The sequence below is a fragment of the Sulfitobacter faviae genome, from assembly GCF_029870955.1.
Lineage (GTDB): Bacteria > Pseudomonadota > Alphaproteobacteria > Rhodobacterales > Rhodobacteraceae > Sulfitobacter > Sulfitobacter faviae.
In genome coordinates, this window is record NZ_PGFQ01000001.1 from 1 (window position 1) to 111,711 (window position 111,711).

General features: G+C 63.5%; 103 protein-coding genes, 1 tRNA gene and 24 pseudogenes (1 of these 128 only partly in view). 39 read left to right on the forward strand and 89 right to left on the reverse strand.

Annotated features, from left to right (window positions below; translation table 11 throughout):
- Window positions 1-781: 781 nt before the first annotated feature.
- The 8 genes and pseudogenes from CUR85_RS00005 to CUR85_RS00045 all read right to left on the reverse strand — a co-directional run bounded on the left by CUR85_RS00005 (window position 782) and on the right by CUR85_RS00045 (window position 5,807).
- Window positions 782-931 (reverse strand): hypothetical protein, encoded by a 150-nt coding sequence (locus CUR85_RS00005; RefSeq protein WP_425520149.1) that lies wholly within the window; start codon window positions 929-931, stop codon window positions 782-784.
- Between the two features lie 28 nt (window positions 932-959).
- A pseudogene (locus CUR85_RS00010) lies at window positions 960-1,435 on the reverse strand (hypothetical protein).
- Between the two features lie 297 nt (window positions 1,436-1,732).
- Window positions 1,733-1,942, reverse strand: a complete 210-nt coding sequence (locus CUR85_RS00020; RefSeq protein ID WP_280320903.1) for an ATP-binding cassette domain-containing protein — start codon at window positions 1,940-1,942, stop codon at window positions 1,733-1,735.
- A 64-nt stretch (window positions 1,943-2,006) separates the two neighbouring features.
- The gene (locus CUR85_RS00025) at window positions 2,007-2,438 is read right to left on the reverse strand and encodes a hypothetical protein (protein ID WP_280322895.1); all 432 of its coding nucleotides are present in this window, start codon (window positions 2,436-2,438) and stop codon (window positions 2,007-2,009) included.
- A gap of 226 nt (window positions 2,439-2,664) precedes the next feature.
- Window positions 2,665-3,216 (reverse strand): annotated as a pseudogene (locus CUR85_RS00030) (hypothetical protein); the annotation flags it as partial.
- 18 nt (window positions 3,217-3,234) lie between these two features.
- Window positions 3,235-3,738, reverse strand: coding sequence for a class I SAM-dependent methyltransferase (locus tag CUR85_RS00035; protein WP_343245387.1), 504 nt, complete (start codon window positions 3,736-3,738; stop codon window positions 3,235-3,237).
- Between the two features lie 72 nt (window positions 3,739-3,810).
- Window positions 3,811-5,202 (reverse strand): annotated as a pseudogene (lpdA, locus tag CUR85_RS00040) (dihydrolipoyl dehydrogenase).
- 96 nt (window positions 5,203-5,298) lie between these two features.
- Window positions 5,299-5,807, reverse strand: a pseudogene (locus tag CUR85_RS00045) (DUF924 family protein).
- Between CUR85_RS00045 and CUR85_RS20490 the strand changes: the two are divergent.
- Complete coding sequence (locus CUR85_RS20490; protein WP_425520162.1) at window positions 5,688-5,936, forward strand: hypothetical protein; 249 nt, start codon at window positions 5,688-5,690, stop codon at window positions 5,934-5,936. The pseudogene CUR85_RS00045 and the gene CUR85_RS20490 overlap by 120 nt on opposite strands.
- A 27-nt stretch (window positions 5,937-5,963) precedes the next feature.
- Here the strand turns inward: CUR85_RS20490 and CUR85_RS00050 are convergent.
- The 8 genes and pseudogenes from CUR85_RS00050 to CUR85_RS00085 all read right to left on the reverse strand — a co-directional run bounded on the left by CUR85_RS00050 (window position 5,964) and on the right by CUR85_RS00085 (window position 11,803).
- Window positions 5,964-7,294, reverse strand: a pseudogene (locus CUR85_RS00050) (MFS transporter).
- 53 nt (window positions 7,295-7,347) lie between these two features.
- Window positions 7,348-8,427, reverse strand: a pseudogene (queA, locus tag CUR85_RS00055) (tRNA preQ1(34) S-adenosylmethionine ribosyltransferase-isomerase QueA).
- Window positions 8,428-8,467: 40 nt separating this feature from the next.
- Window positions 8,468-8,983, reverse strand: a complete 516-nt coding sequence (locus CUR85_RS00060) for an AsmA-like C-terminal region-containing protein (protein WP_280320905.1) — start codon at window positions 8,981-8,983, stop codon at window positions 8,468-8,470.
- On the reverse strand, window positions 8,875-9,411 hold the full coding sequence (locus CUR85_RS00065; protein WP_280320907.1) for a hypothetical protein: 537 nt from the start codon (window positions 9,409-9,411) through the stop codon (window positions 8,875-8,877). Before CUR85_RS00065 ends, CUR85_RS00060 begins: the two co-directional genes overlap by 109 nt.
- On the reverse strand, window positions 9,348-9,632 hold the full coding sequence (locus tag CUR85_RS00070) for a hypothetical protein (RefSeq protein ID WP_280320909.1): 285 nt from the start codon (window positions 9,630-9,632) through the stop codon (window positions 9,348-9,350). Before CUR85_RS00070 ends, CUR85_RS00065 begins: the two co-directional genes overlap by 64 nt.
- 94 nt (window positions 9,633-9,726) lie before the next feature.
- Window positions 9,727-10,098 (reverse strand): hypothetical protein, encoded by a 372-nt coding sequence (locus tag CUR85_RS00075; RefSeq protein ID WP_280320911.1) that lies wholly within the window; start codon window positions 10,096-10,098, stop codon window positions 9,727-9,729.
- Window positions 10,095-11,090: a YhdP family protein gene (locus CUR85_RS19975; protein ID WP_280320915.1), complete on the reverse strand. Its 996-nt coding sequence runs from the start codon at window positions 11,088-11,090 to the stop codon at window positions 10,095-10,097. Before CUR85_RS19975 ends, CUR85_RS00075 begins: the two co-directional genes overlap by 4 nt.
- Before the next feature lie 128 nt (window positions 11,091-11,218).
- Window positions 11,219-11,803 carry a hypothetical protein gene (locus CUR85_RS00085; protein WP_280320917.1) on the reverse strand — a complete coding sequence of 195 codons (585 nt, stop codon included), beginning with the start codon at window positions 11,801-11,803 and terminating at the stop codon, window positions 11,219-11,221.
- A gap of 108 nt (window positions 11,804-11,911) precedes the next feature.
- Between CUR85_RS00085 and CUR85_RS00090 the strand changes: the two genes are divergently transcribed.
- The 4 genes and pseudogenes from CUR85_RS00090 (at window position 11,912) to CUR85_RS00105 (ending at window position 15,207) form a co-directional block, all read left to right on the forward strand.
- Complete coding sequence (locus CUR85_RS00090) at window positions 11,912-12,385, forward strand: peroxiredoxin (protein WP_067265401.1); 474 nt, start codon at window positions 11,912-11,914, stop codon at window positions 12,383-12,385.
- Window positions 12,382-13,196, forward strand: a pseudogene (locus CUR85_RS00095) (ferritin-like domain-containing protein). The gene CUR85_RS00090 and the pseudogene CUR85_RS00095 overlap by 4 nt, the downstream one beginning before the upstream one ends.
- Window positions 13,197-13,390: 194 nt before the next feature.
- Entirely contained in the window at window positions 13,391-14,719 is a 1,329-nt protein-coding gene (locus CUR85_RS00100; protein ID WP_067265396.1) for a M23 family metallopeptidase, read from the forward strand.
- Window positions 14,709-15,207: pseudogene (locus CUR85_RS00105) on the forward strand (bactofilin family protein). The gene CUR85_RS00100 and the pseudogene CUR85_RS00105 overlap by 11 nt, the downstream one beginning before the upstream one ends.
- 228 nt (window positions 15,208-15,435) lie before the next feature.
- Here the strand turns inward: CUR85_RS00105 and CUR85_RS00110 are convergent.
- Together CUR85_RS00110 and CUR85_RS00115 are read right to left on the reverse strand one after the other, a co-directional pair.
- A complete protein-coding gene (locus CUR85_RS00110) occupies window positions 15,436-15,990 on the reverse strand; it encodes a peptidylprolyl isomerase (RefSeq protein ID WP_067265390.1) in 555 nt (184 codons plus the stop codon).
- Window positions 15,983-16,489: a peptidylprolyl isomerase gene (locus CUR85_RS00115; RefSeq protein ID WP_067265388.1), complete on the reverse strand. Its 507-nt coding sequence runs from the start codon at window positions 16,487-16,489 to the stop codon at window positions 15,983-15,985. Before CUR85_RS00115 ends, CUR85_RS00110 begins: the two co-directional genes overlap by 8 nt.
- A gap of 127 nt (window positions 16,490-16,616) precedes the next feature.
- Here CUR85_RS00115 and CUR85_RS00120 point away from each other — a divergent pair, with 127 nt between their 5' ends.
- From CUR85_RS00120 to CUR85_RS00140, 5 genes and pseudogenes are all read left to right on the forward strand, one after another.
- A complete protein-coding gene (locus tag CUR85_RS00120; RefSeq protein ID WP_067265385.1) occupies window positions 16,617-17,804 on the forward strand; it encodes a phosphoglycerate kinase in 1,188 nt (395 codons plus the stop codon).
- A 112-nt stretch (window positions 17,805-17,916) separates the two neighbouring features.
- Entirely contained in the window at window positions 17,917-18,216 is a 300-nt protein-coding gene (locus tag CUR85_RS00125; protein WP_067265383.1) for an FtsB family cell division protein, read from the forward strand.
- A gap of 205 nt (window positions 18,217-18,421) precedes the next feature.
- Window positions 18,422-19,428 (forward strand): annotated as a pseudogene (gene pdhA, locus CUR85_RS00130) (pyruvate dehydrogenase (acetyl-transferring) E1 component subunit alpha).
- Between the two features lie 4 nt (window positions 19,429-19,432).
- Window positions 19,433-20,824, forward strand: coding sequence for a pyruvate dehydrogenase complex E1 component subunit beta (locus CUR85_RS00135; RefSeq protein ID WP_067265379.1), 1,392 nt, complete (start codon window positions 19,433-19,435; stop codon window positions 20,822-20,824).
- A 10-nt stretch (window positions 20,825-20,834) separates the two neighbouring features.
- Entirely contained in the window at window positions 20,835-22,190 is a 1,356-nt protein-coding gene (locus CUR85_RS00140) for a pyruvate dehydrogenase complex dihydrolipoamide acetyltransferase (RefSeq protein WP_067265378.1), read from the forward strand.
- 71 nt (window positions 22,191-22,261) lie between these two features.
- Here CUR85_RS00140 and cysE read toward each other — a convergent pair whose 3' ends face one another.
- From cysE to fabD, 24 genes and pseudogenes are all read right to left on the reverse strand, one after another.
- The gene (gene cysE, locus CUR85_RS00145; RefSeq protein WP_067265375.1) at window positions 22,262-23,074 is read right to left on the reverse strand and encodes a serine O-acetyltransferase; all 813 of its coding nucleotides are present in this window, start codon (window positions 23,072-23,074) and stop codon (window positions 22,262-22,264) included.
- Window positions 23,075-23,172: 98 nt separating this feature from the next.
- Window positions 23,173-27,101 (reverse strand): annotated as a pseudogene (locus CUR85_RS00150) (baseplate multidomain protein megatron).
- Window positions 27,101-27,547, reverse strand: a complete 447-nt coding sequence (locus tag CUR85_RS00155) for an NlpC/P60 family protein (RefSeq protein WP_067263120.1) — start codon at window positions 27,545-27,547, stop codon at window positions 27,101-27,103. Before CUR85_RS00155 ends, CUR85_RS00150 begins: the two are co-directional and overlap by 1 nt.
- Window positions 27,544-28,429 (reverse strand): annotated as a pseudogene (locus CUR85_RS20495) (DUF2163 domain-containing protein). Before CUR85_RS20495 ends, CUR85_RS00155 begins: the two are co-directional and overlap by 4 nt.
- Window positions 28,429-29,060 (reverse strand): annotated as a pseudogene (locus CUR85_RS00170) (phage distal tail protein, Rcc01695 family). Before CUR85_RS00170 ends, CUR85_RS20495 begins: the two co-directional pseudogenes overlap by 1 nt.
- A gap of 27 nt (window positions 29,061-29,087) precedes the next feature.
- The gene (locus CUR85_RS00175; protein ID WP_067263128.1) at window positions 29,088-29,747 is read right to left on the reverse strand and encodes a phage tail tape measure protein; all 660 of its coding nucleotides are present in this window, start codon (window positions 29,745-29,747) and stop codon (window positions 29,088-29,090) included.
- 57 nt (window positions 29,748-29,804) lie between these two features.
- Entirely contained in the window at window positions 29,805-29,951 is a 147-nt protein-coding gene (locus CUR85_RS00180) for a phage tail assembly chaperone (RefSeq protein ID WP_425520102.1), read from the reverse strand.
- The gene (locus CUR85_RS00185) at window positions 29,948-30,262 is read right to left on the reverse strand and encodes a gene transfer agent family protein (protein WP_067263133.1); all 315 of its coding nucleotides are present in this window, start codon (window positions 30,260-30,262) and stop codon (window positions 29,948-29,950) included. The genes CUR85_RS00180 and CUR85_RS00185 overlap by 4 nt, the downstream gene beginning before the upstream one ends.
- Window positions 30,263-30,264: 2 nt before the next feature.
- A complete protein-coding gene (locus CUR85_RS00190; RefSeq protein ID WP_067263135.1) occupies window positions 30,265-30,687 on the reverse strand; it encodes a phage major tail protein, TP901-1 family in 423 nt (140 codons plus the stop codon).
- A 35-nt stretch (window positions 30,688-30,722) separates the two neighbouring features.
- Window positions 30,723-30,983 (reverse strand): DUF3168 domain-containing protein, encoded by a 261-nt coding sequence (locus CUR85_RS19980; protein WP_343245388.1) that lies wholly within the window; start codon window positions 30,981-30,983, stop codon window positions 30,723-30,725.
- Window positions 30,984-31,128: 145 nt separating this feature from the next.
- Entirely contained in the window at window positions 31,129-31,467 is a 339-nt protein-coding gene (locus tag CUR85_RS00200) for a head-tail adaptor protein (protein ID WP_136720133.1), read from the reverse strand.
- On the reverse strand, window positions 31,464-32,063 hold the full coding sequence (locus CUR85_RS00205; protein ID WP_067261866.1) for a head-tail connector protein: 600 nt from the start codon (window positions 32,061-32,063) through the stop codon (window positions 31,464-31,466). Before CUR85_RS00205 ends, CUR85_RS00200 begins: the two co-directional genes overlap by 4 nt.
- 166 nt (window positions 32,064-32,229) lie before the next feature.
- A pseudogene (locus CUR85_RS00210) lies at window positions 32,230-33,407 on the reverse strand (phage major capsid protein).
- A 29-nt stretch (window positions 33,408-33,436) separates the two neighbouring features.
- Window positions 33,437-34,051 carry an HK97 family phage prohead protease gene (locus CUR85_RS00215; RefSeq protein ID WP_067261863.1) on the reverse strand — a complete coding sequence of 205 codons (615 nt, stop codon included), beginning with the start codon at window positions 34,049-34,051 and terminating at the stop codon, window positions 33,437-33,439.
- 23 nt (window positions 34,052-34,074) lie between these two features.
- The gene (locus CUR85_RS00220; RefSeq protein ID WP_425520103.1) at window positions 34,075-34,302 is read right to left on the reverse strand and encodes a GTA head formation protein, RCAP_rcc01685 family; all 228 of its coding nucleotides are present in this window, start codon (window positions 34,300-34,302) and stop codon (window positions 34,075-34,077) included.
- Complete coding sequence (locus CUR85_RS00225) at window positions 34,292-35,470, reverse strand: phage portal protein (RefSeq protein WP_067261861.1); 1,179 nt, start codon at window positions 35,468-35,470, stop codon at window positions 34,292-34,294. The genes CUR85_RS00220 and CUR85_RS00225 overlap by 11 nt, the downstream gene beginning before the upstream one ends.
- A gap of 131 nt (window positions 35,471-35,601) precedes the next feature.
- On the reverse strand, window positions 35,602-36,972 hold the full coding sequence (locus CUR85_RS00230; RefSeq protein ID WP_197470816.1) for a DNA-packaging protein: 1,371 nt from the start codon (window positions 36,970-36,972) through the stop codon (window positions 35,602-35,604).
- A 60-nt stretch (window positions 36,973-37,032) separates the two neighbouring features.
- Window positions 37,033-37,224: a hypothetical protein gene (locus CUR85_RS00235; protein WP_280320958.1), complete on the reverse strand. Its 192-nt coding sequence runs from the start codon at window positions 37,222-37,224 to the stop codon at window positions 37,033-37,035.
- A gap of 223 nt (window positions 37,225-37,447) precedes the next feature.
- Window positions 37,448-38,631 (reverse strand): annotated as a pseudogene (mltG, locus tag CUR85_RS00240) (endolytic transglycosylase MltG).
- Window positions 38,632-39,891, reverse strand: coding sequence for a beta-ketoacyl-ACP synthase II (gene fabF, locus CUR85_RS00245; RefSeq protein ID WP_067261855.1), 1,260 nt, complete (start codon window positions 39,889-39,891; stop codon window positions 38,632-38,634).
- A gap of 142 nt (window positions 39,892-40,033) precedes the next feature.
- Complete coding sequence (locus CUR85_RS00250) at window positions 40,034-40,567, reverse strand: GNAT family N-acetyltransferase (protein ID WP_067261853.1); 534 nt, start codon at window positions 40,565-40,567, stop codon at window positions 40,034-40,036.
- Window positions 40,568-40,726: 159 nt separating this feature from the next.
- Window positions 40,727-40,960 carry an acyl carrier protein gene (locus CUR85_RS00255; protein WP_067261852.1) on the reverse strand — a complete coding sequence of 78 codons (234 nt, stop codon included), beginning with the start codon at window positions 40,958-40,960 and terminating at the stop codon, window positions 40,727-40,729.
- A gap of 202 nt (window positions 40,961-41,162) precedes the next feature.
- A complete protein-coding gene (gene fabG, locus CUR85_RS00260) occupies window positions 41,163-41,900 on the reverse strand; it encodes a 3-oxoacyl-[acyl-carrier-protein] reductase (RefSeq protein ID WP_007119971.1) in 738 nt (245 codons plus the stop codon).
- Window positions 41,901-41,969: 69 nt separating this feature from the next.
- Window positions 41,970-42,901 (reverse strand): annotated as a pseudogene (gene fabD, locus CUR85_RS00265) (ACP S-malonyltransferase).
- A gap of 223 nt (window positions 42,902-43,124) precedes the next feature.
- On the opposite strand from fabD, the gene rpsF reads away from it, so the two are divergent.
- The 6 genes from rpsF (at window position 43,125) to CUR85_RS00295 (ending at window position 47,469) form a co-directional block, all read left to right on the forward strand.
- On the forward strand, window positions 43,125-43,478 hold the full coding sequence (rpsF, locus tag CUR85_RS00270) for a 30S ribosomal protein S6 (RefSeq protein ID WP_067261847.1): 354 nt from the start codon (window positions 43,125-43,127) through the stop codon (window positions 43,476-43,478).
- Between the two features lie 29 nt (window positions 43,479-43,507).
- Complete coding sequence (rpsR, locus tag CUR85_RS00275; protein WP_005852865.1) at window positions 43,508-43,735, forward strand: 30S ribosomal protein S18; 228 nt, start codon at window positions 43,508-43,510, stop codon at window positions 43,733-43,735.
- Between the two features lie 11 nt (window positions 43,736-43,746).
- Entirely contained in the window at window positions 43,747-44,373 is a 627-nt protein-coding gene (gene rplI / locus CUR85_RS00280) for a 50S ribosomal protein L9 (protein WP_067261846.1), read from the forward strand.
- A gap of 161 nt (window positions 44,374-44,534) precedes the next feature.
- Window positions 44,535-44,825, forward strand: coding sequence for a hypothetical protein (locus tag CUR85_RS00285; protein ID WP_067261844.1), 291 nt, complete (start codon window positions 44,535-44,537; stop codon window positions 44,823-44,825).
- 127 nt (window positions 44,826-44,952) lie between these two features.
- Window positions 44,953-45,438: a transglycosylase SLT domain-containing protein gene (locus tag CUR85_RS00290; protein WP_067261842.1), complete on the forward strand. Its 486-nt coding sequence runs from the start codon at window positions 44,953-44,955 to the stop codon at window positions 45,436-45,438.
- 72 nt (window positions 45,439-45,510) lie between these two features.
- Window positions 45,511-47,469 (forward strand): bifunctional 2',3'-cyclic-nucleotide 2'-phosphodiesterase/3'-nucleotidase, encoded by a 1,959-nt coding sequence (locus CUR85_RS00295; protein WP_067261841.1) that lies wholly within the window; start codon window positions 45,511-45,513, stop codon window positions 47,467-47,469.
- A 294-nt stretch (window positions 47,470-47,763) separates the two neighbouring features.
- Here the strand turns inward: CUR85_RS00295 and tig are convergent, their stop codons facing one another.
- The 3 genes from tig to CUR85_RS00310 form a co-directional block, all read right to left on the reverse strand.
- Window positions 47,764-49,095 carry a trigger factor gene (gene tig / locus CUR85_RS00300; RefSeq protein ID WP_067261839.1) on the reverse strand — a complete coding sequence of 444 codons (1,332 nt, stop codon included), beginning with the start codon at window positions 49,093-49,095 and terminating at the stop codon, window positions 47,764-47,766.
- A gap of 154 nt (window positions 49,096-49,249) precedes the next feature.
- Window positions 49,250-50,167: a calcium/sodium antiporter gene (locus tag CUR85_RS00305; RefSeq protein ID WP_067261837.1), complete on the reverse strand. Its 918-nt coding sequence runs from the start codon at window positions 50,165-50,167 to the stop codon at window positions 49,250-49,252.
- Window positions 50,168-50,294: 127 nt separating this feature from the next.
- Window positions 50,295-50,579 (reverse strand): DUF2312 domain-containing protein, encoded by a 285-nt coding sequence (locus tag CUR85_RS00310; RefSeq protein ID WP_067261835.1) that lies wholly within the window; start codon window positions 50,577-50,579, stop codon window positions 50,295-50,297.
- A gap of 107 nt (window positions 50,580-50,686) precedes the next feature.
- Here CUR85_RS00310 and CUR85_RS00315 point away from each other — a divergent pair, with 107 nt between their 5' ends.
- Together CUR85_RS00315 and CUR85_RS00320 are read left to right on the forward strand one after the other, a co-directional pair.
- The gene (locus tag CUR85_RS00315) at window positions 50,687-50,926 is read left to right on the forward strand and encodes a hypothetical protein (protein WP_168612596.1); all 240 of its coding nucleotides are present in this window, start codon (window positions 50,687-50,689) and stop codon (window positions 50,924-50,926) included.
- A gap of 67 nt (window positions 50,927-50,993) precedes the next feature.
- Entirely contained in the window at window positions 50,994-51,416 is a 423-nt protein-coding gene (locus CUR85_RS00320; protein WP_067261831.1) for a protein tyrosine phosphatase family protein, read from the forward strand.
- Between the two features lie 32 nt (window positions 51,417-51,448).
- Here CUR85_RS00320 and CUR85_RS00325 read toward each other — a convergent pair.
- The 4 genes and pseudogenes from CUR85_RS00325 to CUR85_RS00340 all read right to left on the reverse strand — a co-directional run bounded on the left by CUR85_RS00325 (window position 51,449) and on the right by CUR85_RS00340 (window position 56,222).
- Window positions 51,449-54,147, reverse strand: a pseudogene (locus CUR85_RS00325) (ATP-binding protein).
- Entirely contained in the window at window positions 54,147-54,437 is a 291-nt protein-coding gene (locus tag CUR85_RS00330) for a hypothetical protein (protein ID WP_067261828.1), read from the reverse strand. The pseudogene CUR85_RS00325 and the gene CUR85_RS00330 overlap by 1 nt, the downstream one beginning before the upstream one ends.
- 6 nt (window positions 54,438-54,443) lie before the next feature.
- On the reverse strand, window positions 54,444-54,812 hold the full coding sequence (locus tag CUR85_RS00335; RefSeq protein WP_067261826.1) for a response regulator transcription factor: 369 nt from the start codon (window positions 54,810-54,812) through the stop codon (window positions 54,444-54,446).
- A gap of 117 nt (window positions 54,813-54,929) precedes the next feature.
- The gene (locus CUR85_RS00340) at window positions 54,930-56,222 is read right to left on the reverse strand and encodes a helix-turn-helix transcriptional regulator (protein ID WP_067261825.1); all 1,293 of its coding nucleotides are present in this window, start codon (window positions 56,220-56,222) and stop codon (window positions 54,930-54,932) included.
- 234 nt (window positions 56,223-56,456) lie between these two features.
- Between CUR85_RS00340 and CUR85_RS00345 the strand changes: the two genes are divergently transcribed.
- The 8 genes and pseudogenes from CUR85_RS00345 to aat all read left to right on the forward strand — a co-directional run bounded on the left by CUR85_RS00345 (window position 56,457) and on the right by aat (window position 64,427).
- On the forward strand, window positions 56,457-57,803 hold the full coding sequence (locus CUR85_RS00345) for a substrate-binding protein (RefSeq protein WP_067261823.1): 1,347 nt from the start codon (window positions 56,457-56,459) through the stop codon (window positions 57,801-57,803).
- A 101-nt stretch (window positions 57,804-57,904) separates the two neighbouring features.
- A pseudogene (locus tag CUR85_RS00350) lies at window positions 57,905-58,932 on the forward strand (branched-chain amino acid ABC transporter permease).
- Between the two features lie 3 nt (window positions 58,933-58,935).
- Window positions 58,936-60,141 (forward strand): branched-chain amino acid ABC transporter permease, encoded by a 1,206-nt coding sequence (locus CUR85_RS00355; protein WP_067261820.1) that lies wholly within the window; start codon window positions 58,936-58,938, stop codon window positions 60,139-60,141.
- 10 nt (window positions 60,142-60,151) lie between these two features.
- Window positions 60,152-60,916 carry an ABC transporter ATP-binding protein gene (locus CUR85_RS00360; RefSeq protein ID WP_067261818.1) on the forward strand — a complete coding sequence of 255 codons (765 nt, stop codon included), beginning with the start codon at window positions 60,152-60,154 and terminating at the stop codon, window positions 60,914-60,916.
- 33 nt (window positions 60,917-60,949) lie between these two features.
- On the forward strand, window positions 60,950-61,702 hold the full coding sequence (locus CUR85_RS00365; protein WP_067261816.1) for an ABC transporter ATP-binding protein: 753 nt from the start codon (window positions 60,950-60,952) through the stop codon (window positions 61,700-61,702).
- 197 nt (window positions 61,703-61,899) lie between these two features.
- Window positions 61,900-62,423: pseudogene (gene accB / locus CUR85_RS00370) on the forward strand (acetyl-CoA carboxylase biotin carboxyl carrier protein).
- 9 nt (window positions 62,424-62,432) lie between these two features.
- On the forward strand, window positions 62,433-63,785 hold the full coding sequence (accC, locus tag CUR85_RS00375) for an acetyl-CoA carboxylase biotin carboxylase subunit (RefSeq protein WP_067267548.1): 1,353 nt from the start codon (window positions 62,433-62,435) through the stop codon (window positions 63,783-63,785).
- A 6-nt stretch (window positions 63,786-63,791) separates the two neighbouring features.
- The gene (aat, locus tag CUR85_RS00380; protein WP_067267547.1) at window positions 63,792-64,427 is read left to right on the forward strand and encodes a leucyl/phenylalanyl-tRNA--protein transferase; all 636 of its coding nucleotides are present in this window, start codon (window positions 63,792-63,794) and stop codon (window positions 64,425-64,427) included.
- On the opposite strand, the gene CUR85_RS19985 is transcribed toward aat, so the two are convergent.
- From CUR85_RS19985 to CUR85_RS00455, 14 genes and pseudogenes are all read right to left on the reverse strand, one after another.
- On the reverse strand, window positions 64,366-64,752 hold the full coding sequence (locus CUR85_RS19985; protein ID WP_343245389.1) for a DUF2155 domain-containing protein: 387 nt from the start codon (window positions 64,750-64,752) through the stop codon (window positions 64,366-64,368). The genes aat and CUR85_RS19985 overlap by 62 nt on opposite strands.
- A 55-nt stretch (window positions 64,753-64,807) precedes the next feature.
- The gene (locus CUR85_RS00395; RefSeq protein WP_067267544.1) at window positions 64,808-65,191 is read right to left on the reverse strand and encodes an NADH:ubiquinone oxidoreductase subunit NDUFA12; all 384 of its coding nucleotides are present in this window, start codon (window positions 65,189-65,191) and stop codon (window positions 64,808-64,810) included.
- 103 nt (window positions 65,192-65,294) lie between these two features.
- Window positions 65,295-65,662: pseudogene (locus CUR85_RS00400) on the reverse strand (Rid family hydrolase).
- 67 nt (window positions 65,663-65,729) lie between these two features.
- Window positions 65,730-66,998 (reverse strand): ATP-dependent Clp protease ATP-binding subunit ClpX, encoded by a 1,269-nt coding sequence (gene clpX, locus CUR85_RS00405; protein WP_067267540.1) that lies wholly within the window; start codon window positions 66,996-66,998, stop codon window positions 65,730-65,732.
- A gap of 124 nt (window positions 66,999-67,122) precedes the next feature.
- Window positions 67,123-67,779, reverse strand: a complete 657-nt coding sequence (locus CUR85_RS00410; RefSeq protein WP_067267539.1) for an ATP-dependent Clp protease proteolytic subunit — start codon at window positions 67,777-67,779, stop codon at window positions 67,123-67,125.
- Window positions 67,780-67,898: 119 nt separating this feature from the next.
- A complete protein-coding gene (locus tag CUR85_RS00415; RefSeq protein WP_067267537.1) occupies window positions 67,899-68,957 on the reverse strand; it encodes a c-type cytochrome in 1,059 nt (352 codons plus the stop codon).
- Window positions 68,941-70,203 carry a sulfite dehydrogenase gene (soxC, locus tag CUR85_RS00420; RefSeq protein ID WP_136720383.1) on the reverse strand — a complete coding sequence of 421 codons (1,263 nt, stop codon included), beginning with the start codon at window positions 70,201-70,203 and terminating at the stop codon, window positions 68,941-68,943. Before soxC ends, CUR85_RS00415 begins: the two co-directional genes overlap by 17 nt.
- A gap of 73 nt (window positions 70,204-70,276) precedes the next feature.
- On the reverse strand, window positions 70,277-71,977 hold the full coding sequence (gene soxB, locus CUR85_RS00425; RefSeq protein WP_067267536.1) for a thiosulfohydrolase SoxB: 1,701 nt from the start codon (window positions 71,975-71,977) through the stop codon (window positions 70,277-70,279).
- 87 nt (window positions 71,978-72,064) lie between these two features.
- Complete coding sequence (soxA, locus tag CUR85_RS00430; protein ID WP_067267534.1) at window positions 72,065-72,916, reverse strand: sulfur oxidation c-type cytochrome SoxA; 852 nt, start codon at window positions 72,914-72,916, stop codon at window positions 72,065-72,067.
- Between the two features lie 44 nt (window positions 72,917-72,960).
- Window positions 72,961-73,290, reverse strand: a complete 330-nt coding sequence (soxZ, locus tag CUR85_RS00435; RefSeq protein WP_067267533.1) for a thiosulfate oxidation carrier complex protein SoxZ — start codon at window positions 73,288-73,290, stop codon at window positions 72,961-72,963.
- 31 nt (window positions 73,291-73,321) lie between these two features.
- A complete protein-coding gene (soxY, locus tag CUR85_RS00440; protein ID WP_067267531.1) occupies window positions 73,322-73,741 on the reverse strand; it encodes a thiosulfate oxidation carrier protein SoxY in 420 nt (139 codons plus the stop codon).
- 122 nt (window positions 73,742-73,863) lie between these two features.
- Window positions 73,864-74,340 carry a sulfur oxidation c-type cytochrome SoxX gene (gene soxX / locus CUR85_RS00445; RefSeq protein ID WP_197471006.1) on the reverse strand — a complete coding sequence of 159 codons (477 nt, stop codon included), beginning with the start codon at window positions 74,338-74,340 and terminating at the stop codon, window positions 73,864-73,866.
- Window positions 74,341-74,476: 136 nt separating this feature from the next.
- On the reverse strand, window positions 74,477-75,061 hold the full coding sequence (locus tag CUR85_RS00450) for a thioredoxin family protein (RefSeq protein ID WP_067267529.1): 585 nt from the start codon (window positions 75,059-75,061) through the stop codon (window positions 74,477-74,479).
- A 28-nt stretch (window positions 75,062-75,089) separates the two neighbouring features.
- Window positions 75,090-75,827, reverse strand: a complete 738-nt coding sequence (locus CUR85_RS00455; protein ID WP_067267528.1) for a cytochrome c biogenesis CcdA family protein — start codon at window positions 75,825-75,827, stop codon at window positions 75,090-75,092.
- 96 nt (window positions 75,828-75,923) lie between these two features.
- Between CUR85_RS00455 and CUR85_RS00460 the strand changes: the two genes are divergently transcribed.
- The 4 genes and pseudogenes from CUR85_RS00460 (at window position 75,924) to CUR85_RS00475 (ending at window position 79,766) form a co-directional block, all read left to right on the forward strand.
- Window positions 75,924-76,295, forward strand: coding sequence for a thioredoxin domain-containing protein (locus CUR85_RS00460; RefSeq protein WP_067267526.1), 372 nt, complete (start codon window positions 75,924-75,926; stop codon window positions 76,293-76,295).
- 25 nt (window positions 76,296-76,320) lie between these two features.
- On the forward strand, window positions 76,321-76,629 hold the full coding sequence (locus tag CUR85_RS00465) for an ArsR/SmtB family transcription factor (protein WP_280321001.1): 309 nt from the start codon (window positions 76,321-76,323) through the stop codon (window positions 76,627-76,629).
- Window positions 76,622-77,679 (forward strand): annotated as a pseudogene (locus tag CUR85_RS00470) (YeeE/YedE family protein). The gene CUR85_RS00465 and the pseudogene CUR85_RS00470 overlap by 8 nt, the downstream one beginning before the upstream one ends.
- 65 nt (window positions 77,680-77,744) lie before the next feature.
- Window positions 77,745-79,766: a PhoX family protein gene (locus CUR85_RS00475; RefSeq protein WP_067267522.1), complete on the forward strand. Its 2,022-nt coding sequence runs from the start codon at window positions 77,745-77,747 to the stop codon at window positions 79,764-79,766.
- 111 nt (window positions 79,767-79,877) lie between these two features.
- On the opposite strand, the gene CUR85_RS00480 is transcribed toward CUR85_RS00475, so the two are convergent.
- Window positions 79,878-81,116 carry a zinc ABC transporter substrate-binding protein gene (locus tag CUR85_RS00480; RefSeq protein WP_067267521.1) on the reverse strand — a complete coding sequence of 413 codons (1,239 nt, stop codon included), beginning with the start codon at window positions 81,114-81,116 and terminating at the stop codon, window positions 79,878-79,880.
- 83 nt (window positions 81,117-81,199) lie between these two features.
- Between CUR85_RS00480 and CUR85_RS00485 the strand changes: the two genes are divergently transcribed.
- From CUR85_RS00485 to CUR85_RS00495, 3 genes and pseudogenes are all read left to right on the forward strand, one after another.
- The gene (locus CUR85_RS00485) at window positions 81,200-81,679 is read left to right on the forward strand and encodes a Fur family transcriptional regulator (RefSeq protein WP_067267520.1); all 480 of its coding nucleotides are present in this window, start codon (window positions 81,200-81,202) and stop codon (window positions 81,677-81,679) included.
- On the forward strand, window positions 81,676-82,434 hold the full coding sequence (locus CUR85_RS00490; protein WP_067267519.1) for a metal ABC transporter ATP-binding protein: 759 nt from the start codon (window positions 81,676-81,678) through the stop codon (window positions 82,432-82,434). The genes CUR85_RS00485 and CUR85_RS00490 overlap by 4 nt, the downstream gene beginning before the upstream one ends.
- Window positions 82,427-83,232: pseudogene (locus tag CUR85_RS00495) on the forward strand (metal ABC transporter permease). The gene CUR85_RS00490 and the pseudogene CUR85_RS00495 overlap by 8 nt, the downstream one beginning before the upstream one ends.
- A gap of 18 nt (window positions 83,233-83,250) precedes the next feature.
- Here the strand turns inward: CUR85_RS00495 and CUR85_RS00500 are convergent.
- The 14 genes from CUR85_RS00500 to CUR85_RS00565 form a co-directional block, all read right to left on the reverse strand.
- Window positions 83,251-83,649, reverse strand: a complete 399-nt coding sequence (locus tag CUR85_RS00500; protein ID WP_067267516.1) for a RidA family protein — start codon at window positions 83,647-83,649, stop codon at window positions 83,251-83,253.
- Between the two features lie 23 nt (window positions 83,650-83,672).
- Window positions 83,673-84,362, reverse strand: coding sequence for an ABC transporter ATP-binding protein (locus tag CUR85_RS00505; RefSeq protein WP_067267515.1), 690 nt, complete (start codon window positions 84,360-84,362; stop codon window positions 83,673-83,675).
- Window positions 84,359-85,126, reverse strand: a complete 768-nt coding sequence (locus tag CUR85_RS00510) for an ABC transporter ATP-binding protein (protein WP_067267512.1) — start codon at window positions 85,124-85,126, stop codon at window positions 84,359-84,361. The genes CUR85_RS00505 and CUR85_RS00510 overlap by 4 nt, the downstream gene beginning before the upstream one ends.
- Window positions 85,119-86,102, reverse strand: a complete 984-nt coding sequence (locus tag CUR85_RS00515) for a branched-chain amino acid ABC transporter permease (protein ID WP_067267510.1) — start codon at window positions 86,100-86,102, stop codon at window positions 85,119-85,121. The genes CUR85_RS00510 and CUR85_RS00515 overlap by 8 nt, the downstream gene beginning before the upstream one ends.
- 3 nt (window positions 86,103-86,105) lie before the next feature.
- The gene (locus CUR85_RS00520; protein ID WP_136720382.1) at window positions 86,106-87,023 is read right to left on the reverse strand and encodes a branched-chain amino acid ABC transporter permease; all 918 of its coding nucleotides are present in this window, start codon (window positions 87,021-87,023) and stop codon (window positions 86,106-86,108) included.
- A 96-nt stretch (window positions 87,024-87,119) separates the two neighbouring features.
- The gene (locus tag CUR85_RS00525; protein ID WP_067262711.1) at window positions 87,120-88,265 is read right to left on the reverse strand and encodes an ABC transporter substrate-binding protein; all 1,146 of its coding nucleotides are present in this window, start codon (window positions 88,263-88,265) and stop codon (window positions 87,120-87,122) included.
- Window positions 88,266-88,352: 87 nt separating this feature from the next.
- Window positions 88,353-89,540 (reverse strand): kynureninase, encoded by a 1,188-nt coding sequence (gene kynU / locus CUR85_RS00530; protein WP_067262713.1) that lies wholly within the window; start codon window positions 89,538-89,540, stop codon window positions 88,353-88,355.
- The gene (locus CUR85_RS00535) at window positions 89,541-90,368 is read right to left on the reverse strand and encodes a tryptophan 2,3-dioxygenase (RefSeq protein WP_067262715.1); all 828 of its coding nucleotides are present in this window, start codon (window positions 90,366-90,368) and stop codon (window positions 89,541-89,543) included.
- On the reverse strand, window positions 90,365-91,987 hold the full coding sequence (locus CUR85_RS00540; RefSeq protein WP_067262718.1) for an AMP-binding protein: 1,623 nt from the start codon (window positions 91,985-91,987) through the stop codon (window positions 90,365-90,367). Before CUR85_RS00540 ends, CUR85_RS00535 begins: the two co-directional genes overlap by 4 nt.
- Window positions 91,984-93,135: an acyl-CoA dehydrogenase family protein gene (locus CUR85_RS00545; RefSeq protein ID WP_067262720.1), complete on the reverse strand. Its 1,152-nt coding sequence runs from the start codon at window positions 93,133-93,135 to the stop codon at window positions 91,984-91,986. Before CUR85_RS00545 ends, CUR85_RS00540 begins: the two co-directional genes overlap by 4 nt.
- Window positions 93,136-93,179: 44 nt before the next feature.
- Complete coding sequence (locus tag CUR85_RS00550; protein WP_067262722.1) at window positions 93,180-93,980, reverse strand: enoyl-CoA hydratase family protein; 801 nt, start codon at window positions 93,978-93,980, stop codon at window positions 93,180-93,182.
- Complete coding sequence (locus CUR85_RS00555) at window positions 93,970-94,431, reverse strand: MarR family winged helix-turn-helix transcriptional regulator (protein ID WP_067262725.1); 462 nt, start codon at window positions 94,429-94,431, stop codon at window positions 93,970-93,972. Before CUR85_RS00555 ends, CUR85_RS00550 begins: the two co-directional genes overlap by 11 nt.
- Complete coding sequence (locus tag CUR85_RS00560; RefSeq protein ID WP_280321019.1) at window positions 94,328-95,158, reverse strand: SDR family NAD(P)-dependent oxidoreductase; 831 nt, start codon at window positions 95,156-95,158, stop codon at window positions 94,328-94,330. Before CUR85_RS00560 ends, CUR85_RS00555 begins: the two co-directional genes overlap by 104 nt.
- On the reverse strand, window positions 95,155-97,446 hold the full coding sequence (locus tag CUR85_RS00565) for a bifunctional salicylyl-CoA 5-hydroxylase/oxidoreductase (RefSeq protein WP_067263239.1): 2,292 nt from the start codon (window positions 97,444-97,446) through the stop codon (window positions 95,155-95,157). Before CUR85_RS00565 ends, CUR85_RS00560 begins: the two co-directional genes overlap by 4 nt.
- Window positions 97,447-97,535: 89 nt before the next feature.
- Between CUR85_RS00565 and CUR85_RS00570 the strand changes: the two genes are divergently transcribed.
- Both CUR85_RS00570 and CUR85_RS00575 read left to right on the forward strand, forming a co-directional pair.
- A complete protein-coding gene (locus CUR85_RS00570; protein ID WP_280321022.1) occupies window positions 97,536-98,312 on the forward strand; it encodes a 2-dehydro-3-deoxygalactonokinase in 777 nt (258 codons plus the stop codon).
- The gene (locus tag CUR85_RS00575) at window positions 98,204-98,503 is read left to right on the forward strand and encodes a 2-dehydro-3-deoxygalactonokinase (RefSeq protein ID WP_280322840.1); all 300 of its coding nucleotides are present in this window, start codon (window positions 98,204-98,206) and stop codon (window positions 98,501-98,503) included. Before CUR85_RS00570 ends, CUR85_RS00575 begins: the two co-directional genes overlap by 109 nt.
- Before the next feature lie 25 nt (window positions 98,504-98,528).
- On the opposite strand, the gene hpaR is transcribed toward CUR85_RS00575, so the two are convergent.
- A complete protein-coding gene (hpaR, locus tag CUR85_RS00580) occupies window positions 98,529-99,065 on the reverse strand; it encodes a homoprotocatechuate degradation operon regulator HpaR (protein ID WP_280321024.1) in 537 nt (178 codons plus the stop codon).
- Between the two features lie 119 nt (window positions 99,066-99,184).
- Here hpaR and CUR85_RS00585 point away from each other — a divergent pair.
- Window positions 99,185-100,584: pseudogene (locus CUR85_RS00585) on the forward strand (pyridoxal phosphate-dependent decarboxylase family protein).
- Here CUR85_RS00585 and CUR85_RS19990 read toward each other — a convergent pair.
- Entirely contained in the window at window positions 100,581-100,883 is a 303-nt protein-coding gene (locus CUR85_RS19990) for a hypothetical protein (RefSeq protein WP_343245390.1), read from the reverse strand. The pseudogene CUR85_RS00585 and the gene CUR85_RS19990 overlap by 4 nt on opposite strands.
- Before the next feature lie 23 nt (window positions 100,884-100,906).
- Window positions 100,907-101,455, reverse strand: a complete 549-nt coding sequence (locus tag CUR85_RS19995) for a hypothetical protein (protein ID WP_343245391.1) — start codon at window positions 101,453-101,455, stop codon at window positions 100,907-100,909.
- Window positions 101,456-101,581: 126 nt separating this feature from the next.
- On the opposite strand from CUR85_RS19995, the gene CUR85_RS00595 reads away from it, so the two are divergent.
- Window positions 101,582-101,657: transfer RNA gene (locus CUR85_RS00595), tRNA-Thr, on the forward strand.
- Between the two features lie 128 nt (window positions 101,658-101,785).
- On the opposite strand, the pseudogene purU reads toward CUR85_RS00595, so the two are convergent.
- From purU to CUR85_RS00630, 7 genes and pseudogenes are all read right to left on the reverse strand, one after another.
- Window positions 101,786-102,669 (reverse strand): annotated as a pseudogene (purU, locus tag CUR85_RS00600) (formyltetrahydrofolate deformylase).
- A 234-nt stretch (window positions 102,670-102,903) separates the two neighbouring features.
- Window positions 102,904-103,653 carry a hypothetical protein gene (locus CUR85_RS00605; protein ID WP_280321026.1) on the reverse strand — a complete coding sequence of 250 codons (750 nt, stop codon included), beginning with the start codon at window positions 103,651-103,653 and terminating at the stop codon, window positions 102,904-102,906.
- Window positions 103,614-104,726, reverse strand: coding sequence for a DUF11 domain-containing protein (locus CUR85_RS00610; RefSeq protein ID WP_280321028.1), 1,113 nt, complete (start codon window positions 104,724-104,726; stop codon window positions 103,614-103,616). The genes CUR85_RS00605 and CUR85_RS00610 overlap by 40 nt, the downstream gene beginning before the upstream one ends.
- On the reverse strand, window positions 104,723-105,541 hold the full coding sequence (locus CUR85_RS00615; protein WP_280321030.1) for a DUF6923 family protein: 819 nt from the start codon (window positions 105,539-105,541) through the stop codon (window positions 104,723-104,725). Before CUR85_RS00615 ends, CUR85_RS00610 begins: the two co-directional genes overlap by 4 nt.
- The gene (locus CUR85_RS00620) at window positions 105,438-106,310 is read right to left on the reverse strand and encodes a GEVED domain-containing protein (RefSeq protein WP_280321032.1); all 873 of its coding nucleotides are present in this window, start codon (window positions 106,308-106,310) and stop codon (window positions 105,438-105,440) included. Before CUR85_RS00620 ends, CUR85_RS00615 begins: the two co-directional genes overlap by 104 nt.
- A gap of 121 nt (window positions 106,311-106,431) precedes the next feature.
- Window positions 106,432-107,085 (reverse strand): DUF7507 domain-containing protein, encoded by a 654-nt coding sequence (locus CUR85_RS00625; protein ID WP_280321034.1) that lies wholly within the window; start codon window positions 107,083-107,085, stop codon window positions 106,432-106,434.
- An 8-nt stretch (window positions 107,086-107,093) separates the two neighbouring features.
- Window positions 107,094-108,116, reverse strand: a complete 1,023-nt coding sequence (locus tag CUR85_RS00630) for a hypothetical protein (RefSeq protein ID WP_280321036.1) — start codon at window positions 108,114-108,116, stop codon at window positions 107,094-107,096.
- Between the two features lie 271 nt (window positions 108,117-108,387).
- Here CUR85_RS00630 and CUR85_RS00635 point away from each other — a divergent pair.
- Window positions 108,388-110,894, forward strand: a pseudogene (locus tag CUR85_RS00635) (heavy metal translocating P-type ATPase).
- Between the two features lie 9 nt (window positions 110,895-110,903).
- Window positions 110,904-111,296 carry a Cu(I)-responsive transcriptional regulator gene (gene cueR / locus CUR85_RS00640; protein WP_067260948.1) on the forward strand — a complete coding sequence of 131 codons (393 nt, stop codon included), beginning with the start codon at window positions 110,904-110,906 and terminating at the stop codon, window positions 111,294-111,296.
- A 67-nt stretch (window positions 111,297-111,363) separates the two neighbouring features.
- Here cueR and choV read toward each other — a convergent pair whose 3' ends face one another.
- Window positions 111,364-111,711, reverse strand: the 3' end of a protein-coding gene (gene choV / locus CUR85_RS00645; RefSeq protein WP_067260946.1) for a choline ABC transporter ATP-binding protein. 669 nt of this gene lie beyond the right edge of the window; 348 of the gene's 1,017 nt are visible here — the last part of the coding sequence; its start codon lies beyond the right edge, outside the window; its stop codon occupies window positions 111,364-111,366.

The window sequence follows — 111,711 nt, forward strand, 5'->3', positions numbered from 1 at the left end:
CAATCGTCAGGGTTGATTTGCCCCCCCCGACACGCCCGTCACGCAGACAAATTTCCCAGCGGAAGTCCACCGTCACATTCTGCAAGTTGTTGCCAGTGGCCTTTACACCTGCAACTTCTTCTTATTCCCCTTGCGCCGCTTCGCCGGGACAGAGATCTCGCGAACGCCGGTAAGGTATTGACCCGTCACAGAATTCGGATCGCTGCAACCTCTTGCGGCGTTCCATGGCTGATAACCTGCCCGCCGTGACCCCCCCCGCCCGATGTCAAAGACTAATCCGCCTCGCGGATGCTTCCTCATCGTGCTCCACCACGATCACGGTATTCCCCTGACGCGCAGTTCTCAGTTATCGAGGAGACGTCATTGTCACGCTGGTGCAGACCAATCGATGCTCATCAAGAACGTAGAGAACGCCCGTCAGCCCGAGCGATCTGGCTCGCCAAACGAATGCGCTGGCTCTCACACCACTTAAAGTACCGCTTGAACGTGACATCGTAGTACTCAAGACCAACGTTATTTAGAAATCCGAACGCTCCCGGATTTCCTTCAAAATGGCCCGGCAATCTCGTTCTTCTGATCGGTCAAATGTCTGGTACCGTCTTGCACCAGTCGAAAGCCTCGCGGATCGACATCTCGACCACTTTGCGATATGCAGCAATTCATCTTCACCGCCGTCGCGCGGCCAATCCGCACCGCCAGCGCTTCGGGCCGCAGGCGATAGCCGCCGCAGGTGCCGCAGGCGGTTATTCTGATAGCGTTCGAACTCCTCGCGCACCAATTACTATCGGTTTCGCGTAGCGCCGCTGCATGTTGGGATGACACCTTCGAACACCCGCTTCACCTCATAGACGCGGCCGCCTTCGTCATAACGGAAGATGATCTCTTCTTTGCCGGAGCCGTGGAGGAAGACGTTCTGAACCTTTTCAGGCAGGTCTTTCCAACGTGTCTTCTGATCAAAATTATAATGTTCGCAATGGCTTCGATGGTCTGCTTAAAGTACGGAGACTTCCCCTTACGCCATGGTGCCAACGCCCCTCATAATCTTTAGGTTTTGATCTGGCCACCAAACGTTCGTCGAAGAAAAGCTCAACCCCAAGGCCGTCGCAAGACGGGCATGCCCCAAAGGGCGCGTTGAAAGAGAACAGCCGAGGCTCGATCTCTGAATGGTGAAGCCACTGACGGACAGGCAAATTTCTCAGAGAACGTATGGCGTTCCGGTTCGCCTTCACTGGGGCGTCCAAAACGGCGATCCCATCGGCAAGGTCGAGCGCTGTGCGGAGCGAGTCCGCAAGCCGCGTTTCCAAACCTTCACGCACCACGATCCGGTCGACGACGACGTCGATGTCATGGCGGAATTTCTTATCCAAGTGGGCGGCTCATCAAGATCGTAGAAGTCGCCATTCACCTTGACCCGCTGGAAGCCCTGCTTGCGCAACTCAATGAATTCCTTGCGGTATTCGCCTTTCCGGTCCGGATGATGGGGCCAGCAGATAGGCCCGCGTGCCCTCTTCCATCGTCATGATCCGGTCGACCATATCCTGCACCTGCTGGGCCTCGATAGGCTTGCCGGTGGCGGGCTATAGGGCGTGCCGACGCGGGCGAAAAGCAGACGCAGGTAATCGTAGATCTCGGTCACCGTGCCGACGGTCGACCTCGGGTTCTTCGACGTGGTTTTTGCTCGATCGAGATGGCGGGGCTGAGGCCGGAAATGTGATCACATCCGGCTTTTGCATCATATCAAGGAACTGCCGCGCATAGGCGAGAGCGATTCCACATAGCGCCGCTGCCCTTCGGCATAGATCGTGTCGAAGGCAAGGCTCGACTTACCGGAACCAGAAAGCCCGGTGATTACAACCAGTTGGTCCCGTGGAATATCCACGTCGATGTTCTTCAAATTGTGCTCGCGCGCGCCGCGCACTTCAATATTCTTCAGCTCAGCCATCACATGCCCCTCTTAACGATTTGTACATAGGTGCTGATGCAGTGTTTCCAACGAAAAGTGAGAACTAAACAGGAACGTGCCGCCTGCGACGTCGGCCGCCCACGAGGAGAAGATGTGCCACAAGCCCCATAACGAAAGCCCCGCCCGCGAGTAGCGGCAGCGCCGCAGCGCCGAAGCTTGCCAGGCCGAAGGCCATGACCGGCGTGCCAAGGCTGTTGCCGAGGTTGCCCATCTGCGCCACCGCGCCGTTGGCCTGCGCCTGCGCGGTGGCGCCGGTATTTAGCTGCGCCACAGCGGTGAAACTTGCCCCTTGGATCAGCCCCATGGCCCCTGCAAGTGCCAGACAGGCCAGCGGGTGCCGGGGCGAGCCAGAGACCATTGAAAGGGCCGAAAGGCCAAAGCCCGTTTGCACGACGTAGACCGCTGGCAGGCGCGGCAGCAGTGCCACGCCGATGGTCATCGACACCGCGATACTGGTGAGCGGCATCGCGGCCATTGTGACCGCGCGCCATGCCTCGGGGAGGTAGGCGGCAAGACAGTGAGGATGGAGACGAAGCTGAATGTATAGAACAGCCAACCCGCCGCCGGAGCGGAGAGAAAGGGTGACCGGTAAATCGCAAGGTGATCGCGGAGCATCTGCGGCAGGGAGAACGGGGCTGCGCGCCCTCCTCCGGCAAGCTGCGCAGGCTGGCGGAGAGCACCAGCGCGCAGCCCGCCATATAAGCCGCGTGAACAGCGAAGAGCGCTGGCACACCCCAGCTCAATGCGAGCGGACGGCCGAAAAGCGTCAGGACCGCGAAGGCCACGCCGAAGAAGGTGCCCCAGAGGGTCAGGGTAAACCCGCGGTCTTTCACGGCGCTCAGCTGCGCGATGAGGGTCGGCGCGGCGACGACGATGGCCAGATGCGACAGCCCTTCGACGACACGGCTGGCCAGCATCCAGCCAAAGCCCGGCAAGAACGCCTGAAAAGCCGACACGGCCGCGCCGAGCCAGAGGGCGAAGAGAAGCGCGCGGCGATAGCGGACTCGGCGACCACCAGCCCCGCCACGACACCAAGGAGGATACCGACACCACCCACCAATGAGACCAAAAACCCGAGCGCCGCCCCGGCCTGCGGGTAGATATCCGGCAACAGATCGAAGATGACGCTCATCTTGCCATATTGCGCTGCCGCCCCAGCCCCGCAGCCCAAAGCGCGAAGACGCGCGGAAAGGAGGTTTGTTCAGCCATCCGCCCTCAAGCCTTTTGGGCCAGCGCCATGCGCAGAGTGGCATCTGGGATCGTTGGTCAGATCATCTGTGGTCTTGTCGAAAGCCGGGGGCCAGTCGGGTTCTAGATTGCGTGCGGCGGCGGCACGGTTGCCCCATTGTTTGGCGGTGATCCGGTGCGCGTCGAACCCGGCCTCGATCAGCAGGTTCTTCAGGCCCCGGCGGACCAACGGGAGTTGTCATTTGGGGCGGCATGAAAGGGGATGAAAACGGCACGGCGATCCAGAAATATCCGCCCGGCCTGAGCATCTGTTGAACATGCCCCAAGGCCGTATAGGGCCGGTCGAGATGCTCCCACACCTGATTGGCGAGGATCAGATCGAACTGCCGCGCGGCACCGCTCGCAGGATCGGTGAAGGGCCCTGCGCAGATGTCATAGGTCGGATAGGCGAACTGGGTGTAGCTCTTGAACGTGAACCGTTTGCCGAACTTGCCGGAGATCTCGGCGGCATCCAGCGCTTCAGGGTTCAAACGGTCAATCATCCGGCGGGTGCTGCGGTGCATGACGACACGGTTTAGGCTGACCACGACATGGCTCCCGACGGTTTGGCCGAAGTGCGAGGGGGCGAGGCGCGTTGGGCGCGCCCTGCCCCGCGCACCTTACATATGGATCACGCGGTCGAAAGCGTCGAGCACGGATTCATGCATCATCTCGCTGAGCGTTGGATGCGGGAAGACGGTGTTCATCAGGTCTTCTTCGGTGGTCTCCAACTGGCGGCCCACGACATAGCCTTGGATCAGCTCCGTCACCTCGGCCCCGACCATGTGCGCGCCCAGAAGTTCCGGTTTTGGCGTCGAAGATGGTTTTCACCAGCCCCTCAGGCTCCCCCAAAGCCACGGCCTTGCCATTGCCGATGAAGGGGAAGCGCCCGACCTTGATGTCATAGCCCTGCTCTTTGGCCTTCGCCTCGGTCAGCCCGACGGAGGCGACTTGGGGGTGGCAATAGGTGCAGCCGGCGATGCTTTCGGGTTTGACGGGATGGGGTTTCTGGCCGCGATCAGCTCGGCCACCATGACGCCCTCGTGGCTCGCCTTATGCGCAAGCCAGGGCGCGCCGGCGATGTCGCCGATGGCAAAGAGCCCATCGACCCCGGTGCGGCAGTATTCATCCGTCACGACATGGGTGCGGTCAACCTTGACGCCAAGCTCTTCCAGCCCCAGCCCTTCGGTATTGCCGACGATGCCAACGGCGGAGATCACGGTGTCGAACTCAAGCTTCTCGACCTTGCCGTCCCGTTCGATATGGGCGGTGACCTTATCCTCGGCACGGTCGAGCTTCTTGACTGTGGCCTTTTGCATGATGGTCATGCCCTGTTTTTCGAATGCCTTTTTGGCGAATTTCGAAATCTCTTCGTCTTCGACCGGCAGCACGCGGTCCATCACCTCGACCACGGTGGTATCGGCGCCGAGGGTGTTGTAAAAGCTCGCAAATTCGATTCCGATAGCACCGGACCCGATGACCAGCAGTTTCTTGGGGTCATGCACAGGTTGCAGGGCGTGGCGATAGGTCCAGACGCGTTTGCCGTCCGCCTCTAGCCCCGGCAATTCGCGGGCGCGCGCGCCGGTGGCCAGCACGATATTCTTGGACGTCAACTCTTCGCTGCCCTTGTCGGTTTTAACGGAGACCTTCCCCTTTGCGGGGATCGAGGCTTCGCCCATGAAGACCTCGACCTTGTTTTTCTTCAGCAGGTGTTTGACCCCGCCTTCCATCTGTTTGGCCACGCCGCGCGAGCGTTTGACCACGGCGGCAAGATCATAGTCGATCTTATCCGCCGCCAGACCGAAATCTTTGGCACGGTGCATCAGGTGGAACACTTCGGCAGAGCGCAGCAACGCCTTGGTGGGGATGCAGCCCCAGTTCAGGCAGATGCCGCCGAGGTTCTCCCGTTCGACCACCGCGACCTTCAGGCCGAGCTGGGCACCACGGATCGCGGCGACATAGCCGCCCGGCCCCGCACCGATCACGATCAGATCAAAGGATTTGGCAGCCATGGCAAGGACCTCGCGTTAGGGTTTGCAAATATAGTTTACCGCTAAACCATATTTGCAATCGCCACAACCACGCGTGTTGCCCCGGCCTGCCAAGGCTCAGGCCGCTTGAAGTTCCGCGCGCAGGTCCTTGACCGTCCGGCCATAGCCGCCCGCGTCGAGATAGGAGGTCTCCTGCGCGGTGAAACTGCGTGACAGCGCCGCGTTGCGATAGGGAAAGCGGCCAAACTGGCGGATCACTTCGCGGTGGGCGCGGGCATGCAACAGGTTGCTGCCATCGCTTTTCGGCATCCGTTCGCACATCAGACGCACGCAGCGATCTTGGTCGCAGAGGTTCTCGGAATGCATCAGCGGCAGATAGAAGAACTGCCGCGCGGGCGCCTCAACGCGCATGTCCCAGCCTTTCTCGATCGCCAGTTTTGCCGCCGCCAGCGCGATACGGTCGCTGGAAAACGCCTTGCCCGTGTCGCGGAACATGTTGCGCGGAATTGATCGGTCAGGATCAGAAAGGCCAGCGCGTCGGTGGGATTGGTCAGCCAATGGTTCAGCTTGCCAGCCTGCGCCTCATCCCAAAGCCCCTCGAAACGCGCACGGATATCGGCATCCAGCGTTTCGGAACTGTTGTACCATCCGGCCGGACCTACGTCTTCGAGCCAGAAATTCAGTACATCTTGGGGTTCTGCATTTGTGGCAGCCATCCCGCACACTCCTTTGCCGCAATCTGGGCGTTTCGTTAAAGTTAAGAACGTCTTACCGCAAAAAGCCTAGTCACGTTTTATGTCATCCGCGACATCGTTATCGCTATCAGGGGCGTTTTTCTCTGCTTCGGCGTTTTCTTGGGCAGCTTCCTCGGCGGCCTCCTGTTCCGTTTCAATGATATATTCCTGCGCGATCTCCACGGCCACGGCAGTGGCCGAGGGGTAGATCGGCACGTAGTTGCCTGTCTCGTCGACCGGTACCGCGGCACGCTGTGTCTTACGATAGGAGGCATAGGCGGCCAGAGCGGCGAAAAGCACGGCGGTGAACAGGTAAAAGCCCCCCGGCCCAAGCGCGCCCATCATCCAACCAGTGATCACCGGGCCCAGAACCGCACCCAAGCCGTTGATAAATATCATCCGCCCGAGGCCGAGGCCATGTCCTCATGCTCCAGAAAGTCGTTGGTGTGGGCCATGAGCAGCGAGTAGAGCGGGTTCGACATGCCCCCCACCAGAAAGGCCGTGGCCAGCAGGATCGGGAAGACATGGCCCAGCGTCATCCCGATGACCGAGCCGATACCGCCGAGCGTGGCAACGATGACAATCAGGCTACGGCGGTCCATGCGGTCCGAGATCCAGCCGATGGGGTATTGGAGGATTACGGAGCCGACGAAGAACATGGCCACGAAAAGTGAAATCTGCCCGACACTCAGCCCGGCTTCGGCGCCGTAAACCGCCGCCATGCCGAATTGCGCCGAGAAGACGCCGCCCAGAAGGAACATGCCCACACAGCCCAAGGGCGAGAAATCCATCAACTCGCGCAGGCTCATCGGTTTGGTGGTGTCAAAAGGCGGTGTCGGGCTGATCGACAGAAGGATCGGGGTCACCGCGATGCTCACCAGCACCGAGGGGATGACGAAGAGCACGAAGCCCGAGGGGTCGGCGGTCAGCAAGAGCGCCTGCGCGATCACGATGCCCAGTGTCTGCACGATCATATAGGCCGAGAGCGCCTGCCCGCGGTTTTCGTTCGTGGCGGCGTTGTTCAGCCAGCTTTCCGCTGTGACGTAGACGGCGGAGAAGCAAAAGCCGATCAGCACCCGACCCAGCGACCAGACGATGGTGTTGGGGAAGGTCGGATAGATGATCATCACCGCCGAGATCAGCGAGGCCAATGCCGCGAAGACCCGCACGTGGCCCACCCGCCGGATCATCCCAGGCGCCATGCGCGACCCACCAAGGAAGCCCAAGAAATAGGCAGACATGACGATCGACATCTGGAAGGTCGAGAAGCCTTCGATGCCGCCACGGATACCCAGCAATGTGCCCTGCATGCCGTTGCCGACCATCAAAAGGCACATGCCCAGCAAAAGCGCCCATGCGCTTGAAACCACTTGAATCATCAGTCAATTCCTTGTTCGCCCAAGCCCTCCCATGGACGGCAATCGCAGGCTAGTCACCCCCTGGCGCGACATTCAAGCGGGTTTTGCGCCTCAGGCAGCAGAAGGGAGGAATCGCCGTAGGAGAAAAAGCGATAGCCCTCGCCGATGGCATGGGCATAGATGTCTTTCACCCGCTGCACCCCCATGAGGGCCGAGACCAGCATCATCAGCGTCGATTTAGGCAGGTGGAAATTCGTCATCAGCCCGTCGGTCACGTTGAACTTGAACCCCGGCGTGATGAAAATATCGGTATCCCCTTCCCATGCGGTGATCTCACCCTCGCGCGCCGCCGTCTCAATCAGGCGCAGGGCGGTGGTGCCCACGGGGATCACGCGCCCTCCGGCGGCGCGGTGGCGGCAATCTCTTCAGCGGCCTTTGCGCTGACCCGGCCCCATTCGGCGTGCATTTTGTGTTCCGAGATGTCGTCGACCTTGACCGGCAGGAAGGTGCCCGCGCCGACATGCAGGGTAACATGGCTAAAACTCACGCCCTTCGCGGCCAGCGCTTCGAGCAGCGGCTCGTCGAAATGCAGCGAGGCTGTGGGCGCGCGACCGCGCCCGCGTGGCGGGCAAAGACGGTTTGGTAGTCGGTCATGTCCTGCGCATCGGCGGCGCGTTTGGCGGCGATATAGGGCGGCAGCGGCATCGCCCCCGCGGCATTGAGCGCCGCATCGAAATCGTCGCCCGAACAGTTGAACCGCAGATGCCCCTGCCCGTCTTCCACCGCCTCCAACGTGGCACGCAAATCATCGGAAAAGACGACCTCTTCGCCGATCTTCAGCTTGCGCAGCGGTTTGATCAGCGCCGACCAAGTGCCGTTCCCGCGCGGCTCCAACAGGGTGACTTCGATCTTGGCTTGCACCGCCCCTTGGGCCGAGGCGCGGTGGCGAATGCCGCTCAGCCGTGCGGGATCACGCGGGTGTCGTTCAGCACCAATCGGTCGCCGGGGCGCAGCCAGTCGGTCAGATCGGTCACGCGTCGGTCGTGCAGAGCGGCGCCCTCCGCCACCAGCAACCGCGCAGAGGAGCGCGGGTTGGCGGGGCGGGTGGCGATCAGGGTCTCAGGCAGATCGAAATCGAAATCGGAAAGCTTCATCGGCGCGGCTCCGGGTCTGGCGGCAGGGTCGCCCCGGCGCTTAGCGCTCCTCCGGCACCCGGGCAACCGGATTCGCTTGGCCCTGCACCTGTGGCGGCTGGGGCGGCGGGCGGCGGAACAACTCGCGGAACATGCCGGGGGTGAGCGCCGAGAGCGGGTTGACCGAAACGCTGGGGTCTTTCGCGGCCCCCGTGAGCCGGTAGTTGAACCCGATCAGCCCCTCGCCCTTGCGGGTAAAAAGGGACCCGATCCCATTGAACATATAGACCGGAGAGATCACGCCCTGCATGTCGATCAACCCGCTGTCGAGCGCATAGACCCCATCCATCGACAGGCCCAAGGAGGCGCCCACGGCGCTGGCCTCGGTCAGGGTCAGGCGGTTCGGGGTCAGGCGGAAGTTCGCTTCCACATCGTCAAAGTAAATCCCGTCGCCGTTGAGCTCGTTGATTAGCCCGACGACCGAGATGGCATTGACCAGCGCCGCGATCCCCGGCGCGTCCTGAATAGCGACATCGCTGACCGTGAGCTGCCCGTCAAAGGCGCCGCCCGAACCCACCGGCAGCAGGGTGAGCGACAGGTTCCCCCGACCACCTGTTTCACCAACCCGGTTGAGCGCAGAACCCCGCCCGCGTCATCCGAGACCACCCGCACCGCACTGCGCCCCGCTTGGGGCAGCACCCGCCCCTGCACCGGCGTGCCGCCATTGAGCCGGGCGGTAAAGGCGCCGTCCATCCCCTTGGCGGTGTCGAATGTGCCCGAAAGATCGGTCAGGTAAATCGTGTCGGTGATCTGCCACCGGTCCAGCGCTACGCGCATCGGCGGCCCGGCTTGCCCCTCGGCCGCGCCGAACTCGGCCCGGCGCATGTCAAGCGTGCCGCCGCCCAGCACCACCTGCACCGGGTTGCCCTTGCCCTGCCCGATCAGTTGCAGCGGGATATCCAGCCAGTCGCCCCGCCGCAGCCGGTCGATCCGCACCCGGTCCAATGTGCCGCCGGGGCAAGGTGGATGGAGCCCGCCACCCGCAGCCCCGGCGCGTTTAGCTGAAAGGCGTCGATATTCGGCGTCTCGCCCAAACGCCCCGCCAGTCGCAACTTGCCCTCGGTGCCCGGCGCCTTGCTCCATGACAGTTGCGGTACGGAGACACCCAAGCCCGCCAGATCGCTCTGCAAGGTGAAGCGCGGCGCTTCGCCCTTCTTGAGGTCCACGGCAATCTGCCCGCGCCCCTCGCCACGAAGGCTGCCGGGGGCAGTGCCACGCCAAAGGCTTCGAGCCCCGCCGGGGTCAGCGCCACTTGAGCCGTTAGACGGCTTTGATCCGAGCCGGGGCCGATCGCCTGCGACCATTCCCCGTCGAAGCCCACCCCGTCGATACGCCCCGCGCCGCCGATGGTGATACGGTCATTGTCGGCGGTGATGGACAGTTTGCTGGCCTGAAGGCTCCGGTCTTTGACCAGCGTATCGGTCGAGAGCGCCAGCAGATCCCCGCGAAGTGATAGCGCACATCTTCGGGCTTGCCGCCCTTTTTCAACGGCAGCGCCAGCGTGCCTTTCAGCACCGCCTCCCCATCCGCGAGCGTCACGGGCAGCCCGGCCTTATCCATCACCCGCATCGGCGGCTGGTTCAGCAGCGACAGCGCCGCGGTCAGGGTGGAGCGCGTGTTGAGCCGGATCACCGAGGGCTGCCGTCTTTCACCCGCACATCGGGAATGATGAAGGAGGATCCATCCAGCGTCACCGCCCCGCCCTGCGGCGCGATGACCTCGCCCGCGTCCACCGTGACGACAAGGCGGTTGTCGAGCAGGCTCATATGGCCGCTGCCATCGGTGATATGCGGCAGGGTCTTCAGAAACCGCACCTCGGCCCCGGCATAGTCAAAGGCGACATAGGTCTGGGGCGCCTGCCCCGGCGCCATGCGCAGCGCCAGATCGAGGTTGCGCATTCGGCCCGCGTGAAGGTTCTCATCCAGCCATTTGCGGGTCTTGGGCTTCACCCCCTCGGGCCAGAGCGCCAGCAGGCGTTCGGGGCTGAGCCGGTCCATTCGCCCATCGAGAGACAGGTTCCAGCCCGCCGCCTCGGCCACCAATGCGCCATCAAGGCGCAGGTTGCGGCCCTGATCACTGATCTCCAGACGCCCCAGCTTCAGTTGAAACGGATTAAGGCTGAGTTCAAAATCGATATCCGCCTGGTCCAAGGCCACCGTTTCGGGGTAGACCTCCGCCGGGTTGGCCCGCAGGTCGCGCAGGCTGAACTGCCCCACCATCCGTCCCGGAATGCCGCCCGTGACATCGCCCAGTTGCGAGCTCCCGGTGATATTGCCCGAGACCCAAGGGCTGTCGAGCGACATCTCGTCAAAGCGCAGCAGCTGGCGCGCGGGGTCGTAGCTGAAATAGCTCTGCGCCCCATCGAAGGGGATCGGCTTGGTCTGCGGGTTGGGCTGCAACACGCCCTTGCCGATCTGCAAAGAAGCGTTGATCGGTGCGAAACGGCCCGCGCTATCGATGCCGCTGCGCACCGCGCCCGAGATATTGGTCCGCAGCACTTCGAGCCACGAAAAGGCTGGCCCCTGCGCCGCGATGTCGCGCGCATCGACCCCGTCGAAGGTCACGCCAAAGGTCGCGGCATTCTCACCGATCTGGCTGCTGTAATTGGCGGTGAGCGTGGCCACCCCCGCGCCCCCGCTGAGCACCGCGAGGTCCGCCGAGAGGTCAAGCGCGTCACCATTGCGCGACAGGCGCAGCCGCCCGCCATCTCCGGTCCAAGCGCGGCCCGCGCGGGCATCCTCGAACCGCAGCGTCAGCGCGCGCAGCTCGACTGAGCGGAGGGCGGATAGCGCGGGGCGGCCAATACCTCGTCGATCTGGCCGATAAGTTGCGGCAGGGTCGCCGCCTCCCGCTCCGGTGGGGCGATCCCGGCCCCGGCGCTCAGGCTCACCCGGCCATCCGCCCCGCGGCGCAGGTTGGCCACCACGCCCGATAGCGAAATCGCCCGCGGCTGCGCCATACCGCGCAGCAAGGACCGCATCGACAGGCTGGCCTTGAACTCATTGAAACTGACGATCTCATCGCCCTCGGGCGTGGTGACAAAGATGTCTTGCAAACGCACGCGGGGGCGCCAACCCTCATCGACAACGAATTCCATCGCGCCGAAATCCACCCGCGCCTGCGGCAGGGCCGAAGCAATCCGCGCCTCGATCCGTGTCTGCACCCAAAGCGGCGCCGGAATCGGACGCCCGGTGAAATAGACCGCCGCCCCGGTGGCCAGCGCCGCCAAGAGCACCAGCACCACAGCCGAAACGATCCCCGCGCGGCGGCGCGACCGGCGGCGCGGCGGCCCTTCGCCATCTGGCGCAGGGGGGCTGGAAGGGGACGGGTCGCGCATCGGGCTCCGGTTCGGATAGGGCGGCTTTCTGGGGCGGCTTTGACGTTGTCAAATCAGATGCAGTATGACAGCCCTGAACGACCCTTCACAAGCCAAAGGAACCGCCCCATGTCGCAGATCGGACCCCAGCCCGGCCAACCGGCCCCGGATTTCACCCTTCCCGTGACCGGCGGTGGCGAGATCACGCTCTCTGCCTTGCGCGGCGCGCCGGTGGTTCTTTTCTTCTACCCGCGCGACGACACGCCCGGCTGCACCAAGGAATCGATCGGCTTTTCCGAGCGTTTGTCTGAGTTCGCCGAGGCAGGCGTGCAGGTCTTTGGCATTTCGCGCGACAGTATGGACAAACACGACAAATTCGCCGCCAAACACGCGCTGACGGTGCCGCTTTTGTCTGACACCGATGGCGCGGTGACCGAAGCCTATGAGGTTTGGGTCGAGAAAAACATGTACGGCAAGAAATCGATGGGCATCGAACGCGCGACCTATCTGATCGACCCCGAAGGGCAGATTGCGCAGGTCTGGCGCAAGGTGAAGGTGCCGGGCCATGTGGATGCCGTGCTCGACGCGGTGCGCGGCGCATGATGCCGCTGGCAGAAATGGCCGAGGCGGTGCTGCGCACGGCGGATGGGCGCGAGAAGACGGCGCTGTCGCGGAAATATGCGGCGCAGTGGCTCTCGGCCCGCGCGGCAGGTGAGAGCAACTCGGGCCGCGCCGACCCGCCGCTGCACCCTGCCCGGCCCGCACAGCCCGAGTTGCTCTCGCCCCGCGACGTCCCGCGCCGCCGTCCCGGCACGCCCGAAGGCCGCGCGGCGCTGCTTCATGCCGTGGCGCATATCGAGTTGAACGCAGTGGACCTGCATTGGGATGTGATCGCCCGCTTCTCCCATGTGCCGCTGCCCTTGGGCTTTTATGACGATTGGGTCAAAGCGGCGGATGACGAATCCAAACATTTCAACCTGATGTGCGATTGTCTTGAGGAAATGGGCAGCCATTACGGTGCCATGCCCGCCCATGCGGGCATGTGGCGCGCCGCCGAAGACACGGTGGACGATCTGATGGGCCGCCTCGCCGTGGTGCCCATGGTGCTGGAGGCCCGCGGCCTTGATGTGACCCCGGCATGATCGAGATTTTCCGCAAGGCGAAGGCCGACAGCGCCGTGGCCGCGCTTGAAACGATCTATGCCGAAGAGGTCGCCCATGTGGCCTATGGCAGCAAGTGGTTTCACTTTCTCTGTGGCCGCCATGATGACGACCCAAAGGACCGTTTTCATGCCCTCGTGCGCAAGTATTTCCACGGCGATCTCAAGCCGCCCTTCAACGAGGAAAAGCGCGCCGAGGCGGGAATCCCGCCCGATTTCTACTGGCCCCTGACCGCGGATGGCGGGCCAAGCTGATCAGGGTCTGACGCAGCAAGTGCTTGGTATCGGCGGATTTTTGCCAACGAAAAAGCGCTTTTTTGGGCGAATGGGGGAATGCCGCGCAGGCGCGGGTCAATAGGGTTGCCCCATTCGCGGGCACTGGCTATTGACGTTGGGCGCGAAGGGGGCGAGGCCCCGCGCACCGACGGGACGGGACAAAGGACGAAAACGTGCGCACACGGATTGCCATCAAGACGCATGCTCTGCTTGAGCATTACTTTCCCGAACGCCGCGTCTTTCTGAAATCCGACAGCGACACACGTTTCATCCGCCTGCGGCCCGGCACCCAGATCCTCGGGCTGGCGGGATCGGCCTTTCTGGTCTCTTGGGCCATCATTGCCACCGCCATCATCCTGATGGACAGCATTGGCTCCGGCAATTTTCGCGAACAGGCCAAACGCGACCAGCGCACCTATCAAGCCCGGCTGAACGAGCTTTCCGCACAGCGTGACCTGCGCGCCGAAGAAGCGCTTGCCGCCCAAGACCGCTTTAACGCGGCGCTCACGCAGATTTCCGTCATGCAGTCCGAACTGCTGGCCTCTGAGACCCGCCGCCGCGAATTGGAAACCGGGATCGAGGTGATCCAATCCACCCTGCGCGACACGATGAAAGACCGCCAGAAGGCCCGGCTGAAACTGGCCGAACTGGAAGGCAGCCTTGAGAATGGCGAAGCGGGCAGCCTGCGCGCCGATGCCGATCAAGCGCCGGTCGATTTCCTTGCCCAAGCCCTTGCCCGGACCGCGGCAGAGCGCGACAAGGTCGTGGTCGACGCGCAGGATGCGCTGTTGCAAGCCGACGAAATGGCCCAGGAAATCGCCCTGATGCGCGATCAGAACGACGCGATCTTCCGCCAGCTGGAAGAGGCGATGAGCGTTTCCGTCGCCCCGCTCGACAAGATGTTCCGCAGCGCGGGCATGCCGACCGACCGGATCCTCGCCACCGTGCGCCGGGGCTATTCGGGCCAAGGCGGGCCGATGACGCCGCTCTCCTTCACCACCCGCGGCGAAGAGCTGAGCCCCGACACGCTGCGCGCGAACAAGCTGCTGGGCCAGATGGACCGGTTGAACCTCTACCGCATCGCCGCCGAAAAGGCGCCCTTCGCGAACCCGGTCAAAAACGCTTTCCGCTTCACCAGCCAGTTCGGTTATCGTCGCGACCCCAAGACCGGCGGCCGCCGGATGCACAAGGGCGTCGACTTTGCCGCCGGGATGGGCACGCCGCTTTATGCGACCGCCGATGGCGTGGTGATTCACGCAGGCTGGTCCTCGGGCTATGGCCGTCTGGTCAAGATCCAGCATGAGTTCGGCATTGAGACCCGTTATGCCCACATGTCCAAGCTGCGCGTGAAAGTTGGTCAAAGAGTCTCGCGCGGGCAGCATATTGGTGATATGGGAGCATCAGGACGGGTCACCGGTGTCCATCTCCACTATGAAGTCCGCGTAGGTGGCAAGGCTGTTAACCCCATGATCTATATCAAGGCTGCAAACGATGTTTTCTAAAAGCAAAATCAACGATCCCGCCCCTCAGGATGCAGAAGTGTCAAAACCGGCACCCTCCGGTGCATCCTCGGCCCCCGCCCTCTAAGCAGAGCGAATTCAAGGCCAGCGCGCCCAAGGCCAAGCCCCCTGCATCCGTTCTGTCTTCGGATCTCCATGTGACCGGCAACATGAAAACGACGGGCGACGTTCAGGTTGAAGGCACCGTCGAAGGCGACATCCGCGCCCATCTGCTGACCATCGGTGAGACGGCGACGATCAAGGGCGAAGTGGTTGCCGATGACGTGGTGATCAATGGCCGCATCGTGGGCCGCGTGCGGGGCCTCAAGGTGCGCCTGACATCGACCGCACGGGTCGAGGGCGACATCATCCACAAAACCATCGCGATCGAATCCGGCGCGCATTTCGAAGGATCTGTGCAGCGTCAGGACGATCCGCTGAACCCCGGCGCGAAATCCGCACCGGCGCAGAAGCCGAACCCCGCGTCCTAAGCTTCGGCAGGCTGAACAGTCGCAGGCGTCGCAGACAATGCGGCGCCTGTTTGCTTTTGGGGGACGGTCTACGCTGCGCCCTGCCCGCTTCGCCAATATCAGTAGGTCGGAATATGCGCCGCGCTGTGCTGCTGGCAGACCACTGGCGATAAAGCTCATTTCATCACGGCCTGAGCTCGCCGATGCGTGGGGAGAGCAAACCCACCCCACGCGCCGCTAGTTGGGACGTTACTCGGTCACGGTGACCGTTTTCATCACGTCCGGCGTGCCCACGACGGCGCCGTTCGGGCCGGTGCCGCGCTTGATGGCATTGACCACGTCCTGCCCTTCGGTAACCTTGCCGACAACGGTGTACTGACCGTTGAGGAAGGGTGCTTCGTCGAACATGATGAAGAACTGGCTGTTGGCACTGTTCGGGCTCTGGCTACGGGCCATGCCGACGACGCCTTTCTCATAGGCGATGTCCGAAAACTCGGCCTTGAGGTCGGGCTTCTCGGAGCCGCCCATGCCGGCGCGTGCGGTGTCGCCATCGGCGCGGCCAAACTGCACGTCGCCGGTCTGCGCCATGAAACCGTCGATCACGCGGTGGAAGACCACCCCGTCATAGGCGCCTTCCTCGGCCAGTTCGGTGATCTGCGCCACGTGGTTAGGCGCGACGTCTTCGAGCAGGTCGATCTTGACGGTGCCATTGGCCTCGCCCGCGACCTCGATCTCAAGCCCGGTGGCCATCGCCGCCGAGCCGAGAAGCGCGAGAACTGCGCTGGAGGTGGCAATCTTAGGCATCTGCGGCCACCTTGACGGAGATCATGCGGTCAGGGTTCGCAGGCGGCTCGCCACGGGTGATTGCGTCGACATGCTCTATGCCGGAAATGACCTGCCCGTAAACGGTGTATTGACCGTTGAGGAAGTCATTGTCCTTGAAATTGATGAAGAACTGGCTGTTGGCGCTGTCGGGGTTGGCCGAACGGGCCGCACCGATGGTGCCGCGCGCGTGCGGAACCTTGGAGAATTCTGCAGGCAGGTTCGGCAGGTCCGACCCGCCAGTGCCCGCCGCGCGCAGGTTGAAGTTGTCTTCCATGTTGCCATTGGCCACGTCGCCAGTCTGGGCCATGAAACCTTCGATTACGCGGTGGAAGGCGACGTTGTCGTATTTACCGGCGCGGGCCAGTTCCTTCATCCGCTCCACGTGCTTGGGCGCAAGGTCGGGCATCAACTCGATGGCGACGGTGCCGCCTTTCAGTTCCATCAGGATGGTGTTCTCGGGGTCTTTGATCTCGGCCATGGGGCAATCCTTTGCTTTGTCTTTGCCAGATACCTAAGGAGCTTGGCCGCGATTGCCAAGCCGCGCATTGACCTGAGGCCAGATAACAGCAAAACACAGCGCAAGAGATTGGATTGGGAGAAGACCGATGGGCTGGAAATCACTGGACGATATGGAACTGGACGGCAAGCGCGTGCTCTTGCGGGTCGACATCAACGTGCCGGTCGAAGAGGGCCGCGTCACCGATGCCACGCGGATTGAGCGGATCGTGCCCACGGTGGACGACATCCTGTCGCGCGGCGGCAAGGTGACGCTGCTGGCGCATTTCGGACGGCCCAAGGGCAAGGTCGTCGAAGAGATGAGCCTGCGCCAAGTCCTTCCCGCACTGGAAAAGGCACTGGGCCGCGACGTGGCATTCCTGCCATCGCTAGACGCCGCAGGCGACGCGCAGGCCGATCTGCAACTCATGGAAAACATCCGCTTCTACCCCGGTGAGGAGGCCAATGACGAAGATTTCGCCCGCCAATTGGCCGCGCTCGGCGATATCTATTGCAACGATGCCTTTTCTGCCGCGCACCGCGCCCATGCCTCGACCGAGGCGCTGGCGCGGCTGCTGCCCGCCTGCGCAGGGCGCTTGATGCAGGCGGAGCTCTCGGCGCTGGAGGCGGCACTGGCCAAGCCCAAGCGCCCGGTGGGCGCTGTCGTGGGCGGGGCCAAAGTCTCGACCAAGATCGCGCTTTTGGAAAACCTCGTGAACCGGCTCGACGTCTTGGTCATCGGCGGCGGCATGGCGAACACCTTCCTCGCCGCACTCGGGGCCGATCTGGGCAAATCGTTGGAAGAGCCGGACTACTACGACACGGCCAAGGACATCATGGCGCAGGCCGAAAAGGCAGGCTGCCGGGTCATCCTGCCAGTCGACGGTCTGGTCGCGCGGGAGTTCGCCAAGGGTGCGGCCCATGAGGTCGCCCCGCTTGGCCCTGATGCGAAACTCGCGACAGATCAGATGGTGCTCGACGCGGGCCCCGAGACCGTTGCATTGGTCGAGACGGCCTTCGCCGAGTTGCGCACCCTGATCTGGAATGGCCCCATGGGAGCCTTTGAAATCCCGCCCTTCGACACCGCCACCGTCGCCGCGGCCCAAGCCGCCGCCGCCAAGACCCGCGAGGGCACGCTGACCTCCGTCGCCGGGGGCGGTGACACGGTCGCGGCGCTGAACCAAGCGGGCGTGGCGGATGATTTCACCTATATCTCCACCGCCGGGGGCGCCTTCCTTGAATGGATGGAAGGCAAGACCCTGCCCGGCGTGGCCGCATTGGATGGGTCGGCTGCGTAGAAAGGCGATTTACCGCTAAAAACAACGGGTTTCCCGCAATTGTGGGATTCCCATAACGAATCGCCTGTGTCATACTGATGTCACGTCCGCCAAGAGACGCAGAGGCAGAACCATGACACGCAACACCCGTCCGGCTTTCGGCACATTGCTGTTCTTCGCAATCGCTTTCGCGCTGAGCCTGTATTTCACCTTCGCCGCCGTGCAGGGGGATTTCGGCCTGTTCCGCCGGACCGAGATCGTGGCCGAGAACCAAAAGCTGAGCGACCGTCTGGCCGAGGTCCGCGCCGAGGTGGCCCGGATGGAGAACCTGACCCGCCGCCTGTCGGACGACTACCTCGACCTTGATCTTCTGGACGAACGCGCGCGCAAGGTGCTGGGCATGGTCCGCACCGATGAGATCGTCATTCGCTAAGCTTTCGCGGCTTATCGTCTATCGGCCCCTGCCCCGCGCCTGCGGCCTTGCAATCACACGAAATCTCTGGCCTCCTTCGCCTTGTCAGCCGTGGTGCGCGCACCACGTCACAAAGTCTCTCGCAATCCATTCTGGAATGCGTTAGGGAATAGTTTAACGCTAAACTACTTTTGGCACCTAACCAAAGCCGACGGAGGAGACGTCCATGGCCGCGAGGAAATCGAGCAAGAAACCCAATGTCTCGGCGGAGGAGCTGACCAGCTACTACCGCGACATGCTGCTGATCCGGCGGTTTGAAGAGAAAGCCGGACAACTTTACGGCATGGGGCTGATCGGGGGTTCTGTCACCTCTATATCGGACAAGAAGCGGTCGTTGTCGGCCTTGAGGCTGCCGCCGAGGAAGGCGACAAGCGCATCACCTCCTACCGAGACCACGGGCATATGCTGGCCTGCGGCATGGACCCTAACGGCGTTATGGCTGAGCTGACGGGCCGCGAGGGCGGTTATTCCAAGGGCAAGGGCGGCTCGATGCACATGTTCTCGAAAGAGAAGCACTTCTACGGCGGCCATGGCATCGTCGCGGCGCAGGTGCCGCTTGGCGCGGGCCTTGCTTTTGCCGATCAATACAAGGGCAACGGGCGCGTCACCTTCACCTATTTCGGCGACGGTGCGGCGAACCAGGGCCAGGTCTACGAGACCTTCAACATGGCCGCTCTGTGGAAACTGCCCGTGATCTTCGTGATCGAGAACAACCAATACGCCATGGGCACCTCGCAGCAGCGCTCGACCTCCTCGGCCGAGATCTGGGAACGTGGCCGCGCCTTCGGCATCCCCGGTGAGGCGGTTGACGGCATGGACGTGCTGGCGGTCAAGGAAGCCGGTCAGAAGGCCGTGGAACACGCCCGCAAGGACGGACCCTATATTCTGGAGATCAAGACCTACCGCTACCGCGGCCACTCCATGTCTGACCCCGCGAAATACCGCACCCGCGAGGAAGTGCAGAAGATGCGCGACGAACGCGACCCGATTGAGGCCGTGCGCAGCCTGCTCTTGGAGGGCAACCACGCGAGCGAAGAAGATCTCAAGGCCATCGACAAGGAGATCAAGCAGATCGTGAACGAAAGCGCCGATTTCGCCAAGGAAAGCCCGGAGCCCAACCTCGACGAGCTCTGGACCGACATCTACGCAACCGAAGTTCCGCAGGAGGCCTGAAGCAATGGCAACCGAAATTCTCATGCCCGCCCTCAGCCCCACCATGGAAGAAGGCACGCTGGCGAAATGGCTGGTCAAGGAAGGCGACGAAGTCTCCTCCGGTGACATCCTCGCCGAGATCGAGACCGACAAGGCCACGATGGAATTCGAAGCCGTGGACGAAGGCACCATCGGCAAGATCCTCGTCGAGGAAGGCACCGAAGGCGTGAAGGTGAACAGCCCCATCGCCGTGCTGCTCGAAGAAGGCGAAAGCGCCGACGACATCGACACCGCGAAATCCGCCCCCGCCGAGGACAAGGGCGAAGAGGCTAAGCCCGCGCAGGCCAAATCCCCGGACGATGACCGCGAAACGCCTGCCGAGGGCAAGAAACAGCCCGAGCCCGATACCAGCCCCGATTGGCCCGAGGGCACCGAAATGAAGCAGCAGACCGTCCGCGAAGCGCTGCGCGACGCCATGGCCGAGGAAATGCGCCGCGACGAGAACGTCTTGCTCATGGGCGAGGAAGTGGCCGAGTACCAAGGCGCCTACAAAATTTCCCAAGGTCTTCTGGACGAATTCGGCGCCAAGCGCGTGATCGACACGCCGATCACCGAGCATGGCTTTGCCGGCATCGGCGTCGGCGCGGCCTTCGGCGGTCTGCGCCCCATCGTCGAATTCATGACCTTCAACTTCGCCATGCAGGCGATGGACCAGATCATCAACTCCGCGGCCAAGACACTTTACATGTCCGGCGGGCAGATGGGCGCGCCCATGGTCTTCCGCGGCCCCAACGGCGCGGCGGCCCGCGTCGGCGCCCAGCACTCCCAGGACTACGCCGCATGGTTCATGCAGATCCCCGGCCTCAAGGTCGCGATGCCCTATTCGGCCAGCGATTACAAAGGCTTGATGAAGTCCGCAATCCGCGACCCGAACCCGGTGATCTTCCTTGAGAACGAGATCCTCTACGGTCGCAGCTTCGACGTGCCGGACATTGAGGATTACACGGTCCCCTTCGGCAAGGCCCGGATCTGGCGCGAGGGTGCGGATGTCACCATCGTCAGCTTCGGCATTGGCATGACCTATGCGCTGGAAGCGGCAGAGAAACTGGCCGAGGACGGTATCGAGGCCGAGGTCATCGACCTGCGCACCCTGCGCCCGATGGACACCGAAACGGTGCTGAAATCGGTGATGAAGACCAACCGCTGCGTGACCGTCGAAGAAGGCTGGCCGCAGGGCTCGGTCGGCGGCTACATCAGCGGCGTGATCATGCAGGAGGCGTTCGACTACCTCGACGCTCCGGTCATCACCTGCACCGGCAAGGACGTGCCCATGCCCTATGCCGCCAACCTCGAAAAACACGCGCTGGTCACCACCGACGAGGTGATCGAGGCCGTGCGCAAAGTCACCTACCGGTAAGGAGCGGATCATGCCCACAGAAATTCTCATGCCCGCCCTTTCGCCCACGATGGAGGAAGGCACGCTCGCCAAGTGGCTGGTCAAAGAGGGTGACGAGGTCGCCTCGGGCGACATCCTCGCCGAGATCGAAACCGACAAGGCCACGATGGAGTTCGAAGCCGTCGACGAAGGCACCATCGGCAAGATACTGATCGAAGAAGGCAGCGAAGGCGTGAAGGTAAACACGCCGATCGCCGTGCTGCTCGAAGAAGGCGAAAGCGCCGACGCCATCGACAGCGCCGCCCCGGCCAAAGAAGAGAAACCTCAGGCAGAGGAAACGCCCAAAGCAGCCGAGGCCGAAACGCCCGAAGCGGGCTATGGCCGCGGTGCGACGGATGCGAATGACGCGCCGCCCAAGAGCGACGCCAAAGCCCCCGCCGCGCCCAAGGACGACAAGGGTGGGCGCATCTTCGCCTCCCCCCTCGCCCGCCGGATCGCTGCGGACAAGGGTCTCGACCTCGCCCAGATCGAAGGCAGCGGCCCGCGCGGTCGGATTGTCAAAGCCGATGTGGAAAGCGCCCAGCCGACGGCTGCCAAGGCTGACAGCCCCGCCGCCACCAAAGACGCCGCGCCGGTGACACAGCCTGCTCCTGCTGGCCCCTCCTCCGACGCCGTGCGCAAGATGTACGAGGACCGCGAGGTCGAAGAGGTCAAGCTCGACGGGATGCGCAAGACCATCGCCGCGCGCCTCACCGAGGCCAAGCAGACGGTCCCGCATTTCTACCTACGCCGCGACATCCAGATCGACGCGCTGCTCTCGTTCCGGGCTGAGGTCAACAAGCAGCTCGAAGCCCGGGGCGTGAAGCTTTCGGTCAACGACTTCATCATCAAAGCCTGTGCGTTGGCGCTGCAATCGGTGCCCGATGCCAATGCGGTCTGGGCCGGGGATCGTATTCTGAAGCTCAAACCCTCGGACGTGGCCGTGGCCGTGGCCATCGAAGGCGGGCTCTTCACCCCGGTCCTTCAGGACGCCGACACCAAGTCGCTCTCGACCCTCTCGGCGCAGATGAAAGACCTCGCAACCCGCGCCCGCGACCGCAAGCTGGCACCGCATGAGTATCAGGGCGGCAGCTTCGCGATCTCCAACCTCGGCATGTTCGGGATCGACAATTTCGACGCGGTCATCAACCCGCCGCATGGTGCGATCCTCGCCGTGGGGGCTGGTGTCAAAAAGCCGATCATCGGCAAGGACGGTGAGATCGCAGCGGCGACAGTCATGTCCGTGACCCTCTCGGTCGATCACCGCGTGATCGACGGGGCGCTCGGGGCCCAGCTGTTGAACGCGATTGTCGAGAACCTTGAAAATCCGATGATCATGCTGGCCTAAAGGCTGCACCTCACAAACGAAGAAAGCCGGGGCATGCCCCGGCTTTTTTATTGCGATACTGGCATCTGACCCTATTCGGCGTCTGGCCCGAAGAGATGGTTCATCGACATTGACGGTTGATCACAGCCCGCCTCCCCAACGATCCGCGCGGGGATCCCGGCGACGGTTTTGCAGGCGGGCACAGGCTCCAGCACAACCGACCCCGCCGCGATGCGGCTGCAATGGCCGATAGAGATATTGCCCAAAACCTTCGCGCCTGCACCGATCAACACGCCATTGCCGATCTTGGGGTGACGGTCCTCTTCCTCTTTGCCGGTGCCGCCAAGGGTCACCGAATGCAGCATTGAGACATTGTCACCCACTACCGCCGTCTCACCGATGACGATGGAATGCGCGTGGTCGATCATGATGCCCTTGCCCATCTTGGCCGCCGGATGGATATCCAAGCCAAAAATCTCGCTCACCCGCATCTGGATGAAATAGGCCAGATCGCGCTTGCCCTTAGCATAGAGGTAGTGGCCCACACGGTAGGCCTGCACCGCCTGATAGCCTTTGAAATACAGAATCGGCTGCAACAGCCGGTGGCAGGCCGGGTCGCGGTCATAGATGGCCACGAGATCGGCACGCGCCGCGGCGACGAGATCGGGGTCTTCGGCATAGGCTTCTTCGACCATCTCGCGCACGACCATCATCGACATCTCGTTCGACGAAAGCTTGGCCGCGATGCGGTAGGAAAGCGCATTCTCGATAGATTTATGGTGCAGGATACAGGCATGCACAAAGCCGCCGATCAACGGCTCATCACGCACCGCATCCTCGGCTTCTTGCTGAATCTGGTCCCAGACCGGGTCCACTTTCGAGATATTTCTGCGTGTCTGCGCCATGGCACGGGCTCCTTCACTCTGCCGTAAGGGTAGCTCATGCAATAGCGTAGGACCATTTGTAAATCCGCACATGCTCAAAATCGTGATAACGCGCGGGCCTATCCGGGGATGGTCAAACCTGTAGTCGGCCCCGCGCCATATGTGGCCGAGACCTGCGCCACCGTCACGTCAAACGCTCCGCTGACGCCATCAGCCGCCCGTGCCGCGGTGCTATAGGTCCACCGCGGCGTATCAAGCAGCACCTCCCGCCGCTGCTCGTTGCCTTCGAAAACGCGTAAGAGATAGCGTTCACTCTCCTCACCTAGCGGCACCTCCGGCCCCTCCCAAGCGTCGCCGTCGGTCCGCGTTCGGCGAATCCAGCTAAGGGTGATATCGCCACTGGCCCCAGCCTCGGCCCGCAGATGACAGGGGCTGTAGGGCCGCAGACCATTCCCGTCAAAGGCATGAACCTGATGCAGGTAAGAGGGGTCATCCACCGGTCGCCGCGCAGGCCCGATGCGGTAATGCTGTGCCACGCGGCGCAGATGCGGGCTCAGCTCGACCTGCTGTGGCGTGCCGTTCATCAGCACAAAGCGCGACCCGGCGGGCCAAACCTCGGGCATCAACCCATCGCTGCCCGCCTGCCCGCGCAAACGACCCGTCAGCCAATAGGTCATCGGGGCGACAAGCTGCGCCTCCTCAAACTGGAACAACTCCCAACGGTCCGCGCTCCCATCCCCAATGGCGGCAAGGTTCGCCCCATTCAAAAGCGCCTCTCTGCTAACGGACTGAAGGCTGCCGCTGGTTAATTTGACCTCCAGCACCGGCCCCGCGTCAATCAACCCTGGTCGTGCTGCGTGCAACGGCGTTTGGGTAACGCCCATGATCGACCGGTTCGCCACGATGGCGTTTAGCGCATAGTCCGAATCCACGGCAGAGCGATAGACCGCGACGGACCCCGGCCAAGGGGTCGCCGTCACCGCCAGATGCGGCGCATGGGGCACCTCATCCCCACGCAAAAGCGGCAGGTCCATGAACTGCGGCAGAACCGGCAGCGGGGGGACGAAGGGGCGCAGCGCTGCAAGCTCTTCTTCAAGCGGTGCGGGATCATAGACTTCGGGCTCGATCCGAACGGCGTCGATCAGCAGGGAACCGGCCTGTTCCACCCGGTCGACGCGGTAGTGCCCCGGCCCCTCCGCCCCATCGCCCGGCAGTTCGATCACATCCCCCGCCCCGACAGCCATCCCCGACGGCGGCAATGCCAGCCGCAGCATCTCACGCGCGACGCGCGCTTCGGTCAGCCAGCGTTCGGCCACCTGCCGCCCCTCACCTCGGGTCAAGGCCATGTTCAGCTCGGTCCCGGTGACCGCATGGGTCGCCTCATCCGCCAAAACCGCCTCTTCGGCAATCGGGTCAAAATCCGCATCGGCCTGAATGAACCGCAGCCGCACACGGCCCGAGACTTCGGCCTCCGCCTCACGCGACTGCTCGGTCACCCCGCTCAGATCGGGGTGAACCGCGAGGCGATCGGGGTCGAGGGGCAGCGCATCTGCCCCGTCACGCATCCGAAACTGCAAGATCCCGTCGCGTTCAATCGCGTCAAACCCATAACGCAGCATCAGCGGTTGCAGCGCGGCACGTGCCTCGCCAACCTCGGCCACTGTGTAGCCGCGCACATAGCCGAACAGCGCGGAGGTATCGAAATGCGCCACACCCGCCCGTCGGCAAATCTCCCCCACGACCGAGGCCAGCGACCGCGCCGAGGCCCGCCCGTTCAGCCAGTGGCCACGGCTGTAATTCTCTCCATCGCTCCAGAGATCGACATTATTGGGGAAAAAGGGAAAAGGCCGCGTGTCCCATGCCCAGACAAAAGCACGTGTCATATCCAGCATCGGCGCGCCATATTCTTCCGAGATCGGATTATGCGCCGGATCGCGCCAGTAGTCCGAGATCGCCCGCAGATATTGCATCTGCATCAGATCGTCCCGTGCGCCAGTGGAATAATGCGGCAAGGCGCTTTCCGAGCTCTTCAGATCGAGAAACTTGTTGGGCTGGTTCGCCCCTTTGTCGATGGCCGCGCAGCCGTATTCCGTGAACCAGATCGGTTTCGACATCGGCTGCCATTCCGTTGGAGCGGCTTGCCGCTGCCCGCCGATACGGGGGTGGTGCGGGCTCTCCCACCATTGGCGCAGGTCTTTGTAGCGGTACACCCAAGGCTCATCATGCGCGCCATCGGTGATCGGCGTGCGGATCTGCGCGTCGCGGGCCTCGGGCGAATGGTAGTACCAGTCATAGCCCTCGCCGCCTTCGATGTTGGATTTCAGATAGCCGACATCGTAGATCGCGGGCCAGTTCTCGCCGTCCAGATGCCCTTCCTCATCGCGCCAATCGGACAGCGGCATGTAGTTGTCGATCCCGATGAAATCGATCTGCGGATCGGCCCATAGCGGATCAAGGTGAAAGAAGACATCGCCGCTGCCATCCTGCGGGTGATAGCCGAAATACTCAGACCAATCAGCGGCATAGCTGATCTTAACCTCCGGCCCCAACAAGGCGCGCACTTCTCCGGCCAAGGCCCGCAGCGCGGGCACCGCGGGAAAGCTGTTGCCCGCCGCGCGTGTCTGCGTCAGCCCCCGCATTTCCGAGGAGATGCAAAACGCCTCGACCCCGCCCGCCGCGGCGCAAAGCGCGGCGTAATGCAAGATGAAGCGCGATAGGGTCCATTCCTCGGGGCCGTTGTAGACGACCGAGCCGTCGCCCACCGCGAAATCCGCAGCCGTGACGGTTCCGAAAAACGCCGCCACCTCAGCTTCTGCCGCCGCCGTACCATCCGGGCTGCCCGGCCGCCCCGGGGCCACCGAAAGCGTGATCCGCCCGCGCCACGGTAGGCGGGGCTGGTCCTCGGCATCGCTATAGGGGTCCGGCAGCCCGTTGCCTTCGGTCTGATCCATCAAGATGAAGGGATAGAACATCACCGCCTTACCCGCCGCCTTCAGCGCTTGGATGGCCTCGACCACCGCGGCATCGGCGGGCGTGCCGCCGTAGATCGGACGCGCGTCTTGCTGGGTGATCACCTCTGCCGTGCCACGCGTCACGCCAGAGACTCGCCAAGGCATGTTCTCGCCGTCAATATCCGGGTCTTCGACCTTGGGCCGCAGGCGACAGTCACCGCAGCGCAGATCGCTGCCAAACCACGACACGACGAGAGAGGCCGCTTCCAACCGTGGCAATTCCTCGGTCAGGCTTTCCAAGGAAACCGCAAAATCGGTCTTGGCGGCGGGCGAGTTCACATTGGCGCTCCACCGGCTGCCGGGGCCGTCGGTGTAATGCACCGGGGTCGTCGCCAGCGCGTATTCCCCGTGCCGGGGATCAAGGCGACCCCCTGAACCCCATAGGCGGGGGCGTGCTCCCAGCCCGGCGCTTGCGGCTGTTCGGGGCGCATCACCTCGAAAGAGAACTGCGGCACCCGGTTGCCAAATTGCGCAAGCGGGAGGTCTTCCATCACCACATAGGCCGTGCCGCGATAGGCGGGCACCCGGTCCGCGCCCTCGATCGCGGCGATGGTCGGGTCGGGCTGCTGGTCCGCCGCGCCTCGGTAAACGCGCATGTTCAGATCGTCCGGGGCAATCTCCTCCCCATCCGCCCAGATGCGCCCAACGCTGGTGATCTCCCCTTCGCAGAGCGCGATGGCAAGGCTGACGGTATAGCTGTACTCGGACGTCTTCGGCCTTGGCGGGCCACCCTTGCCGCCGCCACTGACTTCGGTGACCTCTTGGAACCGCGACGCCCAGATGACATGCCCCGCCAGTCGCATCCGCCCGTAAAGCTGCGGGATCGCCGCCCCCTCGCCCGAGCCTGTCAGGCGAAAGCGATCCACCTTACCGGTCTCGACCGCCTCTCCGCCTTGGCCCAGCAAGCGTTGATCCACCAATCGCCCAAGGCTCGCCCCCACCGCGCGGCCCACCGCGACCGAAGACAGCCCCGCCAGCGTGCCCCCGATGGAGCCGCCAACCGCCGCCCCTGCTGCCGAAAGAACAATCGTCGCCATCAGGAGGCCTCCTCAGGAAATACAAATCGCGCCACGATGCGCCGCTGCCATGGCGGGCTGAGCGGGCTTTCCACCACCCCGTGCCGCGCATAGGCGTGAATGAAACTGGCGCTGGCCCCGACGCGCGCCTGCAGTCCAAGGTGCTTTGCCACCGCACCCTGCCGCATCCGGAAAAGCAGCACGTCACCGGGGGCAGCATCACCGCTGTCTTTCACCGCCATATGCCGTAGCGCCGCCGCCCAGAGCCGCTCCTCCCCCTGCGGCTCGGACCAATCCATCGAATAGGGTGGCACCGCCTCAGGGTCCGCGCCCAGCAACTCCTGCCAAAGCCCCCGGATCAGCCCCAGACAATCGCAGCCCGCCCCCTTTGTCGCGGCCTGATGCACATAGGGCGTGCCAATCCATTCGCGGGCGGCCTGCACCAAACGCTCTCCCGCAGCACTCATCGGCGCGACCCGCCGCCGTTCACACCGTCCGACCGGGGCACCGCCATCATCCAATCCTCCCCCGGCAAATCGGGAAAGCCGCGAAAGTTCAGCAGGTTGTTGAACTTCAGCCGACAGGTCTCCATCCGCTTGTCGCAGCCTGCGGTAAGCCGGACACGGGTGCCCGACGCCACCGCCCCGCGGATCGGTTGCCAAAGCTCGATCACGCGCTGCCCGTCCTCATGGTAGTCACGTTTTACCATGCCCCAGAGTCCCGCCGCGGGCCCCTCCAGCACATCGAGCCGCCCCCGGGCGAACCAACCTTCCTCGTAGCCCGGGAACGCGGTCCAACGGAAATACTGCGCCTCCGCCACCGTCTCGACCACACGCGTCTCAGCATAGCCGGGCGCGGTGAGATCGAACCGGCAATCACCATCCCCCAACACCGCCGAGCAGGGCTTTTGATAGACGCGCCCCATGGGCCGGTTGAGCGGTTCCGTCAGCCCCCGCAACTCGGCGCGAAAGCTGCCCCCGCGCGGTGCAGATCACCGATTGAGCCGTGAAATTGCAGCCGCCGCTGCGCGGGTTTGCCCAGTTCACCAGCCACGCCTGCACCTCGGCCCCATCAAAGCGCCCCTGCTCGATCTCACCCTCGCGGATCGCATCATCGCTGAGCGCGCCAAGCGCCTCTGTGTTATCAACCGCCAGCCCGCTGGTTTGTGCCAGCGCCCGCGCGCTCAGCCCGGTATCGGCGCGAAAAGTGACCCCGTCGAACATCAGCGGCATGTCGTGATCGGTAAAGGCAAATATCGCCCCATCCGCGCGCGTCACCTGCCAGCAATGGCAGAGTGTCGTCACACCCTGCGCGATATGGGCTCCAAAGCCCCTGTCCAGCCCCGCCATCAGACCCGCACCTCGATCACCGGCACGTCGGGCACCTGTCCGGCCTGAAAACTCTCGACCGAGACCAGAATGCGGTCGGTGTCAAATCGCACCGGCACGTCGAACTCGAAGCCCGCAAAAATCTCGATTTCAGGGTCAGGCGGATGGGCAAAGGTGACAATCCCGCTCTCTGCGTCGACCTCATATTCGACGCCCTCGCGCAGCTCATCCTGCTCAAGCCCCACGCGCACGGTCCCCGCGACCGGTTTGGTGATCGGACGGCGATAAGACTGCGCGCCCGAGCGGTAGGTCTTGGTCAGTTGAAACGCCGCCCGAACCCCATCCCCATAGCCGATGCTCTGGTCGTCGAAAGCCACCGGAAGCGCCATTTTGCCCGACTTATAATCAGCCCAATCCTTCCAGCGAAACCCGTACATCTGCCCCATGCGCGCCTCGAAAAAGGCAATCAGCACCTGCAGATCATCGATCGAGCGCATCCCCAGCCCGGCATCATAGACCCGCCGCGAATGGGCCCAGGGCGTGTTACGCTCCTCATGACCGTTGGCCAAGCTGACCACATCTGTCTGCCGTTGCGGCCCCCGACAGAGCCAAAGCTCAGCGACGGGGGAAATCTGACCTCGTGAAACTGCATGATCTGCTCCTTTATCCGCCGCGCGGCCTATCGGTTGCGGTTGCCGGTGCTGAGGGCACGGCTCAACTGTGCGGCGATCTGGCTTTGGCTGCGTTGAAACCCCTGCACATCGGGAGTGGTGATGTTCATCACGATGGTCGTCGCGCCGCCGCCGCTACCGCGCACGCCCAGCTTGCCATCCGCCCCCCGCGCCAAGGGCATGATCGCCTCCGGCCCGGCCTCACCCATCAGCCCCGTGCCGCCGCGCATGGGAAAGGCGGTCGCCGAGGTAACCACCCCGCCCTGCGCGAAAGGCATGACCTTACCTTGCGAGAAAGGCGCGCCATCGGCGAAGGGCAATATCCCCTCTACGATGCTGCCCACGCCCTCGCTGATCAGCCCGCCGAAATGGTCCGTCACCGGGCGCATCGCGGCATTGTAAGTCGTGCGGATCATCGACTGCGCCAAGTCGCTTAGCGCGTCCGAGAGTTTGGCCCCGTCAAAGACCACCCCATCAAAGGCCCGCCGCAACCCACGGCTCAGCCCTTTCTCAAGGGTCGCCACGTCTTTGCCCGTCGCGGCAAGCGCGCCGCGCATCCGCCGCAGCTCACCGTCGAACCCGGCCACCAAACCGCTGGTCTGCGCCAGTGTCTCATTCAGCCCCTCGGCGCGGCTCTCAAGGTCATCGAAATCGTCAAAGTCAGCCATCACCGGCCCCTTTCGTCTCATCTGGATAGGCCGCCATCAGCGCGGCGAGACCGTCGCTCAGCAGTGGCGCGGGCCAGACTTCGGCCCCAGCATCAACTGTAACTCCGCCGGCGTCAGCGCCCAGAATTGATCCGGCAGCAGCCCCAATCGTGACAGCCCCACCCGCAGCAACGCGGGCCAGTCAAAGCCGCTTGCCGCGTTCACGCCTGCACCGTAAAGGCCCGCGCCAGCAATTCAGCCGCGGCCCGCGCCGCCGCCATCGGCCCGCCCTCGATCTGCGCGTGCTCAAGCGTTGCGGCATCCATCTCCGCCCCACCTCCGCGCAGCCCGGCCAGCAACAGGGCCAAGACATCGCGGCTCGAAAAACGATTGCTTTCAAACCGCTCTACCAGGGCCACAAGGCTGTCGGCCTGCAACCCCGCCTCCAACTCGGCCAAGGCCCCAAGGGTCAGCCGTGCCTCATGACGTTCACCATCAATCACGAGGCTCACCTCGCCGCGCCACGGGTTCGCCATGCTCACACCACCACATCGGGCGTAAAGATCAGCTCCCCCGCCGATTGCAGACTAAGCTCAAAGGTGGCCTCCCCATTCAGCGACCCCGCGTATTCCAAAGCGGAGACCTGAAACGGCCCCTGCACCACGCCGAAATCCGGAATGATCACCTGAAAATCCGGCGTCAGCCCGTTGAAAAACAACTGCCGCGCCCGTTCATCGGTGCCCGCATCGCGGAACACCCCCGACCCGCTGATCGCGGCTGAGCGGACACCGGCACCCGCCAGCAACTCCCGCCAACCGCCGCTTGAATCGAGCGAGGTCACATCCACCGTTTCGGCGTTGAAACTCACCCGTTTGGCCCTGAGCCCGGCGATCGTCTCGAACTGCCCATCGCTGGTCATATCCACTTTGACCAAAAGGTCCTTGCCCGCTTGAACTGCCATCACTGTCTCCTCGCACCAATCTGAAATCTAAAGTCTTATGCGTCCGCGACCCGGGCGCGGAATTGCAGGTCGATCCGTCGGGCAGAGGCCCCATCGATCCGCCGCGCCGTCGCTTTGAGAAAGGCCATATCCACCACGCGCCCCCGGCTGAGCGCCGGCACCGCCCCATGCAGCAGGTCTGAGATCACCGCCGCGCAGCCCTTCGCCGTGCTGAACCCCGGCGCGCTGGTGACCACCGACAGGGTCAGCCGATGCTCCGCCCCTGCACCTTCGGGATCCGACAGATCCTTCGCCACCTCCTGGCCCAAGAGCACATAGGTCTCTGGCAGGCTCCCCCTGGCACCGCGTCATAGACCGCGTCACCGATCAGCGCGGTGAGCCCCGGATCGCTCTGCAACAGGTCATAAACCGCCGCCTGCAATGCCCCTGAAAGCGCATAGGTCATACCGCCACCTCCTCATCGGCAAAGCAGATCAGATACCGCCCGCCCGCATCGCTTTCGGCCACCGCCCGGATTACGAAGACCCGCGTGCCCTCGCGAAACCGCTGCTCGGGGGTTGGTCGCTGCGGGGCACCTTCCGGCGTCGCACGCACTGTGATCTTGACCCCCATCCGGCTGACGGCCACCCCGCCCTGCGCAGTCTCCCGCCCCGTCCGCGCGCGCACCTCGGCCCAGAGGGTGCCCACGGGCTGCCAGACCTCGTGATGCCCTCCCGCGCCATCACTCACCCGCTGCGCCGCTTCCAATACAAGGGGCCGGTTCAACTGCGGGCGGCTCATGCCGTTCCCCCAAAGCCGAGGCGCACCCGGCGGTAGCGTTCGATCAGGCTGCTGACGCCAAAGGGCATGCACCCTTCGCCAAGCGCCGTATCGTCGCGGTATTCATAGTAATGCGCGGCCAGCAGCATCACCGCTTGGGCCAAATCATCCGGCAACCCGCCCCAATCAGCGGCCATGCCCGCGTCGAAACTGATTAGCGCGGCCCCCGCACTCGGGATGCGCGGCAGGGCGGCGGTGCTGGCCCGAAGACGCGGCGCTTGCGCATCGCGTTCCAGCCAATAGCGCTCGGGGTCCACCGCCGTCTCCACCCCGTCCCGCGCCACAAGCGCCACCCGCGCGATCTCTTGCACAGGGGCCACGGGCAAGACCTGCGCCGCGGCATCGCGCCAAAAGGTCAGCGACAGGGCAAAACGCCGAATGATCAACACCTTGCCCGTCCGCGCCTCCACCGCCGCCATCGCCGCGCGCAGGAAGCTGCGCAACACCGGGTCTTGAAGGCCGTCCTGCGCAAAGCCGGTGCCAAGGCGCAGATGCATTCTGAAGGCCTCAACCGGCAAGACCGCATCCGGCACATTTGTCTCTTCGATCAACATCATCGAACGTCTCCAAAAATCGCTCCCGCGCCCCTCGGGGCCATGCGGTTATTCCCGGACGCGCACCGGTTGCATTGCTCGGTCGGAGGGGAGCAGCTAGACAACGCAACCTCGCAGGCGCACGTCCGGACCGGGGCCAAGTTGCCCCGGCCCCGGCTTCGGCACCGGCTTACGCCAGGCCGAATTTCATCAGCTTGATCGCCGCGAAATCGCTCACGTCGCCGCCGACACGTTTGGTGGCATAGAACAGCACATGCGGCTTGGCGCTGAACGGATCGCGCAGGATGCGCAGATCGGGGCGCTCGGCCACGGTGTAGCCTGCCGAAAAGTCGCCAAAGGCGATGGCCATCGCATCGGTCGCCGGATCGGGCATGTCCTCGGCCACCAGCACCGGATAGCCCATCAGCCGCGCAGGCTCCCCGCCGCCAACCCGTCGGACCACAGGAACCGTCCATCGGTGTCTTTCAACTTGCGCACCTTTGCCGTGGTCTTTGAGTTCATCACGAAAACCGCATTCTTGCGGTAAGCCGCGCCAAGGGCATAGACCAACTCAATGATCGCATCCGCCTCGGGGTTGGCGTTGGTGCCGCTGGGGACATAACCCAGATTGCCCCAGGTCCAGACGCCGTTGTCCACCGCCGGATGGCTCAGAAAACCGGTAGGCTTGTCGATGCCGTCACCGCTGACAAAAGCCGCCGCTTCGGCCCGTGCAAATTTGTCAGCGATACGCCCCGCCAGCCAACCTTCGATATCAAAGGCGCTGTCATCCAGCAGACGTTGGCTCGCCTTGGGCAGCGCGCTCAACTCATGCAGCGGCACGGTGATCCGGTCGATCTGGGGCGTGTCCGTCTCGGCCTGCGCGCCGCTCTCGGTCGCCCAACCAGCGCCCACATCGGCGTGATCGACCAACACGTCATAAGACGTGGCCTCCACCTGCACCACCGAGGCAATTGCGCGGATCGACGCGCCCGCATTCAGCACAGATTGCACCCGGTCGGCGGTTTGCGGATCCACCAGATAGCCGCCATCCGAATTCACCGCCGTCGACATCGATTTGCCATCCAGTTCCAGCCCCCGCAGCCCGTCGTCATCGCCGTTGCGCAGATAGGCGTCAAAGGCTTTCTTATGCGGCGCATCGTGATCGATCGCGCCCCCCAAAGGGCTGCGGGCAGGCAGGGTCATCTTGCGGTCGATCATGGCAATTCGCTCTTCTGATTGTTGAAGTTTCGTATCGATCTCGGCCCGAAAGCCGTTGAAGTCACTGACAAAACCGCTCACGGCCTGCCGCACTTCCTCCGCCGGAGACAGGTCTTTGCCCGCCTTTGTGCTCATCTCACTCTTGGTCATCGCTTTTCCTTCGATCTGCTCAGTCAAACTCAGGCTCTGCCCCGCACCATCTCGGCCCGCGCGGCATCAAAGGCCGCCGCCATCTCGCGCAGCACATAGCCCACGGCCCTGAACTCCCCCTTCGCCCCGACCCGCGCCGAGGGCAGCATCGGAAAGGTCACCAAAGACACCTCCCAAAGCTCCAGTTCCGACAACAGCCGCAGCCCTTTGGTGGTCTTGCCCGCCTTCACGGTGCGGTAGCCGATGCTGAGCCCGTCGATGGCCCCCGCCTCGATCAGCGCCGCCGCCTCCCGGCCCTTGGCCACAGTGCTAAGGATGCGCCCCTTGACCCAAAGGCCCCGGCCATCCTCGCGCACCTCGTCCCAAACGCCGATGGGCTGGGCCGGATCGTGCTGCCACAGCATCTTGACGCTGCGTCCCGCCTTCGCGACCGCCGCAAGGCTCGCTGCATAGGCCCCCGGCTCGACCACATCGCCGCCCTGATCGACCGCGCCAAAGAGGCTGGCATAGCCGCTGATTTCCAGCCCATCCTCGACCGGCGTCACGCTGCCGAAGCGGGCAAATTTATGCTCCAACCCGCTGCCCGTAGGCGCAACTTCCCCGTTCTCCGGCCAGCCGCCGGAGGCATCCAATTGATAAGTCATCGTATTTTTCCTCGTTCAGCCCGCTATGGTGCCACCGCCAGAAAGGATTGCACCGCCTGCGCCAAGATCACCGCCACCACGCCGTAGACCGTAAGCCACAGCCGCCGTTCCAACCGCTCCATCATCTGCTCAATCCGGTCGAGCCGCTTTTGCATGTTCTCCCGGTGCACCGCGCTGAGCGCCTCATGCGCTTGAAGCCGCAACCCCGGCGCGCATTCGAAGCGCTCGATTTCACGCAGCTCAGGCATCATCGGCCACCGCTGGAAGCCCCAACAGGCTGCGTTTCTCCGCATTGCTCAGAAACGCCGCCGCAGACACCCGCGCCCATTGCGCATCACGCTCCGCAGCCAATGCAGGCACTTGATCGAGGTCCGGCTTCAAACTCACCGCCGCCCCCAAATACCCGCTTAACCACTCCGCCAGCGTCGCCGTCACCCGTGTCGCCAAAGGCAGCACTGTCAGACGATAGAACGCCCGATGCGCCTCTTGATAATTCGCGTAAGTGGCATCGCCCTGCACCCCGATCAGCATCGGCGGCACCCCAAAGGCAAGCGCAATCTCCCGCGCCGCACTCTCCTTGGTCTTTTGAAACTCCATATCCGAGGGCGAAAATCCCATCGGCTTCCAGTCGAGCCCACCCTCCAGCAGCATCGGCCGCCCGGCATTGCGCGCGCCTTGGTGATGGCTCTCCATCTCGCTCACCAGCCGGTCATACTGATCCTCGCTCAGCTTGCCCTGCCCCTCGGCCCCGCGATAGACGATCGCGCCGGAGGGCCGCGCGGCATTGTCCAACAATGCCTTCGACCAACGGCTCGCCGCGTTATGCACATCCATTGCCATGGCCGCCGCCTGCATGGGGCTGAACCCATAGTGATCGTCCTGGGGGTGAAAGTTGCGGATATGACAAACCGGCGTCGCCGCACCGCTTGCATCGAAACGGTGCTTGCGCCCGCCCACCGCATATTCATAGGCGATAGGCCAGCCATCCGCCCCCGGCACCACCCTCATCCGGTCCGAGCGAAGTACATGCAGTTCTACCGGCAAACCGCTCTCACCGCCCACGGCTTCGACATAGCCATCGCCGCTCAAAAGCATCTGCCCATACAGCGCCTCAAGCATCTCCGCCCGGCCTTGGCCCGCATTCGGGCGGCGCATCAGTTCGATCAGCGGGTGTTCGTCATAGCGCCGCGCGCTGTCCTGCACGACCAGCGGCAACGCTGCGGCAGCCTCAGCGATCAGCTTGACCGAGCGGAACCCAACCGGATTGCCACAGAACCCGGCACGCGTCAGGCTCACGCTATCGCGCGGGCTCCAAGCGACACGGCCCGAGGACTGATAGGCGACGACCGGCCCCGTGGCGGATGCTTTGCGCTCTGCTGTCTCACCTGCCGCCCCACGCCGTAGAAAATCGAATACCATGTCGTCGCTCCTCATTCTGCCCGGCCCCGGCGGCGAAGACCTGCCCCGCATTGCCCGGCGTTGTCAGACTTTCCCTGAAATCCCTTAACGCTGGAGAAACCCACCGTGCGCTGCCCCGCGCAACAGCCCGCTCACAGGCTCCGCACCCCCGGGCTGCGCCACTGCGCGGCAGGCTCGATCATCAGCTCATGCAGCGCCCAGACCAGCGCATCGGCGCGGTCCGGGCTGCCCTTGCCCTCGTACCCCCGCGCCGTCATCAGACACATCTGATCCTCCAGCGCATCGAGCCCCGGCAAATGGCTCACCCGGCCCTGCTCATAAAGCGCCGCCACAGGCTCGGCCCGCGCCACCTTGCCCCGCGCCGCATGCACGGTCTTGAGCGAGACCAGCGGATCGACCTGCCGCAAGACCTCGGCCACCAACTGCCCGCCCTGATTGACCTCAGCCACCAACCGATCCGCCCCGTAGCGCGTCATCGCCGCAATCGCCGCCTGCGCCCAGCCCATCGGCGTGGCCCCCTGCACCGTGCAATCGGCCAGCACCACCGCCCGCCAATCCTGCGGCGGCCCCTTGGTCTGCGCCCCCACCACCACGATGCCACATTCATCCGATCCCGCCCCGCTGGTCGTGGCAGGGTCAAGGCCCACCACGATGCGGTCCAACTCCGGCGCCTCCCGCAGCCGCCCCGCCTCTAACAAGGCCGAGGTCCACAGCGCCCCTTCGGCATCGGCCAACAGAACCCCGTCCAACTCCTGCCGCCCCAGCCGCGTGCCCCGGTAGCGCGCCCGCACCTCTTCAAGGAACGACCCCGCCAGATTGGCCGCATTCGCCTCCGTCGGCGCATGGGTCGTGACCGTCGAGGGCGCGGCCAAAAGCGCCTTCAACACATCTACGTTGCGCGGTGTCGTCGTCACGCAGACCTGCGGGCGCTCCCCCAAACGCAGCGCAAACTGCAACTGGTCCCAAGCCTCCTGCCCGCGCTTCCACTTTGCCAATTCATCCACCCAAGCCGCATCGAACTGCGGCCCGCGCAGCCCTTCGGGGTCATGCGCCGTATGCACCGTGGCAATCGCCCCATTCGGCCAGACCAACCGCTTGCGCGTCGCCTCCCAATCGGGCCGCCGATCCGGCGGGCTACAGGCCAGAATGCCGCTGTCGCCAAAGATCATCACCTCGCGCACCTGCTCGATGGTCTCGCCCACCAGCGCCACGCGACTGCACGCACCGGGGTCAAGCGGTCGGCTCCCCTCAACCTTGCTGCGGACCCATTCCGCCCCGGCCCGCGTCTTGCCCGCGCCGCGCCCGCCCATGATCACCCATGTCCGCCAATCGCCCTCGGGCGGCAGTTGGTGGTTGAGCGCCCAGAACTCAAACAAAAAAGGGAGAGCCAGAAGCTCTCCCTCACCGAGTTCATTCAGAAACTGCGCCTGGGTCTGAGCATCGGCGCAGGCGATCCAGCTTGCACCCGATGTCAGCCCGCGCTTTGTCCATGTCGAGGGCATAGCCCCCGCGCGCGATTCCAGCTTGTCGGTTCCGACAGTCATTCAGCGTGTTCTCCGCTTTCAGGCAATGCGCCAGCAGTCCCGCCACTTTGGACGTTTTGCCAGACACCGCAGTTTCCTTGAGTTCCCCCCGGACCGGGCCTGTTCCGTCAGACCTTCGATTTCCCGACGCAGCGCGCCGATTGCTTCTTGGAGACCGCGCAGGATTTCCGCGCTGTCTTCCGTCTCTTGCTCCGGGGTAATGATCGTCATCGCTTTACCTCTCGTTGGTTATCCCCAACCGAGCAGACACAAAAAAACGACCGCCGGGTCACCCCGGGGCCGTTTGCCCATGTCCTCTAGCGTGCCACAAGTCCTACGTCAGACCGTCCGCAAAGTCAAGAAAAACTGTGTTAACAAGACCTTACAGAGGCGCGCGGCAAGCTCTCCGCGCGAATAAAAACCCCGCTGTCTCCAGCGGGGTTTTCAGGTGGTCTCAGTTTCCGCCGGTTGAGGCATTGCCCGCCGCTTCCGCGCCGCGCTCCGCCTCAATTTGACGCCAGCGTGCGACGTTGCGGTTATGCTCGTCCAAGGTTTCCGCAAAAGCGTGCCCCCCGGTGCCATCCGCCACGAAAAAGACGTAGTCCGTCTCCGCCGGTTGCGCTGCGGCCATCAAGCTCGCCCGGCCCGGGTTGGCGATGGGCGTGGGCGGCAGACCGTCGATCACATAGGTGTTCCACGGCGTCTCTGCCCGCAGTTCCGAACGGCGCAGCCCGCGGCCCAGCACGCCCTTGCCCTCGGTCACCCCGTAGATCACCGTGGGGTCGGTCTGAAGCCGCATCCCTTGGTTCAAACGGTTCACGAAAACGCTCGCCACCTGCTCACGTTCGGCGGCGACACCGGTTTCCTTTTCGATGATCGACGCAAGGATCAGCAGATCCTCGGGCGTCTCGATCGGCAGATCGGGGTCGCGCGCTTCAAAGGCTTCGGCCAAGAGCACCTCCTGCGCCGCGGCCATCCGTGCAATCACCTCGGCCCGGTCGTCGCCCGGACGCACCTCATAGCTATCGGGCGCGAGGCTGCCCTCTGCCGGAAGCTCCTCAACCTCGCCGGTCAATTGCTCGACCTGCTTGAGCGCTTCGACAACCTGCCAGCTGGTCACCCCTTCGGCCAATGCCACACGAAACCGCGTGTCATTCGCACTCGAGATTTCGGTATAGGCTTCGGGAGCTTCTTCCTCACCCGGAGTGAATTCCGCGCGTTCGACAAAACGGCTGGTGACCGGGTCCAACTCACGGACCTGCACGCTCACCCGGTTCACCCCGATGCGATAGACAACCTCAGTACCGCAGGTGCTGGCCCCGCCTTGGGTCACGATGTCCACGATCCCCTGCATCGACGTGCCGGGCTGAACAAGAAAGCTGCCCGCCTTCAGGCTGCTCGACTTCTCCTCGTAATCCGCGCCCATGCGAAAGATCGCGGGCGAGGAAACCGCGCCCTGCTCCTCAAGGTTCTGGCTGACCTGCCGCATGTTCGAGCCGCGCTCGACCTGCACACAGATCGCCTGTTCCAACGGCCCTTCAGAGACATAGGTCGACTTGCCCCAGAGGATGATCCCCCAAGCAGAAACAGGCCGACCAACAGAAACGTCACGGCGTTAGAGGCGATATGACGCCACATTTAGCTGACTTTCCCGAACAGAACCGATGCGTTGGTGCCGCCGAAACCAAAGGAATTGCTGAGCGCCACGTCGATCTTGCGCTCGACCTTCTTGTTCGGCGCCAGATCAATCGGGGTTTCCACCGCCGGATTGTCGAGGTTGATCGTCGGCGGCGCTACCTGATCGCGGATCGCGAGCATGCAGAAGATCGCCTCGATCGCGCCCGCGGCACCCAAAAGGTGCCCGGTGGCGGATTTGGTCGACGACATGGTCACATTGCCCGCCGCATCGCCCATCAGACGCTCGACCGCGCCCAGCTCAATGGTGTCGGCCATGGTCGAGGTGCCATGCGCGTTGATGTAATCCACATCCGAAGGCTCCAGCCCCGCGTTCTTCAGCGCTGCACGCATGGAGCGTTCGCCACCCTCGCCATCCTCGGAAGGGGCGGTGATGTGATGCGCATCGCCCGACAGGCCATAACCCAGCACCTCGGCATAGATCTTGGCACCGCGCGCCTTGGCGTGTTCATACTCTTCCAGCACCACGATGCCCGCGCCCTCGCCCATGACGAAACCGTCGCGGTCCACGTCATAGGGGCGGCTGGCCTTTTGCGGATCGTCGCCGCGTTTGGTCGAGAGCGCCTTGCAGGCGTTAAAGCCCGCCATGCCGATCTCACAGATCGCCGCCTCGGCACCGCCTGCGATCATCACATCCGCATCACCGTATTTGATCAGCCGCGCCGCATCGCCGATGGCATGGGCGCCGGTTGAACAGGCGGTCACGACCGAGTGGTTCGGCCCCTTAAAACCATAGCGGATCGACACCTGACCCGAGATCAGGTTGATCAGCGCGCCGGGCACGAAGAAGGGGCTCACGCGGCGCGGGCCTTTTTCATGCATCATGACGGCGGTATTGGCGATGGAGTTCAGCCCCCCGATGCCCGAGCCGATCAGAACGCCGGTGCGTTCCTGATCTTCCTGCTCGGTCGGCTTCCAACCCGAATCCTCAACCGCCTGCTGGGCGGCGGCCATGCCGAAGAGGATGAAGGTATCGACCTTGCGCTGCTCTTTCGGCTCCATGTATTTATTGGCGTCGAAGGTGCCATCGCTGCCATCGCCCAAGGGCACTTCGCAAGCGTATTGAGTCACCAGTTTGCTGGCATCAAAGCCGGTGATCGGCCCGGCCCCGGACTTCCCATCAAGGATCCGTTTCCAGCTTTCTTCCACGCCGTCCGCGAGCGGGGTAACCAAACCCAAACCCGTTACTACAACTCTGCGCATCTCAGTGCCCCTTGCCGATAATGTCTCGGCGAACCTCTTACCCTGCAAAAGCCTGTAGGCACAAGCATATCGGCGGGGGTCCGCAGGCAGAGCGCAAAAACGCCGATGGCCCGAATCTCAGGGGCCGTCGCCCGATTGGGGCTCAGCCCGGCGGGCCGCGCCGGGTCATCAGATGCACCGCACCGCCCGCCATCTTGACGTCGCGCAGCCCCTGATAGCCAAGCGCCCTCGCGATCCGCAAAGCGGCCTCATTCCCCGCAGAGATCATGCAGACCGTGCGGCCCGTGATCACCCGATCAAACCACTCATGTGCCGCCCGGGCGGCCTCGGCCCCAAGCCGCTGGTCTTGGGCCTGAGGGGCCAAGACCAGCCGCGCCTCGGGGTAAGTGTCGAAATCCTCACCGAAATTGCGGGAGCCAAAGACGAAACCCGTCTGGCCCAGCATCTCGCGCTGGCGATGAAGCTGCACCGCCCACTGTCCAAAGCCGGTGATCTGCCAATGGCCCGCGTTGCGCAGAAAAGCGTCCCATGACTGCCCCTTGGGCCGGGGCTGATCGAGGATCCGGTCCGCCACATCGGGCATCGCCCAAATCTCAGCATAGCGCTGAAAATCCTCGGCACGCATGGCGCGCAGGGTCAGTCTGGCGGTGTTGATGGTCGGGATCGTGCGGGACATGGGGTGAATTGCCTTCACGCTTGAAACTTCTTGGCGCAGACATGCGACCTCAGCTCCAAAGGGACAAGCCCGCCCCGTTCAGACAAATAAAAACGGCGTCATTCCGCTAGGAACAACGCCGTTCTCAAAACTCAAATTCGCCGGTTGCCCGGCAAAGCCTTAAGAGGCTTCTTTGATGAACTTGACCGCATCGCCAACGGTCTGGATGTTCTCAGCCGCGTCATCGGGGATCTCGATGCCGAACTCTTCTTCGAACGCCATCACCAGTTCCACGGTGTCGAGGCTGTCTGCGCCGAGATCGTCGATGAACGACGCATTCTCAGTCACTTTGTCCTCTTCCACGCTCAGGTGTTCTACAACGATCTTTTTCACGCGGTCTGCGACGTCGCTCATAATAAGTCCTCATGTCTTCGGGCCATTCAAGGCCCCTTTTGGTTTCCGCCCGCCGGTAATCGGCGTTTGGAGGATGCCCCAAAAGGGGCGGCTATTTCCTTGTTCGCACAAGGCGCAGGGGGTGATCAAGCACCCTCCGTTTCGATTCTGCGCCCCCTTTAGCACATGCGCCGGGCTTGGCAAACGCTATTGAGGCGCAGGGTCACAACATGGCCATACCGCCGTTCACATGCAAGGTGGTCCCTGTCACATAAGCGGCCTCGGCGCTGGAAAGATAGACCACGGCGGCGGCAATCTCATCCGGGTCGCCCATGCGGCCTGCGGGGATTTGCCCCATGATTCCAGACTTTTGCTCATCCGTCAGCTTGTCGGTCATCGCAGTAGTGATGAAGCCCGGCGCCACGGCGTTCACAGTGATCCCGCGGCTTGCCACCTCATAGGCAAGCGACTTGGACATGCCCACGACACCCGCCTTGGAGGCCGCGTAATTGGCCTGGCCGGGGTTGCCCGTGGCGCCCACCACGCTGGAGATATTGATGATCCGGCCCCAACGCGCCTTCATCATGCCGCGCATCACCCCTTTGCAGAGCTTGAAGGTCGCGGTGAGGTTCACGTTCAGCACCGAATTCCACTCGTCATCCGACATGCGCATGAAAAGATTGTCGCGGGTGATGCCCGCATTGTTCACCAAAATATCGACCGAGCCCATGGCCTCCGCCGCCTGTTTCGGCAGCGCGTCCACGGCCTCCATATCGCTGAGGTTGCACGGCAGCACATGGGCGCGTTCGCCCAACTCGGCCTTCAGCGCCTCAAGCGGTTCGGTCCGCGTGCCCGACAGGCCAACGGTAGCCCCTTGGGCGTGCAGCTTGCGCGCAATATCCGCGCCGATGCCGCCCGAAGCGCCGGTGATCAGGGCATTCTTTCCTGTAAGATCGAACATGTCTCTTCCTTTATTCTCTCAAAGGGCGCGAGGCCCCGACGCGGCGGAAATCCCGCCTATTTTCATGCCTCAGGCGTCAGACGCGGCCTCAACCTCATCCGGCGTGCCGATGCTGCGGGTGGCGACACTTTTGTCGATGCGCCGGATCATGCCCGAAAGCGCCTTGCCCGCGCCGATCTCCCACGCCTCTGTCACGCCCTGCGCGGCCATCCACTCGACCGAGGAACGCCAGCGCACGCGGCCTGTGACCTGTTCAACCAGCAACTCCCGAATGCGGGCGGCGTCCGACACCGCCTCGGCGGTGACATTGGCGACCAGCGGCACGGCGGGATCGTTGAAGGTCACCTCGCCCAATGCTTTCGCCATCTCTTCCGCAGCCGGCCCCATCAAGGGGCAATGGAAGGGGCGGAGACGGGCAGCAACAACGCGCGCTTGGCCCCGGCCTCTTTCGCCATGGCAACGGCCCGCTCTACCGCGGCCTTTTCGCCGGAGAGCACGTTCTGGCTCGGGTCATTCTCATTGGCGACCTGACAGACGGCCCCTTCGGCGGCGGCTTCGGCCAGTTTCTCGGTCTCTTCGATGCCGAGGCCGAGAATCGCCGCCATGGCGCCCTCACCCACCGGCACGGCGGCCTGCATGGCCTTGCCGCGGATGCGCAGCAGCCGCGCGGTGTCCGCGAGCGACAGCGCGCCCGCAGCGCAGAGTGCCGAGTATTCGCCAAGGCTGTGCCCGGCCACAAAGGCCGCCTTCTCGACACTAACACCCTCGGCCTTCAGCGCGGCCATGGCGGCCAATGAGGTCGCCATCAGCGCGGGTTGGGCGTTCTCGGTCAGGGTCAGCGTGTCGATGTCGCCGTCCCAGATCAGCTCCGACAGTTTCTCGCCCAAGGCCGCATCGACCTCGTCGAAAACGGCGCGGGACTCGGGGTAGGCTTCGGCCAGATCGCGGCCCATGCCGATGGTCTGGGCGCCCTGCCCGGGGAAAACGAATGCGATGCTCATGGTTGCAGCCTCTTATTAGCGATTTCACCCGATGTATCGCGTCCCATGCCGCAAGGGCAAGCCCGTCCCGGCCCGCGCGCCCGCGCCGGGGGTTGCCGTGGCCGGGAAACCGTGTATACGGGCGCTTCCTTGCACAGCATATGAACCGCGCAGACTCTCGTGGTGGGGAGCAAGGATGAACGCCCCGCCTATGAAATGCGCCTTGATACAAATAGGAGTGCACATGCCGCTTTATGAGCATGTTATGATTGCGCGTCAGGACCTGTCCAACACGCAAGCAGAGGGCCTCATCGAACACTTCGGCACCGTTCTCGCGGACAACGACGGCAAGCTCGTCGACAGCGAGTACTGGGGCGTCAAGACGATGGCCTACAAGATCAACAAAAACCGCAAGGGCCACTATGCCTTCCTGCGTTCGGACGCACCCGCGACAGCCGTGCAGGAAATGGAACGCCTGATGCGCCTGCATGATGACGTGATGCGCGTCCTGACCATCAAGGTCGACGAGCACAAAGAACTGCCCTCCGTGCAGATGCAGAAACGCGACGAACGCGACAACCGTCGCGAGCGCCGTTGATCGCCAGCTTGAAGAAGAGGACATAAACCATGGCTGCAAAACCATTTTTCCGCCGTCGCAAAGTCTGCCCCTTCTCGGGCGACAACGCACCTGCGATCGACTACAAGGACACACGTCTGCTGCAACGCTACATCTCTGAGCGTGGCAAGATCGTTCCTTCCCGCATCACCGCCGTATCGGCCAAGAAACAACGCGAGCTGGCCCGGGCCATCAAACGCGCACGTTTCCTCGCCCTGCTGCCCTACGCCGTCAAGTAAGGAGAGAGCACATGCAAGTTATCCTTCTGGAACGTGTGGCCAAACTGGGCCAGATGGGCGAAGTCGTGGACGTAAAGCCCGGCTATGCCCGCAACTACCTGCTGCCGCAGGGCAAGGCGCTGTCGGCCTCCAAGGCCAACGTCGAGGCCTTTGAGGGCCAGAAAGCCCAGCTCGAAGCACAGAACCTCGAGACCAAGAAAGAAGCCGAGAAACTCGCCGAGAAGCTGAACGGTCAGCAGTTCGTCGTGATTCGCTCCGCTTCCGACGCCGGCGCGCTCTACGGCTCCGTCACCACCCGTGACGCCGCCGAAGCCGCGACTGCCGAAGGTTTCTCGATCGACCGCAAGCAGGTCGTTCTGGGCAACCCGATCAAGGAACTGGGCGTGCATGATGTGCGCATCATCCTGCACCCCGAAGTCGACGCCACAATCGAGCTGAACGTTGCACGTTCGCCCGAAGAGGCCGAGCTTCAGGCATCGGGCAAATCGATTCAGGAACTGGCCGCCGAAGAGGAAGCCGCCGCTGAATTCGAGATCTCCGAACTCTTCGACGACATCGGCTCTGCCGCTGACGAAGACGGCGACTCGGACGTGGTGCGCACCCCCGAGGGCGACGCACAGGACGACAGCAACAGCTGATCCGGCCTGTCCGATCTGACATGAAACGCCGCGCGGTCCCCCGCGCGGCGATTTCTTTTGCGCAGCCCCTCCAACCGCCCCGCGCGCGCCTCTGACGCAAACGCCTGTAAAAACAGCGCGATTTATGCTATGATACCTCTATTCAGCATGGAGGATGACACATGCGTTACATCACCATCACCACTTGGGAACTCGCCGACGGGGCGGATTACGACGTGGCCCTGCGCACCATCGAAGAAAAGCGCCTGCCCGCCCTAAAGGGCTTTGGCGCCAGCCGCATCACCGTGGTCCGCACCTCTGAGCGCACGAGTGCCGCAATCACCGAATGGCCCGACAGGGCCACGCGCGACGCCGCCGAACTCAAGATCGACGAGGTCCGACGTTCGGTAAAGCGCGAAGATCAGAGCCGCATGACCGGCGAAATGAAAGGCGAAATCGTCGCCGACGTTTAAGCATGGCGAAAAGCCGCGCCTGAGGGTCCAAGGCTTGGGCAAGGGGCCGCGTATCCTGCGCCTACGCTCTTGCCCGATGGCCCCCTTGGGGCGATCCTCGGGGCGAGATAACAAGCCCCGGTGCATCATGCCTCAGACCACACGCCGCATGTTCCTTTCCCTCATCGCCGCCAGCACGCTCACCGCCTGCAACGCCGCGCCCGAAGTCTCCCCCACGCCGCCGGAGCGCCCCGCCCTGCCGCTGCACCCGAATGAGACGCCAGAGTTGCGACGCAAGATCAACCACTGGGCCGACTTCTATGACCTGCCGCGCCCCTTGGTGCACCGTCTGGCCATCCGCGAAAGCACCCACAATCCCCGCGCCCGCAACGGCCCCTATTACGGTCTGCTGCAAATCCTGCCCGCCACCGCGCGGTCGATGGGGTTCCGGGGCAAACCTTCCGATCTTTTAGACGCCGATACCAATCTGAAATACGCGCTAAAATACCTGCGCGGCGCGTGGCTCCTGTCGGACGGTGACCATGGCACCGCCATCAAATGGTACGCCCGCGGCTACTATTACGAGGCCAAGCGCCGCGGCATGCTTGTGGAAACCGGCCTACGGGACGGGTGATTAATTTTCGGGCTTGCGCGGCCTCTCGCTTCGCCTCAGGTAGGTGTTAATCACGTCAAGAAGGAACGCCGCATGACCCTCCGCCTCAACCGCCGTCACTTCCTCGCCGGCACTGCCGGATTGCTGGCCCTCCACCCCTTCTCTCTCCGCGCCGCGGCCAATCAGGCGCATCTGCGGCTGATGGAAACGACCGACCTGCATGTGCATGTCTTTCCTTACGACTATTACGCCGACAAAGAGGTCGACACCGTAGGCCTTGCCCGCACCGCCAGCATCGTCAAATCGATCCGCGCCGAGGCGACCAATACGCTGATGCTCGACAACGGCGACTTTTTGCAGGGCAATCCGATGGGCGATTACATCGCCTATGAGCGCGGCATGAAAGAGGGCGACATGCATCCGGTGATCCAAGCGATGAACGCGCTTGGCTATGACGCCTCGACCCTGGGCAATCACGAGTTCAACTACGGGCTTGATTTCCTGATGAAATCCCTCGCCGGGGCCGACTTCCCGGTGGTCAGTGCCAATGTCGTCAAAAAGGTCGGCGCCAAACCGAGCGACGATGACACGCTGGTCAAACCCTATGTCCTGCTCGACCGGATGTTGACCGATGGTGCCGGTGAGATGCATCCGATCAAGATCGGCATCATCGGCTTCGTCCCGCCCCAGATCATGAGCTGGGACCGCCGCCACCTCGAAGGCAAGGTGCAGGCCCGCGACATCCTCGAGTCCGCCCGCGCATGGGTGCCCCAGATGAAAGAGGCAGGGGCCGACATCATCATCGCGCTGTCCCACTCGGGCATCGGTGCGGCCAAGGAAGAGGATATGATGGAGAACGCCTCTGTCCCCCTCGCCGCCGTAGAGGGGATCGACGCCATCATGACCGGGCACAGCCACCTCGTCTTCCCCTCGGGCAGCTATGCGGACTATCCGGGCGTGGACGTTAGCGAAGGCACGATCCACGGCAAACCCGCCACCATGGGCGGCTTCTGGGGCAGCCACCTCGGCCTGATCGACCTGATGCTTGAGCGTGACGGCAGCGGCTGGCGCATCGCCAGCCACAGCGCCGAGGCGCGCGCGATTTCACAGCGCAACGAAGACCGCTCAGTGATGCCGCTGGTGGAAAGCGATGCCGAGGTGCTTGCCTCCGTCCAACAGGAACATGATGAGACGCTGGCCTATGTTCGCCGCGCCGTGGGCAAGACCGACGCCAATCTGCACAGCTATTTCGCGCTGGTAGCGGATGACCCTTCGGTGCAGGTCGTCTCCAACGCGCAGCGCTGGTATATCGAACAGATGCTTAAGGGGACCGAACATGAGGGGCTGCCGATCCTCTCTGCTGCCGCCCCCTTCAAGGCCGGTGGCCGTGGCGGGCCGGAGTATTACACCGATGTGCCGAAAGGCGATGTGGCGATCAAGAATGTCGCCGACCTTTACCTCTACCCCAACACAGCCCGCGCGGTGCGCGTGACCGGGGCGCAGGTGAAAGACTGGCTCGAACGTTCCGCCGGCATGTTCAACCAGATCACCCCCGGCAAGGCCAACCAGCGGCTGCTGAACCCCGAGTTCCCCAGCTACAATTTCGATGTGATCGACGGGGTGAGCTATCAGATCGACCTCAGCCAGCCTTCCAAATTTGGCCCCAAGGGCACTGAGGCAAACCCTGGGGCGAGCCGGATCGTGAACCTTGAGTTCGAAGGGCACCCCCTTGATCCCAAAGCCGAATTCATCATCGCCACCAACAACTACCGTGCCAGCGGCGGTGGGGCCTTCCCCGGCGCGATGGGCGATACCATCGTGTTTGAAGGGCCCGACACCAACCGCGACGTGATTGTGCGCTATATCGTCGAGAAAGGCACCATCAGCCCCCGTGCCGATGGCAACTGGCGCTTCGCGCCGTTGGAGGAAACGAGCGTAATGTTCGAAACCGGGCCAAAGGCGGCGGACTACGTCGATGAGGTGACAGGGGTAGAAATGGAACAGGTAGGCGACACGGAAGACGGCTTCGCGCAGTTCCGGATTACTTTGTGACCTCCCCGCTGCGTATTAGCATCTGACATTGCCACATAGAGCAGCGCCTTCCCTTGGGGGCGTTGCAACGATGGTGGCCTGCGGTCGCCCCCATCGCACACAACTGCTGCGAATTTTCGAGACCTTGCAAATCGCCCCCCCGGGGTGCCCCCGGGCGGGACATCGACAGTAGGTTCGGTAATCCTTCACGCCCATCCAGAGTGACAGGCAAAGGCCACGCTTCTCACCCAGCCCAAACGAAACAGGGGCGACGGTTTCCCGTCGCCCCTGCTCCAAAATCTGATCCGGTAAGACTTATTCGTCTTCCAGCTCTTCAACAGCTTTCTGAAGCTCTTCTTTCGAGATCTCTTTCTCGGTCACCTTGGCCTGTTCGACCACGTGATCGACAACCTTGTCCTCGAAGATCGGCGCGCGCATCTGCTGCTGCATCTGCTGGTTCTGCTGCACGAATTCAAAGAACTGACGCTCCTGACCCGGGTACTGACGCGCTTGGTTCATGATCGCTTGGGTCATCTCGGCGTCGGTCACCTGAACGTCGGCTTTCTGGCCCAGCTCGGCCAGCAGCAGGCCCAGACGGACACGGCGTTCAGCCAATGTCTTGTGCTCGTCTGTCGGCTCGATCTCGGGGTGATCGTGGCCTTCCACATCGGGGTTTTCCTCGTGCCACAGCTGATGCGCGATCTGCTTGGCTTCGGCGTCAACCAGCGACGGCGGCAGGTCAAAGCTGACCTCTTTGTCGAGCGCGTCCAACAGGTTACGCTTCATCACGGCGCGCGATGCACCGGCATATTCCGCTTCCAGACGCTCAGCGATCTGACCTTTCAACGCGTCGAGATCCTCGGCGCCGAATTTCTTGGCCATCTCGTCGTTAACCTCGGCGGCGACGGGCTCTTTCACTTCTTTCACGGTGCAAGCGAAGGTGGCTTCCTTACCGGCCAGATGCGCGGCCTGATACTCTTCGGGGAAATTCACGACGACGGATTTCTCTTCGCCCGCTTTCACGCCGACCAGCTGCTCTTCGAAGCCGGGGATGAAGGAGTTGGAGCCCAGCACCAGCGGGTAATCTTCCGCCGCGCCGCCTTCGAATTCTTCGCCGTCGACGGAGCCTTTGAAGTCGATCACAACCTGATCGCCATCTTCGGCCTTGGCACCCTCTTCGCGGGCTTTGAAGTCCTGCGCGGTTTCGGCAAGGCTTGCCAGCGCTTCTTCGACAGCCGCATCGTCAGCTTTGACCACCATCTTTTCCAGTTCGATCTTGCTCAGATCAACTTCGGGAATCTCAGGCAGTTTTTCGTAGGACATGGAGACTTCGACGTCGTCGCCTTCTTTCCAGTCCTCATTGGTCATCTTGACCTCGGGCTGCATGGCGGGGCGGTCGCCGGTCTTTTCGAAGTGCTCGTTCATGGCGCCGTCGATGCTTTCCTGCATCGCTTCGCCCATGATCCGCTGGCCGAACTGCTTTTTCAGCAGCGCCATCGGCACCTTGCCCTTGCGGAAGCCCTTCATCTCGACTTCGGGCTGCGCTTCGGCCAGCTTCTCGTTGACCTTGGCTTCAAGCTCATCGGCGGTGACGGTGATGTTGTAACCGCGTTTCAGACCTTCGTTCAGCGTCTCGTTGACCTGCATGTGTGCTCCATAGGGTAAGGCCGCGCGGCGGGGGCGCGGGCGAAAATTTGTGTCCTTCTATGGGTGTTGAACCGCCTGCGCAAGGGGGTCCGCGGCCCATCGCGCCACATCCGCAGAATTCGCCCCCACCCCCGCCGGACAACCCTGTGCCGGGTTACACCAAAAGCACGGCGACATAGGCCACATAGGCCAGCGCAAAGAGCGCCCCCTGCCCGCGTGTCACGCGCCCGCCAAAGGCGCAGGCGATCAGCGCCACCGTGGCCCCCAGCATCACCCAAATATCGAGCGCGGCGATCTGCGCAGCCACCCCCACCGGCTGGATCAGCGCGGTGATGCCCAGCACGCCGAGGATGTTGAAGATGTTGGAGCCGACCACATTGCCCAATGCCACATCGCTCTGCCCGCGCCTTGCGGCGATGACCGACGTGACCAATTCCGGCATGGAGGTGCCTACGGCCACGATGGTCAGGCCGATCACCGCCTCAGACAGCCCCACGGCCTGTGCGAGGGCTACAGCCCCAGTGACCAGAAACCGCGCCGAAAGAATGGTCAGCAAAAGCCCACCCAGCAGCCAGACGAGCGCCAGCCAAACCGGCGCTTGATCCGGCAGCGGCTCCATCGCCTCTGCCCCGCTTCGATCGCTGCGAAAGGTGTAAATCAGATAGGCCGCCAGCCCCGCGAGGGCGGCGCCCCCCGCAAGCCGATCCACCTGCCCCAGCAGCACAGTGCCGAGGCAAAGCAGGCTGGCCGACAGCATGACCGTCCCGTCCCGCGCGAAACTACGTCCGGAGATGGCCACCGGGGCGATCACCGCCGCAAGGCCGAGAATCAGCAGGATATTCGCGATGTTCGACCCCACCACATTGCCAAGCGCGATGTCCGGCGCGCCCAGCAAAGCCGCCTGAACCGAGGTCACCAATTCCGGGGCCGAGGTGCCAAAGCCCACCACCGTCAGCCCGATCACCAAGGGCGACATGCCAACCCTCTGCGCCAGCGCCACGGCGCCGCGCACCAGATACTCACCACCGAGCACGAGTCCCAGCAGACCACCAAGGACAAACAGAATGTTCACGGGAAAAATCTCATCGGCCTCAGACCATCGGGCGCCGCGGAGACCGCGCAGACGCCCGATGCAAATGGGGATAGGCCGGAGGCATTCAAGGCCGCGCGGAAAATTCAGGTCCGCCGCGGCAGGGCGCTCACATGCCCAAGGCTTCTTTGTACATTTCCATCACCGCTTCTTCTTCGGCGATGTCGTCCTTGTCGCGCTTGCGCAGAGCGATCACCTTGCGCAGCACCTTGGTGTCGTAACCGCGCGATTTCGCTTCGGCCATCACCTCTTTTTGCTGTTCGGCAAGGTCTTTCTTCTCGGCGTCCAAACGCTCGATCCGCTCGACGAACTGGCGCAGCTCATTGGCGGTGACCCGGTAGGTCGCATCGCCTTGGGATTCGACGACATCGGGATTGGTGCTGGTATCGCTCATGGGAAGTCCTCACGGAATGGCTGGCTCTGGCGGGTTTGACTACAGGCTGCACGCCCAGCCCGCAAGCGGGACTTGCCCCCTTGGCGGTTTGGCGTAGCTCTGCCGCCATGGAAAGCGCAAACACATCTATTTTCGATCTCATGGTCTGGGGCGGCGCCGGCCTATCCCTTTTGGGATTGCTCGGTCTGGGCTGGTGCATCATCAAGGTGAGCCGTGCAAAACGCGCGCAGCTCGACGATGAGGAGATGCGCGTGGTGCTGCGCAAAGTTGTGCCGCTGAACATGGGCGCGCTGTTTCTCTCCGTGATCGGCCTGATGCTGGTGATCCTCGGGATTTCGCTGGGCTGATCGGCGCGTTTGAACGGCCCGCCCCGGCGGTGCTGGACAGGGCGGCTGCATCTGCTTAAATCGGCCCATGGATATTCGCCAAATCACCCCCCGCTATTTCGTCGCCCCGCAGATCGAGCCCGGTGACATGGAAAGCCTGCGCGCCCAAGGCATCACCCGCATCCTGTGCAACCGCCCCGACGCGGAAGTGCCGCCCAGCCATCAGGCCGCCGCCATGCGCGACGCCGCCGAGGCCGCGGGGATTGCCTTTGCCGAACAGCCACTGACGCACCAGACCATGACCCCCGATGTCATCGCCCAGAACCGCGCCCTTGGCGTGGAGACCGACGACACCGTGTTGGCCTATTGCGCCTCGGGCACCCGTTCGACCATCGCTTGGGCCTTGGGCCAGGCCGGAGAGATGGACAGCGACGCGATCATCGAAGCGGCACGTCAAGGCGGGTATGACCTTGAGAACATGCGCCCCATGCTGGGACAAAGCTATACTTGAGGTCTCTGCCGGTCCCCTTGGGGGCCGGTATTCTACGCCGCCGCGGTCAGGGCGCGGGCGGGCAGCTGCACCCGGAAGGCCGTGCCGGGCACATCCCGCAGAAAGCTGATCTCTCCGCCCAAGCGGCACATGATCTCACGGCAGATGGCAAGGCCAAGCCCCGCGCCATCGCCCTCCCCCGTGATGCGCGAGAACTTCTCGAAAATCAGCGCCTCCGACCCCGCGTCGATCCCATGGCCGTTGTCGACGAAATCAATCACCAGCCCCTGTGTCGTCACCCGCGGTGTGATCACCAGTCGCGGGTCATCCGCCGCGCAGTATTTGCGGGCGTTGGTGACGAGGTTGATAAAGACCTGCACCAGCCGGTCGAGATCGCTGGTCAGCACAATATCCTCGGCCTGCGGATCGCGCAGCACCTTGAGCGGCCGCGTGACCCCAGCCTGCGCCGTGGTCACCGCCAGATCCAGCAGATCGCGCAGGTTGCCCTCGCGCTGGTTCAGCGTCACCTGCCCGTTTTCCAGCACCGAGAGATCCAACAGGTCATCCAACAGCCGCGTCAGACGGATCGTCTCGCTATGGATAATCGTGGCATAGCGGTTCTTGTCGGCGTCCGTGAGACCGGGCGCATCGCGCAGGATCTCGGAGAACGAGCGGATTGAGGTCATCGGCGTGCGCAATTCATGGCTGATCTGACTGAGGAAACTGTCCTTTTGCAACGACAACTGCGTCAGCTTCTCATTGGCCGCGCGCAACTGCGCCGCCGTCTCGGTCAACTCGCGCGACTTGGCTTCCAACTGGCTGGAATACTCCAGCATCTGCGCGGATTCGTCGGCCACAGCCAGCAGGTCTTGGACCGAGACCGAGGCCCCGCCGACGATCTGCGCCACCATCGCATGGGCCGTGGCCGCCCCGACCGAGGCCGCCAACTCCCGCTCCAGCGCCTGCACGAATCGTGGCGTGGGCTCGGGCAGACGCCGCCCCTGCCCCTGCCGCTCGGCCTCGCGGGTGAAAAACGCCTGCGCCTCCGTCGCGCCCAAGATGCGCTGCGCCATGATCATCAGGTCTTCGCTGCCCGCGACCGAGGCCGTCCACCCCCGCGCCGGGCCGGAATGGTCAAAGACATTGACGAATTGCGCGCCCTGTAGCCGCTCCAACGGTGTGGGGAAGCTAAAGAGGGAGACGACGACGAAAACCAGCGTGTTGAGCGCAAGGCTCCAGACCACCGCATGCACCGTCGGGTCGATCCCCGCGATGCCAAAGAGCGCCTCGGGGCGCAGCCATGCGAGGCCCCAAAGCCCCTGCTCCAAGGTCGCGCTCGACAGGGCCACATCCGCGCCAAAGCTGGGCAGCAGCATGGTAAAGACCCAAAGCACAAAGCCCGTGCCCAGCCCGCAAAGCGCGCCGGTCCGCGTGGCCCCGCGCCAGAGCACCCCGCCCAGCATCGCGGGCAAAAACTGCGCCACCCCGCCAAAGGAGATCGTGCCAATCGCCGCCAGCGCCCCGCTGCCGCCCGAGGCGCGATAGTAGAGATAACCCAAGCCCACCACGCAGAAAATCGACAGCCGCCGCGCAAGGATGACGATATTGCGCACATCCCCGACTGCGTCGCCCCATCGCGGCGCAGCGCCAGCCAGATCGGCATGACGATATGGTTGCTCACCATGGTCGAGAGCGCCAGCGTGGCGACGATCACCATCGAGGTCGCCGAAGAGAAGCCGCCCAAGAATGACAACATCGCCAGCCCGTTCTGCCCTTGGCTGAGCGGCAGGCTCAGCACGAAGAGATCGGGGTTCGCGCCCTCAGGCATCAGGTCCAGCCCCACCACCGCGATGGGCACGACGAAAAGGCTCATCAGCATCAGGTACAGCGGGAAGGCCCAGCTTGCGATCTGCAACTGCCGCTCGTCGTCGTTCTCGACCACCATGACCTGAAACATACGCGGCAGGCACAAAAGCGCGGCCCCCGAAAGCACGGTCAACGCGGCCCAACGGCTGCCCTGCACTTGCCATTGCCCGATGTCTGAGGCGTCGATCCGCGCCAAGGTCTCGCCCAAGCCTCCGGCCAGACCCCAGATAACGTAGACCCCCACCGCCACCAGCGCCAGCAGCTTGACCACCGCCTCAACGGCGATGGCGATGACGACGCCGTGATGCCGCTCGTTCACATTCAGGTTTCGCGTACCGAACAGTACCGTGAACAGCGTCAGCCCCGCCGCGACCCAAAGCGCCGCCTGCCCCCGGTTGATCACATCGCCCCCCGCCTCGGCCAGCGGCACGTCGGCGGCGGCGAAGATTGACAGCGACAGGATAACCGATTGCAATTGCAGCGCGATATAGGGCGTCACACCGATCACGGCCATCACCGTCACCACGATCGCCAGCGTGTTGGACTTGCCGTAGCGCGATGAAATCAGGTCCGCGATCGAGGTGACGCGATGGCTTCGCCCGATCCGCACCAAACGGCGCAGCCCCCACCACCAGCCGATCATCACCAGCGAAGGGCCGAGGTAGATGGTCACATATTCCAGCCCCGAGCGCGCCGCATATCCCACCGCGCCGTAAAAGGTCCAAGCGGTGCAGTAGATCGACAGCGACAGGGTATAAACCAGCGGCGAGCGCAGCAGCCAGCCGCCCTGCCCGCGCAGGGCCGCGCGTTCGGCGGCGAAGGCCACGATGAAAAGCCCCGCCACATACATCAGGCAGACCGCGACCAACTGGTTGAGCGATACCATCAGCGCGGCCCGTCCGGCTGTGCTACATCCTCACCCGAGGCCACATCCCGCGTCCGCCGCCAGAGCGCCCATGTTCCCAAGATCAGCAGCGCCCAGACCCCAAAGAGATAGCGCAGCGCCACGCTCATCGGGATGGTCGGTGCGGTGGGGTCCGGGCTGCCCGCTGGCACGGGCCAAAGCAGCGGCACCATCCACAGCATCAGCCCCAGAAACGGCAGCAGGCGCACCGCATCCATCATCCGCCGCTGACGGTAGCCGCGTTTTTCCAGAAAGATCGGCCTACGGGGCATGGCGGATCAACTGGCGATCAGGTCGCGCACCGCGTCCAGCATCTCGGCATTCGAGAACGGCTTGGTCATGAAGCGGCTGACACCCGCCTTTTCGGCCATGGCGCGGTCCCGGCTTTGGCCCCGTGCGGTCAGCATCAGCACCGGCAACGCACCGGTTTCGGGGTCACCGCGCAGCTCATCCAATATCTCGAAACCGCTCTTGCCCGGCAGCATCACGTCGAGCATGACCAGATCCGGCGATGCCTTGCGGATAACCTCCACCGCGCCTGACCCATTGGCCAAGGTCTCCACACGCCAACCCTCTTGGCTCAGCAAAAAGCGGATGGCCTCGGCGATATTCACCTCGTCCTCCACCAGAACTACGAGTTTGCTCATCGGCAAAAAGTCTCCCCCCTCGGTGTGCGGCCGCCCCGTCTTGCTGCGGGGTCTCGCGCACCGGGGGGAGCATGCATCGGTTTGCCAGCCCTGTCAAAAACTGCCTTCCGCGCCGCCTCAGATCCCCTCGCGCAGGATCGAAGGCTCGCGCCGCGCGCGGCATCCTTCCACCGGGCAAATGCGACAGGTCGCCCCCACCTGCTGCGCCGGCGCCACCCCCGAGGGGACCGGCAAGAGCAGCATGACCGATTGGCTGAGCGGCGGCGTGTTATAGGCAGCCGCAGCTTGCACTTCGCAGGTGGCAATCGCTTCGAACTCCGCCTGCCCGCGCCCCATTTGCATGACGCGGGATTTCATCACCAGTCCCGGCTGCCCCTGCACCGCGAAGAGCGGCCAAAGCGGGCAACAGGCGCCAAAGCGCGGCACGGTGAACCCCTCGATCGACTTGGCGAATGTCACGCTGCCAGAACGGTCACAGACCACCAGCCCCGCGCCGAGGTCAGGCAGTGACGCCAAGCGCCGCAGCACCCGGCCCATCGGCTGGTCGAGTGCCTGCGCCAGTTTGGCAGGATCGTGACCTATCTCCCCCGCCGCCCGCTCCAGCCGCGCCAAAGGCAGCGCCGCCGCATCGCGGGCGATCTGTTGTAACACACCCGTCGCGATATGCTGCGCGGCCTTGGTCTTGAGCGTATCGGCCTGTTCGACCAGCGCCGCAATCGCCGCCTGCGGGGCGCGCGCCTCTTCCAAAGGGTCGAAGCGGTAGTCATGCGCGGCGAGGAAACTCTCAACCTCGGCCTGGGGCGAATGGGCCACCTCGCGAGTCTCGGCGGCATTGTCGAAATAGGTCACCAGCGCCTGCGCGCTGTCGGACAGGCGACGGCTGTCTTGGTGGATATTGGCGTGAAACCGATCGCGCCATTCCGCTTGCAAACTGTCCGTTTCGGCCAGAATCGCGGCGGTGGAACGGATCGCCGCGGCGGTGCTGAGCAACTCGTGCATGGAGGTGGCAAGCTGCGGGTCATGGGCCAACCGGTCCGAGAGCGCCTCGACCGTCTGCTCCAGTGCCGCGATGCGGCGCTGGCTGTTGGCCAGCACCTTGGCCCAGCCCGGAAACCGCCCCGCGAATTCATCCGCCCGGTCGCTCTCTGGCCCGGTCAGCCCCGCATCCTCCGCCGCCTCGCGCAGCGTGGCAATCAGCGCGGCTTCGGCCCCTTCGGTCAGCGCCTGCGGCTCGACCCCAAGCGCATGGGCGATATTGAGCAAGAGCTTGCCGCCGATTCTGCGCCGATTGTGCTCGATGAGGTTGAGATAGCTGGCCGAGATGCCGCTTTGCTGCGCAAGCTCGGCCTGTTTCAGCCCCGCCATCACGCGCCGCTCACGGATGCGGCTGCCGGTTAGCCCCTCACGCATGGGACGGCCCCGCGTGATTTTTCGCCCGTTGTTTCAAGGTCTTTCTGCGCCGCAATATCATATTCTTTACAGCCCTTCCGGCATGATTGCGAATATATTTACAAAAAAATCGTTTCGATCAAGCGCCTTATTGATCGGTTTTCATTTTCCGCGCCATAGTTTCTTTGCACTATTGCGTGTTGTGGCATCGGGGGGAGGTTCCGCTGCTGCGACTTACAAAAATGGGAGGACTTCATGTCGTTTACGAAACTGACACGCCGCGGGCTGATCCAGACCGGCGCGGTTGCCGGTGCAGGGTTGGCGCTGCCGACCTATCTGCGCGCGGAAAATCACGCGGGCTTCACCAATGCCCCCACGGGCAGCACCGTGACGCTTGGCTTCAACGTACCCCAGACCGGCCCCTATGCCGAAGAAGGTCTGGATGAGCTGCGCGCGCAGGAGCTTGCGGTCGAACACCTCAATGGCGGGGGCGACGGCGGCATGATGAACACCTTCAGCTCCAAGGCGCTGAAGGGCAACGGTATTCTGGGCAAAAAGGTCGAATATGTCACCGGCGACACCCAGACGAAATCCGACGCGGCCCGCGCCAGCGCCAAATCGATGATCGAAAAAGACGGCGCGGTGATGATCAACGGCGGCTCGTCCTCGGGCGTGGCCGTGGCGGTGCAAGACCTTTGCCAATCGGCGGGCGTGATCTTCATGGCGGGTCTCACCCACGCCAATGACACCACCGGCAAGGACCGCAAGGCCAATGGCTTCCGGCATTTCTTCAACGCCTATATGTCCGCCGCCGCTCTCGCCCCGGTGCTCAAGAACGCCTATGGCTCTGAGCGTCGCGCCTATCACCTGACCGCGGATTACAACTGGGGCTGGACCCAGCAGGAATCCATCGCCGCCGCGACCGAGGCAATGGGCTGGGAGACCGTGGAGAACGTGCTGACGCCGCTCGCCTCGACCGATTTCTCCTCCTATATCGCGCCGGTGCTGAACTCGGGCGCCGATGTGCTGGTGCTGAACCACTACGGCGGCAACATGGTGAACTCGCTCACCAACGCGGTGCAGTTCGGCCTGCTCGACAAACAGGTCAACGGCAAGAAGTTCGAGATCGTCGTGCCGCTCTACTCCGAGCTGATGGCCGCCGGTGCCGGGGCCAACGTGCAGGGCGTGATCGGCTCGATGAACTGGAACTGGCAGTTGCAAGACGAAGGCTCCAAGGCCTTCACCAAATCCTTTGGCGAGAAATACGGCCGCCCGCCGTCGAACTCCGCGCATACCTGCTACGTGCAAACGCTGCTCTATGCCGATGCGGTGGAACGCGCGGGCTCGTTCAACCCCTGCGCCGTGGTCGAGGCGCTTGAGGGCTATGAGTTCGACGGGCTGGGCAACGGGCCGACACTCTACCGCGCGGATGATCACCAGTGCTTCAAAGACGTGCTCGTGATGAAGGGGGCCGAGAACCCGACCAGCGAATACGACACGCTGGAGATCGTCGAACAGACGCCCCGTGCACAGGTCGAATATGCCCCCGATCACCCGATGTTCGCGGGCGGTGATCTGGGCAAATGCAACCCCGGCGCGTGATCCGCTGACATCAGATGGCGCGCGGGCCTGATCCTGCGCGCCCTTTTTATCGCTGCAAGCGGCCATGCCGCTTGTAAACGCTTCCCTTACAGGTGGGGACCATGGACGCAATCCTTCTGCAAATACTCAACGGCCTCGACAAAGGCTCGGCCTATGCGCTGATCGCGCTTGGGCTGACGCTGATCTTCGGCACCCTTGGCGTGGTCAATTTCGCCCATGGGGCGCTCTTCATGATCGGGGCCTTCTGTTCGGTCACGCTGCAACGCATTCTGACGCTCAGCGTCGAGACCATCGACGAGACCAAGAAGGATTTCCTCGGCAATCCGCTGAAGGTCAAAACCCCCTATGTCGAACAGTGGTTCGGGCCGGAAACGGGACAGGCGATCATTGATTGGTCGGTGCCGCTGGCCATCCTCTTTGCGATCCCGGTGATGCTGCTCATTGGCTTCATCATGGAACGCGGGCTGATCAAACATTTCTACAAGCGCCCCATGCGGATCAGATCCTCGTGACCTTCGGCCTCGCCATCGTTTTGCAGGAAGTCGTCAAATATTTCTACGGCGCCAACCCAATCCCCACCCCTGCGCCGCAGGCTTTCGTGGGCAGCTTCGACTTCGCGCCGCTCTTGGGTTTGGACACGTCGTTGGCCTACCCCTATTGGCGCTTGGTCTACTTTGGCTTTTCGACCCTCATCATCGCCGCGGTCTTTGCCTTCTTGCAATTCACCACCTTCGGCATGGTGGTCCGCGCAGGCATGGCGGACCGTGAGACCGTGGGCCTTCTGGGCATCGACATCGACCGCCGCTTTACCATCATGTTCGGCATCGCCGCCGCCGTGGCGGGGCTTGCGGGCGTGATGTACGCGCCGATCAACTCGCCCAATTATCACATGGGCATGGACTTTCTGGTGCTGAGCTTTGTCGTCGTCGTGGTCGGCGGCATGGGTTCGCTGCCGGGCGCGGTGCTGGCGGGGTTCCTGCTGGGCATCCTCGAAAGCCTCGCTTCCATGAATGAAATCAAAAGCATCATCTACGGTATCGACCAGATCATCATCTACGTCGTTGCCATCGTGATCCTGCTGGTCCGCCCGCGCGGTCTGATGGGACGCCGCGGCGTGATGGAGGAATAAGACATGTTCGGACTGGAAAAACGCGATACGCTTCTTTTGGGGGTCGTGATCGTTCTCACGCTCTTCGCCCCCTTCATCCTTAACCCCTTTCCGGCGGATTCGGGCCTAGCACAGTTCAACGCGGGCTACCCCGACCTGATGCAACGCTTTGTGATCTTTGGCATATTTGCCATCGGGTTCAACATCCTCTTCGGGCTGACCGGCTATCTCTCCTTTGGCCATGCGGCCTTCCTGGGGGTCGGTTCCTACTCTGCTGTCTGGATGTTCAAACTGCTCAGCTACAACGTCGTGCCCGCGCTGGTGCTGGCCGTCATCATGGCGGGGTTGTTCTCGGCACTGATCGGCTACATCAGCCTGCGGCGCTCGGGCATCTACTTTTCAATCCTGACGCTGGCCTTCGCTCAGATGTCCTTCAACCTCGCCTATTCGGTGCTGACGCCGATCACCAATGGTGAGACGGGGTTGCAGATCTACACTTCCGATCCGCAGTACCTCCAAGCCGTCGACGCGCCTTCGTTCCCGAATCTCTTCGGCGCTGCGATGAACTCCTCGACGACGCTGTTCTTCGGTGGTTGGACCTTCACCTTCTCCGTCGGCTACTATTTCTGCGCGGTCTTCCTGATCCTCGCCTTCTATCTGGCGATCCGCATCTTCCGCTCGCCCTTCGGCATGATGCTGCGGGCGGTGAAATCTAACCAGCAGCGGATGAACTACACCGGGTTGAACACGCGGCCCTACACGCTGGCGGCCTTTGTCATCTCGGGCATGTATGCCGGGCTTGCGGGCGGTCTGCTGGCGGCGATGGACCCGCTGGCGGGGGCCGAGCGGATGCAATGGACCGCATCGGGCGAGGTGGTGCTAATGACGATCCTTGGCGGCGCGGGCACATTGATCGGGCCGGTGCTGGGCGCAGGCTTCATCAAGTACTTCGAAAACATCTTTGCCAAGATCAACGACAACGTGTTGCACGGCTGGTTCGCCTTCATGCCCGACGGGATCGAAGACGCGATGGTCGCGATCATCCACCCCTTCGTCGGCAAGGGCTGGCACCTGACGCTTGGCCTTCTGTTCATGCTGGTCGTGATCTTCCTGCCCGGTGGGCTGGTCGAGGGCGGGCAACGTCTGGGCCGGGTCTTCCGCCGCCGGGACAAGAACGCAGGCTCGGTCGAGGCCGACGCCGCCCAACAGCGCAGCGAAGCCGCGGAATAGGAGAGACATCATGGCCATTCTCGAAGTCAAAAATGTCGGCAAGCGCTTTGGCGGGTTGCAGGCGCTGAGCGACGTGAACCTCAGCGTGGCGGAGAACTCCGTCCACGCGATCATCGGTCCCAATGGGGCAGGCAAATCCACCCTGCTGAACTGTCTGGTGGGCAAGCTCATCCCCGATACCGGCTCCGTCATGTTCGACGGGCAGTCGGTGCTGGGGCGCAAACCCTATGAGATCAACCAGATGGGCATTTCCCGCGTGTTCCAAACGCCCGAAATCTTTGGTGATCTGACGGTGATGGAAAACATGCTGATCCCCTGCCTTGCCAAACGCGACGGGGCATTTCAACTGAACGGCTGGTCGCGGGTCGTGGGCCAGCGCGACATGATCGACAAGGCCGAGGAAATGCTGCGCGACATGCGTATGATCGACAAACGGCACATGCCCGCGGCCTCCATGTCGCGCGGGGACAAACGGCGGTTGGAGATCGCCATGTGCCTTGCCCAAGACCCCCGTCTGCTGCTTTTGGACGAACCGACCGCCGGCATGGCGCGGGCCGACACCAACAACACCATCGACCTGCTCAAACAGATCAAGGATGAGCGCGACATCACCATCGCCATCATCGAACACGACATGCATGTCGTTTTTTCACTGGCCGAGCGGATCACCGTGCTGGCCCAAGGCACGCCGCTGGTCGAAGACACGCCCGACCGGATCAAGGGCCACCCCAAGGTGCGCGAAGCCTACCTTGGCGAAAGCCAAGACGCCGCCTGACCCCCTCCTATTGCCGCAGATCTAGGACAGCATATGACCACCAGCACGCTCGACAAAAACGCCAACCACGCCCAAACCGCCCCCGCCTTCCTCTCGGTCTGGGACATTCACGCCTATTACGGCGAAAGCTACATCGTGCAGGGGGTGAGCTTTAACGTCCATGAAGGGGAGATTCTCGCCCTGCTCGGCCGCAACGGGGCCGGCAAAACCTCGACCCTGCGGGCCATCGCGCGGGTGAGCGACCCAGAGTTGAAACGCGGCGAGGTCTGGCTTGACCATCAGCCGCTGCACAATATGGCCAGCCACCAAGCCTCTGCCGCGGGGCTGGCACTGGTGCCCGAAGACCGGCGCATCATTTCCGGCCTCACGGTCGAAGAGAACCTCAAACTCGCCCAGATCGCCCCGCCCATCGGCTGGTCGCTCGACCGGCTCTATGACCTCTTCCCGCGCCTGCGCGAGCGGCGCCATCAAGAGGGGGTGACCCTCTCGGGCGGGGAGCAGCAGATGCTCGCCATCGCACGCGCTTTGGCCCGGGACATCAAGGTGTTGCTGCTCGATGAACCCTATGAAGGGCTGGCGCCGGTGATCGTGGATGAGATCGAAAAGACGCTGGGGCTGATCAAGGCGCAGGGCATCACCACGATTCTGGTCGAACAAAACGCGGTGCGGGCGCTGAAACTGGCCGACCGGGCGGTGATCCTCGACACCGGCGGCGTGGTCTTTGACGGCACCGCCGCCGAGGTGCTCGACAATGCGGAACTGCGCGCAGAATACCTCGCGATCTGACCTAAGGTCACTCAGGTCCGGCGCGCGCGGCTGAGGCCCAGCCTCATTCTCGCGCCCCGGACCGCTTTGCGCGACAAAAAACCGATCCTACCCCCTAGACAACAGTTGGCTTTTCATGGCTTTGCCCATGCCCTATAAGCGTGCCAATCAATCGCGCAGCGACGGGCCGCAGGCCTGCCGAAATCTTCGAGGATCCAATGACAAACAAAACCCATGACGCTGACGTGGCCTTCATCAAGGCCCTCGCCGAGCTGCTGAATGAAAACGACCTGACCGAGCTTCAGGTGAAACGCGACTATGCCGAGGATGACAGCCTGAACGTGCGCGTCAGCCGCAAGCCCCCGCAGCAGGTCATGGCCGCCCCCAGCAACAGTACCAAGCCGCCCCGGCGCCCGCCGCCGCCCCGGCGCCCGCCGCCGCCCCGGCGCCCGCCGCTGCCGCCCCCGCTGCTCCGGCCCCTGCTGCCGACGCCGATCCGGCTGATCACCCCGGCGCCGTGACCTCGCCCATGGTCGGCACCGTGTATCTTCAGGCCGAGCCGGGCGCGCCGGCGTTCATCTCCGTGGGGGCCTCGGTCTCCGAAGGTGACACGCTTCTGATCGTCGAGGCGATGAAGACCATGAACCACATCCCCGCCCCCCGCGCCGGCACCGTCAAGCGCATCCTCGTCGGCGACGGCGATGCCGTGGAATTCGGCGCGCCGCTGGTGATCCTGGAATAAGGGCCGGACATGTTCAGCAAAATCCTAGTCGCCAACCGGGGAGAGATCGCGCTGCGCGTCATCCGCGCGGCCCGCGAGATGGGCATCCAGACCGTCGCGGTGCATTCCACCGCCGACAGTGACGCGATGCACGTGCGCATGGCCGACGAATCCGTCTGCATCGGCCCGCCCTCCTCGACCCAATCCTACCTCTCGATCCCCGCCATCATCGCGGCCTGCGAGATCACCGGCGCCGAGGCGATCCACCCCGGCTACGGCTTCCTGTCCGAGAACGCGAATTTCGTGCAGGTGATCGAGGATCACGGGCTCACCTTCATCGGCCCCACCGCCGAGCATATCCGCGTCATGGGCGACAAGATCACCGCCAAGGACACGATGAAAAAGCTCGGCGTGCCCTGCGTGCCCGGCTCCGACGGCGGCGTGACCTCGCTGGAAGACGCCAAGCGCATCGGTGAGGAAATCGGCTATCCGGTCATCATCAAGGCGACCGCCGGTGGCGGCGGCAAGGGCATGAAAGTGGCCCAGACCGCAGCCGACATGGAGAAAGCCTTCCAGACCGCGCGGGCCGAGGGCAAGTCAAACTTCGGCAACGACGAAGTCTACATAGAGAAATACCTCACCACGCCGCGCCACATCGAAATTCAGGTCTTTGGCGACGGCAAGGGCAATGCCGTGCATCTGGGCGAGCGGGACTGTTCGCTGCAGCGCCGCCACCAAAAGGTCTTCGAAGAGGCCCCCGGCCCGTCGATCACCGCCGAGGAACGCGCCCGCATCGGCAAGACCTGCGCCGACGCCGTGGCCAACATCAACTACATCGGTGCCGGCACGATCGAGTTCCTTTACGAGAACGGCGAGTTCTACTTCATCGAGATGAACACCCGTCTGCAGGTGGAACACCCGGTGACCGAAGCGATCTTTGGCGTCGATCTGGTGCGCGAGCAGATTCGCGTGGCCGAAGGCCTGCCGATGTCCTTCACGCAAGATGATTTGCAGATCAACGGCCATGCCATCGAGGTGCGCATCAACGCCGAGAAACTGCCGAATTTCGCGCCCTGCCCGGGCAAGATTACGCAGTATCACGCCCCCGGCGGGCTTGGCGTGCGGATGGATTCGGCGCTGTATGACGGCTATTCGATCCCGCCCTTCTACGACAGTCTGATCGGCAAGCTCATCGTGCATGGCCGCGACCGTCCCGAGGCGCTGGCCCGTCTGGGGCGCGCTCTGGGTGAGTTGATCGTGGACGGTGTCGATACCACCGTGCCACTCTTCCACGCCCTGCTGGCCGAAGAAGACATCCAATCGGGCGGCTACAACATCCACTGGCTTGAGCATTGGCTGGAAACCAACCTCGGCGACGGCTGACATGACATGTCGGATCTGACGCCCGAGATCCTGCTCCACGGCTATTCCATCGGGATTTTCCCCATGGCGGAACACCGCGACGACCCGGAAATTTTCTGGGTCGATCCGCGGCGCCGTGGGGTGATGCCGCTCAATGGTTTCCACATCTCACGCTCTCTGGCCCGCGCCATTCGGCGCAGCCCCTTTCACCATACGATCAACCGTGATTTCCAAGCTGTCGTGGCCGGTTGCGCCGACCGCGAAGACACATGGATCAATGCCGAGATCACCGCACTTTACACCGCACTGCACCGCGCGGGCTATGCCCATTCGCTTGAGGTTTGGGACGGTGACGCGCTGGTGGGCGGCGTCTACGGAGTGACGCTTGGGCGCGCGTTCTTTGGCGAAAGCATGTTTTCGCGCCGGACCAATGCGTCAAAAATGGCGCTGGCGGCGCTGGTAGATCGGCTGCGCCGCGCGGGGTTCACCCTGTTCGATACGCAGTTTCTCACCGATCACCTCGCCTCTCTCGGGGCGGTGGAGATTTCGCGGGCAGAATATCACGCGCAGCTCGATGTGGCGAAACGCGGCAATGCGCGGTTCAACGCGCCTGAGTTGGACAGCCTTCAGGACGTGCTGCAGCGCATGACCCAGATGTCATAGCGAAAATGCTCCAGCGCGTGCAGCGCGGGGCCGAGGCGATCATCCAACCGGAAAACAAGGCGCTGTTGCTGCCCTCTTCGGTAATCTCAAGCGCGGCATAGGCATTGGCCGCCGGATCCCCCGCGGGATAGCGGCAATCGACCATGGTGATCTGCAAATTGCCCAAGGTCAGGCGGTCACCCTTAGCGATCACCAGATCGGTCGTGTCGCCTGAAATCTTGTCCAAGGCACGCAACACGCCGCCCGAGGCACTGGCGACCTGCCCGCCCTCTTGAGCGTGAAGCGGCGCGGCCAGAACAAGCGCGGCCAAGAGAAGCTTTTTCATGGGTCCACCCGGATTGCGTGAGCTTTGGGGCCGCGCGAAAGGCGCGGCCAACCGATCATTCAGGCTGCCAGGCCTCGTAATCCTTACGTTCGACAGGTTCGGCGCGGCGCAGCGACCCGGCGGGGGCATAGGCCATGGCGGTGCCGGTCCGATTCTCGACATGGGCCTTTTCCCAAGGCTTATGCGCCAGCGGCTTGTCGGTCGGCGGCTCATCCCATGTGCGGTGCAGCCAGCCATGCCAATCGGGGCTCACGCGGCTCGCCTCGGCCTCACCGTTGAAGATGACCCAGCGTTTGCTGTCATCGGCGTTGCGGTAATAGACGTTGCCCTGCGCGTCTTCGCCCACCTTGCTGCCCTTGCGCCAAGTGAAAAGCTGGGTGTTCAGCGTCTGGCCGTTCCACCACGTGACACTGCGCAGAAGTGAATTGAGAATGCCCATTGAGGTCTCCGTTCCTGTTGCCCGTTATATGCACCATGGAGGCTTTGGCGTCCAGCCTCACCGCGCAGGAGGTTCCACACGCGGCAGGATTCGTCGCCGAAAATCAGCCCTCTGCCGCCGCGCGCAGAAGAGCCGTGCATTCGATCTCAATCCGGTATTTCGGGTCGATCAGCCCACATTCGATCATCGTTGCGGCGGGTGGATGCGCGCCGAAGGCCGCGCGTAGAAGGGGCCAGCAGGCTTCGAACTCCGCCGCGTCGGGCAGCATATAGGTAACGCGCACCACATGGGCGAAATCACTTCCTGCCTCGGCCAAGGCCGCCTCGATCGTTGCTAGTGCCGCCGCGCATTGCGCTGTCACCTCTGCCCCTCACCCACGGTGCCCGAGATATGGACCATGCCTCCCGCCACCACAGCGCGGCTGTAGCCGATCTTACCCTCATAGATGCCGCCAGATGAAATGCGCCGCATAAAACCCTCCCCTGAAACGCAAAAGGGCGGACCAGATGGCCCGCCCCTATGACTTTGCCTTACGCGCTTAGCCCGCGCTGGCTGGTTCTTTGCTTTCACTGTCAGCGTGGATCATCAGCGGCTTGGCCTCGGATGAGACGGCCTCTTCGTTGACGACCACTTCGCTCACCGTCTCCAGCCCCGGCAGTTCGAACATCGTGTCGAGCAGGATATCTTCGAGGATGGAGCGCAGGCCCCGCGCGCCGGTCTTCCGTTCAATTGCGCGTTTGGCGATGGCTTGCAGCGCGTCATCGGTGAAGGTCAGCTGCGTGTCCTCCAATTCGAACAGACGCTGGTACTGCTTGACCAGAGCGTTCTTCGGCTCGGTCAGGATGGTGACCAGAGCGTCCTCGTCCAGATCTTCGAGCGTCGCCAGAACCGGCAGACGGCCCACGAATTCCGGGATCAGACCGAACTTCAGCAGGTCTTCGGGTTCGAGGTCGGTGAAAATCTCACCAATACCGCGGGCGTCATTGTCACGCACATCGGCGCCAAAGCCCATGGCAGAGCCTTTGCCGCGCTGCGCGATGATCTTGTCGAGACCGGCAAACGCACCGCCGCAGATGAAGAGGATGTTCGTGGTGTCCACCTGCAGGAACTCCTGCTGCGGATGCTTGCGCCCGCCCTGCGGCGGCACGGAGGCCACGGTGCCTTCCATCAGCTTCAGCAGCGCCTGCTGCACGCCCTCGCCCGACACGTCGCGGGTGATCGAGGGGTTTTCCGACTTGCGGGTGATCTTGTCGACCTCGTCGATATAGACGATGCCGCGCTGTGCCCGCTCGACGTTGTATTCCGACGCCTGCAACAGTTTGAGAATGATGTTCTCCACATCCTCGCCGACATAGCCGGCTTCGGTCAGCGTGGTCGCATCGGCCATGGTGAAGGGCACGTCAAGGATACGCGCCAGCGTCTGCGCCAGCAACGTCTTGCCGCAGCCGGTGGGGCCGATCAGCAGGATGTTGGATTTCGCCAGTTCGATATCGCCGCCCTTTTGGGCGTGGTTCAACCGTTTGTAGTGGTTGTGGACCGCCACCGAGAGCACGCGCTTGGCCATCGCCTGACCGATCACATAGTCGTCCAGCACGCCGCAGATGTCGCGGGGCGTGGGCACGCCATCGGTCGCCTTGAGGCCCGAGGCTTTGGTCTCTTCTCGGATGATATCCATGCACAGCTCGACGCATTCGTCGCAGATGAACACGGTCGGCCCCGCAATCAGCTTGCGCACCTCGTGCTGGCTCTTGCCGCAGAAGCTACAGTAGAGCGTATTTTTGCTGTCGTTGCCGGAATTATTCGCCATCTCAAACCTTTCAGGTCTGTCGTGTATGTCCGCCCCAGTCTTGGGGCCGCGAGATTTGGCCTCAAGCTTAGGCCAGTGACCCCGGCGCTACAATCGCAAAATATGCAGCGCCGGGCCCCTTCGATTACTTGTCTTTCTTGTCCTTGCCACCGGCGGCAGCCTCATCGGCCTTGCCACGGCTTTCGACGATCTCATCCAGATGGCCCCATTCCTTGGCTTCCTCGGGCGTCATCCACAGATCACGGTCGAGCGCTTTTTGAACGGTTTCCAGCGGCTGGCCGGAGTGTTTGACATAGAGCTGATACATCCGCTCACGGGTGCGTTCGATGTGCCGCGCCGAGATCAGGATATCTTCGGCCATGCCCTGCGAGCCGCCGGAGGGCTGGTGGATCATCACCTCTGCATTGGGCAGCGCAAAACGCATGCCCTTCTCGCCGCCGATCGCGATGACCGACCCCATGGAGGCTGCCATACCGCAGATCAGGGTCGAGACCTTGGGCTTGATATATTGCATCGTGTCGTAGATCGACAGGCCCGCCGTCACCTCGCCACCGGGCGAGTTGATGTACATGCTGATTTCCTTGGAGGGGTTCTCGGCCTCAAGGTGCAACAGCTGGGCGACGACCAGATGGCTCATCCCGCTGTGGATCGGGCCGTTGACGAAGATGATCCGCTCTTTCAGCAGACGCGAGAAGATGTCGTAGGACCGCTCGCCCCGGCTGGTTTGCTCAACCACCATCGGGACAAGCGTGTTCATATAGGTGTTGATCGGATCGTTCATGCGTGCCTGCCTCAGTTCCTGTTCGCGGGACCATACCCGCAAAACTGTTACCCAGAGATTAGTCCCCCGGTATGGGGGTTCAAGGGGGCAGGCACGACAGTCTGCGCTAATCGCGCCGATCACTCCGACGCGTCGCGCAGGTAGGCGATCAACGCGTCGATATCCTCGGGCTTGCGCACACCCCGGAACGACATTTTAGTGCCTTTCATGAAGCCCTTAGGGTCCGCCAGAAAGGCGCTCAACTCATCGTGAGACCAGACCAACCCCTCCGCTGCCGCGGCCTGCATGGCTTTGGAGTAGCGAAAGCCGTCAACCGCGCCCGCTGGGCCATCCACGATGCCGTTCAGCATCGGCCCGACACGGTTCTTGGCCTTGGCGCCGATCTGGTGGCAGGATTTGCATTTGCGAAATGCCTTCTCCCCGGCCTTGATCAGCGCGGGATCTGCGGCGGGGGCTTCGGCCACCTCGACCGGCGCGGGGGTCTCTTCGGGGGCAGGCTCCGCCGCGGCTTTGGCCTCTTCGGCCTTAGCCTCTTCGGCTGCGGCCTTGGCGGCGGTCTCCTCGGGCGTCACGTCCAGCACGGCTGCGCGCATGGTGATCTCGACCGAGGATTTGCAATCGCTCATGCAGGGCTCTTGCTTGAAGGACGCAAACTCAACCTCCGCCCGGTCATCGGGTTTAAAGGCCGCCTCATTCGGCAGGCGCAGCTTGGCGAAGTTCTCTGACGAGAGCACGAAATCCTCCTCCACCTCGTCATTGAGATAGAGCAGATAGGCGGTGATCGCATAGACCTCATCATCGCTCAGCGACTGTGCATCGCCGAAGGGCATCGCCCGGTTCACATAGTCGTAAACCGTTGAAAGATAAGGCCAATAGCTGCCGATCGTTTTGACGGGGCGCATGTCGGTCAGGCTGCCCTGCCCGCCCGCGAGGACCGGCCAACGGCCCGTGCCCTCGCCAAAGACACCGTGGCAGGAGGCGCATTTCGCGGTGTAAATCTCATCCCCGGTCATCACGTCGCCACGGCCCTCGGGCAGACCTGTGCCGTCAGGGCGCACGTCGATGTCCCACAGCGCCACTTCCTCGGGGGTGGCGGCGCGGCCGAGGCCTAGAGGCTCGGCGGCCAGCGGGCTTGCCAGCGCGGTGGTCAGGAGGGCAGCTTTAAGAAATCTCGACATTTTCGGCCTTTCCGTCCGCATCGACCGCCCAGGTCTGGATGCCGTTGTTGTGGTAGATCGAATTCTCGCCCCGGACCGCGCGCAGCGCGTGTTTGGTGGGCTGGACGTAGCCGGTGCTGTCATGCGCGCGGCTTTGCAGCAGCAGGGGTTTGCCGTCCCATTCGAAGTCAAAGTAAAAACGGTGCAACGCCTTGGGCGTGCTCGGCCCGTCCATCCGCGCCTGATGCCAGGTGATGCCGCCATCCAGCGTCACATCCACGCGCGGAATCGTACCGCGGCCCGACCACGCAAGGCCGGTCAGAACGGTCGGCCCCGGGCCATGGGTGATCGACGCCTGCGGGCTGGGACTGGTGATGACCGATTTCGCGTCCATCTCCCAAGTGAAGCGCCGCGCCACGCCATCGGCCATGAGGTCGGTATATTTGCTGGTTTCCTCGCGGTGGTGCCAAGGCTGGTCGCCGACCTCGAGCCGGCGCAGCCATTTGACCCACATGTTGCCCTCCCAGCCGGGCACGACGAGGCGCACCGGGTAGCCCTGTTCGGGGCGCAGCGCCTCACCGTTCATCTTGAAGGCCACGAGACAGTCGTCGAGCGCCTTTTCCATCGGGATCGACCGGCTCATCGCCGCGGCATCCGCGCCCTCGGCCAGAAGCCACTTGCCCTCGGGCTTCACGCCCGCCTCCTCCAGCACCAGCCGCAGCGGCACGCCGGTGTATTGGACGTTGTGGATCATGCCATGGGTAAACTGGCAGCCATTGAGCTGCGAGCCGCGCCACTCCATCCCGGAGTTGGCCGCGCATTCGAGGAAATAGACATGGTTCTCCCGCGGGAAACGGTGCAGGTCGTCCATCGTCAGCACCAGCGGTTTGTCGACCAGCCCGTTGATCATCAGCCGGTGCTTGGCCGGGTCGACCTTGGCGACGCCCGAATGGTGCCGCTCGAAACACAGCCCGTTGGGCGTGATCGTGCCGTCGAGGTCATGCAGCGGTGTGAAGTTGATCGAGCTCACCGGGTCGGCGGTCAGCCATTCCACGGTGCGGCGTTTTACGTCCGCCTCATGCGGCGAGGGCATGCCGTAGGGGGCGACGTCGACGCCGTCCCCCAACTCCTGCATCCATGGATGGATCGCAATGCCCGGATCGGTCTGCGCGGCACTGGCTTGACCCGCCAGCGTCCCCGCGGCCGCCGCCCCTGCCCCCGTCAGAAAGGCACGGCGCGATGGCCCCTTGTGGTTCTCTTCTGTCATGTCGTGGCCCTCACATATTCAAATTCATTTTATTGAATTTGTATCTATGTGAGAACCCCTATTCTCATTTTTCTTACTTTGGCAGAACGATTTTCACCGGGGTCCGGGCGCCTTCCCCCACGGTGTTCAGTTTCGAGATATGGCTTTCCACCACATCCCAGATCGGCGGGCCTTCGGTGCCCTCGTTGACCGAGGCCCAGCCAGCCACAACATAACTGCGCTGCGGATCAATCGGCTCGCCGGTGCTGAGCAAGGTCATGTCACTGATGCGCTCACCCTGCGGCTTGGCGATGTCCATCTTGAAGCCCATGCCACCGACGCGCACCATGTCCCCGCCCTGCTGGTAATAGGGATCGGGGTTGAACAGGTTGTCGCCCACGTCCTCCAGCACGACTTTCAGGAATTCGCCCGTCATTTCCGTGCGGTAGGCATTGGGATAGGTCATTGAGGTGACGTTAAAGATGTCCTCGCGGGTGATGTCCTGCCCCGGCAAGATCGACGGCCCCCAACGCACCCCGGGGCTGAGCGCGATCTCGGCGTCGCGCTCGCTCAGCAGCGCATCGCAAATGAGGTCATCCCACGTCCCGTTGAAATTGCCCCGGCGGTAGAGCAGCGCATCGCTCTGCCCCACCACATGGGTCAGATCCTCAAGGAAGGGCGCGCGCTGTGCGTCGATCAGCTTTGCCACCTCGGCATCGGGCGTGATGAGATCCGAGAAGATCGGGATGAGCTTGTGCCGCAGCCCCATCATCTTGCCGTCACGCACGTCCAGATCGACGCGGGAGACGAATTTCCCGTTCGAGCCAGAGGCGATGATATGGGTCTCGCCCACCAGAACCGGTTCGGGCAGCGCGTCATGGGTGTGGCCCGATAGGATCACGTCGATCCCCTTAACGATACCGGCCATTTTCTTGTCGACGTCAAAACCGTTGTGGCTGAGGCAGACCACCAATTCAGCCCCCTGTGCGCGGACCTCATTGACCATCTGCTGCATATGCTCGTCGCGGATGCCAAAGGAGTATTCGGGGAACATCCATCCGGGGTTGGCGATCGGCATATAGGGAAAAGCCTGACCGATGACGGCGATCTTCACGCCGCCGCGCTCGAAGAATTCGTAAGGCTTGAACAGCTCCGCCGGCTCGTCCCATTCGCGGTCGAAAATGTTCTGGCCGAGAGCGGCAAAGGGCAGCCCCTCGACGATCTCCTGCACCCGTTCGGAGCCCAAGGTGAACTCCCAGTGAAAGGTCATTGCGTCGGGCTTCAGCGCGTTCATCACGTTGACCATGTCCTGCCCCTCGGTCTTCAGGCAAGTCATCGAGCCGTGCCATGTATCGCCGCCATCCAAGAGCAGCGCGTCGGGCCGGTCGGCGCGGATGGCGTTCAGCACGGTGGCCACGCGGTCGAGCCCGCCGACCTTGCCGTAGGCCTGCGCTTGGGCCACGAAATCGTCGTAGGTCAGGGCATAATCCAGCGGCGTGCCGCCGCCGATGCCGTAGCGGACGCGAAAATCCTCGCCGGTGATATGGGGCACCTTGCCCCGGTTCTCGCCCACGCCGATGTTCACGGCGGGCTCGCGGAAATAGATCGGCTTCAGCTGGGCATGGATGTCGGTCACATGCATCAGGGTGACATTGCCGAACTTCTCGAACTCCAGCAGCGCGTCCTGATCAAAGCGGTCCTGCGCCGCCAGCCGCGCCCAGTTGCCGAAGCCCGAGCCGCCGTAGATGGAGGCCGCAGCCATGGACATTTGCAGAAAATCACGGCGAGACAGCATGTTACGCTCCAGCACTTGAAAACAGGGAAAGGCCCCGCCCCCATGCGGGGGGCGGGATCAGGTCAGGCGAAACGCCCGGAAGTTAAATCAGTTACGCACCGAGGGGGCTTCGACCGACAGGCCGTTGCCGCGGCTGGCGACGTAAAGCTCCAGCGCCACGAACTCGGGGCTGCCGGGGCTGAAGGTCTCGGCCCGCGTGTCGCGCACGCAGCCCTTGAAACGCGCATGGGCGCTGTTGAGCTTGGTGTTCTTCAGACGGTAGACCGGGAAGCCGTTGATCTGGCCCTGGCTCAGGTGGTCAGCCCGGATCATGTTGCCGTAGTTGTCCTCGTGGCAATTGGCGCAGCTCAGCTCGAGCTGGCCGTAGCGGGTGTAGTACATCTCCTTGCCCTGCTCCCATGTGCTCTGGGCCGGGCCGTCGATCGCCACGTTGACCGGCATGCCGCGCGACTGAACCGAGATCAGCGCCTCCATTGCCGTCATCTGGCTGCCAGTGTACTTGTAGGGCTCTGCGCCCATCTGGTTCTCGCGGCAGTCGTTGATCTGCTGCGCCAGCGTGCGCACCTCGCCCGCGTCCTCGTTCCACTTCGGATAGACCGCGCGGACCCCCTTCATAGAGGTCTCGACATCGTTGTGGCAGGAGGCGCAGGATTTGCCCTCGCTGCCCTCTGCCGTGTCCCAAGCCGCCTGCGCCTGATCGACAAAGATCATCCCGGAGTTGTCGAAGTCGTCCATTTGAAGCTGCTGCGTCTCATCCGAGCGGAAACGCCAGCCAGACATGATCTCGGGCAAGGCGCCGTCGAGATGCGCAGGCGCATCGGTCTTGGTCACCATCTCGATCTCGCCGTTGACGACAAGCTCGGCCTCCTCATCGGCGGCCCCCAGCGTGGGGGCGGCCACCAAAAGCGCCGCGACCGCGGTCATTGCCTTGAATTTCATGTCTTTCCTCCCTGTTCCATGCGCCGCTTGGCTGACCCGATGGGTCAGCCGACGGCGATGGATTTGACTTCTTCGTAGACCGAACCGTCGTCGTCGTACCACGTGAATTTGAACTCACCCGCTTCCGGAACGGTGGCGTCGAATTCGAAATAGGGGTTGGTCGACATCGCCGGTTCCATCTTCACATCGATCACGCTCTCGCCGTTGAACTCGGCGGTGAAGCGGTTGATGATCGAACGCGGGATGACGTTGCCGTCGCTGTCCTTGCGCTGGCCCGATTCCATCGGGTGGCTGATCAGCGTCTTGATCGTGATGACCTCGCCGGCCTCGGCCTTTTTCGGCACTTTGACGCGGGGTGTTACACCTTCTGCCATTTTCTAAACTCCTGGTTTGGGGCGCGCGGGCTTAGCCGCCGCAGCCACCGATTGTAACTTTGATCTCGGCGCTGGTGCGGGCGAATGTGCCGTCTTCCAGCTTGGCGATGGCGATGACGTCTTGGGTCTGCGCCAGCCGGATGCGGGTGGAGGCGCTGCGGCTGCCTGCCAGCGGGCCGAAGTTGAAGGTGCCCACGGGCGGCGTCGGGTTGCCCGCGGCCAGCACCATGATGACCGAAGCGCCCGGCGCCTCGACCGAGATTGGCACGGTGTTGCCGTTCTCGGCGATCTCGGGCGCGGTCAGGGTCACGCCGGTGTCGGCCATGTCGGCCCCGCCGGTGAATTCCGCGATCAGTTCGTCCACCGTGGCGGCCGAAGCCCCCACCGGCAGGATGGTCAGCGCCATGGCGCCAAGGCCGAGGCCCAGAGTTTCACGTCTTGAGAAGTTCATCTCTCATCTCCTTGTTCGTCTGCGGCGCGGGGCGCCGTCATTCCGTTCCACGAGGCTTAGGCTCGCGATCTCTTGCACCGGTCCACCGCCGCCGCCTGCTCTCGCAGGGCGGCGGGGCCGCGTTACTCTTCCTTAAGCGTCGCCAGAAAGGCCACGACATCTTCGATTTGCTGCGCGTCCAGCAGCGGCGGCAAAGGTTCGGTTCCCGCTTTGCCGGTGAACCCGTCGCCGGGGCGGATATAGCCGCTGGTCTTGTAATAGGAAGGCATCATCGAGCCTTCAAAGGTCATCTTGCTATTGGCCACGATGCCGCGTAACTCGGCCTCGTTCCAGCGGTCGCCAGCCCCGTCGAGCATCGGACCGATTTCGCCCTGAAAGGGAACCTCGCTAAGCGCGCTGATCTGGTGGCAGGCCACGCAGTTGCCCGCCTTCTTGCTGCCGACGATGGCCGCACCCTTGGCGGCATCGCCGGGTGTCCCGGTCAGGGATTGTTCAACCGAACCATAGTCATCATAGGTCACGTCGGCAGGTGCCACGGTTTCAGCGGCGGCCAGAACGGGCGCGCCCGACACAATTGCGGCGGCGATCCATCTCATCATCGAAAACTTCCTCCCAGTGCCGATCACGGTGATGTGTGATCCGGTTTACCTGACCCTAAGACAGGGATGCGGCGCGGCGCAACAACAAATTCAAACTTTTGAATAGCTTTACACGCGCAGGGCCGCTTTCCCCCGGTCAATCCGTGCTGCCATTGTTGCGCTCTTGGATCATCCGCGCGTGGTAGCGTTGGAAATCCTCATCGCCTTCGAATGCATAACGTTCCTCGTTCACCCAAGTGAGCATATCAAGCGTCGTGCCCTTGCCGAACGCGCCCGGCATCACCGCCACCGCCGCCTGCGGCGCGGTCGCGTCTTCGGCCACCTCATGGGGCAGGAACATCAGCGTCGGGGTGAAGAGAATCCCCCATTTCCGCGCCATCTGCTTTTCCGAAAGCGTCTCCCCATCGAAATCGGTCACTTCGATATCGCCATGCAGGTTCAGCTGCACGACAAAATAATTCTCTTCGATGTAATTGGCGATTTCGGGGGAGGGGAAAACCTCTACGTGCATCTTGGTGCAATAGATGCAGCCGCGTTGCTCGAACATCAGCATCAGACGTTTGTCCTCGCCCCTAGCCTCCTCCAGATCCTCGCGCAGGTCTTTGAAGGTGTCGCGCATCCAGGGTGTCTTGTGCAGCCCGTCGTCGCCCAGTTCCGCCGCGGCCAAAGGCCAGGCCAGCATCGCCGCCGCCACTGCGGCTCCTATCCTCGATCCGATCATCTTGGCGTCCTCCTCCTGATTGTTGCGTCTATCCTAGCGTCGTGAAGCTGGGGAACCAACGGATCATCGCATCCGCGATCAGTTGCACCCCGCCGGTCACGATCAGCACGGCAAAAAGGATCAGCATCACCCCCATCGCCTTTTCCACCTTTTGCACCAGCGCCATATGCCGCGCGGCCCAGTTAAGAAACGGTTTGGCGAAAAGCGCGGCCACCACGAAGAGCGCGGTCATCCCCGCGCCATAGGCGGCCAGCAACAGCCCGCCCCGGGCGATATCGCCCATGCCTGAGGCAATCATCAAGATCGCCGCCAGCGCGGGGCCGACACAGGGCGTCCAGCCAAAGCCGAAGGCCAGCCCCATGACATAGGCGCCCCAGACCGAGGTGGGCTTGCCGCCCCCCTCCAACCGCGCCTCGCGGTAGAGCAGCGGCACTTTGATCACGCCGAGGAAGTGCAGACCAAAGACCGTAAGGATCGCTGCCGCCACCCAGCTCAGCGGCTCAAGGTACTGGGTGAACACCTGCCCGATGGCCGTGGCACCCATGCCCAGCAGAACAAAGATCGTCGTGACCCCAAGCGCGAAGAGCAGCGAAGACAACACCAAGCGCCGCTGCGCCCCCGGCGCGATTGCACCATCGCCGCGCAATTCGGTCACGCTGAGCCCCGCCATATAGCTAAGGTAGAATGGCACCATCGGCAGAATGCAGGGCGTAAAGAAGCTGAGCAGCCCTGCGAAAAGCGCGCCTGCATAGGTGATGTCGAACATGTTACCCCCGCCCGCGCCGCGCTGGTCCGCCGCGCTTGAACAATTCACATATTCAAATTACGTTGAGTGTCGTCCAAACGTCAATCAGGCAAGCCGATGATCCGCACCCTGACCGCCTTGAGCCTTGCGGCCCTGACCGCCCTGCCCGCCCGGCCCGTCGAGGCGGTGGAACTGGTCATGGTCGAACAGCCCGGCTGCATCTATTGCCAGCGTTGGGACGAAGAGATCGCCCCCGCCTACCCCAAGACCGCCGAAGGGGCTTTCGCCCCGCTGCGCCGCGTCGATATCGCCGCCGTGGAAGAGAGCGTCACCCCGCAGCGCGCGGTGATCTTCACCCCGACCTTTTTGCTGGTCGAAGACGATGTCGAATTGGGCCGCCTCGAAGGCTACCCCGGTGCGGAGTTCTTCTGGCCCATGCTTGATACGCTCTTGCACGACAAGACCGATTTCGAGGATCCGACCGAATGACAAGCCTGCCCGTGATGACCCCGACATGTCCCAAGAGGACATGGACCGGATGCTGACCAATGCCGTGACCGCGTCGAATTTCCTCAAGGCGATCAGCCATGAGGGGCGGTTGATGATCCTGTGTCACCTCATCTCTGGCGAAAAATCGGTGAGCGAGTTGGAAGCGCTGTTGTCCACCCGGCAGGCGGCGGTGTCGCAGCAGCTGTCGCGGCTCAGACTCGAAGGTCTGGTCACGCCGCGCCGCGATGGCAAGACGATCTATTACCGGCTTGCCGATGACCGGCCCCGCAAGATGCTGGAACTGGTCTACGAATTGTTCTGCAAGGATGATTGAGCTTTGGGGCCAGCCGCTGACCGCCGCCCTTCTGGGCGGACTGGGCGGCGTGTTGCTGGGCCTCGCGGCACGATTGGGGCGGTTTTGCACGCTGGGCGCGATCGAAGACCTGCTCTATGGCGGATCGGGCGACCGAATGCGGATGTGGGGCTGGCCATCGGCGTGGCGATGCTGGGCAGTTTCACCCTTGCCAGCTTGGGGCTGATCAACCTCGACCGCGCCTTTCACCTGACGATCGCCTTCTCTTGGGTGCCCGCGGTCTTTGGCGGGCTGATCTTCGGCTATGGCATGGCGCTGGCGGGCACCTGCGGCTTTGGCGCTTTGGCGCGGTTGGGCGGGGGTGACCTGCGCGCCTTCGTGATTGTCTTGGTCATGGGGCTTGCGGCCTTTACCGTGCTCTCCGGCCCGCTTGCCCCGGCGCGCGCCCTGCTCTTCCCGCGCCAGATGAACGCCGGGCCGCCGGATGGGATCGCCCATGCGGTGGCCGCGCTTACCGGCGGATCGGTGGCGCTGATCGGCATTCTGCTGGGCCTCGCGGTCTGCCTGCTGATGCTCGGCGCCCGCAGCTTTCGCCGCGATCTGCGCAAAGTGGTCTGGGGCGCCGTGGCCGGGCTGGCGATCACCTCGGGCTGGGCGGGCACGGCGTGGCTGGCGCAGACCGGTTTTGGCGCGCAAACGCTGATGTCGCATAGCTATGCCGCCCCCGTGGGAGAGACGCTGCTCTATGCGATGCAGGGCTCGGTCCGCCCGCTGAGTTTTGGCATCGGCTCGGTCGCGGGGGTCTGGGTCGGGGCCTTTCTGGGTTCGCTCTGGCAAGGGCATTTCCGCTGGGAAGCCTGCGAAGACCCGCGCGAACTCCGCCGCCAGATATTCGGCGCAGGGCTGATGGGGGTTGGTGCGGTGATCGCCATGGGCTGCACCATCGGGCAAGGCATCTCGGCCATCTCGGTGCTGGCCTTCAGCGGGCCGGTGACCCTCGCCGCGATCTTTGCGGGCGCGGCTTTGGGCCTGCGCCAACTCATCGTAGGATTTCGCCGCAGCACAGTCTGACGCGTCATAAAACCGTGACAGTCATGGTGCAAATGGAGGCCAGCCAAGTCACCTAAGGAAGCATGATGACCCGCCGCGAGATTCTCAACGACCCCGCCATCGGCAACAAGGCCGAAGCCTTTGAGGCCTTCGACGACATCCCCACCAACGCGAACCTGTCGCGTACCATCGGCGATGTGATCAACGCCCGCTATGGCCGCCGCGACATCCTGCGCGGGATGCTTGGGGTGTCGGCCACCACCGCCCTTTTCGGCAGTGCCGCCGCCATCGCCCCGTCCAAGGCCCGCGCCGCCGAAAGCCGCTATGTCTTTGACGAGCTGGCATGGGGCAATGACGAAACCCACCACGTCGCCCCCGGCTATGACGCGCAGATCCTGCTGCGGTGGGGCGATCCGATCACCGCCGATGCGCCGGAATTCGACGTGATGAACCAGACCGCCGCCGCGCAGTCGAAACAGTTCGGCTATAACAACGACTACGTGGGTTTCGTGCCCCTGAACGACGACGGCAGCCGCGGGCTGCTCTGCGTGAACCACGAATACACCAACGAAGAGGTCATGTTCCCCGGTCTCGGCCGTCAGGACAAGGTGAACTTCAAAGGCATGACGCCTGAGTTGATCGACATCGAAATGGCAGCCCACGGCGGCTCGGTCGTCGAGATCGCCCGCGATGCGGCAGGCAAATGGCAAGTGGTCCGCGACGGCAAGATGAACCGCCGCATCACCCCGCTCGACACCGCGATGACGCTGAGCGGCCCCGCCGCCGGTCACGCGCGGCTGCAAACCAACGACGACCCCAGCGGCACCAAGGTCATCGGCACGCTCAACAACTGCGCGGGCGGGCTGACCCCTTGGGGCACATGGCTGATGGCCGAAGAGAACTTCCACGGCTATTTCTGGACCGACAAACTGGATGCCGATGGGAAACCCGACATCACCGGTGCCGCGGAAGAGAAATCTTGGGACCGCTACGGCGTGCCGGGCATGTGGTACGCTTGGGGTCAGAAACACGACCGTTTCAACGTGGACGCCGAGCCGAACATGCCCAACAAGTTCGGCTGGGTGGTCGAGGTTGACCCGATGGACCCGACCTCAGCCCCCGTCAAACGCACCGCTCTGGGCCGTTTCCGCCATGAGGGCGCCGAGACCACGGTCAGCAAAGATGGCAAGCTCGTGGTCTATATGGGCGACGACAACCGCTTTGATTATCAATACAAATACGTCTCTGCGGGGACGGTTTCCGATGATCCGGCGGCCAATGGCACTCTGCTGGACGATGGCACGCTCTACGTCGCGCGGTTTGAGGAGGACGGCACGATCAACTGGCTGCCGCTGGTGCATGGAACCGGGCCGCTGACCGCCGAGAATGGGTTCAACGACCAAGGCGACGTGATGATCGACACCCGTCTGGCCGCCGACCTGCTGGGCGCCACCCCGATGGACCGCCCCGAAGACGCGCAGCCGCGCGGCGATGGCACGGCCTATATCCTGCTGACCAACAACACCAAGCGCAAGCAGGGTGACACCAACGCCGCCAACCCGCGCCCGGAAAGCAGCTTTGGCCATATCATCGAGATCAAGGAAGCAAATGCCGACCACGCCGCCACCAGCGGCACTTGGTCGATCCTCGTGCAATGTGGTGACCCAAAGGTGGCCGAAGTCGGTGCCCAGTGGAACCCCGAGACATCGGAGCACGGCTGGTTCGGCAGCCCCGACAATGCCGCGATGGACGCCGACGGGCGGCTCTGGATCAGCACCGATCAGGGCAGCAGCTGGGGCAAGACCGGCAAATCCGACGGGCTCTACGCGCTAGAGACCGAAGGCGAGGCGCGCGGCACCTCGAAGCTCTTCTTCCGCTGCCCCGTGGGCGGTGAGATGTGCGGCCCTTACTTCACCGAGGATGGCGAAACGCTCTTTGTCGCGGTGCAGCACCCGGGCACGGATGGCACCAAGGACATCCCCGGTTTCGAGCGGGAAAGCACCTTTGAGGACCCGGCCACCCGCTGGCCCGACTTCGACCCTAAGATGCCCCCGCGCCCTGCGGTGGTCGTCATTACCAAGCAAGGCGGCGGCAAGATCGCCGTCTGATCAGAATTCTATAAAAGTCATTTCAGCATGTAAGATGTGGTGCAGCTTCCCCGGCTGCACCACTTTTTATTAGGCCGTTTTTATTGGCCGTGTCTCTGGCCAGTCGTTAAATCAGTCCGACAGGCAGTCAGACATGCTCTGCGCCATGCCGCGCAGCAGATCGGGGTAGAAAGAAACGCCCAGCTCCAGATCCGCGCCGATCGGGTCAAGCGTGCCGGTCCCGGTTTCCTGCCCTTCGGTCACGGCGGCGATCAGGCCGGGGTTGAACTGCGGCTCGGCAAAGACGCATTTCGCGCCGCTCTCGGCCACTAGGTCGCGCAGCTCTGCCACACGCGCAGCCCCCGCGGCGCGGGCGTCATTTTCGCTAATGGCACCACGGGCTTCGATGTCGAAACGCGCTTCGAAATAGTGGTAGGCGTCATGGAAGACGATGAAGGGGCGGTCTTTGACTGGGGCGAGAGTCTCGGCGATGTCTTCCTCCAAGACCGCAAGCTCGGCCTGAGCGGCCTCGGCATTCTCACGGTATTGCGCGGCGTTCTCGGGGTCTAGCTCCGCCAGCGCCTCGGCGATCTGGCCCAGCCAAAGCTGCCCATTGCGGGGGTCGAGCCAGACGTGGGGATCGTCGCCGTCATGGGCGTGATCGTGGCCTTCGTGGCCGTGGTCGTCGTGACCGTGATCGTCGTGGCCGTGGTCGTCATGGCCGTGGTCGTCGTGATCGTGGTCGTCATGGCCGTGGTCGTCGTGATCCTTCTCGCCATGTCCGTGATCGTCATGATCCCCGTGGTCGTGCCCCTCGTGGTCATGCGCCTCGTGGTCGTGGTCGCCGTGGTCATGCTCTTCGTCATGCTCCTCGTGACCATGCTCTTCGTGGTCATGCCCCTCGTGGTCATGATCGTGATCATCATGCCCAAGCGCGTCGTGGTCATGCCCTTCCTCGGCGTGATCATGGCCCTCATGACCCTCATGCCCCTCGTCACCGTGGCTATGCGGCTCAAAGGTCGCCCCTTCGCGGAAGGCCAGAACCCGCGTGCCGGGCTGCGCCATCAAGGCCAGATGGCTCGCACTGCCCGCCAGCGATTGCAGCGGATCGGCCAGCCATGGGGTCAGCGACGGGCCGACCCAAACGACCAGATCGGCCCCGCTCAGCGCGCGCGCCTCGGAGGGGCGCATGGCATAGCCATGGGGCGAGCTGCGCGGCGGCACGATGAGGTCGGGCGTGCCGACCCCTTCCATCACCAGCGACACCAGCCCATGCACCGGGGCGATATCTGTCGCAACGGCGGGGACATCCGCCCAAAGCGGCGACGCGGCAGCGGCGAGAACGGCGGCGGGGAGCGTAAAACGATACATGGCAGACCTTCAAAATGTTATAGTATCACCTTGCTAACACCGCTGTTATAACATATCAATACCGAAACGAATTGAGGTTCCCCATGCGCCCCATAGGATTCAGTGATCATGACCACGCCGCCTGCGTGCGGAGCACCATGCAGGTGGCCGAAGCGCAATGCGCCGAACGCGGGCTGCGGCTGACCCCGGTGCGCCGCCGCGCGCTGGAGATCCTGCTGTCGGAACACCGCGCCTTGGGCGCCTATGACCTGCTCGCCCGCCTGTCGGCCGAGGGACTGGGCGCGCAGCCCCCCGTGGCCTATCGCGCCTTGGATTTTCTGGTGAAAGCCGGGCTTGCCCATAAGATCGAAGCGCTCAACGCCTATGTCGGCTGCGTGCACCCGGGCGAGGATCACGCACCCGCCTTTCTGATTTGTCGCAGCTGCCGCTCGGTGGCGGAGGCCGATACCACCCCGAACAAAAGCCGCCTTGGCGATGCCGCCCGCGCCGCTGGCTTCCGGATCGAGCGCAGCGTGGTCGAGGCCGAGGGCCTCTGCCCCGCCTGTCAGGAGCCCGGTGCATGAGCCTGATCAATACGCGCGGCCTGACCCTGCGCCACGACGGTCAGATCGCCCTGCGCGACGTGAACTTCAATATCGACGCGGGTGAGATCGTCACCATCGTCGGCCCCAACGGGTCGGGCAAATCCAGCCTGCTGCGCGCGCTGATCGGCGCGCTGAAACCGGCGGCGGGCAAGATCACCCGCAAACCGGGGCTGCGCATCGGCTATGTGCCGCAAAAGCTGCAAATCGACGCGACCCTGCCGCTTACCGTGCGCCGTTTCATCAACCTGCCCCGCCGCCAAAAGCCTGAAGCGATCCGCGACGCGCTGGCCACCGCTGGCGTGCCGGAACTGGCAGAGCGGCAGATGGTCGACCTCTCGGGCGGGCAATTCCAACGCGTGCTGCTGGCCCGCGCCCTGCTGGAAAGGCCCGATCTGCTGATCCTCGACGAGGCGACGCAGGGGCTGGATCAGCCCGGCTCCGCCGCCTTCTACCGCCAGATCGAAGCCGTGCGCCAAGACCTCGGCTGCGCCGTGCTGATGGTCAGCCACGATCTGCATGTCGTCATGGCGGCGAGCGACCGAGTGCTCTGCCTCAATGGCCATGTCTGCTGCGAAGGCACGCCCGAGACCGTCTCCGAAGCGCCCGAATACCGCGCCCTCTTTGGCAGCGGCACCCAAGGGGCGCTGGCGCTCTACCGGCACGATCACGACCATCACCACCACCATCACGGCGCCGCCTGTGACGGCCACCACCAAGAGACCGAGAATGCTTGACGATTTCATTCTGCGCGCCGCCCTCGCTGGATTGGGCGTGGCGCTGGCCGCTGCCCCTTTAGGCTGTTTCGTGATCTGGCGGCGCATGGCCTATTTCGGCGATGCCACCAGCCATGCTGCCCTCTTGGGCGTGGCGCTGGCGTTGGCGACCGATCTGCCGATCACTGCGGGCGTGCTTTTGGTGGCGCTCGTCATGGCGCTGGTGATCAGCACGCTGTCGGGCCGCAATGTCAGCGCCGACGCGCTTTTGGGCGTGATGGCCCATTCCGCACTGGCCCTTGGCCTCGTGGCCGTGTCCCTGTTGCCGGGGCAGCGGGTCGATCTGTCGTCCTACCTCTTTGGTGAGATCCTCGCCGTAACGCGCTTTGACCTCGGCGTGATCTGGGGCGGCGCCGTGGCGGTGGCGCTCCTGCTGGCCTGGCGCTGGTCGGTGCTGCTGGCGGCGACGCTGAACCCCGATCTGGCGCAGGCCGCAGGCGGCAATCCGCGGCGCGAGCAATTGATCCTGACGCTGGCGCTGGCAATCATGGTGGCCGTAGCGATCAAAGTGGTTGGCGCGCTGCTGATCGCGGCGATGCTGATCATCCCCGCCGCCAGTGCCCGCCCCTTTGCCCGTACACCGGAAACCATGGCTTTTTGGGCCATGGGTCTGGGCGCGGTGGCGGCCCTCGGGGGCTGCTGGCCTCGCTGGAGTTCGACACGCCCACGGGGCCCAGCATCGTCAGCATCGCGGCGGGTCTCTTTGCGCTTTCCTCGGCCTTTTCGGCGGCCCTTCCGGCGCTGCGCCGCCGGGGGTAACCCCGACGGCGGTTTGGCTTAGCGCGCAATCACCGCGTCGGCTTCGATCTCAAGCTTGGCTTCATCCTCGACCAGACCGGCGACGACCACCATCGCCATTGCCGGGAAATGCTTGCCCATTACCTCGCGGTAGGCGCGGCCCACGTCCTTTTGCGCGGCGAGATATTCTTTCTTATCCGTGACATACCACGTCAGCCGGGTGATATCCTCGGGCGTGCCGCCGGCGGCTTCGACCACGTCGCGGATGTTTTGCAGCGCCTGTTTCATCTGGCCGATGAAATCGTGGCATTCGAACTTCTGCTCGGCGGTCCAGCCGATCTGACCGCCGACGAACAGATGACCATCCGCGCTCAGCACGCCGTTTGCATAGCCTTTCGCGGGGGCCCAGCCTTCGGGCTGAATGATTTGATGCGACATGTCGTGTTCCTTTTTGTTAACAGTCACACGCCGAGGAATTGGTCGGCGATTTGAGTATCGAGCGCGGGCATCGGACCGGACCAGACCGAGCGGCCCCGTTCGAGGATGACGGCGTGATCGGCCACGCGCCGCAGCTCGGCGAGGGATTTGTCCACCACCAGAAGCGCCAGACCGCTGTCGCGCTTCAACTCGGCCACGGCGGCCCAGATTTCTTGACGCACCACCGGGGCCAACCCCTCGGTCGCCTCATCCAACAGCAGGAGTTGCGGGTTGGTCATCAGCGCGCGGCCAATCGCCAGCATCTGCTGCTCCCCGCCCGAGAGTGAGCCTGCCGCCTGATCCCGCCGCTCGCCCAAGCGGGGGAAAAGCTTGACCACCCGCGCCTCATCCCACGGGCCGGGGCGCGCGGCGGCGATGAGGTTTTCATGCACCGTCAGCGTCGCGAAACAGCGCCGCCCCTCGGGCACCAGCCCCACGCCAGCCTGTGCAGCGCGAAACGACGGCAATCCCGCGATGTCGCGCCCATTCAGACGCAGGCTGCCCCCGTCGTGTTTCAGCATCCGGCAGATCACCTTGATGGTGGAGGATTTGCCCATCCCGTTGCGCCCCATCAGCGCACAGACCTCGCCCGCCTCCAGCGCCAGATCGACGCCGAAAAGCGCCTGCGTCGGCCCGTAGGAGGCGGTGATGTCCTTCAGTTCCAGCAGGCTCATGCCGCGTCCTCCTCGCCCAGATAGGCCACGCGGACCTGTGGATCGGCCTTGATCTCGGCCGCCGTGCCGCTGGCGATAATGCGCCCGTAAACCAGCACCGAGATGCGGTCGGCGAGTGCAAAGACCGCGTCCATGTCATGCTCCACCAACAGGATCGGCGCCTCGGCCCGGAGACCATCGAGAAAGCCGGTCATCTCGCGCGAGCCGCTGGCACCCAGCCCCGCCATCGGTTCGTCCATCAGGAAGACCTTGGGCCGCAGCGTCAGCGCCACCGCGACCTCAAGCTGCCGGCGTTGGCCGTGCGACAAGTCCGAGGTGCGCTTGGCCGCGTGATCGGCCAGCCCCACCAGTTCCAGCGCGCGCATCGCCTCGGCCCGCAACTCCGCCTGCCGCATCACCGGGGCGAAGAAACGCATCACCCGGCCCGACTGGCCAAGCGCGCCCAGCACCGCGTTTTGCAGCACCGTGTATTCCATCGCCAACGAGGAGATCTGGAAGGTCCGCCCCAGCCCGGCCCGCGCACGCTGGACCGTGCTGAGCGGCGTCACGTCCTGCCCCGCAAAATGCACCGAGCCACTGTCCGAGCGCAGCCCGCCCGCAATCTGCTTGATCAGCGTCGACTTGCCCGCCCCGTTGGGGCCGATGAGCGCATGGATCTCGCCCGGGCGCAGAGTGATTGAGACATCATCCGTGGCCTTCAAGGCGCCGAAGCTCTTGTGCAGGTTGCGCACGTCCAAAAGCACATCAGTCGTCTGTTCAGTCATGGGCCACCTCCCGTCCGGCGATGAGGCCGATCATGCCGCCCCGCGCAAAGAGCACCACCATCAGCAGCAGGAAGCCGAGGTAGATGTGCCAGAACTCCGACAATCCACCCAGCACATGCTCCAGCAAGATGAACAGCGCCGCCCCGGCAACCGGGCCAAAAAGCCGCCCCACCCCGCCGAGGATCACGAAGACCATGATCTCGCCAGAGGTGTGCCACGAGAACATCGTGGGGCTGACGAAACGGTTGAGATCGGCGAAAAGCGCGCCCGCAAGCCCGGTGACCGCGCCCGAGATGACAAAGGCCACCAGACGCAGCCGGAAAGGTGCGAGGCCCACGGCCTCGACCCGCTCGGCGTTCTGGCGGGCTGCCGAGAGCGCCAAGCCAAAGGGCGCGCGCGCCAGACGGCCCGCCATGAGCAGCACCAGCGCCAACACGGCAAAGGCGATGGCGAAGAAAGTCAGCGGGTCCAGCGTGTTCAGCCCCGGAAAGCCGTTGCGCACGTAGATCGACAGCCCGTCCTCGCCGCCATAGGCCGGCCAGGAGATCGAGAAGTAGAAAAGCATCTGCCCGAAGGCCAGCGTGACCATGATGAAATAGACGCCCGAGGTGCGCAAAGACAGCGCCCCGATCAGCAGCGCCGCCAGCGCGGAGACCACGATCGCCACCAGCCAGATGATGGGCATGGACTTGGTGCCTTCGATCAGGAAGGGGCTCTCCATGATCGGCGTATAGCTCTGGGCATGGGCGGCAAGGATGCCCATGGCGTAGCCGCCGAGACCGAAGAACGCCGCGTGACCGAAGCTCACCAGCCCGCCCAGTCCGAGCGCGATGTTCAGCCCCACGCCAGCCAGCGCGAGGATCGCGGCCTTGGTGGCCAGCGTGATGATGAAAGGCTCGTCCAGCGCGAAGGCCGCCAGCGCCGTGACCGGCAGGAGCAGGAAGAGAAAGACGTTTACAAGTGTTTCGCGCATCATGGCTTAGGCCTCCCCAAACAGGCCGGTGGGTTTGAAAAGCAAAACCCCCGCCATGAGAATGTAGATTGACATGGAAGCGAGCGAGGAGCCGACGGAGGTGGCCGCCGAAGCCTCCATGAAATTGGCAAAGAACAGCGGCAGCAGGACCGAACCCAGCGTGTCCGTCAGCCCCACCAGCAGCGCGCCGATAAGTGCGCCCTTGATTGAGCCGATGCCGCCGATGACGATCACCACGAAGGCAAGGATCAGCACCGGCTCGCCCATGCCCACCTGCACCGACTGGATCGCGCCCACCAACGCCCCGGCGAGTCCCGCAAGGGCGGCCCCGAGCGCGAAGACCAGCGTGTAGAGCTTGGCGATATCGACACCGAGCGCCGCGATCATCTCGCGGTCGGCCTCGCCCGCGCGGATCTGGATGCCGATGCGCGTGCGGGCGATCAGCAAAAAGAGACCGGCGGCGATGGCAAGGCCCACGCCGATGATGACGAGGCGATAAAGCGGATACTGGATGCCGCCCGGCAGCGTCACCGGCCCCGCCAGCGCGGCGGGAATGTCGAGAAACAGCGGGAAGGAGCCAAAGAAGAACCGCGTACCCTCGGAAAAGATCAGGATCATCGCGAAGGTCGCCAGAACCTGATCGAGGTGGTCACGGTCGTAGAGGCGGCGGATCACCGTCATCTCGATCAGGCAGCCCGCCAAGGCGGCAGCGGCAAGTGCGGCCACTAGCGCCAGAAGGAAAGACCCGGTGGCCGCCGCCACCGCCGCGGCGGCAAAGGCGCCGACCATGTAGAGCGAGCCATGGGCGAGGTTGATCAACCCCATGACCCCGAAGATGAGCGTGAGCCCGGCGGCCATGAGAAACAACATGACCCCGGATTGGACCCCGTTCAGCACCTGTTCGACGAGCAGGATGAATGACATTTGGCAAAGCCTCCCGGCGCGCCGGACGAAGCCCGGCGTGAAAGCGTTAGTTTGTCGGCCCCGGGCGACCGAAATCAGCGCCGGGGCCGCGCGGGATTACATCTTGCAGTCGGCCGCGTAGGCGTCAGCGTGATCGGTCAGCGAGGGGCCGATGAGCTTGTTGGTATAGACATCGCCCTCCTTGACCACTTCGCGCACATAGTAGTCTTGGATCGGGTGGTTGTTGTTACCAAACGAGAATTTGCCCCGCACGCTGTCAAAATCAGCCTCTTTCAGCGCCGCGCCAAAGGCCTCGGCATCCGACACATCGGCCTTTTCCATCGCGCTCAGCAGCAGGTTCGCCGTGTCATAGCCTTGGCTCGCGTAGAGCGAGGGCAGACGGTCGTATTCCTCCTGAAAGGCTTCGACAAAGGTCTTGTTGGCCGCGTTGTCGAGATCCTTGTTCCACTGGCTGGTGTTCTTGATCCCAACAGCGGCTTCGCCCACGGCCTGAAGGATGCCCTGATCAAAGCTGAAGGCCGGCCCCACCACCGGCAGTTCCACGCCGGAGTTGGCGTATTGCTTGAGGAAGGAAATCCCCATGCCGCCGGGCAGGAAGAAGAACACGCTGTCAGCACCGGAGGCGCGGATCTGCGCGATCTCGGCGGCGTAGTCGGTCTGGCCCAGATCGGTATAGACCTCGCCCGCCGCTTCGCCCTCATAGGTGCGCTTGTAGCCGGTCAGCGCGTCCTTACCCGCGGGGTAGTTCGGCGCGAGGATGAAGCTGTTCTTGTGACCTGCGTCATTGGCATAGGCGCCTGCAGCCTCGTGCAGGTTGTCGTTCTGCCAAGCCACGTTGAAGTAAAGCGGGTTGCAGCCCTTGCCTGCCAGCGCGGAGGGACCAGCGTTGGGCGAGAGGTAGAACTTGCCCTGCGCGGTCGCCGCTGGCACCACGGCCATGGCGAGGTTGGACCAGATGATGCCGGTCATCACGTCGACCTTCTCGGACTGGATCATCTTGTCGGCCAGTTGCACCGCGATCTCGGGCTTGCGCTGGTCGTCCTCGACCACGACCTCAAGGTTCTCGTTCCCGGCCATCTTAGTGGCCAGCAGGAACCCGTCGCGCACGTCGATGCCAAGGCCCGCGCCGCCGCCTGAAAGCGTGGTGATCATGCCGACCTTTACCTTGCCCTCTTCGGCCCATGCGCCGCCTGCCGCCAATGCCGCGACCGAGGCCGCCATCACCAGTGATTTCATCTTCATTTCAGTCTCCCTTGGTTGGTTTGAGCCTCTTTGCCGGGCCCGTTTTGTTGGATCGTTGTGCCAGCTTAACGCCTGCGCCTGATACTGTCAGGTCACCCGCGCGCGGGTCTTGTATTTTTCGTTATCCCAGAGGCGGTTCTCCATCACATCGCGGATGATCGCGACCGCCTTGGAGACATCCTCGGCGTCCAGATAAAGCGGCGTGAAGCCAAAGCGCATGATGTCGGGCGCGCGGAAGTCGCCAATCACGCCGCGGTCGATCACCGCCTGTATCGCGGCATAGCCTTCCTCGAAGCGGAAGGAGACTTGGCTGCCCCGCTCGGCGCTGCCCCGCGGGCTCGCCAGCGTCAGCTGCGGCACGTCGCGCTCGATCTCCTCGATGAACTGCTCCTGCAACGCCACCGAGGTCTCCCGCAGCGCCTGCATGTCGACATCGGCCCAAAGCTCCATCGCCACTTCCAACGCGGTGAGCTGAATGACCGGCGGCGTGCCAACGCGCATCCGCTCGATCCCCTGTCCCGGCTCATAGCTTGTGTCGAAGGCAAACGGCTGGCGATGGCCCAGCCAGCCCGCCAGCGCCGGCTGCACCTCGTCGGCCAGATCGGGGCGGACGTAGATGAAGCCCGGCGCGCCCGGCCCGCCGTTGAGGTACTTGTAGGTGCAGCCCACGGCGAATTCGCAGTTGGAGCCTGCAAGGTCCACCGGCAGCGCCCCCGCCGAATGCGCCAGATCCCAGATCATCACCGCGCCATTGGCATGGGCCAGTTCGGTGATTGCCTTCATGTCGTGCTTGCGGCCGGTACGGTAATCGACCTCCGTCAGCATCACGGCGGCGATATCCTCGCTAATGGCTTCCGTCACCTCCTCGGGTGCCACGGTGCGCAGCTCATAGCCTTGCTCCAACAGCCCCACCAGCCCCTCGGCCATGTAGAGGTCCGACGGGAAGTTGCCGTTGTCCGACAGGATCACCTTCCGCCCGGGCCGCAGCTTCAGCGCCGAGGCCAGCGCCTGAAACACCTTGATCGAGAGCGTGTCGCCCATGACAACCGAACCCTCGGGCGCGCCGACGATCCCCGCCACCATATTGCCGACGCGGGCGGGCTGTTCCATCCAAGCAGCCTTGTTCCAGCCGCGGATCAGCATCTCGCCCCATTCGTCCGTGATCATCTCCTGGACCCGCGCCGCGGCGGCCTTCGGCAGCGGCCCCAGCGAGTTGCCATCAAGGTAGATGACACCCTCGGGCAGGACAAACTGATCTTTTCTCAAAACAGACACTTATAGCGCTCCTCTCACATGCCAAAGCTCGGGGAAGAGCTCCACTTCGAGCATTTTGCGCAGATAGGTCACACCCGAGGTGCCGCCCGTACCGCGTTTGAATCCGATGATGCGTTCCACGGTGGTGACGTGGTTGAACCGCCAGCGGCGGAAATAATCCTCAAGATCAACGAGCTTCTCCGCCAATTCGTAGAGTTCCCAATGGGTGGACGGGTCTTCATAAACCTTTTGCCAGAGGTCTTGCACCTCTTGCTTGGCCTCCCATGCACGCGGCTCGGGCTGGCCGGCGAGCGAGGGCACCCCCATCCGGTCACAAAGCAGATCGACCGCCACCTGATAAAGGCTCGGCTGCTGCATCTCCGACACGAGCGCCGCGTGCGGCTCGGGCGTATGTTCGTGCAGCTTGGTCAGCGCGGCGATGCGGTTGCCCAGAAGATATTCGATCAAGCGATACTGGTAGGACTGGAAGCCCGAGGACGCGCCAAGGTAGGGGCGGAACTGCGTGTATTCGCTGGGCGTCATGGTGCGCAGCACGTCCCAAGCCGAATTGAGCTGCTCGAAGATCCGCGCGACCCGGGTCAACATCTTGAAACTGGGGCGCAAATCACCAGCCTGCAGGGCCTTGCGACAGGCCGTCAGCTCGTGGATCGCAAGCTTCATCCAAAGCTCGGACGTCTGGTGCTGGATGATGAACAGCAGCCCGTCATGCGCCATGTCGAGCGGATTCTCGGTGGTCAGGATCTGGTCCAGGCCGAGGTAATCGCCATAGGACTTGTCCTTGGCGAAATCCATCTTGGCGCCCTTGGAGGCTTCGTCGAACGTGCTCATGTGCCCTCTCTCAGCGCGAAACGCTGGATCTTGCCGGTCGCGGTCTTGGGCAGCTCCTTGATGAAACGGATGTCGCGCGGGTATTTGTAAGGCGCGATCGTCGCTTTAACATGATCCTGCAAGATCTTGATGGTATTGGAATCTTCTGGCGTGCCTTCGACCAGAACCACATGCGCCTGCACGATGGAGCCGCGCGCCTCGTCGGGGGCGGCGACCACGCCGCATTCGCTGACCCAAAGGTGGCTTAGAAGTGCGGCTTCGACCTCCGGACCCGCGATATTGTAGCCCGAACTGATGATCATATCGTCGTTGCGGGCGGCGAAATTCAGGTAGCCGTCTTCGTCCATGATGAAGCTGTCGCCGGTGATGTTCCAGCCGTCCTTGACGTAATCGGCCTGCCGTTTGTCGCCCAGATAGCGGCAACCGATCGGCCCGCGCACCGCAAGCCGCCCCACCTCGCCGCGGGGCACCTCGTTGCCCTCCGCGTCGATCACCTTGGCCTCGTAGCCCGTCACCGGCTTGCCCGTGCAAGCGGCGCGGTGGTCGTCGAAGCGGTTGGAGATGAAGATATGCAGCATCTCCGTCGCCCCGATGCCGTCGAGCATGGGCTTGCCGGTTTTCTCCTGCCACTCGTGGTAAACAGGCGCGGGCAGCGTCTCGCCCGCCGAGACCGCAGCGCGCAGGCTGCTGAGGTCCGCGCCCTCTTCCATCGCCTGCAGCATGGCACGGTAGGCGGTCGGCGCGGTGAAACAGACCGTGGCTTTGTACTTCTCGATGATCTCGATCATGTTGGGCGGGCTGGCGGTCTCCAAAAGCGTCGCCGCGGCCCCGAAGCGGAGCGGGAATACGGCAAGACCGCCGAGGCCGAAGGTGAAGGCCAAGGGTGGCGAGCCCACGAAGACATCTTCCGGGCTGACGCTGAGCACCTCGCGGGCATAGCCATCCGCGATGATCAAAAGATCACGGTGAAAATGCATTGTTGCCTTGGGGTTACCGGTGGTTCCTGATGTAAATCCGAGCAGCGCCACATCGTCCTGCGCGGTGTCCACCGCCTCAAAATGAACCGGTTTTTCCAGCGCCAGACGGTCCAACTCGGCGTCGTGGTTGCTGGTACCGTCGAAGCCCGCGACGGTCTTGAGGAATTTCGAGGTCTTGGCGCAGGCCGTCATCTCATCCATCAGCCGCGTGTCGCAGAGCGCATGGGTGATTTCGGCCTTGTCGACGATGGCCGAAAGCTCACCCGCGCGCAGCATCGGCATGGTGTTGACCACCACCGCCCCCGCCTTGGTCGCCGCCAGCCAGCAAGCCACCATGGCGGGGTTGTTGGCCGAACGGATCAGCACCCGGTTGCCCGGCTTCACGCCCAAGTCCTCAACCAGCGCCGCGGCCAGACGGTTGGTCCAGTCCGACAACTCCTTATAGGTCCGCCGCCGCCCGTTGCCGATCAGCGCGGTGTGATCACCGAACCCTTTTTCCACCATTTTATCAGTGAGTTCGACGCCGACGTTCAGGCGTTCGGGATAGTCGAAACGCTCCAGCAACAGATCCGGCCACTGGTCGAAAGGCGGCAGGTTTTCGCGGGCGAATGTGTCTTCATGTCCGGTCGGATGCAGCTTCATGACATGGCTCCCAAAGTCTGTCGCGCGATGACAACACGTTGCACGTCCGAGGCGCCCTCGTAAATGCGCAAGGCCCTGATTTCACGGTAAAGTCGCTCGACTGCCTCGCCATTACGCACACCATCGCCGCCGTGCAATTGAACCGCCTTGTCGATGACCTTTTGCGCCTGATCGGTGGCAAAGAGCTTCGCCATTGCCGCCTCGCGGGTGACGCGCGGCGCGCCGCTGTCCTTGGCCCAGGCGGCGCGGTAGACCAGCAGCGCCGCGGCATCGACGTCAAGCGCCATGTCCGCGATATGGCCCTGCACCATCTGCAACTCGCTCAAGGGCGCGCCCTGCACCTGACGGCTGGTCACGCGGGTGAGCGCCTCGTCCAGCGCGCGGCGGGCAAAGCCGAGGGCCGCGGCCGCCACGGTGGAGCGGAAGACGTCGAGGACCGACATGGCGATGGCAAAGCCGCGCCCCGCCTCACCCAGAAGCGCTGAGCCGGGCAGTTTCACGCCGTCGAAATGCAGCGTCGCCAGCGGGTGCGGGGCCATGACCTCAAGCCGTTCCTCGACCTTTAGCCCCGGCGTGTCGGCGGGCACGATGAAGGCCGAAAGCCCCTTGGCACCCGGCGCCTCGCCGGTGCGGGCGAAGACGGTGTAGACATCCGCGACGCCGCCGTTGGAAATCCACGTCTTGCGCCCGTCAAGCACATAGCCGTTGCCATCGGCCTTGGCGGTCATGGTGGAATTGGCCACGTCCGAACCCGACTGCGGCTCGGTCAGGGCAAAGGCCGAGATCGCCTGCCCCGAACGGGTCTTGGGCAGCCATTCGGCCTTCTGCTCATCGGTCCCGAAGAGCGAGATCGCGCCGGTGCCAAGTCCCTGCATCGCAAAGGAGAAATCCGCCAGCCCGTCGTGCCGCGCCAGTGTTTCGCGGATCAGGCAGAGCGTGCGCACGTCGAGCACCTCGTCCCCCTCGGCCCCGCTGTGGCGCAGCCAGCCGTCCTGACCCATCATCGTCACCAGATCGCGGCAGGCGCCATCGGTGTCGCCGTGATCCACGTTTTTCAGTTCGCGCTTGGCCCAGTCGTCGAGCTTCAGCGCCAACTCCTTGTGGCGCGGTTCGAAAAAGGGCCAGTCGAGAAAACTTTTGTCAGCCATGGTTACGCCTCCCCGCGTGTTATCTTTTGGCTTTCGTATTCGGCTCAGTCCCCTTCGAAGACTGGGCGCTCCTTGGCGACGAAGGCGTTGTAGGCGCGCTCGAAATCACCCGTTTGCATGCAGATCGCCTGCGCCTGCGCCTCGGCCTCGATCGCCTGTTCGATCGACATGGCCCATTCTTGGGCCAGCATCGTCTTGGTCATCATATGCGCGAAATTGGGGCCCGCCTGGATTTTCTTGGCCAGTGTCATGGCCTCTTCTTCCAGCGTCTCGCCTGTTACCAGACGGTTGTAGAAGCCCCAGCGTTCGCCCTCCTCGGCCGACATCGAGCGCCCGGTGTAGAGCAGTTCGGCGGCCCGGGTTTGGCCGATGATGCGCGGCAGGATCGCGCAGGCGCCCATGTCGCAGCCGGCAAGGCCCACGCGGGTGAAGAGGAAAGCCGTCTTGGCCTCCGCCGTCGCCAGCCGCAGGTCCGAGGCCATAGCGATGATCGCGCCCGCGCCGACGCAGACACCGTCGACGGCGGCGATCACCGGCTTGCCGCAGTTCACGATGGCCTTGACCAGATCGCCGGTCATGCGGGTGAATTGCAGCAGCTCTTTCATGTTCATCTTGGTCAAAGGGCCAATGATATCATGCACATCCCCGCCGGAGCTAAAGTTACCCCCGTTGGAGCCGAAGATCACCACGTCGACGTCATCGGCATAGACCAGATCGCGGAACCAGTCGCGGAACTCGGCGTAGCTGTCGAAGGTCAGCGGGTTCTTGCGGTCGGGCCGGTCGAGCCGCACGGTGGCGATCCGGTCTTTGATCTCGCATTGAAAATGCGTCACATCACTGCGCATTGGCTTTTTCCTCTTCTTCCGTTTGGGCGGCGAAGGCTTGTAGGCGGGCCGCCATGGCGCGGGCTTCCTCGGAGGAGATTCCGCGCAGTTTTTCGTTGATCCAATCTTCATGCGCCTGCGCTTGGCGGGCGAATTGCGCCGCCCCCTCGGACGTCAGCCGCAGCATCATCGCACGCCGGTCGCCCGGCACTGGGATGCGCTCCACCAACCCCTCTTCGCTGAGGCGGTCGGCGATGCCGGTGACATTGCCGTTGGACACCCGCAGCACGCCGGAAAGCTGGCTCATCTTCAGCCCCTCGGGATGGCGCGAGAGGGCCGACATCACGTCGAAACGTGGCAGCGTGGTGTTATGCTCGCGCCGCAGCGTATCGCGCAGCTCCTGCTCCAGCCCGCGCACCACTTTCAGCAGCCGCAGCCAGAGCCGGACGCGATCCTTTGCCGCGTCGCTCACACCTCGCCCCCGATAGCGCCAGCGCGTGGCCGTTGACCGAGGCCGCGGCATCTGAGAGCAGGTAAAGCACGGCGCCCGCAACCTCGGAGGTCTCCACGAAACGGTTCTGCGGGCTGGCGCGTTTCAGCAGGGCGCGGGCCTCCTCGGCGCTCTTGCCGGTGGTGCTGGTGATGTTCTCGACCGAGCGTTCCAGCAGCGGCGTGTCGATGAAACCGGGACAGATTGCGTTCACCGTGATGCCCGTGCGCGCCAGTTCCAGCGCCAGCGCGCGGGTGAGGCCGACGACACCGTGTTTCGCCGCGACATAGCCCGCAACGTAAGGATAGCCCTTGAGCCCCGCGGTCGAGGCCACGACGATCAGCCGCCCCTGCCCGGCCTCCTTCATCTCCACCAGTGCCGCCTGCCAGACGTTGAAGACGCCCGTGACATTGACCGCCATCATGTCGGTCATGTCCTGCGCGGTGATCTTGTGGAAAGGCGCGGAATGGGCAGCACCCGCGTTGGCGACGACGCCGGTGATGGGGCCATTCTCAGCGCGCGCGGCGGCGAAGGCGGCCTGCACGGCCTCCGGATCGGTCACGTCGCAGGTCTGGAACGGCAACCCCTGCTCGCGCAGGGGCGCTTCGCGGCGGCCCATGATGGTCACCTTGGCGCCGGTGGCAGCCACCGCATGGGCGATCTCGGCCCCCACGCCGGTGCCGCCGCCGGTGATGACGATATGGCTCATACTTTCTCCATCTCCGCGGCACGGTCCGCGAGACGCCATGCCTGATCCCGGCCCGGGCCGTAGGGCAGCGGCCAGTCGGCGTGGCGGTCGCCGATGGCGGCGGCGGCGTGCAGGGTCCAATAGGGATCGGCCAGATGCGGACGGGCGAGGCAGACCAAATCGGCGCGGCCCGCCATGAGGATCGAGTTCACGTGGTCGGCCTCGTAGATATTGCCCACGGCCATGGTCTTGATCCCGCCGTCGTTGCGGATGCGGTCGCTGAAAGGCGTCTGGAACATGCGGCCATAGACCGGCTTGGCCTGTTTCGAGGTCTGGCCCGCCGAGACGTCGATGATGTCGGCCCCGGCCGCGCTGAACATGCGCGCGATCTCGACCGCTTCTTCGGGCGTGACGCCGTCTTCCTCGACCCAGTCGTTGGCCGAGATACGCACCGCCATCGGCTTCTCCTCGGGCCAGGCGTCGCGCATGGCGCGGAAGACTTCCAGCGGGTAGCGCATGCGGTTCTCGAGGCTGCCGCCGTATTCATCCTCGCGCCGGTTCGACAGGGGCGAGATGAACGACGAGATCAGGTAGCCGTGGGCCGCGTGCAACTCGATCATGTCGAAATTGGCACGGTCGGCCATGCGGGCGGCCTCGACAAATTCGTCGCGGATCTGGTCCATGTCGGCGCGCGTCGCTTCCTTCGGCACGGCGTTGTTTTCCGACCACGGGATCGGCGAGGCCGAGATGATCTCCCAGTTCCCGGCCTTGAGCGGCGCGTCCATCTCCTCCCAGCCGAGTTGGGTCGAGCCCTTGCGCCCCGAGTGGCCGATCTGGCAGCAGATCTTGGCGTCGGTCTCGGCATGGACGAAATCCGTGAGCCGCTTCCACGCCGCCTCATGCTCGGGCGCGTAGAGGCCGGGGCAGCCCGGCGTGATGCGGCCCTCGGGGCTCACACAGGTCATCTCGGTATAGACCAGTCCCGCGCCGCCCTTGGCGCGTTCGGCGTAATGCACGAAATGCCAGTCGGTCGGACAGCCGTCGACGGCCTTGTACTGCGCCATGGGCGAGACGACGATGCGGTTTTCGAGCTTCATGTCGCGCAGGCGGAAGGGCGCGAACATCGGGGCACGGATCGGGCCGTTGGTGTCGGCCCCGGCCTGTTCGAGGAACCATTTCTCGGCCCCCTCAAGCCATTTCGGATCCCGCTCGCGCAGGTTTTCATGGCTGATCCGCTGGCTGCGCGTCAGCATGGAGTAGTTCAACTGCACCGGGTCCAGATCGAGATAGCGCTCCACGTCCTCGAACCATTCGACCGAGTTGCGCGCCGCCGATTGCAGGCGCAGCACCTCAAGGCGGCGGGCCTCCTCGTATTTCTCGAAAGCCGTCGGCAGATCGGCATCGTCTGTGACGTGTTTCGCAAGCGAGATCGCCGATTCCAGCGCCAGTTTCGTGCCCGACCCGATCGAGAAATGCGCCGTGGCCGAGGCATCGCCCAGCAGAACGACATTCTCGTGGCTCCACTTTTCGCAAAGCACGCGCGGGAACTTGATCCAAGCCGAGCCGCGGATGTGGCTGGCGTTGGTCATCAGCTTGTGGCCATCAAGGTGGTCCTTGAAGATCTCCTCGCAGATCGCGATGGTCTCTTCCTGCGTCTTCTCGCCGAAACCGTAGGCGTCGAAGGTCTCCTGGCTGCATTCGACGATGAAAGTCGCGGTGTCCTTGTCGAACTGGTAGGCGTGAACCCAGATCCAGCCCTTGTCGGTCTTCTCGAAGATGAAGGTGAAGGCATTGTCGAACTTCTGATGCGTGCCGAGCCAGACGAAGGGGCAGCGGCGCACGTCGATGTCGGGCTTGAAAGTGTCCTCGAACTCCATCCGGGTCTTGGAGTTCAGACCGTCCGAGGCGACCACGAGATCGTAGTCGTCCATGTATTCCGAAGCGGCTTTCACCTCGGTCTCGAACTGAAGGTTCACACCCAATTCGCGGGCCCGCTCCTGCAGGATCAGCAAAAGGCGCTTGCGTCCGATGCCGCAGAAGCCATGGCCGGAGCTGAGGATCGTGTTGCCCTTGTGGTGCAGCGCGATGTCGTCCCAATAGGCGAAGTGGCTGCGGATTTCCTTGGCCGAGACGGGATCGTTGGCTTCGAGATTGTCCAGCGTTTCGTCCGAGAGCACGACGCCCCAGCCGAAGGTGTCATCGGGGCGGTTGCGCTCAAGCACGGTGACATCGGCCTCGGGCTGGCGCAGCTTGAGAGAGATCGCGAAGTACAGCCCCGCAGGACCGCCGCCAAGACAGATTGCACGCATCGAAATTCCCCTCTGGTTCGCTTTGGAAGGAGCCTAGGGCGAGTCGCTTTTTCGTTCAAGAATAAATATTTTATGCTTGAAGCAAATTGGTGGTTCGTCTGTTTGCGCGCAGCGGACGCGTTGAACCCGCAGGCCATAGGGCCTATGCCGTTGAGACATTCCACGACGGGGGCAGCGCGATGACGGGTTTGAGCAATGCAGATTGGCTGGCGGTAGAGGTTCACGAGGCGCGTTTGCAGGTCTGGGCCATGCAGGGCGCATCGGTGCTAGAGAGCGCCATCAGCGATGGCGAGGCTGCCGAACCCGGCGACCTCGCGGCCTTCGACGCCGCGCTCGCTAAGCTCGCCGCGCCGTGGCAGCTGCCCCGCCTGCCGGTCTTCGTCGCTGGCATGCCCGCAGGCAGGACCGATGCCGCGCCGCGCATGGTGCCCTGCTCCGCCACGGCTGAACGCACAATGGCTGTCGCCACCGAAAACTTCGACCTTCAGGTCATCCCACCCCTGCGCCAGCAGACCCCCAGCGGTCTGCTGCAAGGGGCCGAGACGCGCATCGCGGGGTTTCTGAGCCTCAACAAAGACTGGGACGGGGTGATCTGCCTGCCCGGAGCCACGTCGGTCTGGGCGCAGATCAGCGCGGGCGAGGTGGTGAGTTTTCAGACCTTCCTGACCGGGGAATTGCTGGCCCTCTTGGGCGATGGCCCCCCGCCGAGGGCACGGCGCTGGACGACACGGCCTTTGACGATGCACTCAGCGATGGGCTGTCGCGGCCTGAGCGTATGGCGGGGCGGCTGGCCTCCATCCGGGCCGAACTGGCCTTGCAAGACATCCCGCCACCCACCGCAGAGGCGCGGCTGGCGGGTACTTTGATCGGGGCGGAACTGGCGGCGGCGCGGGCCTATTGGCTGGGGCAAACGCTGGCGGTGATCGGCACGGGCGGGGCTGTGCCGCTCTATCTGCGGGCGCTCTCCCAACAGGGCGCACCGGCGACCGAGGCCGATGGCAGCCGCATGGCGCTGGCGGGGATTTGCGCGGTACGGCGGGCGGTTAACGGGGGCTAACCCCTGCCCGCCCGCATCTTTCCGATCAGTCTTTCTTTTGCCCGTCGGTCTTTTTCTGCATGTCCAGATTGACGAGATCTTCGAGCATATCGAGCAGGTCTTCCATCCGCTGCTTGCCGAAACGCGCCTCGAAATCTGAGAACAGCGCCGCCGCATCGCCCGCGTGATCTTGGATCACCTGACGGCCCTGATCGGTGATGGTGACGATGGATTTGCGCCCGTCATCGGGATCGCTGGCGCGGCTGAGCAGCCCCTCCTCCTCCATCGCGCGCAGCATGCGGGTCAGGCTCGGCAGCAGCAGACAGGCCTGCTGCGCCAGTGCGGTCTGCTCCATCGGGCCGGATTCCTCGACCACGCGCAGCACGCGGAACTTCTGTTCCGATATGCCGCTTTCGTTCAAGATCTCGCGGATCGGCCCCATCACCCTTTCCCGCGCGCGCAAGAGCGCAATCGGAAGGGAGCGGGCAGTGCGGCGCAGGGGGGCATTGGGGCCATTCTTGACGGTTTCCTGATCGCTACTTACCAAGTCAAAGACCGCCCAAAAGGGCGTGACGATCACCATAGCCGCTGTGACAACATTCTTGAAGAGGTCAAGCCCAGCGGAACAACAGTGAGACAATACAACAACATGGGGCAGGAAATGCGGATGACAACCAGAATTCCACAGCAAGGGAGCGGCGCATGAACTGGGAGGATTTCCGAGCTTGGGGCCGCCGCGCCGCCGATTGGGCCGCCGATTACCATGCGGGTCTGCGCAACCGTCCGGTACGCGCGCAGGTGGCCCCCGGCGCGGTGCTTTCCGCCCTGCCCGATGCCCCGCCCGAAGGGGCCGAGGCGATGCAGGCGATCTTCGACGATTTCGAACAGACCCTCATGCCCGGCATGACCCATTGGCAGCACCCCCGCTTCTTTGCCTATTTCCCCGCCAATGCCGCGCCGGTCTCGGTGCTGGCGGAATATTTCGTCTCGGCCATCGCGGCGCAATGCATGCTGTGGCAGACCTCTCCGGCAGCGACGGAGTTGGAGACCCGCGTTTGCGATTGGATGCGTCAAGCGATCGGCCTGCCGGATGGCTTTACCGGGGTGATCCAAGACAGCGCCAGTTCCGCCACGCTCTGCGCCGTGCTGACCATGCGCGAACGCGCGCTTGATTGGCAGGGCAACCGCGCGGGGCTGTCGGGCCAGCCGCGCCTTCGGGTCTATTGCTCGGCAGAGGTGCATACCTCGGTCGACCGGGCCATCTGGATCGCGGGGCTGGGCGAAGAGAACCTTGTCCGCATTCCGACCCAAGGGGCGAGCCGCGCGATGGATGCCGAAGCGCTCCGCGCCGCCATCGCCGCCGACCGTGCGGCGGGGCATCTGCCGGCGGGCATCATCGCCTGCACCGGGGGCACCAGCGCGGGGCCAGCGATGACATTGCCGCGGTGATGGATGTGGCCGAGGCCGAAGGGCTCTACACCCATGTCGACGCCGCTTGGGCCGGGTCGGCGATGATCTGTCAGGAATTCCGCAGCCTTTGGGCCGGGGTCGAACGGGCCGACTCGGTGGTGATGAACCCGCATAAATGGCTGGGGGCGCAGTTTGACTGCACCACGCATTTCCTGCGCAATCCCGACGATCTGGTGCGCACCTTGGCAATTCAGCCGGAGTATCTGAAGACCCATGGCGCGGATGGCGTGGTGAACTATTCCGAATGGTCCGTGCCGCTGGGCCGCCGCTTCCGCGCGCTCAAACTATGGTTCCTGATCCGCGCCCATGGGCTGGAGGGGCTGCGCGAGATGATCCGCAACCATGTGACATGGGCGCAGGATTTGGCCGCGCGGCTGGAGGCGACGGAGGGGTTCGAGATCGTGACCCAACCGATGCTCTCGCTCTTTACCTTCCGCCATCTCGGTGCCGAAGACCTCGATGCCCATAACCAAGACCTGCTGAACCGGATCAACGACGATGGGCGCATTTACCTGACCCAGACCCGGATCGATGGAGCATTCGTGATCCGCTTCCAAGCAGGTGCCTTCACCGCCACGGCCCAAGATGTGGCCATGGCCTATGACGTGATCACCGAATTGGCCGGGACTTAGGGCGCGATCAGGGTGACGCCCGGCATGGCGCGGATGACCTCGACATCCGCGTCATAGATCGCCGTCATCCGCTCGACCAATTCCTCGGTCCAGCCGGGCATGTCGAGCTCTTCTTCGATCTCTTCCTCCAGCGCGTATTTGTCGAGGAACGCGGTGATCACGCGGCGCTTCTGCGCCTCGGACATATCGGGATGGGTGTCGAGATAGCCGCGAAAGCGCTTCATCCCCTCCTCCGACATGATCGTCTGCAAAAGATCGAAACCGCCCCTAATCTTGGTCTCGGGCGCCAGCCCCGCCATCTCGCGAATGATCTGCGCCCAGATCAGCGGCGCGTCTTCATTGCACCACAGGGTGATGGGAATCCCCGGCGCCGCCTCGCGCAGCTGGCCGACCGTCTCGGACCAGCGCAGGTCCTCCGGCCCCCGCTCCCCCAGAACGCCGCCGAGGTTTTATCCGCCGCTTTCTCGTAAAGCACCGGCACGAGGGAGGCGGGATTGCGGATCGCCATAAAGATGCGAATCTCATCTTCGGGGAAAAGCTGCGCCATGCGCAGCATGCGCACGGCGGCGGCGGGATAAAGCACGCCTTCTTGCAGGGCCGTGGCAGGCGAGCGGAAGAAATTCGCATCCGATAGGATCACCCGGCTGACTGTCCCATCATCGAGGATCGCGTCCAGCAAAACGTCCCGCGCCACCTCCGACGGCTCCGCCTTATGCATCGCGTTGAGCGTGTCGCGAAACAGGTTGCGATAGGTGCTGGGCCCGGGCACTTTGACGCCCGTCTTGGCGAGATCGTCCTGATTGCGCAGCAGGCATTTCAGCAGCCGCTCGTCTTCCGTGAAATGGACACCTGTGTGCAAAACGAGCTGCATGATACTCTGCTTACCCTTGAAAATCTCGGCGTTGAATAGCCCGTCCCGGCGCGCGTGTAAAATCCGAAAGAATCTCGCATTTCCCCTCTTGCACCCCCGGCTCCTTTCTCTAAATGAGCCCTCAGTGCCCCTATAGCTCAGCTGGTAGAGCAACTGATTTGTAATCAGTAGGTCCGCGGTTCGAGTCCGTGTGGGGGCACCACTTCTCTCTTTAAATCATGCGCTGATCCGCTGCTGTTGGACGCTGGTTTACGCCTGCCTACAAGCGCGACCAAGCCGCCCGAAGGCCCCGCGCCCCTGCCGCATTCGGCAGACGCGGGGCCGTGGCCCCTAGCCCATCCGCTTGGAGCTATAGCTGCCGGGCGATGCCGGAAAGACCACGGTTTTATTGCCGTTCAGAAACACCCGGTGGTGAGCATGGGCGTGAATCGCGCGCGCCAAGACGCTCGCTTCCACATCGCGACCGAGCGAGACATAATCCGAGGCGCTTTGCGCATGGGTGATGCGCACGATGTCCTGCTCGATGATCGGCCCCTCGTCCAGATCGGCGGTGACGTAATGCGAGGTGGCACCGATCAATTTCACGCCCCTTTCATAGGCCTGCTTGTAAGGGTTCGCCCCTTGAAGGACGGCAGGAAGGAATGGTGAATATTGATGATCCGCCCCGACATCTTTTGGCACATGGCGTCCGACAGAATTTGCATGTAGCGCGCCAGCACGATCAGCTCGGCGCCGGTTTCCTCAACCACTTCCATGATCCGCGCTTCGGCCTGCGGTTTGTTCTCCTTCGTCACCTTGATGCAGTGAAATGGAATATCGTGGTTCGCCACGACCTTTTGGTAATCCATATGGTTCGAGATCACGGCGACGATCTCAATCGGGAGCGCGCCGATGCGCACCCGGTAGAGAAGATCGTTCAGGCAGTGGCCAAAGCGCGAGACCATGACCACGACCTTCATCGTGGTGTCTTGGTCGTGGAATTCATAGGTCATGCCAAAGGGTTCCGCGACCGCTGTGAACCCCTCGCGCAGGGTCTCGAGCGTGGCACCGGTTTCGGCCTCGGCGCTGATACGCATGAAGAACTGGCCGTTTTCGGTGTCGTCGAACTGCGCGCTGTCGGTGATGTTGCAGCCGGTTTCAGCGATGTAATTGGCGATGGCGGCAACGATTCCGCGTTGCGAGGGGCAGGTCACGGTCAGGCAGAACTTGGTCATGGGCGGTCCTTAGGGGGGTTGGTCGGGGCGGCAGGGCTTGCGTCGCTTACTCTACCGTTTGCAGGCTCCGCGGCGGAAGGCAAGCGATAGCGCACGTATGACGGGGGTCGCCCATGCCTAGATCAACAGCCCTGCCTAGGTGCCGTTTTCCTATGCGCATCAATGTTGATCATCCGCCAAAAAACGGACGGCGGCGCATCAAAATGCACCGCCACCCCGGCAAGAACAATCGACCTATTGAATGCCGACCCTGAATTGCACCGCCCCGGTCTCTCCCGGCAACATCTGGCCCGTGCAATTCCACTCGATCGTTCCGGCATAACTGGCCACATTGCTTGCCGGCACCACCAGATCACAGCTGAGGTTGGGCGAGACCTGTTGCGGATCGACGATAGGCTCCGACAGCTGCGTATAAGGCGGGGTTCTATCGTAGATCTTGACGTTCGATGCCTGCGTGGTCGCGTTGTTTTGCAGATAGATGCGGTACAGAAGGATATCGTTCACACTGCCGAGGTTGGTGGTGCCCTCCCCAGTGCCTTGGGTCTCATTCTCGACTGTTTTGCGCAGTTCAATCTGGGTGGAACGCCCCCCGACCGAAACCTCATCGGTATTGCTGGCCGAACTGGTCACCGTGGTCCGGGCGAATGCCGTGGTCGCCAGCACTTGGTAGACGTAAGTACTCCCCTGCCCAGCGCCCGAACCGGCTGACACCCGTGAGACGATACAGATGGTCTGCCCCGTGGTGACGGCGATGGGGCCGGTGATCGGCCCATCGACGCTATCGTCACAGCCGATATCTTGGAACAGCGCCGCGCTGAACGCGCCGGTGGGGGTCGAAGTGGCACCGGCGTAGGAGAAGGTCACCTGCCCGTCTGAGGTGGCGGTATAGATATGCGGCAGGGTCGCAACCTGCCCCTGCGCGACGGTCGTGGTCCGGTCGTTGGTCAGACTGGGCAGTTGCAGCAGACCGATGTCCAGCCCCATGCGATTGCCGAAAGCCTCAGGTGTGAAGGTGAATTCGCCGTCATGCGGGTTGGTGTCGACCAAATCGGGCAGTCCGGTCGTCGCTTCCGAGATCGCCCGGTAATCATTCGCCGGGATCGCGCGGATCGTGATCGGGCCGCTGTAGCTGCCAGAGAGCCCATAGCTCCAAGTGCCATCCGTCGCGAGACCGGGGGTGGCCAGTACCGCACCACCACTGTCGAGGATCTCCAACACCGCCGAAGATGCCCCCCTTCGCTGCCATTGCGCAGGGCGTCATGGGCGGTGCCGCCGTCTGCCCCGTTGTCGATAAAGACACGGCCCGTTAAAATCCGCTCTCCGGTGACGAGGGTCACGGAATAGGAGGCTTCGTCATCGTCGGGCAGTTGGTCGAACAGGTCATCGGTCAACGGCCCCGTGCTGGGATCGCTGTCGGGATCGGGCAGAGAGCTATAGATGATCTCGGCCTGATTGGTGAAATCACCGCTGCCCAGTACCGTGGTGGTGATCGTCAAGGTCTCGCTCTCTCCGCTCAGCAATTCATCCACGAACCACAAGCCCGTGTCGGGGTCATAGGTATCCCCCGTCGCGGGCGCATCGTCCGAGACATAGGCGAAACCGCTAGGGATCTGGTCGATCACCTTGACCCCCGAGGGCGAGCCGCCGCTGACATTGGTGATGGTGATGATCCAATCGATGGTATCCCCCTCCGATACATTGGTGATCGGTGTCGTCGTCCCTGTAGCGGCGGCGATTTTGCTGAGTTCGAGGTCACTGCCTGCCGGATCGAAGCCAAAGTCTTGGTCACTGGTCACGCTATTGCCAGAGACAGGAACGCCAAGCAGCGGGTTGGAGGTGCCGATGGTCAGGCCCGAAGGCAGATCGGGGTCCGCCTCGTCCAATGCGACACGGTAGGTCGTGTTCACCATCAACTCCCCCACCGCATAGGTGCCATCGGCCAAGGTATCCGTGGTCACCAGAAAGATGTCATCGGCGGTATTGGCCGGGGTGCCATTGTCGGCATAGACCGAAATGCCCACGCCCGCGCCGAAATTGCTCTCCCCATTGTCTTTCACGTCCGAAGCATCCGCGTCTTCATAGATATTGCCCGAGATGCCCCCAATGGGATCGGTGCAGGCCCCCGGCAGGAGATGCCATCGCTGCGCCCGCCCTCATCGACGGGAATGCCGGATACCAGTTGCGGCACACCTGTCGCCGTTGAAATGACGAAGAGGTTGTTGGTGGTGTTGGAATAGCCATAGAGCCTGCCGTCACGGTCGAACCACAGCGCGTCGAACATGCCCGCATAGACGGCAGGACCGATCGCTTGGGGTGTCACGCTCCCCGGGGTGCCGTTGTTGACCGCTGCGCGGAACAGGAAGCCCGAGTTTCTGTCGATCCCATACATGATGCCATCCACGGGGTTGAAGGCGAGATCTTCGGGATTGACGCCGATGGAGAGGCTGATCTCGCCCAAGGCGATCGGCGTGGCGGGATTGCTCAGATCGACGATCTGCCATGTATTCAGATTCACTTCGTAAATCAGCCGCCCATTCGGCAGAATATCCCCCGCGTTCAACGCATCCCCCGCGCCGGAGATACTGCCGAAATCCGTGATGTCGCCCGCCCCGTCGATCCGGTAGAGCCGCCGACTGTTCTCATCTACGCCGTAGATATAGCCGTCCAGCGCGTTGTAGCCCCAAGCGCCGTCGCGGTTCTGTCCGGTGCTGCCCGAGGTCTCAACCGTTGTGGCATAGCTCCCCCGCCGTCGCGGAAGGTCATACGCCTCAGCGCTGAGGGGCTGTCGACGATGGCATAGAGCGAGGCATCGCAGACCAGCGGCGGCGGATCGCTTGAGATGGTGAGCGTATAATCCTCCACCTCCCCTCAAAGGCTGTGACAAGGCCAGTGCTGTCGGTCGACCAGCGAAAGCGGGCATAGGTGGGCAGTGTCGTGGCCCCCGCGGGGACCGCCACTTCGAAAAGGATCGTGCCATTGCTGAGACCATCCTTATCCTGCGGGCCGCCGTCTTGCAGGTTCACCGCCACCTGCTCCCCGGCTTGGTTAAAGGTGCCATCGCCATCGAAGTCGATAAAGGCCTGCAGATAGGACGACCCCGGCGCGGCAATCAGATCACTGACTGTCACCGTGATCTCGGCCAGACCACCACGGTAGAATTGCGGCAGGATCACCCCGTCTTCATCATCCGACCCGTCTGCATCATCCCCCGTGGCCCCGATGGAGTTCTGCGTCAGCAGATCGATATCCGGCGGGGTGCTGCCCAGATAGACCTCAGGCGCGCCCGGGCCTTCGATGATGTGCTGCGGATCGCCATAGCTCGCCGGGGCATCGCCCCGGTCGGCGTCTGGCGGTGTCTTGATGGTGATGCCATAGTCTTCGACCTCCCCATCCGGGGCGGGGGTGATCGCATCGAGCCCCGCGGTCGAGGACCAGCGCAGTCGGACAAAGGTCGGCGTCAGAACGGCGGTAACCGGCACGCTGACGGGGAATGAAATCTCACCATTCACCACCCCGTCGAGGTCTTGCGCCCCGCCGTCTTGGATATCCGTCGCGACCTGATCACCAAGGAAGAGGCCATCGCCGCCGAAATCGACGAAAGCCTGCAAATAGCCGGTGCCGGGGGTGGGTTCGTTGACCACCACGGTCACCGTGCGGGTCAGATCGCCATAGAGCTGGGGAAAGCTCTCTTCGCTTTCGTCATCCTTACCGTCGAGGTCATCGCCGGTGCCATCGACGGAATGCTGCGCCGAGCCATCGCCGTCACCATTCAGCGCGCCGATCCAATATTGCGCGGTGTCCGCATGCTGCGGATCGCCATAGGTGACCGGCGCATCCCCCGGTCGGGGCCGGAGCCTGCGTAGATCGTCGTGGGATCATCACGCCCTTCGCCCGGCCCGTTCGACGCCACGCCATCCCCGTCACCAGGGTTCTCCGAATCCGACAGGTCCGAGACTGCCGTCCCCCCGGTGTCTCAGCCGTGACCTGCGCTTGGTTGCTGATCGTGGTGTCCAAGTCCTCAGGCACCAGCGTGTAGGTCGCCGTATAGACGGCCTTCTCCCCGACCAGCAGCGTGCCTTCGGGCGACAGCGACGTGGCGGCCTGAAAGGTGATCACCGGGGGCACGCCCTTGCCGCTGAACTGCGTCTCGGCAAGCTGCACATTGGTCAGATCAACATTGCCGAAGTTCTCAGCGGTAAAGACATAGGCGATTGTCTCACCCGGATCGGCATAGCCGTTGAGGTTGGTATCGACCAATTGCGCCAGTTTCAGCAGCCCGACAGAGCCCACATCGATTGAGACCTGCGCGGGCGCGGAATAGGCCCGCGGCTCATTCGGCAGGATGACGGGCGATTGATAGCGATAGCTGATTGGCGTCGGCGCGGCAAAGAAGGCGACGAAGGGGGTGAAGGTCAACTCCCCGGTCAGGTCGTCATAGCTCCATGTGCCCTCCCCAGAATGTCAAAACCCACCCGATGGCCTTCGGAATCGGTCACGATGTTCTGCGCCCCGGCAGGGGGGATCAGATCGACAGCCTGTCTCGCATATTCGCTGGGCTGGCCCGAATTATTGGCCGGCGCATTGTTGTTTTCCGTCGCGACACTGTCGTTGAACAGGATGTTGACCACCACAGGCTCGCTCAGCACCTGCTCTTTCAGATCGTCCTGCAAAACGGGTGCTTTGAAGTCACCGCATTGCAGGTCATAGGTCTGCGCTTCGTCATAGGTCGGATTGGCCAGCCGGACGAGAAAGCCCCTGTTGGCAGTTCGACCAAAGCGAAAGGTCGAAGTCTGCGGGTAGAAGATTTCAAGCCCAGATACCGGCTGGTTGCTATAGTTGCGGTCCCCGGCGAGATAGAACACCTCTGTCCCAAGGTTCGCATCCGGCCCTTCGATATAGCCGCGATAGGTTGTGGCGCTGCGGTCAATGCGGACATATTCGACCGTGCCGTCGCAGATATTCACATAGACCTGCTCATTCAACGGACCGTCAATGTCATTGATCTGAAAGAAAACATCCGCCACCACCGGCACCCCGCCGGTATTGGTGGTGATGTTATGGGTGCCTGCCTCATAGAGGTAGAAATCCATGAAATGCGGGTCTTGTCCGGTCGAGGTAATCTGGATTTGCCCATTGCCCGAGGCGAAAATATGATCCCGCCCGGCAAAGGCCATTTCACCGACGATATCGACCGACACCCCGCCAACCGTGCCCGCGTTGCGCCACAAGGCCCGCTCGCCCACGCCCGCCCCGACCACGGTGGGCGCGGCCACGGGATTGAGAATTAGCTGCTGCGCCAAGGCGGCTCTGGTCAGCAAAGCCAGCAAGAACAATGTCCAAAACGATGCCGCGATCATCCGAAGCCAAGGCCCCTGCCCTGCCAAGGCCGAAAGGTGGCGCAAGCGCTGCGCCGTGAACGTGCTGAGAAAATAAGTGTAAAAATGCATATCTTTGCTCACAACCTTTTAAGACACAGCCTAGCGACGAAGCGGGTTCTGAGGACTTACGCAGAAAGGTATTAAGATATGCTTCCGGTTATACGGGCGGTGAAGGGATAGGTGGTGGTCGCCCTTGTGCATATGCCTCTGTGCCCTAGCGGGCCGCAAAGCTGCCGCGCCTATGCCGCCGCGCTGCCAAATCAATTTTCCGAAAATGACCTATTGACCCTCCAGCAACTGGAAGCCCCATATTCAACGCAAGACGAATAGAGGGCGTGAAATGGGCAAAGCGGAAAAACTCACTTTTGGCGTGCAGAACATGAGCTGCGCGTCCTGTGTGGGGCGTGTTGAAAAAGCGCTAAACGCGCTGGACGGGATCGGTGAGGCCCGGGTGAATCTTACGGCAGAGACCGTGCGCGTGACGGCACATCCTGAGTTTAACGCGGGCGAGCTCGATGCCGCCTTGGTGCAGGCGGGCTACCCGGCGCGCAAGACCACCCACCGTTTGCGGCTGTCGAACATGAGCTGCGCCTCCTGCGTGGGCCGTGTGGAACGCGCGCTGCTTGCGGTGCCGGGGGTGCTCTCGGCCACGGTGAACCTCGCCAGCGAAGAGGCCCGGGTCGAAACCTTGGAAGACGCCGATCTTTTGCCCGCCCTGCGCGATGCGGCGGCAAAGGCGGGCTATCCCGCCAGCGTCGACGCGCCCGAAGCGCCCCCCCCGACGCCGCGACGCGCAAGGAAGCGGAGGCCATCCACCTCAAACGGATGACCCTGCTGGCCGCCGCGCTCACCCTGCCCGTTTTCGTGCTTGAGATGGGCGGCCATCTGGTGCCCGCATTCCACCATTGGATCGCGGCGAGCATTGGGATGGAGACAAGCTGGCTCATCCAGTTCCTCCTCACCACCCTCGTGCTGGCATGGCCGGGGCGGCATTTTTATGGCAATGGCCTGCCTGCGCTGGCGAAGGGTGCGCCGGATATGAACTCTCTCGTGGCACTCGGATCGGGGGCGGCGTGGCTCTACTCGGTCACCGCGCTCTTCGCGCCGGGGCTACTGCCCGAAAGCAGCCGCGTGGTCTATTTCGAAGCCGCCGCCGTGATCGTCACGCTGATCCTGCTGGGCCGCTATCTGGAGGCCCGCGCCAAGGGGCGCACCGGGGCCGCGATTGCCAAGCTCATGGGCCTGCGCGCCACTAGCGCACGGGTGGAGCGGGACGGCGCTATCATCGAACTGCCCTTGGAAAAGATCGAAACCGGCGACATCATCTACCTCCGCCCGGGCGAGAAGATCGCCACCGACGGCATCGTCGTCGATGGGCAATCCTATGTCGATGAAAGCATGATTACCGGTGAGCCTGTGCCGGTGGAAAAGACCGGCGGTGCGGCTCTCGTCGGCGGCACGGTCAATGGCACCGGCAGCCTGACCTACCGCGCCACCAAAGTGGGCGGCGACACGGTTCTGGCGCAGATCATCCGCATGGTCGAAGAGGCCCAAGGCGCGAAACTGCCCATTCAGGACTTGGTCAACCGCATCACCCTGTGGTTCGTCCCCGCGGTGATCGCTGTGGCGCTGGTGACCTTTGGCGGCTGGCTGGCCTTTGGCCCCTCGCTCAGCCACGCGTTGGTGGCGGCGGTGGCGGTGCTGATCATCGCCTGCCCCTGTGCCATGGGGCTGGCCACGCCTACGTCGATCATGGTCGGCACCGGACGCGCGGCGCAATTGGGCGTGCTGTTCCGGCAAGGCGATGCGCTGCAAAGCCTGCAGGGGGTCACGACCGTTGCCTTGGACAAGACCGGCACCCTGACCAAGGGCACCCCCGAACTTACCGACCTCGTGCTGATGAACGACATGACCGAGGAGAGGCTTCTGCCGCTGATCGGCGCGGTCGAGGCGCGCTCGGAACATCCCATCGCCCAAGCCATCCTGCGCCGGGCCGAAGCGGCTGGCCCCGTGCCGCGCGAGGTGAGCGATTTTCAATCCCATACCGGCTACGGCGTCAGCGCATTGGTGGCGGGCCGCCGTGTCACGCTGGGCGCCGACCGGCTGATGACCCGCGAGGGGATTGATCTGGGCAATGCCCAGCGGATCAGCGCGGATCTGGCCAAGGCCGGCAAAACCCCACTTTTCGCCGCGATCGACGGCAAATTGGCGGCGGTCATCGCCGTAGCGGACCCGATCAAACCCGGCACGCCCGAGGCCATCGCGCGGCTGCATGACCTCAACCTCGAAGTGGCGATGATCACCGGCGACAACCGCGGCACGGCAGAGGCCATCGCGGCGCAACTGGGCATCGACCGCGTCGTCGCCGAGGTGCTGCCCGATGGCAAAGTGTCCGCCATTGACGACCTGAGAAAAGGCGACAACCGCATCGCCTACGTGGGCGACGGGATCAACGACGCGCCAGCGCTTGCGCAGGCCGATGTCGGGCTGGCCATCGGCACCGGCACCGATGTGGCGATCGAAGCGGCGGATGTGGTGCTGATGTCGGGCGATCTGCGCGGCGTGGTCAATGCCATCGACGTAAGCCAGCGCAGCATGGCGAATATCCGGCAAAACCTCTTCTGGGCCTTCGGCTATAACGTCCTGCTGATCCCCGTCGCCGCTGGCGCCTTCTACCCGCTGACCGGTTGGCTCTTGTCGCCCGCGCTGGCTGCCGGGGCGATGGCTTTGTCGAGCGTTTTCGTTCTCAGCAATGCCCTGCGCCTGCGCTGGATCGCCGCCCCTCTGAATGAGAGCGCCACCCCATCCCATGGCCCCCGGACCGCCGCCCCCGTAGCCGCAGAATAGGATCGTCCCATGAACATCGGAGAAGTCTCACAACGCACCGGGCTGCCGCCCAAAACCATCCGCTATTACGAGGATATCGGGCTGGTCAAACCGCTGCGCGACGCCAATGGCTACCGTGCCTTCCGCGAAAGCGAGATGCACAAGCTCGCCTTTCTGGGCCGCGCCCGCACGCTGGGGTTCAGCATCGAAGATTGCCGCAACCTGTTGGCGCTTTGGGAGGACAAGAACCGCGCCAGCGCCGATGTGCGCGCCATCGCCAAGGACCATCTGGCCCAGATCGAGGCCAAGATCAGCGGCCTGCAAGAGATGCGCGACACGCTCAGCACGCTGGTCCGCGATTGTGCGGGCGATGACCGGCCGGATTGTCCGATTTTAAAAACACTTGGGACAGCCGCGAACTGACCCTACTAACCACGGAGGGCAGCGCTGCCCTTCGTGAGACAGCGCTGCCGGGCGGGTGGACCCCGCCCTAGCGTTTCAGCCGTTCCACGATGCTATGCGCCGTCACCGTGCCAATCTGCCTGCCCTCTTCCATCACAGCGAAACCCGCCTCCGGGCCGCGCAGACCGTCCATCAGATCCCGCACCGGCGTCTCGGCGCTGGTCTCTGGATGGGCGGCCCCATCGGCTGGCCCCATCACATCGCGGGCGGTCAACACCTCAAGCGGGTTCATATTGGCCACGAATTCCGCCACATAATCCGAAGCGGGGTTCGAGAAAATCTCGCGCGGGGTGCCGATCTGCACGATGCGCCCGCCTTCCATGATGGCAATACGCCCGCCCAGTTTGAACGCCTCATCAAGGTCATGGCTGACGAA

Excerpts from the sequence above, each read along its gene's own strand:
- CUR85_RS00020 (WP_280320903.1), bottom strand. The coding sequence starts at position 1,942 with ATGGCTGAGCTGAAGAATATTGAAGTGCGCGGCGCGCGCGAGCACAAT.
- CUR85_RS00025 (WP_280322895.1), bottom strand. The coding sequence starts at position 2,438 with ATGGCCGCGATGCCGCTCACCAGTATCGCGGTGTCGATGACCATCGGC.
- CUR85_RS00085 (WP_280320917.1), bottom strand. The coding sequence starts at position 11,803 with ATGCGCGACCCGTCCCCTTCCAGCCCCCCTGCGCCAGATGGCGAAGGG.
- CUR85_RS00090 (WP_067265401.1), top strand. The coding sequence starts at position 11,912 with ATGTCGCAGATCGGACCCCAGCCCGGCCAACCGGCCCCGGATTTCACC.
- CUR85_RS00110 (WP_067265390.1), bottom strand. The coding sequence starts at position 15,990 with ATGCCTAAGATTGCCACCTCCAGCGCAGTTCTCGCGCTTCTCGGCTCG.
- CUR85_RS00115 (WP_067265388.1), bottom strand. The coding sequence starts at position 16,489 with ATGGCCGAGATCAAAGACCCCGAGAACACCATCCTGATGGAACTGAAA.
- CUR85_RS00120 (WP_067265385.1), top strand. The coding sequence starts at position 16,617 with ATGGGCTGGAAATCACTGGACGATATGGAACTGGACGGCAAGCGCGTG.
- CUR85_RS00125 (WP_067265383.1), top strand. The coding sequence starts at position 17,917 with ATGACACGCAACACCCGTCCGGCTTTCGGCACATTGCTGTTCTTCGCA.
- CUR85_RS00135 (WP_067265379.1), top strand. The coding sequence starts at position 19,433 with ATGGCAACCGAAATTCTCATGCCCGCCCTCAGCCCCACCATGGAAGAA.
- CUR85_RS00140 (WP_067265378.1), top strand. The coding sequence starts at position 20,835 with ATGCCCACAGAAATTCTCATGCCCGCCCTTTCGCCCACGATGGAGGAA.
- cysE (WP_067265375.1), bottom strand. The coding sequence starts at position 23,074 with ATGGCGCAGACACGCAGAAATATCTCGAAAGTGGACCCGGTCTGGGAC.
- CUR85_RS00155 (WP_067263120.1), bottom strand. The coding sequence starts at position 27,547 with ATGAGTGCTGCGGGAGAGCGTTTGGTGCAGGCCGCCCGCGAATGGATT.
- CUR85_RS00175 (WP_067263128.1), bottom strand. The coding sequence starts at position 29,747 with ATGGCTGACTTTGACGATTTCGATGACCTTGAGAGCCGCGCCGAGGGG.
- CUR85_RS00185 (WP_067263133.1), bottom strand. The coding sequence starts at position 30,262 with ATGGCGAACCCGTGGCGCGGCGAGGTGAGCCTCGTGATTGATGGTGAA.
- CUR85_RS00190 (WP_067263135.1), bottom strand. The coding sequence starts at position 30,687 with ATGGCAGTTCAAGCGGGCAAGGACCTTTTGGTCAAAGTGGATATGACC.
- CUR85_RS00200 (WP_136720133.1), bottom strand. The coding sequence starts at position 31,467 with ATGAGCCGCCCGCAGTTGAACCGGCCCCTTGTATTGGAAGCGGCGCAG.
- CUR85_RS00205 (WP_067261866.1), bottom strand. The coding sequence starts at position 32,063 with ATGATGTTGATCGAAGAGACAAATGTGCCGGATGCGGTCTTGCCGGTT.
- CUR85_RS00215 (WP_067261863.1), bottom strand. The coding sequence starts at position 34,051 with ATGACTTATCAATTGGATGCCTCCGGCGGCTGGCCGGAGAACGGGGAA.
- CUR85_RS00220 (WP_425520103.1), bottom strand. The coding sequence starts at position 34,302 with ATGATGCCTGAGCTGCGTGAAATCGAGCGCTTCGAATGCGCGCCGGGG.
- CUR85_RS00225 (WP_067261861.1), bottom strand. The coding sequence starts at position 35,470 with ATGGTATTCGATTTTCTACGGCGTGGGGCGGCAGGTGAGACAGCAGAG.
- CUR85_RS00230 (WP_197470816.1), bottom strand. The coding sequence starts at position 36,972 with ATGCCCTCGACATGGACAAAGCGCGGGCTGACATCGGGTGCAAGCTGG.
- CUR85_RS00235 (WP_280320958.1), bottom strand. The coding sequence starts at position 37,224 with ATGACGATCATTACCCCGGAGCAAGAGACGGAAGACAGCGCGGAAATC.
- fabF (WP_067261855.1), bottom strand. The coding sequence starts at position 39,891 with ATGCGCAGAGTTGTAGTAACGGGTTTGGGTTTGGTTACCCCGCTCGCG.
- CUR85_RS00250 (WP_067261853.1), bottom strand. The coding sequence starts at position 40,567 with ATGTCCCGCACGATCCCGACCATCAACACCGCCAGACTGACCCTGCGC.
- CUR85_RS00255 (WP_067261852.1), bottom strand. The coding sequence starts at position 40,960 with ATGAGCGACGTCGCAGACCGCGTGAAAAAGATCGTTGTAGAACACCTG.
- fabG (WP_007119971.1), bottom strand. The coding sequence starts at position 41,900 with ATGTTCGATCTTACAGGAAAGAATGCCCTGATCACCGGCGCTTCGGGC.
- rpsF (WP_067261847.1), top strand. The coding sequence starts at position 43,125 with ATGCCGCTTTATGAGCATGTTATGATTGCGCGTCAGGACCTGTCCAAC.
- rpsR (WP_005852865.1), top strand. The coding sequence starts at position 43,508 with ATGGCTGCAAAACCATTTTTCCGCCGTCGCAAAGTCTGCCCCTTCTCG.
- rplI (WP_067261846.1), top strand. The coding sequence starts at position 43,747 with ATGCAAGTTATCCTTCTGGAACGTGTGGCCAAACTGGGCCAGATGGGC.
- CUR85_RS00285 (WP_067261844.1), top strand. The coding sequence starts at position 44,535 with ATGCGTTACATCACCATCACCACTTGGGAACTCGCCGACGGGGCGGAT.
- CUR85_RS00290 (WP_067261842.1), top strand. The coding sequence starts at position 44,953 with ATGCCTCAGACCACACGCCGCATGTTCCTTTCCCTCATCGCCGCCAGC.
- CUR85_RS00295 (WP_067261841.1), top strand. The coding sequence starts at position 45,511 with ATGACCCTCCGCCTCAACCGCCGTCACTTCCTCGCCGGCACTGCCGGA.
- tig (WP_067261839.1), bottom strand. The coding sequence starts at position 49,095 with ATGCAGGTCAACGAGACGCTGAACGAAGGTCTGAAACGCGGTTACAAC.
- CUR85_RS00310 (WP_067261835.1), bottom strand. The coding sequence starts at position 50,579 with ATGAGCGATACCAGCACCAATCCCGATGTCGTCGAATCCCAAGGCGAT.
- CUR85_RS00315 (WP_168612596.1), top strand. The coding sequence starts at position 50,687 with ATGGAAAGCGCAAACACATCTATTTTCGATCTCATGGTCTGGGGCGGC.
- CUR85_RS00320 (WP_067261831.1), top strand. The coding sequence starts at position 50,994 with ATGGATATTCGCCAAATCACCCCCCGCTATTTCGTCGCCCCGCAGATC.
- CUR85_RS00330 (WP_067261828.1), bottom strand. The coding sequence starts at position 54,437 with ATGCCCCGTAGGCCGATCTTTCTGGAAAAACGCGGCTACCGTCAGCGG.
- CUR85_RS00335 (WP_067261826.1), bottom strand. The coding sequence starts at position 54,812 with ATGAGCAAACTCGTAGTTCTGGTGGAGGACGAGGTGAATATCGCCGAG.
- CUR85_RS00340 (WP_067261825.1), bottom strand. The coding sequence starts at position 56,222 with ATGCGTGAGGGGCTAACCGGCAGCCGCATCCGTGAGCGGCGCGTGATG.
- CUR85_RS00345 (WP_067261823.1), top strand. The coding sequence starts at position 56,457 with ATGTCGTTTACGAAACTGACACGCCGCGGGCTGATCCAGACCGGCGCG.
- CUR85_RS00355 (WP_067261820.1), top strand. The coding sequence starts at position 58,936 with ATGTTCGGACTGGAAAAACGCGATACGCTTCTTTTGGGGGTCGTGATC.
- CUR85_RS00360 (WP_067261818.1), top strand. The coding sequence starts at position 60,152 with ATGGCCATTCTCGAAGTCAAAAATGTCGGCAAGCGCTTTGGCGGGTTG.
- CUR85_RS00365 (WP_067261816.1), top strand. The coding sequence starts at position 60,950 with ATGACCACCAGCACGCTCGACAAAAACGCCAACCACGCCCAAACCGCC.
- accC (WP_067267548.1), top strand. The coding sequence starts at position 62,433 with ATGTTCAGCAAAATCCTAGTCGCCAACCGGGGAGAGATCGCGCTGCGC.
- aat (WP_067267547.1), top strand. The coding sequence starts at position 63,792 with ATGTCGGATCTGACGCCCGAGATCCTGCTCCACGGCTATTCCATCGGG.
- CUR85_RS19985 (WP_343245389.1), bottom strand. The coding sequence starts at position 64,752 with ATGAAAAAGCTTCTCTTGGCCGCGCTTGTTCTGGCCGCGCCGCTTCAC.
- CUR85_RS00395 (WP_067267544.1), bottom strand. The coding sequence starts at position 65,191 with ATGGGCATTCTCAATTCACTTCTGCGCAGTGTCACGTGGTGGAACGGC.
- clpX (WP_067267540.1), bottom strand. The coding sequence starts at position 66,998 with ATGGCGAATAATTCCGGCAACGACAGCAAAAATACGCTCTACTGTAGC.
- CUR85_RS00410 (WP_067267539.1), bottom strand. The coding sequence starts at position 67,779 with ATGAACGATCCGATCAACACCTATATGAACACGCTTGTCCCGATGGTG.
- CUR85_RS00415 (WP_067267537.1), bottom strand. The coding sequence starts at position 68,957 with ATGTCGAGATTTCTTAAAGCTGCCCTCCTGACCACCGCGCTGGCAAGC.
- soxC (WP_136720383.1), bottom strand. The coding sequence starts at position 70,203 with ATGACAGAAGAGAACCACAAGGGGCCATCGCGCCGTGCCTTTCTGACG.
- soxB (WP_067267536.1), bottom strand. The coding sequence starts at position 71,977 with ATGCTGTCTCGCCGTGATTTTCTGCAAATGTCCATGGCTGCGGCCTCC.
- soxA (WP_067267534.1), bottom strand. The coding sequence starts at position 72,916 with ATGAAATTCAAGGCAATGACCGCGGTCGCGGCGCTTTTGGTGGCCGCC.
- soxZ (WP_067267533.1), bottom strand. The coding sequence starts at position 73,290 with ATGGCAGAAGGTGTAACACCCCGCGTCAAAGTGCCGAAAAAGGCCGAG.
- soxY (WP_067267531.1), bottom strand. The coding sequence starts at position 73,741 with ATGAACTTCTCAAGACGTGAAACTCTGGGCCTCGGCCTTGGCGCCATG.
- soxX (WP_197471006.1), bottom strand. The coding sequence starts at position 74,340 with ATGATGAGATGGATCGCCGCCGCAATTGTGTCGGGCGCGCCCGTTCTG.
- CUR85_RS00450 (WP_067267529.1), bottom strand. The coding sequence starts at position 75,061 with ATGATCGGATCGAGGATAGGAGCCGCAGTGGCGGCGGCGATGCTGGCC.
- CUR85_RS00455 (WP_067267528.1), bottom strand. The coding sequence starts at position 75,827 with ATGTTCGACATCACCTATGCAGGCGCGCTTTTCGCAGGGCTGCTCAGC.
- CUR85_RS00460 (WP_067267526.1), top strand. The coding sequence starts at position 75,924 with ATGATCCGCACCCTGACCGCCTTGAGCCTTGCGGCCCTGACCGCCCTG.
- CUR85_RS00465 (WP_280321001.1), top strand. The coding sequence starts at position 76,321 with ATGTCCCAAGAGGACATGGACCGGATGCTGACCAATGCCGTGACCGCG.
- CUR85_RS00475 (WP_067267522.1), top strand. The coding sequence starts at position 77,745 with ATGACCCGCCGCGAGATTCTCAACGACCCCGCCATCGGCAACAAGGCC.
- CUR85_RS00480 (WP_067267521.1), bottom strand. The coding sequence starts at position 81,116 with ATGTATCGTTTTACGCTCCCCGCCGCCGTTCTCGCCGCTGCCGCGTCG.
- CUR85_RS00485 (WP_067267520.1), top strand. The coding sequence starts at position 81,200 with ATGCGCCCCATAGGATTCAGTGATCATGACCACGCCGCCTGCGTGCGG.
- CUR85_RS00490 (WP_067267519.1), top strand. The coding sequence starts at position 81,676 with ATGAGCCTGATCAATACGCGCGGCCTGACCCTGCGCCACGACGGTCAG.
- CUR85_RS00500 (WP_067267516.1), bottom strand. The coding sequence starts at position 83,649 with ATGTCGCATCAAATCATTCAGCCCGAAGGCTGGGCCCCCGCGAAAGGC.
- CUR85_RS00505 (WP_067267515.1), bottom strand. The coding sequence starts at position 84,362 with ATGAGCCTGCTGGAACTGAAGGACATCACCGCCTCCTACGGGCCGACG.
- CUR85_RS00510 (WP_067267512.1), bottom strand. The coding sequence starts at position 85,126 with ATGACTGAACAGACGACTGATGTGCTTTTGGACGTGCGCAACCTGCAC.
- CUR85_RS00515 (WP_067267510.1), bottom strand. The coding sequence starts at position 86,102 with ATGATGCGCGAAACACTTGTAAACGTCTTTCTCTTCCTGCTCCTGCCG.
- CUR85_RS00520 (WP_136720382.1), bottom strand. The coding sequence starts at position 87,023 with ATGTCATTCATCCTGCTCGTCGAACAGGTGCTGAACGGGGTCCAATCC.
- CUR85_RS00525 (WP_067262711.1), bottom strand. The coding sequence starts at position 88,265 with ATGAAGATGAAATCACTGGTGATGGCGGCCTCGGTCGCGGCATTGGCG.
- CUR85_RS00535 (WP_067262715.1), bottom strand. The coding sequence starts at position 90,368 with ATGAGCACGTTCGACGAAGCCTCCAAGGGCGCCAAGATGGATTTCGCC.
- CUR85_RS00540 (WP_067262718.1), bottom strand. The coding sequence starts at position 91,987 with ATGAAGCTGCATCCGACCGGACATGAAGACACATTCGCCCGCGAAAAC.
- CUR85_RS00545 (WP_067262720.1), bottom strand. The coding sequence starts at position 93,135 with ATGGCTGACAAAAGTTTTCTCGACTGGCCCTTTTTCGAACCGCGCCAC.
- CUR85_RS00550 (WP_067262722.1), bottom strand. The coding sequence starts at position 93,980 with ATGCGCAGTGATGTGACGCATTTTCAATGCGAGATCAAAGACCGGATC.
- CUR85_RS00560 (WP_280321019.1), bottom strand. The coding sequence starts at position 95,158 with ATGAGCCATATCGTCATCACCGGCGGCGGCACCGGCGTGGGGGCCGAG.
- CUR85_RS00565 (WP_067263239.1), bottom strand. The coding sequence starts at position 97,446 with ATGCGTGCAATCTGTCTTGGCGGCGGTCCTGCGGGGCTGTACTTCGCG.
- hpaR (WP_280321024.1), bottom strand. The coding sequence starts at position 99,065 with ATGGTGATCGTCACGCCCTTTTGGGCGGTCTTTGACTTGGTAAGTAGC.
- CUR85_RS19990 (WP_343245390.1), bottom strand. The coding sequence starts at position 100,883 with ATGGCGGGGCTGGCGCCCGAGACCAAGATTAGGGGCGGTTTCGATCTT.
- CUR85_RS19995 (WP_343245391.1), bottom strand. The coding sequence starts at position 101,455 with ATGCAGCTCGTTTTGCACACAGGTGTCCATTTCACGGAAGACGAGCGG.
- CUR85_RS00605 (WP_280321026.1), bottom strand. The coding sequence starts at position 103,653 with ATGGGGCTGGACATCGGTCTGCTGCAACTGCCCAGTCTGACCAACGAC.
- CUR85_RS00630 (WP_280321036.1), bottom strand. The coding sequence starts at position 108,116 with ATGCATTTTTACACTTATTTTCTCAGCACGTTCACGGCGCAGCGCTTG.
- cueR (WP_067260948.1), top strand. The coding sequence starts at position 110,904 with ATGAACATCGGAGAAGTCTCACAACGCACCGGGCTGCCGCCCAAAACC.